Consider the following 111771-nt stretch of genomic DNA (forward strand, 5'->3'; position numbering starts at 1 on the left):
CACGACGTTCGGCTCGTCCGGCCGGGTCTGGAGCAGTGTCACCGTCTCCACCTCCTCGGGTCACGGCCCGGAACGGCCCGCGACGAATACCCATCACTATCCATCCCCCGAACGGCCGCTTCAGCTCGATCCCGGCCGGTCGCGCCGAGGGGTCCCGACGCTGCTGCCAGTGGCGGACGTCTCCCTCCGGACGAGAGACGAGCGGACGGTTCCCGCAGGTCACCGGGTCAGCGGTCCGCCCGCGGGCGCGGAACGGGACGAGCGGTCGGTTGTGCACCACCCGCGGACGGGCGGTCCGCCGACCGCCCGCCACTCGTCCCCGGCCCTCCCGGGCGGCATGCGGCCGGACGGGTGGGGCGGGGGCCACGGACGGCGGGGACGCCATAGTGGAGGGGTGAGCCCCCGCCCCGCCGACACCCGCCGCCTGGTCGGGCGCTACCGCCTGGACTCCGAGCTCGGGCGCGGCGCGATGGGCACGGTCTGGTCGGCCTACGACGAGGTCCTGCACCGCCCCGTGGCGGTCAAGGAGGTCCGTCTCTCCCTGGTCCCGGTCTCCGAGCGCGCCATCGTCCGGGAGCGGACGCTGCGCGAGGCGCGGGCCACGGCCATGCTCAGCCACCCCAACGTCGTCACGCTCTACGACGTCGTCGAGGTCAACGCCGAGCCCTACGTCGTGATGGAGCTGCTGCCCTCCCGCAGCCTCGCCTCCTACATCGGCGAGCGGGGCACGCTCACCCCGGCCGAGACCGCCGAGATCGGTTCGGCCGTCGCCTCCGCGCTGATGACCGCCCACCGCGCGGGCATCACCCACCGCGACGTCAAGCCCGGCAACGTGCTCATCGGTACCGACGGGCAGATCAAGCTCACCGACTTCGGTATCGCCCGCAACGCCGCCGAATCCTCGATGACCCAGACCGGCACGGTGCTCGGGTCGCCGCCCTACATCGCGCCGGAGGTCGCGATGGGCCGTGCGGTCGGTCCGCCCGCCGACCTCTGGGGCCTCGGCGCCACGCTCTACGCCTGCCTCGAGGGGCGGCCGCCCTACGACGCGGGCGACCCGGTCTCCACCGTCTCCGCCGTCGTGCACGGCGACGTCCCCCGGCCCGGCGGCCACGGCCCCGTGCAGGACGTCATCCGCGGCCTCATGGTCAAGGACCCGGCCCTGCGGATGCCCCTGCCGGCCGTCCGTCGTCGCCTGCGCCCGCTCATGGCCGACCCCGAGGGGCCGATCCTCTCCGCGCCGCCCTCCCCCGCCACCACCGAGTTCCGCCTCCCGCCCCCGCGCCCCGACGCCGCGGACCACTCCGGCCTGATCCCCGTGGCCCGCGGTCGCAGCGGCACGCTCGTCGACGGGCAGGTGCCCCCCGAGCAGCCCGGGCCGGCCCCGCGGACGGCGCCCCTCCGCGCACCCGGGCGCCCCCTTCCCGACGACGGGTCCGACGCGTCGGCGGCGAAGGCCGCGGCCTCCGCGGCCGCGGGTCCTGCGACCACGACGGCCCCGGAACAGCCGGCGGGCAGCGCGGAGGACGCCCCGGACACCGGCGCGGAGACCCCCGATGCGGCCGACCCCACGGCGGTGGACGGGACCGCGACCGACGACGGACCTGCCTCCGGCACCGGGGACGGACCGGGCGAGGGGGCCCCGACCGGCGACGCGTCGGAGGGCGACACGTCGCCGGGCGACGACGCGGACGGGTCGGCCGCCGGCTCGGACGACGAAGCGGAGCCCTCCGGCACGACCGCGTCCGACGGCCCCGTGTCGGCCGCCGCCGCCGCCGCGGCGGGGGCGGACGACGCCGCGGGCCCGACGAGCACGACCGACGACGCGTCGGCAGCGAGCACCGACGGGGCGGAGGACGACGAGCCCGAGAGCCCTGCCGCTGCGGACGCCGGGACCGGGGACACCGACGCGAAGGCCCCGGGGACGGCCGCGGCGGCCGGGCCGACGGACGTCCAGGAGCCCGGCCGGACGACCGACGGCACCGCCGACGAGGCCGACGGCACGAGCGCGACCGGAGCGGGCGACGACGCGGCGGAGCCCGCCGAGGCCGACGGGGACGAGCAGCCGCCGGCCGACGCCGCAGCGCCGGACACCGACGGATCCGTGGCGGACACCGACGGACCCGTGGCGGACGCGGCTCCCGGAGACGCCGCCGACGCCACACCCGGTGCCACGCCCGCCGCTCCGGACACCACCGACGACGCCACCCCGGACGTCGCACCCACCGGTCGCGACGGCGGCCGCACGACGGTCGTGGCCGGGACCGCGGCGGCCGCCGCGGCCGCGGCGGCCGCCTCCGCCTCGACCACCACCGACGACGAGGCGACCGCGGACGACGCCGAGGACGACGAGGACGCGAGCGGCCAGAAGCCGAGCGACCCGTCGTCGGGAAGGACCGGCACGCCCCCCGGCGGCACCCGCACGGGCACGCCGCCCGGAGGCACGCGGACGACGACCCCCGCCGGCGGCTCGCCCCGCTCGACGCCGTCGAGCGGCCTGTCCGTCCCGGCGCCGTCCGCCGCCGAGACGACGATGGTGACGCCCCGGGTACCGCCCCGCCGCGGCCCGACGACCCCCGGCCCCTGGCCCGCGCCCGCCCCACCACACCGTCGCCCGCCGTACCCGAACGCCGGGGGCGCTCCAGGCGGCCCGCGCCGCCCGGCCGGGCCGCAGGCGCTCGCGTCGGACCCGGGGCCGTTGCCCTTCGCCCCGTCGCGCACGCCCGGGCCCTCGGCGGAGCAGCAGCGGCGCCGGCGGGTGGCGGTGGTCGCGCTCGTCGTCGTGCTGGCGCTGGCGGGCCTGGTCGGGGGGTACGTGGTGACGCGCCTGCTCGGCGGGCAGCCGCCGTTCTCGATCTCGCTCGCCCCCGACGGCCCGGTGGTCGACGGGGCGCAGCTGGTCGTCCACTCCGACGACAACGCCCGGTACAGCGGCACCGGGATGGGGTTCACCGCCCTCGTGCCGGCCTCGTGGCAGCAGTTCCGCCTGCAGCAGCCGGGCGGCGACATCGTGGTCCGCTACGTCTCCGACGACGCCGACCGCGAGCTGCGCGTCGACAAGCTGGTCGGCTTCTACCCGGCGCAGACCGTCGCGGACTACGCGCGGCTGCTCGCCGATCCCGCCCGGGTCGGGGCCGACGGCGTCCGGGTGGAGCCCCTCACGCAGGTGGCCCCGGCCCGGACCGGCGCGAGCGAGCCGGTGCAGCAGACGGTGTACCGGACGCAGAGCGGACAGGGGGCCGCGGTGGACGACCGCGTCACCTGGACCCGGCTGATCCCGTCGGGCACCGACCTCTGGGTGGTCCGCCTGACCGCCCCCAGCACCGCGCCCGGCGGAGCCGCCGACCAGTTCGCGGCCGTCGCGGACAGCTTCGACCCACCGGTCTAGTGTCCTGCTCCCGATGAGCACCCCCGAGCACAGCACCCCCGAAGACGCCGCCGCCGAGCTCGCCCGCCGGACCGGGATCGACCGGCACGACGTCGCCGTCGTCCTCGGCTCGGGGTGGAGCCCCGCCGCGGACGGCATCGGCGCGCCCGACGTCGAGATCCCGGTCGCCGAGCTGCCCGGCTTCACGCCGCTCGGCGCCCCGGACCACCGCGGCACCGCCCGGTCGGTCCCGATCGCCGGCGGCCACGCGCTCGTCCTCCTCGGCCGGACCCACCTCTACGAGGGCCACGGCGAGGCCCAGGCCGTCCACGCCGTCCGGACCGCGTGCGCGGCCGGGGCGTCGACGGTGATCCTCACGAACGCGGCGGGCGGGATCGACCCGTCGTACACGGTCGGCCAGCCGGTGCTGATCTCCGACCACCTCAACCTCACCGCGCGGTCCCCGCTCGTCGGGCCGCACTTCGTCGACCTCACCGACGCCTACGACCCGGAGCTGCGCGCCGCCGCCCGGGCCCTCGACCCCACCCTCGTCGAGGGCGTCTACGCCGGTCTGCCCGGGCCGCACTTCGAGACGCCCGCCGAGATCCGCATGCTGCGCACCCTCGGCGCGGACCTGGTCGGCATGTCCACCGTGCTGGAGACGATCGCCGCCCGGGCGGCGGGCGCGCGGGTCGCCGGCATCGCGCTCGTCTCCAACCCCGCCGCGGGCACGACCGCCGAGAAGATCGACCACCTCACGGTGCTCGACGCGGTGCACGCCGCGGCCGCCCGGACCGGGGCGCTCCTGCAGGGCCTCGTGACGGCGGCGATGCCGTGACGAGGCTGCTCGTCGTCCACCACACCCCGTCGCCCGCGTGCCAGACACTCCTGGAGGCGGTCCTCGCGGGGGCGGGGACCGACGAGCTGCCGGGCCCGGTCGAGGTGGTGACCCGGCCGGCCCTCGCCGCCGGCGCGGCCGACCTGCTCGCCGCGGACGCCGTCGTGCTCGGGACGCCCGCGAACATCGGGACGATGTCGGGCGCGCTCAAGCACTTCTTCGACCAGGTGTACTACCCGGTGCTGCAGGACGCGGCGGGCCTGCCGTTCGGGCTCTACGTGCACGGCGGGGACGACACGGCGGGCGCGGTCCGCGACGTCCTGCGCATCACCGGCGGCCTCGGCTGGGTGCAGGCGGCGGAGGCGGTCACGACGACGGGTGCGCCCACGGCCGCCGACCGCGAGGCCGCGTGGGAGCTGGGCGCGACGCTCGCGGTGCGGGCCCTCGACGGGGAATGAGAGCGCCGGGCGACCGGGTTGGGGCGGACATGACGTCACGCGCCGCGCAGTACGCCCGCTACGGCGGGCCGGAGGTCCTCGAGATCGTGGAGCGCGAGGACCCGCAGCCGGGCCCGGGCCAGGTCCGCCTCGCCGTGCGTGCGGCCGGGGTCAACCCGGCGGACTGGAAGCTGCGGACCGGCGCGTTCAACCCGGGGGACGACGCCCCGGAGCGGCCCGTCGTCCCCGGCTTCGACGTCGCCGGCACGGTGGAGGCGCTCGGCGAGGGCGTCACGACCCTCGCCGAGGGCGACGAGGTGCTCGGCGGGACGAGGGGCGGTGCCCAGGCGGAACGGGCCCTCGCGGACGCCGACGCCCTGGTCGCGAAGCCGGCCGCGCTGTCGTGGGAGGTCGCCGGGTCCCTGGCCACCGTCGTCTCCACCGCGTACCGCGTCCTCGAGCGGCTCGGCGTGTCCCCGGGGCAGGTGCTGCTCGTCCACGGCGCGTCGGGCGGCGTCGGCATCGTCGCCACGCAGGTCGCGCTCGCCCGCGGGATCACGGTGATCGGCAGCGCGGGCGAGCGGCACCAGGACGACGTGCGGGCCCTCGGGGCCACGCCGGTGGTGCACGGGGACGGTCTCGTCGACGGGGTCCGCGCGGTCACCGACCGGGTGGACGCCGTGTTCGACGCCGCGGGCAGGGGCTCGCTCGCGGATCTCGTCGCGCTCGCGGGCGGCCCCGACCGCGTCGTCACCATCGCCCACCCCGACGCCGCCGAGCACGGCGTCGAGTTCTCCTCCGGCGGCGGCGTCGACGGCGCCCTCGCGGAGTTCGTCGGGCAGCTCGCGGCGGGGACGTTCCGCGCGCCGGAGGTGGTCGTCTACCCGCTCGAGGAGGTCGGGAAGGCGCAGGAGGACAACCGCACCGGCGCCGTGAGCGGCAAGCTCGTCGTCATCCCCTGAGCTTGAGCGCGCTCTCGTAGAGGGCCTTGGTCGCCACTCCGTGCGCGGTGCCGACCTCCCGGGCGGCGTCCTTGAGGCGCTGCCCGCCGTCGACGAGCGCGAGCACCTCGGCCGCCAGGTCGTCCGGCTCCGGGGTCTTCCGGACGGCGGGGGCGAGGACCACGGTGATCTCCCCCAGCACGTCGGGCCCGGCCCAGTCGGCGAGCTCGCCGAGCGTGCCGCGCAGCGTCTCCTCGTGGGTCTTCGTCAGCTCGCGGCAGACGGCGGCGCGGCGGTCGGGGCCGAGCACCCGGGCGGCGACCTGCAGGGTCTTCGCGAGCCGACGCGGGGACTCGAAGAACACCACCGTGCGCGGCTCGTCGGCGAGCTCGGTGAACCACCGGTCCCGCTTGTGGTCGGTCCGCGGCGCGAACCCCTCGAAGCAGAACCGGTCGGTGGGCAGGCCCGACACCGCGAGTGCAGCGAGCACCGCCGACGGCCCGGGCAGGCACCGCACGGGGATCCCCGCGGCCACGGCGGCCGCGACGAGCCGGTACCCGGGGTCGGACACGGCCGGCATCCCCGCGTCGGTGACGACGAGGACGGTCGCGCCGTTCTCCAGCTCCTCGACCAGCCGCGGGATGCGGGCGCGCTCGACGTCCTCGTAGAAGCTCACCTTCCGACCGGCGACCGTCACCCCGAGCGCCGCCGTCAGCCGCCCCAGCCGCCGGGTGTCCTCCACGGCGACCACGTCCGCCGTCGCGAGGGCGTCCCGCAGGCGCGCCGAGGCGTCGTCGGGGTTGCCGAGGGGAGTGGCGGCGAGCAGGAGGACACCGGACACGGGGGTCGAGCCTAGGCGCCCCCTGCCCTGGGGGTGGTCGACTCCCGGGCCGGCGAGGTCTGCGGGTGATCAACGGACCCTCAGCGGGCTCGGAGCGGGACCCGGAGCCCGCTGAGGGTCCGTTGATCGTGGACGGGACCTGCCGCCCGACCGGGGACGCCGCGTCGGCGCCTCCGGAGCGTGGGCGCCGTACGATCTGCTCCCGTGACGGCCGGGAGCACGCTCGAGAAGCCGACCACCCCCGCCGTCGGGAACGCCGATCCGCGGGGGGTGCTGGCGCCCGGGCCCCGCGGCGTGGAGAGCCTGGTCGGGCGGCCGATGCCGACCGACCGGCTGCGGGGCTGGACGGTCACGCTCCTGCTCACGCTGATCGGCGGCGTGGTCCGGTTCTGGAACCTGGGGTGGCCGTCGGACAACGGCACGCCGGTGTTCGACGAGAAGCACTACGTACCGCAGACGTGGCAGGTGCTGCGCAACGGCGGCTACGAGGACAACCCGGGCTACGAGCTCGTGGTGCACCCGCCGCTGTCGAAGCAGCTCATGGCGGTCGGCCAGTGGATCTTCGGGTACGACCCGGTGGGCTGGCGGGTGGTCAGCGCCCTCGCCGGCACGGTGTGCGTCCTGCTGATCATCCGCATCGCGCGGCGGCTCACCCGCTCCACCCTGCTCGGGGCGGTCGCCGGGATCCTGCTGATCTGCGACGGCCTGAGCCAGGTGTCGAGCCGGGTCGGGATGATCGACGTCTATCCCGCCGTGTTCGTGCTCGGGGCGTTCGCCGCGATCCTCGCCGACCGCGACGACGTCCGGGGCCGGTTCGCCATCGTGGTCGCCGAGGGGCGCGTGCTGGACACGCCGTTCGGGCCGCGGCTCGGCATCCGGTGGTGGCGGTTCGTCGCGGGCCTGTGCATCGGTCTCGCCCTGGCCAGCAAGTGGTCCGGCCTCTACTACGTGCTCTTCCTCGGCGCGCTGGTGATCGGCCTCGACGTGGCCGCCCGCCGGGCGGCCGGGGTGGCGCGACCGTGGGTCGGCACGCTCGTGCGCGACCTCCTGCCCCTGGTCTGGGCGTTCCTCGCGATCCCGATCCTCGTCTACCTCGCGAGCTGGCTGCCCTGGATCGCCTCCGAGTCCGGCACCGACCGGCACGTCGGGGACGCCAAGGGCGACTCGGTCGGGCTGTACGCACTGCTGCCGACCTGGCTGCCCGACTGGTTCCGCGGCATGGCGTACTTCTCCTCGAAGGTCCTCGAGTTCCACGCGACGCTCTCGACGCCGCGCGGCAACCCGCACCCGTGGGAGTCCAAGCCCTGGACGTGGCCGATGGGGCTGCGCCCGATGCTCTACTACTACGAGTCCGGGGCGAACGCGGCCGGCTGCGGCTCCGACGACTGTGTCGGCTCGGTCATGGCGATCGGCACGCCGGCCATCTGGTGGCTCGCGTTCCCCGTGCTCGGGTGGAGCCTGTGGCGCTGGATCACGGCGCGCGACTGGCGCTACGCGGCGGTCCTCGTCGGCTACGGCGCCGGCATCCTGCCATGGTTCACCGACATCGACCGGCAGATGTACTTCTTCTACATGACGCCGGTGATCCCGTTCCTGATCCTGGCGCTCACCCTCGTGCTCGGCGAGATCCTGGGCCGCCGGACGGCCGGGCCGGAACGACGGTCCACGGGGCGCATGGTCGTGGCGCTCTACGTCGGCATCGTCGTCGCGAACTTCGCCTGGCTGTGGCCGATCCTGGTCGGCGCCTCGATCACGGCCGCCCGGTGGAACGCCGAGCTCTGGCTCCCGTCCTGGCGCTGAGCGGTCGTCGGACACAGTTGTTCCGGAACGGAAATATTGTCTATCGTCCGGACGCATGACGACACCCGGGCGGAACGGTCGGATCGACTGGGAACTGGTCCGCGAGCGCTACGCCGGTCACCCCTCCCTCGCCTCGCTCGGCGGGTCGTCCCGGGTGCGGGTGGAGGACGTCGACGACGAGCGCATCTGCCTGAGCCAGCGGCTCTGGCGCGACTGCATCTCGCGCGACGATCTCGACGCGGCCCTGGTGCTGCTGCGCGACGGACGGCTCCCCTCCAGCCCGATGGCCTTCGCCGAGGGCCTGCGGAGCTACTACGCCTCGGGGCCGCGGGTGGAGACCGGGTGCACGCGCGGGCCGAACCTGGCGGCGGTCGTGCTCACCGACCTCGGGTACCTCACGACTCCCTGATCCCGCTCGAGAGCCGGGCGATGACCTCGAAGTGCACGCCCTGCGCGCGGGCGATGTAGACGTCCTGGACCACGTGCGAGCGGCGCAGCGTCACCTCGCCGCGGGCGCCGCCGAAGCGCACCTGCTCGCTGACGGCGAGGACCTCCTCGCGCCCGGTCGTCCCGGCGTCGCGGACGAGCTGGGCGTAGAGGTTCATCCCCTCGTAGCAGGACTCGCCCAGGCTCGAGGGCACCGGCGCCGTCGCCCCGAAGCGCTCCGCGAACCGCCCGCCGAACTCCAGGGCGTCGGTCGTCGTGAGGTCCTCGAAGTAGCCGGCGGCGGAGTACAGGGACCGGGTGGCCCGCTCCCCCGACGCGAGCAGCATCGTCTCGTCCATGAGGGTGGAGAGCCGCGTCTGCCACCGGTCGAGCCCGGCCGCGGCGAACGCGCGGTTGAAGTGCACCGCGTCCTCGCCGACCAGCAGCACGAGCACCCCGTCGGCGCCGCCGCGCGCGAGCGTGCGCAGGGCCGGTCCGAAGTCACGGGTGCCGAGCGGGACGTAGACCTCGTCGACGATCGGCACGTCGTGCGCGCGGGCCCACCGCGCCGCCTCCGCGGCCGAGGCCCGCGGCCAGACGTAGTCGTCCCCCACGACCGCCCAGCGGCGCACGCCCAGCTCGGTGCGCATCCACTCGAGCGCCGGGCCGAGCTGGTTGGCGGGCGTCTCCCCCGTCAGCAGGACGCCCGGCGTGCGTTCCCCGCCCTCGTAGAGCGCCGTGTAGACGTACGGCACCTGCGCGGCGATGCGTGGCGCGAGCCGCCGCCGCACGGCCGAGATGTGCCAGCCCACGACGGCGTCGACCTGGTTCGTCCGCACCAGGCGCTGGACCTCGAGGGCCACGGCCCCCGGGTCCGCGCCGCCGTCCACATGGTGGAGCTCGACCGGACGCCCGAGGAGCCCGCCGTCGAGGTTGATCTCCGCGACCGCCAGCTCGGCGCACATCCGGCACGACAGCCCGAACATCCCCGCCGGGCCCTGCCAGGGCGTGACCAGCCCGACCTGCACGGCGTCCCGCGTCCCCGGGCTCCCCCCGGAGGGCGTGCGACGTGCCCCGTCGTACGGCACCGCCATCACCTCCGGGCCTCGAGGCCCCGGGGAGTCCCCCCGCGAGGAGTGTGACCATGCCGATCGGTCCCGTAAAGGCTGTAGTGTTTCGGCCGGATCAAGTCGTGGAGGCGGTCATGGACGCGCGAGGCCGCCGGTCGGGCGTCCGGGTGATCGATCTCCTCGACCTCGCGGACCGGGTCGTGGGTTCCTGCCTCGCCCGGGCCCACGCCGCCGCGGGGATCAGCCGCGAGCAGTGGCGGACCCTGATGCTGCTCGACGAGGGCGTCGGGGACGACCCGCGGGAGACCCCCGGGCACACGATGGGCGAGATCGCGACGCGGGCCGCGGTGCCGGCGCCGACCGCGACCCGTCTGGTCGACAAGCTCGTCGCCGACGGATTCGCCTACCGCCGCAGCGACGACTGGGACCGGCGGCGCGTCCTCGTGCACATCGCCCCGGCGGGACACGCCCTGGTCGCGCGCAGCGCGGGCGAGCTCGACGAGGCCCTGGGCGCGGTGCTGGCCGACCTCGATGCGGACGGCCCGGTCGACCTGATCGGGGCGCTCACCCGGCTCGAGCGCGCAGCCCTCGGGCGCGAGCCCTCCTCCCCCTGACGCTCGCCGTGTGACATCGGACGCACCCACGTTTCGCTCGCATTACTTCTGATCCGGAAATATTGCACTCGTCTCGCGTGGCCGTACGGTCGGTCCACGACTTCGGCGAGCACGACGAGGAACGGGCGGACCAGATGCGGCACGGGGACATCAGCAGCAGCGACGACGGCGTCGGCGTGGCGGTCGTCAACTACAAGATGCCGCGCCTGCACGACCAGGAGAGCATCCGGAAGAACTGCGAACAGATCGCGGACATGGTCGTCGGGATCAAGCAGGGCTTCCCCGGGATGGACCTCATCATCTTCCCGGAGTACTCGACGCACGGGATCATGTACGACCGCCAGGAGATGTTCGACAACGCCGCGAGCGTCCCCGGATTCGAGACCGAGATCTTCGCCGAGGCCTGCCGCACCGCCGGCGTCTGGGGCGTGTTCTCCATGACCGGCGAGCGGCACGAGGACCACCCGGACAAGAACCCGTACAACTCGCTGGTCCTCATCAACTCCGACGGCGAGATCGTCAACAAGTACCGCAAGATCCTGCCCTGGGTCCCGATCGAGGGGTGGTACCCCGGCGAGCACACCAGCGTCGTCGACGGCCCCAAGGGACTCCGTATGGCTCTGATCATCTGCGACGACGGGAACTACCCCGAGATCTGGCGGGACGTGTCCATGAAGGGCGCGGAACTGGTCGTGCGCCCGCAGGGCTACATGTACCCGGCCAAGGAACAGCAGATCATGATGGCGAAGTCGATGGCCTGGGCGAACAACGTGTACGTCGCGGTCGCGAACGCCACCGGATTCGACGGCGTCTACTCCTACTTCGGCCACTCCTCCGTGGTCGGCTTCGACGGCCGCACCCTCGGCGAGTGCGGCACCGAGGAGATGGGCGTCCAGTACGCGGAACTCTCGCTCTCGCTCATCCGGGACGCGCGGAAGAACTGGCAGTCGCAGAACCACCTCTTCAAGCTGCTGCACCGCGGCTACACCGGCGTCATCCAGTCCGGCGACGGCGACAAGGGCGTCGCGGAATGCCCGTTCGACTTCTACAAGACCTGGGTCACCGATCCCGCGCTCGCCCAGAAGCAGGTCGAGGAGATGACGCGCGAGTACATCGGCACCGCGGAGGCCCCCATGGAGGGCATCCCGAACGGGAGCTGATCCACGCCCGCAGGACCCCGACGGGCCAGGCGTCGCCGACGACGCCGGTCCGTGGGTGGCGCGCGCCCGGAGTCCGACCGCGGCCAGCCACCGAGCACGCCCATGCACGAGCGACCAGCACCCCAGGAGGAATCCGGCCATGGCTGCCGATCACGACCACGACCACGGGCACGACCACGCGCACGATCACGGGGACACCGCGATGGCCCGCATCGAGGCGCTGGCGACCGAGGGGGTCCACCGCGCCGGCGACCACGAGGGGCCGTTCTCGCTCCACGTCCTCGGACTCGGCGCCACCGGCGCGGACCTGATCACCTCGATCATGAAGAACCAGCCCGAGGGTTTCCTCTCCCAGCCGGGCACGCGGTTCTCGGCGCTCGCGGTCGACATCGGCGACGAGGACCTCGCCCAGGTCCGTGACGCCGCGGGCGCGCTGCCGGCCGACCAGTCGTACGTGCGGACGGTCTCGATGCCGGTCCCCACACACGCGGATCTCTCCTACGCGCTCAACCGCTACCGCGAGTTCCTCAAGATGGAGTACCCCCGGTACTACTGGAACCCGAACTACGAGCCCTGGCTGCCCGCGGACGTCGAGATCGCGCCGTCGGACGGCCACTACTCCCGCGCGGTCGCCAAGGCGATCTACGGCGCGGAGTACTACCAGGGCAAGGAGATCGCCGGGGCGCTCGACGAGTTCGCGGACAGCGTGATGTCCAGCGAGGCCACGCCCCTCGTCGTCGTCGCCTTCTCGCTGGCCGGCGGCGTCGGCAGCGGCATCGTCGTCGAGATCGCGCGGCACCTGTCGTCGATCAAGCTCGGCCGCCGGCCGTGGGTGGTCGGCGTCGGCATCCTGCCCAACGGGGCCGACCCCGCCGAGTACGCCGACGGCTCGCTCTTCCCGGTGATCAACGAGCTCGACTGCATGATCGACACCGAGAAGAACAAGGGGGTCATGGCCGTCTGGGGCGACCTCTACAAGAACCCCTTCACCGGCGGGTTCTTCCTGGTCGACCAGAACGACGTCCAGGAGATGACCGGCGACCTCGCCGCGACCCACGCCTACGTCGACGAGGGCGTCGGCACCTTCCTCGCCCAGAACGCCAGCGGCGACCTCTACGAGACGCTCAAGGCCCTCAACTGGCTCGCGGTCCCGGCCGACGCCTGGCACCCCGCGATCCGGGGCGAGCAGGGCGACCGCTGGATCAACGTGCTCGCCCCGTGGAAGCTCTCCGACCTCGCGAGCCTCGGGACGTCCGGCCTGGTCAAGGGCTTCTCCACCGAGTACGTCGAGGCCCGGGTGACCGGCGGCGCCGACTCCTCGACGCTGGCCTCGGTGGCGTCCGCCGTCGGTGCGGTGGTGGGCAGCCGGGTCGACCCCGTCGCCCTCGCGGTCGAGGGCTCCGACGAGCGGGTCAGCGTGGTGATCCCGCGCGCGAGCAAGCTCGACCTCGCGGCCTTCGTCCCGGCCCGCGACTACTACGACACCCTGGAGTGGGACGACAAGCTGCTCATCCACTCCTGGCTGCTCGACCTCGGCGTCATGCTCTGCGAGCCGTCCATCCGGTTCGACGGCATGGGCGGGGAGTGCATCTGGGGCTGCGCGTGCTGGGTCGTCGTCCCGCACGCCGCGATCCGCGGCGAGGACGCCGCGGAGACCCCGGTGCAGATCGCCGACGCGCTCGGCGGCCCGGAGCCCATCGCCCCCTTCGTGACCGGCTGAGCGCCGCCGTGGCCGTCGCCTGGTCGGAGATCGTGGACCGTTACAAGGACGGGGCGCAGCTCCCGTCGATGCCGGGGGCCCGCACGCTGCAGGTCACCGGCGCGGACGACGAGTACATCTACGTCACCCACCGCCTGTGGTCGGACAAGCTGACCCGGGCGTACCTGGAGAAGGCCATGGCCCTGCTCGACGAGGGCCGCATGACCCGGGACTACGCCTCGGTCATCGACCACTACCGCACCTTCATCGCCGACGAGCGGCCGACGACGGCCGCGACCGTCCTCAAGGACCTCGGCTACGTCGACTGACCAGTCGCTCCACGGAGATACGCGCGTCAGCGCTCCTTCGTCGCGCTACTGCGCGACCTCCGTCGCGGTCCGGTGGTCACCACCGACCCACTCGACGATCCCGCACGTCCTCCTCCAGAAAGGTTCCGACATGGGAATGTCGCTCTACCACTCCGCCACGGGGAGCCAGTCCCCTCACTGCATCCACGCCGTCGGTCTCGGCAAGACCGGTGCCTACATGGTCGAGGCCCTGCTCCGCACGGGCGAGATCGAGGACATGCTCGACGACAAGCGCGCCCGCTTCACCGGCCTCTCGATCGACATCGGGGAGCAGGACCAGCACGAGCTCAAGGAGTACGCGGGCGGCTTCACCCAGCGCCTCGAGGAGCGGGACATCCCCACCGACCGCCACCAGGTGCGGACGGTCTCCCTCGATGTCCCGAGCTCGGAGGACCTGCGCACCAGCCTCAACCGCTGGCGCGAGTACCTGAAGATGGAGTACCCCCGCTACTACTGGAACCCCAACTACGAGCCGTGGCTGCCTGCGGACACGGAGATGCCGAAGCCGGGCGAGTCGTGTCCCCGGGCCATCGCCAAGGCGATCTACGGGCACTACTACTACGGCGGCGACAAGACGCTGGAGAAGGAGCTCGACCTCTTCGTCGACTCCATCAACAAGACCAAGCTGCCCTCGATGGTGCTGGTCTTCTTCTCCCTCGCGGGCGGAACCGGCTCCGGCATGGTCGTCGACATGGTCCGCCACCTCTCGAACGTCAAACTCGGACGCCGCATCCCGGTGATCGGCGTCGGCGTCCTGCCGTTCTCGGGCGACGAGGAGCACGCGGGCGGCGAGGCCGCATTGTTCCCCGTCATCAACGAGATCGACTGCATGCTCGACGACGCGAAGAACCAGGGCGTCACGGCGGTCTGGGGCGACCTCTACAAGAACCCGTTCACCGGCGGCTTCCTCGCCCTGCCCCAGGAGCACTCCTGGCAGCGGCTGGGCTCGTACACCAAGACGGGCACCCCGGCGATCCGCGACGGCCTGCGCAAGGGCGTGACCCGCAAGTTCGTCACGGACTCCTTCACCCGCTTCGTGGTGCAGGACTACGGCCGGCTGCTGTTCAAGATGCTGCGTCCCGCGGGCTTCACCGGTGCTCCGCACGAGCGGAACATCTCCGGCGACCGCACCTGGACCCTCTTCGACGTCGCCAAGTACACCCACCCCGGCGTCGAGGTCCTGCCCGGCGAGGCCCGCGGCAAGTGGCGCGAGGTGGTGAGCAAGTGGATGGAGTACATCCCGAGGTGGTCGGGCCTCAAGGAGGGCTTCAAGACCGACTACATCGAGGTCAACACGGTCGGGCCGCGCGAGATGTGGAACGACACCCTGCAGAAGAAGCTCGAGAGCGTCCTCGGTGAGTACGTGCTCGACGGGGACGACGGCACGCTGATCAGCACCAACGGTGAGTTCTTCGACGAACTCACCTGCTACTCGAACATCATCATCCCGGGTGTCGCGAAGACGGACCTGACGGCCTTCTACGCGGCCCGCGACGCCTACGACGCGATCGAGTCGTGGGACGAGAAGCTGCTCATGCACTCGTGGCTCCTCGACCTCGGGGTGATCCTCTCCGAGCAGTCGATCCGCTTCGACGGCATGGCCGGCGAATGCATCTGGGGCTGCGCCTGCTGGGTCGTCGTGCCGCACGAGGCGATCCGTGGGGACGCCCTGCCGTCCGCCGACATCACCGAGGTCCAGAGCGCGCACATCGCGGCGATGGTGCAGACGGTGGTCGCGACTCCCTGACGTCCGTCCGTCGCCGTACCGCTCGACGGGTGGCGGTGTCCCCTCCCCCGCGGAGGGGACACCGCCGCCCGACCGCCACCCCACCCCCGGAGGGACACCCCGTGACCACGATCGCCGCGACACCCGGCACGCGCTGGAGTCGGAGCCAGCGGATGCAGCTCTCCGGCATCGTGGCCGTGATCGGCGTCCTGCACGTCGTCGGCTGGACGCTCTACCTGTCCCTGACGGCGGGCCCCCTCGGTGCGGGGGCGTTCGCCGGGGCCGGGGTGCTGGCCTACGTACTGGGCATCCGGCACGCCTTCGACGCCGACCACATCGCCGCGATCGACGACACCACCCGGCTGATGGTCCAGCGGGGCCGCCGGCCGGTCGGGGTCGGCTTCTTCTTCGCGATGGGCCACTCCTCGGTCGTCGTGGTGCTCTCCCTGGTGGTCGCCGTCGCGGCGGGCGCGGCGGCCGCGGGGCAGGTCGACGCGTTCCGCGAGATCGGCGGCACGGTCTCCACCGTCGTGGCGATGGTGTTCCTGGGTCTCGTCGCGGTGCTCAACGCGCTCGTCCTGAAGGGCATCATCGGGTCGTGGCGCGACCTGCGCCGTGGCCGGCTCGACGAGGCGGATCTGGAGCGCCGGCTCCTCAACCGCGGCCTCGTCAACCGCATCCTCGGGGGCCGCGCCCGCACGCTGATCAAGCACTCCTGGCACATGTACCCGCTCGGGATCCTGTTCGGGCTCGGCCTCGAGACCGCCTCCGAGGTCACCCTGCTGACCCTCTCGGCGACCACCGCGTCCACCGCGGGCGGTGCCGGAGTGGGCGGCGCCCCGCTCGTCGCCGCCCTGACCCTGCCGCTGCTGTTCGCCGCCGGGATGAGCGCCTTCGACACCTTCGACGGGGTGCTCATGTCCGTCGCGTACTCCTGGTCCAACCGCAGCCCCGCCCGCCGGCTCTTCTACAACATCGCCACCACCGCGGCCACCGTCACCGTCGCCGGCTTCATCGCCTGCGTCTATCTCGCCGGCGTACTGAGCGACGACTTCGGCGTCACCGCCCTGGCCGGGTTCGCCGGGATCGCCGACGAGTTCGAGCTGCTCGGCTACCTCATCGTCGGCTTCTTCGTCGTCGTCTGGGGCGGGGCCGCCCTGCTCTGGCGCTTCGGCGGCTTCGAGGACCGCCACCGGGCGGGGTCCGCGACGCCCTCGGCGGCCACCGTCGACCCGATCTGACCCACTCCCCCGACGGCTCGACGTCGAGCGATCATCCATCCCCGAAGGAGACTCCAGACCATGATCGCAGTGGGCGACCGCATCCCGGACGTCGAGCTCAAGGCGGTGACGACCGACGGCACGGAGGACGTGAACACCGGCGCGCTGCTCGGTACGGGCCGGGTGGTGCTCTTCGGCGTCCCGGGCGCCTTCACCCCGGTCTGCAGCGACTTCCACCTGCCGGGCTTCGTCCTCAAGACCGACGACCTCAAGGCGAAGGGGGTCGAGCAGATCTTCTGCGTGTCGGTCAACGACGCCTTCGTGATGGGCGCCTGGGGCCGGAGCGAGGACGCCGTGGGCATCACGATGCTCGCCGACGCGGACGCCGCCTTCACGACGGCGATGGGCCTGGCGGTCGACGCCTCGAGCTTCGGACTGGGCACCCGCTCCGAGCGCTACGCGGCGGTCCTCGAGGACGGCGTCGTCGTCTCCCTGGAGGTCGAGAAGACGTTCGTCGACCACGAGGTGTCCACCGCCGAGCACGTGCTGGCCTCGCTCTGACGCCGGGACCCGGGGAGGTGACCACCGTGGACGTCGGGGAGGGACCGGACCTCCTGCCGGACTACGCCGCGTGGCTCGACCGGGTCACGGCGACGTTCGAGGCGGTCTCCTACACGTTGCGCATCCGCCTCGGTGACGCCGGCGCCGCCGAGGCGATCGCGCTGCGGGTGGCCCGCGGGCTGGTCTCCCGGCCCCTCGTGTTCCGGCACTGGGGCCTGCCCTACTCCGGTCGCATCGCGAAGCTCGCCGAGGACGGCATCGTCGACGTCCGGGAGGGCCGGCTGGTCCGGCACGGGTCGTGGCCCGGGTTCCGGTCCGCGCTCGTCGGGGTGCCGGTCGACCACCAGGCGACCCTCGTCCTCACCTGCGTCGAGGGACGGACCGACGCCGAGCTCGCCGAGCGGTGGGGATGCGATGCGGAGGCCGCCGGGGTCCGGCGGGCCCGCACGCTCGAGTTCCTGCAGGACCTGGTCGAGGACCACGGAGACTGACGAAGGACGGTGGGACGGGTGCCGCTGGACTGGGCGCGGTTGCAGCGCGAGTTCGGCGACGGCGGGGACATCCCCACCGTCGCCGGGGGCAAGAGGTTGACGATCACCGCCGTGGACGACGAGTTCGTCCACATCAAGCACCCGCTGTGGCGTGACCGACTCGCCCGGGAGCACCTCGCCAAGGCCGTCGACCTCGTCGAGGCCGACCGGATGACCCGGCACTCCGGGCTGTTCGCCGAGGAGTACCGCTCGCTGGTCGCCGACGTCCGCGCGACCTCGGTCGCCCACGTGCTGAAGCACCTCGGCGTCCTGGAGTGAGCACCACCTACGAACTGCACGGCATCGTCGGCGCCCCCGACGTCCTCGAACCCCTGCGCGAGCAGTTCCCGCACGCCCGCCCCAGCCTGCTCGACGGTGCCGAGCTGGCCCTGGTCCCGCTGTGCGAGCAGCTCTTCCACGACATCGACCTGCCCGACTTCACGAACGGTCCCGACTGGGCGTTCGACCGGCTGTCGTCCGGTGTGGCCGCCATGCTCACCGCGGCCTCCCGCGTCGGCCCGGTCGCCTACCTGGAGGCGGACTACGCGGGCGGCCTGGGGCGGCAGTCGGCGGTCGCGTGGTTGGACTGCCACGTCGTCTACGGCCCCGACGTCCTGCTCCCGGACGAGCCGTTCCCGGTCTCCACCGCCGACCCGCACAGCGGGAGCCCGATCGTGAAGGCCCTCCGCTACCTCGGCGTGCAGGCCGTCGGGTCCGCGGACGAGTTCGTGCTGCTCGGCCTCGGGCGGTACCGCAGCACCCGGGACTGGTGTGACGCGTGGACCCCGTTCTGACCACCCCCGGCGGGGTCCGTGCCGTGCTCGCCGACACCGCCCTCCTCGGGCCGGCGTTCACGTTCGCCGTCGACGCGGAGGAGGCGGGGCGGGCGCACCTCGTCCCCCTGGCCCGCCTGCTCGACGGACCGGGCGTCCTGAGGACGCAGCTGGACGCGGCCGCCGAGACCCTGCGCACGCACGAGGACCGGGTCGCGGCGTCCTGGCTCTACGGCGGCATGGCGGCCCGGCTCGTGGCCCCGGTCCTGGCGGCGGCGACCGTCCACGGCGCCCTCCCGGTGCTCACCGGCGTCGACCTGCGCTGGCGTGGCCACGACGCCCCCCGTGGCGCGTCCTGGTGGCTCGCCTCCCCCCGGCTCGTGTCGTGGCGGGACCCCGACGAACTCCACGGCGAGATCGTCGGGCCGCTCGCGGGCCTCGCCGCGGCGCTGCTCGACACCGTCGCCGTCTCGGAGCGCCTGCTCTGGGGCGAGGTCGCGACCGCGGTGGCGAAGGCCACCCGAGTGGTGGCGACCGCCCGACCTGCCGCAGCAACACCCGTCCGCGCCCTCGCCGCTGCCCTCCTCGACCGGCCGCCGCTGGCCGGCACGCGCACGCCGGGCGGAGGGCGCTCGACGTGCTGTCTGGCCTACCGCGTGCCCGGGGGTCACACCTGCGCCGACTGCCCCCTCGGGGCCGGGCGTGCCGGCGCCGACGTCCTCGCGCGCCGGCCCCGCACCGGACGCGCTCCCGCAGGACCGGACTAACGTCGGTCCGTGCTCCTGCGCGCCGTCCTCTTCTCCCTGATCCCGGTCGCGGCGGCGGCCGTGTCCGGTCTGGTGGCGGCGGTCCGCCCGCCGGGGCGCCGGGCGACGAGCGGCATCCAGCACTTCGCCGCCGGCGTGGTCTTCGCCGCCGCGGCGATCGAGCTGCTGCCCGGTGTCCTGCGCGAGGAGCCGTGGGTGGCGATCGCGGGCTTCGGCGCCGGCATTGCCGTGATGTTCAGCTTCCGCGCCGCCGGGAAGGTGCTCGAGGCCCGGCCGAGCGCGGCCACCCTGCCGGTCGGGCTCGCCGTCGCGACCGGGGTCGACTTCGCCGTCGACGGCATCGTCCTCGGCGCCGGGTTCGCCGCGGGAGCGACGACGGGGGTGCTGCTCTCGATCGCCCTCGCGATCGAGTACCTCTTCGTCGGGCTCTCGCTCTCCGCCGCCATGGCGGGCGGCGCGTCGCGCACCCTCGTCGCGACGGCGCCGACGGCGTTGTCGCTGCTCACGGTGGTCGGGACTGCGGTCGGGGTGCTGTGGCTCGGCACCGCCTCCCCGACGCTGCTCGCGGGCGTGCTGGCCTTCGGCGCGGTCGCGTTCATGTACCTCGCCACCGAAGAACTGCTGGTGGAGGCGCACGAGCAGGGCGAGACCGCGCTCGGGTCGGTCGGCTTCTTCGTCGGCTTCCTGATCTACCTGCTGCTCGACGAACTCATCAGCTGACCACGGGCCGGAGGGGCTCCTTCCCGACGACGGGCCCTCCCGCGGCCGGGGCGACCGCCGCCCGGAAACGACGAAGGCCCGGCTCCCCACGGGGAACCGGGCCTCGTCCTGATCTGGTGGAGCTGAGGGGAATCGAACCCCTGACCTACTCGATGCGAACGAGTCGCGCTACCAACTGCGCCACAGCCCCAACGAGCGAGAACTCTACGCCACGGGCACCGGCCCGCGATCAGCGGGTGGCCTCCGACGCCGACGGCCCCGCCGTCGGGTGGGCGTCCACCGGCCGCCGTCGGGGGATGGCGACGTCCGGTGGGCGTCCACCCGGCGACGGGGCCGTCGGGTGGGTCGGGGAGGCGGTCAGGCACCCCGGCGGTAGGCCGGGATCCGGTGGTCGTCGAGGTCGCAGAAGGCCGGGTCGTCGTCGGTGTCACCGACGAGTTCCGTGCCCTCGGGCATGTCCGGCGCCGGCGTGCGCGGGGCGATCCAGCGCGGCTCCGGAATCTCCTCGTCGAGGAGCTCGTCGTCGCCGCGACGGGCCTCGGGGAGGTCCGGGACCTCGTGCTCCGCGGACTCGTAGCGACCCCAGCGCTCGGCGTCCGCGAGGCGCTCCTCGTGCTCGACCTGACGCTCGCGGCGAGCCTCCAGCGCGCGGCGCTCGCCGGAGAGGCGGGCCGCCCGACGACGCCGGAGCTCGTCCTCGATCCGCGTCTGGCGGCGCAGGAAGACCAGGTAGCCGCCGAGCCCGACGACGGTGACCGCGAACAGCCACCACAGGGCCGAGGACACCACGAGAGCTGCGAAGACCGAGAGCACGGCCACCACGATCAGCCCGATCGCCACACGCTGCCGGAACGCGTAGCGGGCGTGCGCCGCCGCCTCCGCCGCCTCGGCGTCGAAGCCGCCCCGACCGGGACGGTAGGAGCGCGGCCGCTGCGGCTCGTCGTCGACCGGCGCGTAGGCGTCGTCGTCGGCGTACCCGTCGTCGTACTCGTACCCGTCGTCGTACTCGTCGAAGTCGCCGTGGTCGTCGACGTCGTCCGGGAGGTCGTGCCCGCGCCGGGCGCGGTCGAGGACCCGCCCCGCGGGTCCGGCCTCCGGCGCCGCCTCGCGGACGTCCTCGTCGCGGACCTCGTCCGTCGTACTGGTCATCGTGACCTCCTCCTGCCCCGTCGCGACGCTCGTCGGAGCGACGCCCATCGAGCGCTCCGGCCGGGCGAGCACCCGCGCACTCAGATCGGCGTCGGCGGGCCGCGGCACCATCTGGCGACGTCGGGCGACGACGGGGACGAGCACCGCGAGCCACGCGACCACCAACGCGGCGAAGACCAAGGAACTCGGCACCGTCCACCTCCCCCGACCCGTGACCGACGTTCGCCACGCTAGTCACAGGAGTCCCATCAGCCCCGGACCTCCGACGGCGTGTCGTGTGCGAACCGTGACCATCACCCTCGTGTGAGGGAGGGTCCGGGCGGCCGTTATTGCCCCGTGACCACTCGATGGGCTGGTCAAACCCTGAAGTCGCTGGGCCGTGTGGGTGGTCCAGCGCCGGTCGAGCGTCGTGACGCACCGTCGACGTCGGCTGACGCCTCGTCAGGCCCGCAGGTCAGGCGCGTTCGGCGCGGCCGGCGCGCAGCAACCGGGACACGAGACCGTCCGGCAGCACGTCCTCCGCGGTGACGGCGAGCACCACGTGGTCCCGCCAGTCGCCGTCGACCTCGAGGTAGCGCTTGAGCAGCCCCTCCTCGCGGAAGCCCAGCTTGCCCAGCACCCGCAGGCTCGCGGCGTTCTCCGGCCGCACCGTCGCCTCCACCCGGTGCAGCCCCACCCGGGAGAAGCAGTGGTCGACGGCGAGCGCCACCGCGGCGGTCGTCGCGCCCTTGCCGGCGTGCTCGGCCGAGACCCAGTAGCCGATGTAGGCCGAGAGCAGCGGTTCCCGCACGATGTTGCCGACCACGACCTGCCCGGCGAACCGGCCGTCGACGGTCAGCGCGTACGGCAGCGCGGTCCCGGCCCGGCCCATGGCGCGCAACGTGCCCCAGCGCCCGGGCCACTCGACGAGCGCGTTGTGGTCCGACCACCGGCCGGGCGGCATCGGCTCCCAGGGCGTCAGGTAGTCCTCGTCACGCAGCCGGAGCCGCGACCACTCCCGGCCGTCGGTGAACCGCACGGGCCGCAGCGTGACCACCCCGGCGGGAACCCGCAGCGCCCGCAGCCGGTCCGGCCACCCGGGGTGCCGACCGGTGGGTCGCGTCCCTCCCCAGATCGGCGCACCGCCCATGGGGAGCAGTGTGCGCTAGCGGGGTGACAGGAACGCCACCCGGACCGGGGTGTCGAGCCCGGCCTCGGTCGTCTCCTCGTCGAGCACGATGAGCGCGTTCGCCTCGGCGAGCGACGAGAGCAGGTGCGACCCCGCCGTCCCGAGGGGCTGGGCGAGGTACTCGCCGGTGGTCCGGTCGCGCAGCAGACGGCCGCGCACGTAGCTGCGGCGCCCGGGCCGGGAGGACACCGGGGAGAGCAGTCGGGCCGTGACCTCGCGGCGGTGCAGCTCCGGGCGCCCGAGCGCGAGCCGGATGAGCGGCCGGACGAGGATCTCGAAGACGACCAGCGCCGACGTCGGGTTGGCGGGGAGCAGGAAGGTGGGGATCTCGTCGTCGCCGAGGCGGGCGAACCCCTGCACGCTGCCCGGGTGCATCGCGACCCGGCTGGTGTCGACCGGGCCCAGCTCGCCGAGCTCGGCCGCGACCGCCTCGCCGTGGGCCCCGCCGACGGCACCCGCCACGAGGACCACCTCGGCGAGCCCCAGGCGGGCCTCGACCGCCTCGCGCACGGTCGTCGCGTCGGCGCCCACGATGCCCACGCGGGTGACCTCCGCGCCGGCGTCGCGGGCCGCCGCGGCCAGGGCGTAGGAGTTGACGTCGACGACCTGGCCCGCCGACGGCGTGCGGTCGACGTCGACCAGCTCGTCGCCGACCGCGATCACCGACACGCGGGGGCGGGGGTGCACGAGGACCTTCGTCCGCCCGACCGCGGCCAGCAGCCCGACCTGGGCCGGACCGACCACCACGCCCCGGCGGACGGCGACGTCACCGGGGGCGACGTCCTCCCCGGTGCGGCGGACGAACCCGGCGCTCGCGACCGGGTGCTTGACCGTGACCCGGGCGCGGCTGGACGGTCCGGCGTCGTCGGTGTGGTCGTGCGGGGCGACGGCGTCGGCCAACGTGGGCAGCGGGGCGCCGGTGGCCACGCGCACGGCCTGCTTCGGGCTCAGCCGGTGGGCCTGGCGCGATCCGGCCGCCACCTCCCCCACCACGGGCAGCTCGACGGGCTCGACGTCGGCCGAGCGGACGTCGACCGCACGCACGGCGAAGCCGTCGACGGCCGCCTGGTCGAATCCCGGCAGCGCGCGATCGGCCACGACCTCCTCCGCGCAGAGCAGGCCCTGCGCCTCGGAGATCGCGACGCGGATCGGGGCCGGGCGCACCGCGGCGTCGAGCACCCGTCGCAGTTGGGCATCCACGGTCCTCACGGCTCCATGGTGCCCCGCCGGGGCGGCGGAGCAGGGTAACGACGCGCCCTCGGGGAGGGTGTCGGACCCCTTCGATAACCTCGGCGGCACCTCTCGGACCACCACCGCGAACACCGACCCCCGAGTACCGGAGAGCGCATGACCAGCGACCACCCCGCCGTCGAGAAGCTGGAGAAGGCCGGGGCCCACCCGATGGAGGTCGCGGCGTTCCGGCGCCGGCTGGCGCAGCTCTCGGACCCCGACGCGGGGAAGGTGCCGGGCGACGAGCTCTCCCCCGTTGCGCCGTTGCCGCGTCTGGTCGACCTCCCCGAGCCCGACGCCGAGGCCACCCGTGCGGTGCTCGACCGGCTCGCCGTCGTGAAGCTGAACGGGGGGCTGGGCACCTCGATGGGGCTCGACGGGCCGAAGTCGACGCTGGAGATCAAGCCCGGGCAGAGCTTCCTCGACGTCATCGCGCGCCAGACGCTCGCGCTGCGGGCGTCGACGGGGGCACGCCTGCCGCTGCTGCTCATGGACTCGCCGACCACGCGCCCGCCGTCGCTGGAGCGCCTGGCCGCGCACGAGGGCCTGGCCGACCAGGGGCTCCCGCTGGACTTCCTGCAGGGCATCGAGCCCAAGCTCGACGCCGGGTCGTGGGAGCCGGTCGAGTGGCCCGACAACCCGGAGCTGGAGTGGTGCCCGCCGGGCCACGGGGACATCTACACGGCGCTGGCCGCCAGCGGCATCGCGGCCGCGCTCCTCGAGGCGGGCGTGCGCTGGTGCTTCGTGTCCAACGCCGACAACCTCGGCGCGCGCCCCGACCCGCGGATCGCGGCGTGGCTGGCCGAGCAGGAGATCCCGTTCCTGCTCGAGGTGGTCCGCGGCACGGAGTCCGACCGCAAGGGCGGGCACCTCGCGATGCGCGACGGGAAGCTGGTGCTGCGGGAGTCGGCCCAGGTACCCGACGGCGACCCCTCCTTCGGCGACCTCACCCGCTGGCACTACTTCAACACCAACAACATCTGGTTCGACCTGCAGGCGATCACCGCCCTGCAGGAGGCCGACCCGGCAGCCCCGGAGCTGCCGCTGATCGTCAACCGCAAGACCGTCGACCCGACCGACAAGGGGTCGACCACGGTGGTGCAGCTGGAGACCGCGATGGGCGCGGCGGTGTCGTCGATCGACGGGGCGGGTGCCCTCGAGGTGCCGCGCACCCGGTTCGCGCCGGTGAAGACGACCGACGACCTGCTCGTCGCCCGCTCCGACCTCTGGGAGCTGCGCGAGGACGGCTCGATGGTGCCGCACTTCGACGAGCAGCCGCCCGTGGTGTCGTTGGACAAGGCCCACTTCGGGATGCTGCGCGACTTCGAGGCCCGCTTCCCCGCCGGGGCGCCCTCGCTGATCGACGCCGAGCGCCTCGAGGTCCGCGGGGACGTCACGTTCACCGGGCCGACCACGGTGCGCGGATCGGTCGTCGTCGAGGGCCCGGCGGAGGTGTCCGGGACGCTGGAGTGAACGCGAGCAAGGCGGAGCTGCGGGCGCAGCTGCTGGCCCGTCGTCGGGAGCGGTCGGAGGCCGCGCGGTGGCAGGACGCCGCCAACCTCGCCGCCTCGCTGCCCGGCGTCCTCGACTCACTGGGCGCCGATCCCGCGCGGCCGCTCTGCCTGTACGTGCCCGTGCGCTCCGAGCCCGGCGCCACCCCGGACGGCTCGCTGCCCCTGCTGGACGCGGCCGTGGCGATCGGTCGGCGGGTGCTCCTGCCCGTGGTCACGGGCAGCGCTCCGCTGGACTGGGCGGGGTTCCGGGATCGGGGCGACCTGGTGCCCGGGCCGCACGGGTTGCTCGAGCCGTCCCGACGCCGGGAGGGGCCTGCGGCGATCGCCTCCGCGGGGGTCGTGGTGGTGCCGGCGCTCGCCGCGACGCCCGACGGGGTCCGGCTCGGGCGCGGGGGCGGCCACTACGACCGGTCGTTGCCGCTGGTCTCGGGGTCCACCCTCGTCGTGGCGGTGGTCGCCGACGACGAGCTGCTGCCGGAGCTCCCGGTGGAGCCGCACGACGTCCGGGTCCACGCCGTGTGGCGGCCGACGGCGGGGCTGATCGGAACAGCCTGAGGTGTGGCGTTGTTGGCACTCCCGTCGGGTGAGTGCCAGTTACACTCCCCGCGACCCTCCGGGATGACAGGAGTGCACGTGCCCACCTACCCCTACGCCTGCACGGAGTGCGACCACCGCTTCGAGCAGGTCCAGGCGTTCACCGACCCCTCGCTGACCGAGTGCCCCGTGTGCGGCGGACGGCTGCGCAAGGTGTTCTCGTCGGTCGGCATCGTGTTCAAGGGCAGCGGTTTCTACCGCAACGACAGCCGGTCGGGCGCGTCCTCGAGCACCTCGGGATCGTCCTCCGAGTCCTCCTCCGGCTCGTCGGAGTCCTCGAGCAGCTCGTCGTCGTCCGACGCGGGGTCCTCCTCGAGCTCGTCGGGGTCCTCGACGTCGGGTGGGTCGCCCTCGTCGGGCTCCACCTCGGGCGGCTCGACGTCCGGGAGCTCGAGCTCCTCGGGCGGATCGTCCTCGGGCGCGTCCTCGTCCACGGCGACGAAGAGCGCCTGACGAGAAGCAGGTCCGGGTCGACGACCCCGAGTCGCCGACCCGGACCCCACGCGGCTCGACCCGCTCCCCAGCGGTCGGCGGCCCCGTGCTCCGTACAACGAGAGACGTCCACGCCCGACGCGCGTTGCCCCGGGACATGTTTGGAGCAACGGTCTCACTCGGTCGAGCGAACGGGTCAGCGGACCCGGCGACTGCTCGTGTTACCGGTGGCCCGGGAGGCGGAGGGTGTTCCTTCCTGCGCCGCCAGCACCGGAGAGCGCGCCAGCAGGAACACACCCACCGTGAGCAGCAGCGCACCGGCCACCCCACCGAGGACCCACCACCCCCCGGCGATCTCCTCGCCGAGCAGCCCGGTGCCCCACAGGAACGCCAGGATGGGATTGCCGAGGGTCAGCCCGGGCTGGCTCGCGAGCAGTCGTCCGGCGCGCAATCCGCTCTGCAGGGTCCAGAACGCGATCGGCCCGACGGGGATGAGCAGGTAGCTCTGCCAGGTCGTCAGGACCTCGCCGAGCCCGCCCACCGCGAGCGCGTCCGCCATCGCCTTGACGATCACGGCGACGAATCCCGACCCGATGCCGGCCGCGATGCCGAAGAAGGCCGCCTTGCCCACCGCGCGGGACGTCTTCGCGATCCACACGCACAGTCCGAGCGCCGCCAGCGTGACGAGCGTGCCCAGGATCCAGCGGAGGTTCCCCGCAGCGAGCGCGTCCCCGCCGTGCGGCCGCAGGCACGCCAGCAGCACGACGAGCCCGAGGCTCATCAGGCCCACGGCCGACCACTCGTAGCGCCGCAGCGCCCCACCGAGGATCCACCAGCCGACGAGCAGCGTGAACGGCAGCTCCATCACGAGCACCGGCTGCACGAGGGAGATCGAGCCGAGGCGCAGCGCGAGCACCTGGCAGATCACGGCCCCACCGAAGACGGCGGTGCCGATCAGCCACGGCGTGCGCCGCACCATGTCCCGGAAGGAGCCCGCCGACAGGCCGCGCTGCCGGGCGCTGTCCTGCGCCGCCTTGCGCTGCAGGGTCAGCGCGAGCGCGTTCCCGAGGCACGCCAGGAGGACGAGCACCACGGCCATTCGGGTGCAGCCCCTCACGTGTCCGGCGGATCGGTCTGAGCCCGGCCATCCACAACCGGCACCCTCCGACCCCATTGTCCACAGGCCGGGATCTCCACGCCCGGTGGGTGCGGTACGGGCCCTACCGTCGCATTCGTGACGGTTTCCGGACGACGGGTCGGGGCCGGCGGGCGCCGCCCGCCGGTCGGGTGGCGCCGGGCGGTGCTCCTGCGGCGGCTGGCCGCGGGCGCGCTCGTGCTCCTGGCCGCGGTGCTCGGCGTCCTCGGCGCGGTCTCGCCGGAGGTGGCGGGATCCCCCGTCGTCGTGGCGGCCCGGGACCTCGCGCCGGGCGGGGCGCTCGCGCCCGACGACGTCGTGCTGGTCGACCGGCCGCCCGACACCGTGCCGCGGGGCGCGCTGGTGGCGACGGACGCGGCGGTCGGCGGGCACCTGGTCGGCGGGGTGCGGGCCGGGGAGGTGCTCACCGACGTCCGGCTGGTCGGGCCCGGCGCCGCCCGCGCCTCGGCGGGGACCGCGGACGCGGCGGGAGTGCCGCTCCGGCTGGCCGACCCGGCACTGGCCGTCCTGGTACGGCCGGGCGCGCTCGTGGACGTGGTCGGCGGGGCCCGTGGCGGGGGTCAGGACGGGGCGATCCTGGCGCCGGGGGCGCGCGTGCTCACCGTGCTGTCGGGCGAGGACCGGACGAGCAGCCCCGTCGTCGTGGTGGCGTTGCCGGGTCCGCTCGCCGCCCGGGTGGCGGCGGCGACGACGGGGCAGGAGGTGACCCTGACGCTGCGGTGAGCCCGTGACCTCGAGCGTCACACCGCGCAGGCCGCCGGACCTGCTCCACGTCACCCTCGCGGGCGGGCTCAGCGCTCGCGGTCGTGGTGCGGCGGACGCTCACGCTCGTAGAAGGAGCGCCCGTCGTCGTCGCGACCCCGGTCGGCGTCGTCGCGCTCGTCGGCGCTCGCCGGGGAGGAGTCGCCGAACAGCGCCTCGCGGGCCCGGCGGCGGGCCTGCTCGGCACGGTCGGGGTCGATCAGTTCTCCTCCAGCCCGGAGAGCTCGGCGATCACGTGCGCGATGAGCGGGGTCAGCGTCGCCATGCCGTCGCGCACCGCGGCGCGCGAGGACGCCAGGTTCACCACCAGCGTCGACCCGGATACCCCGACGAGGCCGCGCGAGAGCCCGGCGTCCACCGCACCCGCGGCGAGCCCCGAGGCGCGGATGGCCTCGGCGATGCCCGGGATGGGCCGGTCGAGCACACCCGCGGTGGCGTCGGCGGTCACGGCCCGCGGGGACACCCCGGTGCCGCCGACGGTGATGACGACGTCCACGCCGCCGATCACCGCGGTGTTGAGCGCGTTGCGGATCGCGACCGACTCGCCGGGCACCACGATCGTCCCGTCGACCACCAGGCCGGCCTCGCCGAGCAGCTCGGTGACCAGCGGACCGGTGGTGTCGGTGAGCTCCCCCGTCGAGACGCGGTCGTCGACGACCACGACGAGCGCCCGCCCGAGCAGGTCGTCGGTACCGCCCAGGTTCTCGATCGACGTCGCGGATCGCGAGAGTTCCATACCCCAGACCCTAGTCGGCGGGCGCGGCTGGCCTACCGTGACCGCCGTGCGCGTCCTCCTGACCGGCGGTGCCGGTTTCATCGGCTCCGCGATCGCCGACCAGCTCGCCGAGCGTGGCCACACGCCCGTGCTCCTCGACGCCCTGCTGCCGCAGGCCCACGCCGACGGCAAGGCACCGGAGTGGCTCGACCGCTACGAGCTGGTCCACGGCGACGTCCGCGACGCCGACCTGCTCGACCGGCTCCTGCCCGACGTCGACGCGGTCTGTCACCAGGCCGCCATGGTGGGCCACGGCGTCGACCCCAACGACGCGCCGGCGTTCGCCGAGAACAACGACGTCGCCACCGCCGTCCTGCTCGCGGCGATGTACCGCTCCGGGCACCGGAAGCTCGTCATGGCCAGCTCGATGGTCGTCTACGGCGAGGGCCGCTACTCCTGCCCGGAGCACGGCGTCCAGCCGCCGCCCGCGCGCACCCAGGCCGACGTCGACGCCGGCCGCTACGACCTGCCGTGCCCGGTGTGCGGCCGCGACCTGCAGGGCGAGCTCATCCCCGAGGACGCCGCCCTCGAGCCGCGCTCCACCTATGCGGCGACCAAGCTCGCCCAGGAGCACCTCGCCGTCGCGTGGGCCCGTGCGACCGGCGGCCGCGTCTACGCGATGCGCTACCACAACGTCTACGGCCCGCGGATGCCGCAGAACACCCCCTACGCGGGCGTCGCGTCGATCTTCCGGTCGTCCCTGGAGCGCGGCGAGGCCCCGCGCGTCATGGAGGACGGCCGCCAGCGCCGCGACTTCGTGCACGTCAGCGACGTCGCCGGCGTCAACGTCGCCGCCCTCGAGGCCGCCGAGGACACCACCCCGGCCGGCACCTGCGTCCCGCTCAACGTCTGCTCCGGCGAGGTCCGCACCATCGCCGACCTCGCGGGCCAGCTCGCCGAGGCGATGGACGGCCGCGCCCCCGAGATCGTCGGCGGTGCCCGCCCCGGCGACGTCCGGCACGTCACCGCCGACCCCGCACGCGCCGCGGAGCTGCTCGGGTTCCGCGCGCAGGTCGGGTTCGCCGAGGGCATCACCCGCTTCGCCACCGACCCGCTGCGCGCCGCCATCCGTTCCTGACGACGGGTCGGGCGCGGCCCGGCAGGTCGTCCGTCCGGAACGAACGGGCCGTTCGTGGCTTCCAGGTGCACGAACGGGTCGTTCGTCCGGTTCCGGGCCGGTTCAGAACCCCGGTCCGCGACCGTGGCGCCCCGCTGACGGTGGACGTCAGCGGGGGGCCACGGCTGACGGGAGCCGGTCTACCAGGTGGTGAACAGCAGGCTGTTCACCAACAGCGCGAGCACCGCCTGGGCCGCGAGCCACCATCGGACCGACCTCGCCGGCAACAGCGCGCAGGCCAGCACCATCCACGTGCCGAACGGCAACCAGATGCGCTCGACCTCGGATTTGGAGAGCCCGGAGAGGTCGGCCGCCGCGACCGCGAGCACGGCGGCACCCACGAGCGCGATCAGCGCCACGGGCACCTGCTTCGGCCACCAGGCGAGACGCCGCAGCCCCACCACGACGGCGGGTCCGATCGCCAGGGCGAACGCGGCCAGGTTGGCCCACACCCAGTAGCGGTACGGGCGCATCAGGCCGTACTCGCCGGGCTGGTAGTACCGGACCTTCACCTGGGTGTAGCCGTCGAACCAGAAGAACCCGCCGAGGTGGAACAGGCCCACCACGACCAGCACCCCGACGGTCGCGACGACCAGCGGCCACCAGCGGCGCACGAGGACCGCGATCACGATCGGCGCGAGCCCGAACGCGGCCAGCCCGTAGGACAGGAACAGGCTCGCGCCGAACGCGAGCCCACCGAGCAGGCACAGCGCCGAGCCGAGCACCCCGCGCCGCACGGCGCCCAGGGCGAAGAACGCGACCGCCCACGCGAAGACCGCGGCGAACATCCCGTCCGCGGACACCCCGACCCACACCGCGCCCGGGAACAGCACGCCGAACGGGATGTAGCGGCGGGCGAGGGACCGGCCCGCCTCGATCGCGTCGGGCGCGAGCGGCAGCTCGACCGAGCCGGGGCGCAGCGGCCCCCACCGCACCCCGCCCAGGGCGCCGATCGTGACGGCCACCGCCACCGCGGCGGACGCGCCGACGAACAGCGTGACGAGCGAGGCGGCCTCGCCGCCCGGCTCCCAGAACCGCGCGATCCAGACGTACACCAGCGTCGCGAGCGGCGGGTGGCCCGAGGAGTGGGTGACCAGGGTGTCGGGGGTCATCCCGACGATCCGGTCGGCGAAGGTCGTGAGGAACGGGCGGAGCCCGGGATAGCGCCCGACCTCGACGAGGTACTCGGTCGGCGTCGTCAGCCGGTCGACGATGCCGGCCTGGTAGCCGTCGATGAGCGCGAGACAGAACGTCCAGGCGGCCGCCGCGAGGTAGGTGACCAGCAGCAGCGGGCCCCAGCGGAGGCGCGCGGCGACGGTGGGTCCCGCGACGACGACCAGGACCGCGACGACGACCGCCGCGACGCCACCGGGTCGGAAGTGCGGCATCCACTCGGCGAGGACCGGCGGCCACCCGACGAGGATCTTCACCCCGCGGTCGATCTCGGCCCACCCGTAGAGGGCGGCCACCGCGACCAGCGCGCACGCCAGGACCGCCGCGATCAGATCTCCCCGGAGGCGGGGCCCCCGTCGCTCGCGCGTCCCGGGGGCCTCGTCGTCCTGCGGGCGCGTCGGCCCCAGCACCGTGCTCATCGCCACGGAGGGTACGAAGCCGACGTCAGGGCGCCGTGAGCAGGGCCCGAGCGGCGGTGAAAGGTGCTCCGATCGGTGGAAGCTCACGTCCGCTTCACGGTCGACGCGAGATGGCAACCCGGTTGCGCGCGTCGGAACCCGACCTCATAGCGTGACCACGGTGAGCGGTCGTGTCGATGTGGTGCTCCCCTGCCTGAACGAGGTCGAGGCGCTCCCCGGCGTGCTCGACGCCCTGCCCGAGGGGTTCGACGCGGTGGTGGCCGACAACGGCTCCACCGACGGCACCCCGGAGCTCGCCGCGCGCCGCGGCGCCCTGGTGGTGCACGAGGAACGCAAGGGCTACGGCGCGGCCGTGCACGCCGGCCTCGAGGCGACGCGCACCGAGGTCGTCGCCACGATCGACGCCGACGGCTCCCTCGACCCCGCCGAGCTGCCGGCCATGGTCCGGCTGCTGCTCGACACCGACGCGGACATCGTCGTCGGCCGGCGCGTGCCGGCCGCCCGCGGCGTCTGGCCCTGGCACGCGCGGGTGAGCAACCACGTGCTGTCCGGCCTCATGCGGGTGCAGGGCGTGGGCGTGCGGGACATCGCCCCGGTCCGGGTGGCCCGCCGACAGGCCCTGCTCGACCTCGGCATCACCGACCGCGCCTTCGGCTACCCCCTCGAACTGCTCATCCGGGCGGGCGCGGCGGGCTGGACGATCCGCGAGGTGGACGTCGCCTACCGGCCGCGGGCCGGCGGGCGGTCGAAGGTCTCGGGCTCGGTCCGCGGCACGGCCCGGGCCGTGCGGGACATGACGAAGGCCCTCGCCCGCACCCGCGCCCACAGCGCGTCGATCCGGGTGAACCGATGACGGAGGCGGCTGCGAACGCGTCGATCATGCAGTCCGACAATCCGGTTCGACGGGTGGTGCTGGTGCTCGCCAAGGCCCCCGTCGCCGGACGCGCGAAGACCCGCCTCACCCCGCCGGCGACCCCGCAGGGCGCGGCGCGGATCGCGGCCGCGGCCCTCCTCGACACCCTCGACGCCGCCGTCGGCGTGCCGGACGCGCGGGTCCTGGTGGCCCTCGAGGGCGACCTGGACGACGCCGAGCGCGGCGACGAGATCCGGGCGGCCCTCGCACCCCACACCGTGGTCCGCCAGCGCGGCGACGCACTCGGCGAGCGCATCGAGGCCGTGCACGCCGACGCCGCCGACCGGTTCCCCGGCGCGGCCACCGTGCAGGTCGGCATGGACACCCCGCAGCTGGACGCCGCACGGCTCGACGACGCGCTGCGCACCGTCGAGTCCGGCCGACCGGCCGGAATAGGGATCGCCCACGACGGTGGATGGTGGGCCCTGGCGCTGCGCGACCCGCGCCGAGCGGCGATCATCTCGCCCATCCCGACCTCTCGTGACGACACCGGACCCCGCACCCTCGCCGCCCTGCGCGACGCCCTCGGCGACGACGCCGTGGCCGAGCTGGCGACGCTGTCCGACGTCGACACCGCCGACGACGCCGTCACCGTGGCCGGGCTCGCACCCGACGGCCGGTTCGCCCGCGCGGTCGCGGAGAACCTGGGTGGCAGGGTCGACGAGGTCGACGACACGGACGACGCCGTCCCCGCCATCGCAACGCTGTCCGGAGGTGGACGTCCGTGACGTCGGTGAGCAGCCCCATGACCGAGCCCTTCGCCGTCGTGGACGCCGCGCGCGAACGCTCGGGGGCCGGGACGGACACGTTCGACGGCACGGTCTTCGACGCCGCCCTCGCCGGCTTCGAGCACACGCTCGTCCGCACCGACGGCGTGGTGCTCCCGCTCGCGGTCCAGCGCTGGCAGGACGACGCGGACGAGCTCGACGACTGGCTCCTGGAGCGCTGCTCGGGCGCCACCCTGGACCTCGGCTGCGGGCCGGGCCGCCTCGTGGTCGCCCTCGCCGACCGCGGGGTCCCGGCGCTCGGCGTCGACGTCTCGGTCCAGGCCGTGCAGCGCTGCCTGCAGCGCGGGGCGGCCGTGCTGCACCGCGACGCGTTCGAGCGGCTCCCCGGCGAGGGGCGCTGGCAGCACGTGGTGCTCGCCGACGGCAACATCGGCATCGGGGGCGACCCGGTGGCGCTGCTGCGCCGCTGCGACCAGCTGCTGACCGAGTCCGGCACCGTCCTGCTCGAGGTCGAACCCGGGACGGGGCTGTGGCAGGGCGCTGCGCACCTGGTCCGCGAGGGCCGCGACGAGACTCCGGAGAGTCCGCGCACCTGGTTCCCGTGGGCGGTGCTCGGGTCCGAGGCCGTCGACGAGGTCGCCGAGGCCGCGGGCCTGCGGGTCGTGGAGCGGTCCTGGTCGGAGTCGGCGCTGCCCGACCCCACCGGCACCGCCCGCCCCGACGGCCGGGCGTTCGCCGTCCTGGCGCGCTGACGGCGCGATCGGCGGGCGGCCGCCCGCGGACCGTCCCCACGACGGGCCCTCAGCGCCCGCCGATCACCTGGCTGCCCAGCGTCACCGGCACCTGCCGGGGCGCGCCGCCGCCGGAGACGACCGTCAAGGTCACCACCTGACCGGGCGGGGTCGACTGCACCGCGGCCACCAGGGCGTCGGCGTCCTCGATGACGCGGTCGTCGACCCGGGTGACCAGGTCGTTCGGCTGCAGGCCCGCCCCCGCGGCCGGCGAGCCCGGCGTCACGCCGGCGACCGTCGCCCCGCGGGCCCCGCGGTCGGCCACCTGCACGCCGATGATCGCCTGGGTGGCCCGGCCGGTCTCCACCAGCTCGGTCGCGATCCGCCGCGCGTGGTTCATGGGGATGGCGAAGCCCAGCCCGATCGACCCGCCCTCCTGGCCGGCGCCGCCGCCGGTGACGCTCGCGATCGCCGTGTTGATCCCGACGATGCGGCCCGCGGAGTCGGCCAGCGGACCCCCGGAGTTGCCGGGGTTGATCGCGGCGTCGGTCTGGATCGCGTCGATGACGCTGCTCTGGTCGGCGGTCGACCCGCCCGCGGCGACCGGTCGGCGGAGCGCGGAGACGATGCCGGAGGTGACGGTCCCGGAGAGCCCCAGCGGGGAGCCGACGGCCACCACGGCCTGACCCTGGCGGAGCTCGGTCGAGTCGCCGAGGGTCGCCGGGCGCAGGTTGCCGACCCCGCTCGCCCGCACGACGGCGATGTCGGCCGACGGTGCCGTGCCGACGAGCGTCACGGGAGCGCTCGAGCCGTCCGCGAACAGCGCCTGCAGGCCGCCGGCGCGGCCGGCCGCGAGGACGTGGTTGTTCGTCATGATCAGACCGTCGGCGGAGATGATCACCCCGGACCCGGCGCCGGAGGCACCGACGATCTGCACGGTGCTCGGCAGCACCGTCGCCGCGATGGCCTCCACCGTGCCGGCCGGGGCCGGGGGCAGCGGATCGCCGTCGGCGGTGGAGCCGAGCGAGGTCTGCGCGACCGACCGCGAGGAGAACAGCGACCCCGCGACCGCCCCGCCGACGAGCCCGGCCACGAGCGCCACCAGCGCGACGAGGACGAGGCTCCGGCGCCCGACGCCACCACGCCCGGCGTCGGGACCGCCCTCCGTGCGACCGGGGCCGGGGGTGCTCCACCCGACGCCCGCGTCGGCGGGGAAGCCGCCGGGCGGCGTCGCGGTCATCCCCGACGTCGGGGCGGGTCGGCCCCAGCCGTAGTCGGTCCGCTCCCCGCCCGCACCGGCCGGGTCGCTGCCCCCGAAGGGCGCGCCGGACCAGGACCGCGGCGCCTCCGCGGGGGCCCCGCTCGGGGTGTCCGACCAGCGGACGCCACCCGCGCCGTACCCGGTGCCGAGCCCGGGCCGTTCGACGGTCGCCGGGTCCGGCTCCGCCCCCGTGGTCCCCGCGCGCTCCGGCTCGCCGTCGTGACGGGGCGTCTCGCTCATGACTCCCCAGCCTTCCTCATCGCCGGGGCGCGGGCCCGGTGGGGAGGTCACGGTCGCGGTACGGCGTCATCGGGGAGGATCGGGGGTGATGAACCCCCGATCGGACGCCGCCGCTGCCCAGAGTGCGGTCGACGGCGGGGCCGAGCGCCCCGACCCGCCGTCGGGATGGCACGTCCTGCTGGAGATCCCGCTGCGCCGCCGCGTGGCGATCCTCGTGTCGATCGGCGCGGGCCTGCTGGTCGCGCTGATCGCGGTGGCCGTGTTCCTCACCGCCTACCGGGCGCTCTACGACCAGCTCGACGAGAGCCTCGTCGAGCGGGCCACGGCGGCCGCGTCGAGCGACCTCGCCGATCCCACGATGCTCTCGCGGGTCGTCTCGCCGGACGCCCTCGCGGCCGGCGACTACCGGGTCGCGATCGTCCTGGCCGACGGGCGGGCGGTGTCGATCGCGAACAGCGTGCCGCCGATCGGCGCGTCCGAGTTCGCGGTGGCCGCCGGGACCCCGGAGCCGCCGCGCACCGGGTTCGTCGGCGGCGCGCCGTACCGGGTGGTCGCCGTGCAGGCCGACCGGGGCATCGCCGTGGTCCTGGCCCAGGAGCTCGAGCCGACGCGGCGGACGCTCTCCCGGCTGGCGATCGTGCTCGTCGTCGTCGGCGGGCTCGGGGTGGTGCTCGCGGCGCTGACCGGCGTCGCGATCGCGCGGGCCGGCCTGCGCCCGGTCGAGCGGCTCATCTCGGCGACCGAGCGCGTGGCCCGCACCGGCGACCTCGAGCCGATCACGGTGACCGGCGGGGACGAGATCGCCCGCCTGACCCGCAGCTTCAACGCGATGCTCGCGGCCCTGGCGTCGTCGATCGACCGGCAACGACGTCTGGTCGCGGACGCGGGCCACGAGTTGCGCACCCCGCTCACCTCGCTGCGCACCAACCTGGAGCTGCTGGTCGCCGCCGAGGAGGGCGCCGCGTCCGGGCGTCCCGACGCGCCGCGCCTCTCCCCCACCGACCGTGCCGAGCTCACCGAGGACCTGCGGGCCCAGATCGACGAGCTCGCCACCCTGGTCGGCGACGTCGTCGAGCTCGCGCGCGACGACCCGCCCGAGGTGGCGGCCGAGCACCTGGACCTCTCCGAGGTGGTCGAGCGGGCGCTCGACCGGGCCCGGCCCCGTGCTCCCGGCGTCACGTTCGCCGCTGAACTGGTGCCCCTCGAGGTCGTCGGCGACGCGAGCGCGCTGGAGCGCGCCGTGCTCAACCTGCTCGACAACGCGGCGAAGTGGAGTCCACCGGGGGCGACCGTCACCGTGCTGCTGCGCGAGGGTGTGGCCCCCGAGCGGCCCGGGACGGCGGTGCTCGAGATCGCCGACGAGGGCCCCGGTATCGCCCCCGAGGAGCGGGAGCTCGTGTTCGACCGGTTCTTCCGGTCCGCCGACGCCCGCACCATGCCGGGGTCGGGGCTGGGGCTCTCGATCGTCGCCCAGACCGCGACCCGCCACCACGGAGGGGTCTCCGCCCACGAGGCGTCCTCAGGCGGCGCGCTGCTCCAGCTGTGGCTGCCGCGCGCCTGACGACCGACGGGTCAGCCAGAGCGCGGCCAGCCCCTGCCCGGCGAGGTCCAGCGAGTCGACGGTGACGACCGCCAGCCACGACACGGCGCGCCGCACGTCGTCCAGACCCGTCACTGCCGCCCACCGTGCCACCGCTCGTTCCGCCACGGCTCCAGGGTGGCCCTCGCCGGCTGCCGTCTCCATGAGACGAACGCATGAGTCCGCTGTGCGTCGACTCCCCCGTCCGGCGCCGGTGACCGCGCTCCGGTCCCGGCACGCGCCCGGTGCCGCCCCGTCCGGCGGAACGTTCACCGCCCCGGCCGCACCCGGGATCGGCGCAGCGTCGTTGACCCGACGTGGACTCCACACCGGACGGACGCGGGCGGGGTCGATGACGACCACCCTGTCCCGGCCGTCCCACCCGTCCCGGCCGCCGCACCCGGGGCGCCTGCGACTGGTCCTCGCCGCCGTGCTGGCGGGCGCCGCGATGGCCGTGCCGATCGCCCTGTCCGGCGGCCACCCGTCGGCGACGCCGGCGGTGCCCCCGCCCATGGCCCTCGACGACGGCCCCGCCACGACGACGAGCCGCGTCGACCCGCTCGCCGCCGGACGGGCCCTGGCGGCGCGGCCCGCGACCGGCGACGGCGTGTTCGACACCGCGGTCGGTGACTTCGCCTCCCACTTCGACGACTCCGGCGGCTCCGGGCTCGTCGACGGGTCCCCCCTGCCGACCGTGGTCGACGGACCGGGGATGCGGTTCGCGATCCCCGGCGGAGCGAAGCGGGCCGAGGTGCTCCCCGAGCTGCCGGAGTACCACGAGGGCGACGACCTGTGGGTCCACGACGTCAGCCGGCTGCGGGACCTCCCGACCGACACCGGGACCTGGCAACTGGTGCTGCAGTGGCACCAGCGGGCCAACACCGGCTCGCCGCCGATCGCGCTGGAGGCCGGTCACGGGCGGCTGCGGCTCGCCAACGTCGGCGCCGACCAGCAGGACCTGGGGCCGTTGCGCCCGGACGACACGCTCGACGTCGTGCTCCACGTGCACTTCTCGCGGTCCCCGGACGAGGCCGTCGTCGACGTGTGGCGCGACGGGCGGGCGCGCCTGCTCGGCCACCACCCGCCGCAGGGGACCCTGCTCGACGGCGGGGACTACCTCAAGCTCGGCCTCTACCGCGACCCCGCGATCACGCAGGACTCCTCGATGACCACGACCCGCCTCGTCGCGGGCCCCACCGCGGCGTCGATCAACGCGCAGGGCATCACCCCGCGGCCGTGACCGCTCAGGCGTCGGCGCGCAGCACGTACCCCACGCCGCGCACGGTGTGGATCAGCCGCGGCTCGCCGTCGGCCTCCGTCTTGCGCCGGAGATAGCCGATGTAGACCTCGAGCGCGTTGCCCGTCGTCGGGAAGTCGTAGCCCCAGACCTCCTCGAGGATGCGGCTGCGGGTGAGCACACGGCGCGGGTTCGCGATGAGCAGTTCGAGCAGGCTGAACTCGGTGCGCGTGAGCGTGATCGGCCGGTCGCCGCGCTTCACGTCGCGGGTGACCGGGTCGAGGGAGAGGTCGGCGAAGGTCAGCGGGTCGGGCGTGTCGTCGCGGTCCTCCGGCGAGGTGCGCCGCAGCAACGCCCGCAACCGCGCGAGGAGCTCCTCGAGCGCGAAGGGCTTGGCGAGGTAGTCGTCCGCGCCGGCGTCGAGCCCGGCGACGCGGTCGGACACCGCCTCGCGGGCGGTGAGGACGAGCACGGGGAGGTCGTCACCCGCGCTGCGCAGCCGCCGACACACCTCGAGCCCGTCCAGGCGCGGCATCATGACGTCGAGGACCAGGGCGTCCGGGCGCTCCTTCTGGATGGTGTCCAGCGCCTGCTGCCCGTCGGTGGCCAGCTCGACCTGGTAGCCGTTGAACGCCAGGGACCGGCGCAGTGAGTCGCGCACGGCCCGGTCGTCGTCGACGACGAGGATCCGCATGGCACCACTATGGACAGGAGTCCTGAGAGGTGGCTGAGGTGGCTTCGCCAGGTGAGCACTTGGTGGGGTCATAGCCCCACCGAGTGCTCACCTGCGCAGCACCTAGAACTCGACCCGCGCCATCCCGACGACCTCGGCGCGCCAGTCCGCGTACGCCTTGCCGATGGCGGCGTCGTCGGCCGTCTGCTCCCCCGCACCCTTCGGTCCGGTGCCGGTGATCTTCGCGGCGATCTGCTCGGCGGTCCAGCTCGAGTCGGCCACGCGCACCGTCAGGCGGTCGGGCGCCCGCTCGGCGCGCAGCGCGTGGGCGAGCACGCGCAGCATGGCGGCGCGGGCATCGGCGTCGTCCGGGGCGTCGACGTCCACGTTGGTCTGCCCGCCGACGAGCATCACGCTCGCGTCCGGCTGGAGGGCCGGCAGCACCGTCGCCGCGGCACGGAAGCGCGACAGCATGCCCTGGGTGAGGAACTGCTCGACCTTCGCGACGACGCTGCCCTCGCCCGGGGTCATCGCCACGGGGAGCTGCACGTACCCGTCGAACTTCTGTCCCGCCACGGCCTCGCCGAGCCGGCCCGGGTCGTCCACCACGACCGTGTCGGCACCTGCCGCCTTCACCGCGGCCGCCACCTGCTCGAGCCGCTCACCACCACCGGTCACCAGCACCGTCGTCATGGTCGGGAACCCTAACCAGCGAGGGCGTCTCCCGGCACGGGCGAGATCGGTTCAGCGGGACGCACCATAGAGCGCCACCACCCCCGCGGCCCGGGACGCCATCTCCGCGCGCACCTCCGGCGGGCCGAGCACCTCGACGGCCGCGCCGAACCCGAGCAGGGCGCCGACCGCCGCGCCGGGCGCCCGGAAAGCGAGGTCGAGGCGGTCGCCGTCGCCCCGGGGCTCCTCGACGAGCTGCCCGACGACGACCCGCAGCAGCCGGTCGCGCCACGCCGGGTCCACGCGGACCTGCACGACGACGGGGTCGGGCGCGGCCTCGAGCCGGTCCCGCAGCTCGGTCCACACCTGCTCGAGGGGACGGTCGTCGGGGCGACGGGCCGGGGCGCCGGTGGCCTCGGCGTCCACCACGCGGTCGACCCGGAACATCCGCGGCACCCCGCGCCGCGCCGCGACCAGGTACCAGACGCCGGCCTTGCTCACGAGGCCGTACGGGTCGACGGTGGACGTCGCGGTGGTCCCCGACGACGCCGAGCGGTAGCGCAGCCGGACCCGCTCGTCCGCCGCCACCGCCCGTTCGAGGACCGCGAGCGCGGGGCCCTCGTGGACCGGCCGACGCCAGCCGTGCTGCTCGACGATCACCGTGCGGCGGGCCCGCGCGATACCCGGTCGCCGGGCCTCGGGCACCGCCGCGAGCAGCTTGCGCACGGCGGAGGCGAGCTCGCGGCCCAGGTCGCCCTCCTGGTCGGTGAGCGCCAGCAGGGCCCGCATCTCGGTGTCGGTGAGCCCGGAGACGTCGGTGCGGAAGCCGGGCATGAGGACCACCCCGCCGCGGCGCCCGCGCTCGGCGTAGACCGGCACGCCGGCGGCGGACAGCGCCTCCACGTCCCGCGCGACCGTGCGCGTCGACACCTCGAGGCGCCGCGCGATCTCGGGGGCGGGCAGCCGACCGTGCGCCTGCAGGAGCAGCAGGGTGGCGAGCAGCCGGTCGGAGCGCATGACGTCGAGAGTCTCGCAGAATCACGACAGTACGTGTCGTGATTCGAGGCGCATGGTCCTCCCATGAGTGCCACCGCATCGCTGCCGTCCCAGGACGCCGGGACCACCACCTCGTCGATCCGGCCCGAGGGCCCGTTCTCGCTGGGCGCCACCCGCTCGTCGGTGATGCGGTGGGCGCCGGTCGCGCGGTACGGGCACGACGACGGCCCCCTCGTCCTCGGTGCGATCGCGGACGACGACCTCGCCCCGCTCGCGATCACGGCCGCCCAGGAGCGCCCGGACGGCCCCGTCACCGTCACGACGACGGGGACCGGCTCGCCGGAGCGGGCCCTCGCCCAGGCCGCCCGGATCCTGTCGCTCGACCACTCCGGGGCGGGGCTCGCCGGCGTGGCCGAGCGTGACCCCGCCGTCGGGAGGGTCCTCGCCGCCCACCCGGGTCGGCGTCCGATCCTCTTCCCCTCGGTCTACGAGGCGGCCGCGTGGGCGGTGATCTCGCCGCGGATCGGGAAGGCGCGGGCGGCGACGGTCACCCGGCGGCTGGCCGCCGAGCACGGCACCCGGCTCGGCGGCGTCGGCTGCTTCCCCACCCCGGAGGCCCTGCTCCGACTGGACGTCGTCCCGGGACTGCCCGAGGAGAAGGTCCGCCGCCTGCACGGGGTCGCCCGCGCCACCCTCGACGGCGAGCTCGACGTCGACCGGCTGCGCGACCTCGGCCCGCAGGGCGCCCGGGCCTCCCTGCGGCGGGTGCGCGGCATCGGCGAGTTCTGGGGCTCCGGGATCTGGCTGCGCGCCTGCGGGGTGGTCGACGAGTGGCCCGACGAGCCCCTCGCCACCGCCGCGCTCGCCCGACTCCACGGCCGCGACCCGGCCGACTACACCGACCCGACCGTCCTCGCCGCCGCCACCGCACCGCTGGCCCCGTACCGGATGTGGATCGCGTTCCTGCTCCGCATGGCGAACGCCTGAGGTCGGGCCGTCCCGACGGCGGGTGCGGCGCACCCGCCGTCGGGACCGGGAATCAGAGCCGCACGGCCTCGAGCAGCTCCACCTGCCCCATCACGTCGGAGACCTCGGCGTCGAGCGGACGCCCGTAGGCGACCGCGAGGTCGCGCGCGTTCGCGGCGAGGGTCTTCCACCCGAGCTCGGCGAGCCGGGTGTCGGGGGTGCGGTCGCGCGGCTCGTCGTAGACGAGGTCGGTGATGTCGACGCCGAACGCGCGGCCCATCGACGACAGGTGCGGGTGGTCGGCGAAGCGGGCGGCCACGTCCCCGAAGTGCTCGACGGCGACGCGGCTGCCCGGCGCCGACAGGGACTGGATCCGCTCGAACAGGAGCGTCTCCGCCTCGGCGGGCAGGTAGGGCAGGAGTCCCTCGGCGAGCCAGGCCGTGGGCACGGCGGGGTCGAGACCCGCGCCGGTAAGCGCCGCCGGCCAGTCGTCCCGCAGGTCGGCCGTGACCGCGACGCGTCGCGCCGACGGGCTCGCGCCCTCGCTGTCGAGGACCTCGTCCTTGAACTGCAGGACGGCCTCCTGGTCGACCTCGTACACGGTGACGCCGTCGGGCCAGGGCAGGCGGAACGCCCGTGCATCGAGACCGGCCGCCAGCAGCACGACCTGCCGGATGCCCCCTTCGGTCGCGGCCTGGAAGAACTCGTCGAAGAACCGCGAGCGGACGCCCATGTAGGTCGACATGGTGCCCCACATGCGCTCGGACTCCGGGTCGGCCGAGTCGGTGCCGGGCAGGTGGACGTCGAGCCCGGCGCGGTCGACGAAGGCCTGGGCGTACGGGTCCTCCACGAGCGGCTCGGACCGTTCGGTCTCCACCGCCCGCGCTGCGGCCACCCCGAGTGCGGTGGCCCCGACGCTCGTCGTGATGTCCCACTGATCGCCGTTGGTTCGCATGCCTAACGACTACCCGTGGCGCGCGACCGGGATGCACGCCGCTCAGATCCCGGTGAGCGCCTGGATGCCGAGACTGCTCGCGGCCACGAGCACCCAGAGGCACGCCCCGAGCAGCAGCGGGCGCACCCCCGCGCGACGCAGGTCCGCGACGCGCATCGAGAGCCCGATGCCGGCGAGCGCCGTGGTGATGAGGAAGGTGCCGATCGCGGTCAGGGCCGGATGCCACGACATCGGCACCACCCCGATCGTCGTCAGGGCCGACGCCACGACGAACCCGACGAGGAAGAGCGGGACGAGCCGGGCCCACGGCAGGGCCCGACGCTCCTCGCCCGGGGCGACTCTGCCCCGGCGGGCGACCAGCAGGGTCACCGCCGCGACGACCGGGATGATCATGAGGCTGCGGGTCAGCTTGACCACCACCGAGTAGGGCCCGGCGTCCCCGCCGTAGGCGTAGCCCGCGGCCACCACCGACGAGGTGTCGTTGATCGCGGTCCCCGCCCAGAGGCCGAAGGCGTGCGCGTCCAGCCCGAGCAGGTGCCCGAGCGGCGGGAAGGCCAGCACGGCGACGATGTTGAAGACGAAGATCGTGCCGACCGCGTAGGCGACGGTCGACTCCCGCGCCCTGAGCACCGACTGCGTGGCCGCGATCGCCGACGCCCCGCAGATCGCGGTGCCGACCCCGATCAGCAGCGTCGTGTCCTGCTCGAGCCCGAGCAGGCGGCCGACCAGCCACGCCCCGCCGAGCGCGATCGCCAGGGTGCCGAGCATGACCGGCAGCGAGGACGCCCCGACCGAGGCGACCTGGGTCAGCGACAGGGTGGCGCCGAGCACCACGATCGACGCCTGCAGCACCGGCCGCGACGCGACGGCGAAGCCGGGGCGCCACCGCTCCCCCGGCGTCAGGACGGTGGCCACGAGCAGGCCGATGACGATGCCGAACACGGGCCCGCCGACGACGGGGACCTCGGCCCCGGCGGCCGTCGCGACGCCCGCCACGAGCACGGCGGCGAGCAGCCCCGGCACGACGTGCCGCAGCCGCACCCCGACCCTCCGGACGACCGTCGTGGCCGCGCCCGACGCCGTCCGCTCCGCGATCGCCACGAGGGACCTCCGCATCAAATGTCCGTACCTTGTTGTCCGGACATTACGTCGATCACGCTGTACGGTCAAGGCAGGAGGTGGGCGATGGGACCGCGGGCGTTGCGACGGGCGGACGGTCGGCCGTTGTGGGGGCAGTTGCAGGACGACCTCGTCCGCCGCATCCACGCGCGCGAGTTCGACGCGGCGTTCCCCGGCGAGCTCGCGCTCACCGAGGAGTACGCGGTCAGCCGGTACACCGTGCGACAGGCGCTCGCCCAGCTCCGCGCGGACGGCGTGGTCGTCGCCGAGCGCGGGCGCGTGCCCCGCGTCGCCCGCCCCGGTCCCCCGCCGGCGATCGACCAGCCCGTCGGCGAGGCGTACAGCCTGTTCGCGGCCGTGGAGGAGGCGGGCCGGGCGCAGACCAGCGAGGTCCGACGGCTGGAGCGGGTGGCCGACGGGGTCGTGGCGCGGCGCCTGGGGCTCGAGGAGTCGACCCCGCTGCTCACCCTCGAACGCCTCCGGCTCTCCGACGGCGAGCCGCTCGCCTGGGACCGGGCGTGGCTGCCGTGGGCCGACGCCGAGGCCCTCGTCGGGGCGGACCTCACCCGCACCGCGCTCTACGCCGAGCTCGCCTCCCGGGCCGGGCTGCGCGTCGACGGCGGCCGCGAGCGCATCCACGCCGAGGTGGCCGAACCCGCCGTCGGGAAGCTGCTCGACATCCCGCCGGGGGCGCCGGTGTTCCGCATCGAGCGCCTCGGGACGGCCGGGGAGCGGCCGGTCGAGTGGCGGCACACGGTGATCCGCGCCGACCGGTTCCACCTCACGGCGAGCTTCGGCGCGAGTGCCGCGCCCTGGTCCATCCAACGCGACGACGTGTACCTGGGAGGAGCGCGATGAGCGAGGTCGATCCCGACGAGGCCCGGCGCCGGCTGGCGGCCGGCGAGGCCGTGCTCGTCGACGTCCGCGAGCCGGACGAGTGGGAGACGGGCCACGCGCCCGACTCGCTGCACCGGCCGCTGGGCGACCTGGACCCGGCGGAGTTCGCGGGCCGCACCGTGATCACCACCTGTCGCGGTGGCGGCCGGGGCGGCCGCGCCGCCGAGCAGCTCGCCGCCGCCGGGGTCGACGCGACGAACCTGGCCGGCGGACTGCGGGCCTGGTCGGAGCAGGGCGGGCCACTGGTGCGCGACGACGGGTCGCCCGGCAGGCTCGACGCATGACCCTCGACGACACCCTGGACCGGTGGCACGACATGGTCGCCCGGCGCGACATGTCGGACCTGCCGCAGATCATCCACGCCGACGCGGTGTTCCGGTCGCCCGTGGCGCACACGCCGTACCCGTCGCGCGACGCGGTGGTGCTCGCCCTGTCCACGGTGCTGACCGTCTTCGAGGACTTCCGCTACCACCGGCAGTTCCGCGAGGGGTCGGACGCGGTGCTGGAGTTCTCGGCGACCGTCGACGGCAGGTCGCTGCGCGGGGTGGACCTCATCCACGTCGACGACGACGGGCTGATCACCGAGTTCGAGGTGATGGTGCGGCCGTTGTCCGGGCTGCAGGCGCTCGGCGCGGCGATGGGGCAGCGCATCGGCGCGCAGCTCACCGGGTTCAAGGACGCCTGAACGCGGGCAGTCACCGCGCCGTGACGACGATCGCGATCATCGGGGCCGGCCGGGGACTGGGCGCGGCGACCGCCCGACGCTTCGGGGCGGAGGGCCTCGACGTCGCCCTGGTCTCCCGCAACCTCGACCGGGCCCGCGGGCTGGCCGCCGACCTCGCGGCCGAGGGCGTGTCGGCCCACGGGTTCGCCACCGACGCCCGTGACCCGGCCGCTCTCGCCCGCACGCTCGAGGAGATCACCGAGACCGTCGGTCCGATCGAGGTCCTGCAGTACAGCCCGCTGCCGCAGAAGGACTTCCTGCGCCCGGTGCTGGAGACCACGGCGGCCGACCTCGTGGGGCCGGTGGAGACGTCGATCTACGGTCCGGTCGCCGCGGTGCACCAGGTCCTGCCGGGGATGCGTCACCTCGGGCGCGGGACGGTGCTGTTCGTCAACGGCGGGTCCGGCGCGCGCCCCTCGTCCCGCGTGGCGGGCACCTCGATCGCCTTCGCCGGGCTCGGGGCGTTCGCGACGATGCTGCACGACGAGGTGGCCGCCGACGGCGTCCACGTCGCGCAGCTGATCATCCCGGGCGCCATCGAGCCGGGGCACCCGCGCAAGGACCCGGCCGTGCTCGCGGAGACGCTGTGGTCGATGCACACGGGGCGCGACGGGTTCCGGGTGTTCGCCGAGCCCTTGGACTGATGATCATCGAGCACCCTCGGTGGTCGGCGGGGCCGGTGGGCCACCGTCGGTGCTCGGTGATCATGGTCGACGGCCGGCTCCACGCCGGGCGACCCGGACCTCGGGCCGCCTTCACGCCGCGAGGTACACGCCAGGCAGGTCAGTGGGCTTCAGAACCTGCCCCACGTGAACCTCGCGGGGCCGCACCCGTCGGAGCGGTTACGCTGCACCCGGGCCCCCGTAGCTCAGGGGATAGAGCACCGCTCTCCTAAAGCGGGTGTCGCAGGTTCGAATCCTGCCGGGGGCGCCCAGTGGGGCCGCTCGTGCTCGACGCGTCACGACGCCCCGTCGCGGAGCGGGGCCGGTATCGTCCCGATCCGGTTCCGTCGCCCCGCGGCGGCCGAGCCGGTCCTGGTGACACAGGGCCGGGACTGTTCCCGACCCCGCCCAGCCTCCCGAGGGGCCTGCCGTGACCGGCGAGCGTTTCATCCCGTTCCGCAAGACGGACGTCGTCGCGATGTGTGTGGACCGCGAGCCGGAGGCCGACCGGGAGTCCTTCCGCGCCTTCGCCGAGCTCCTGTCCAGCCTCCTCCACCACGAGTTCCGTGGGCGACTCGAGGCGCTCAAGGACGCGTACCACCCCTTCAATCCGGACTCGGACACGCGCACGGTGGTCGAGCCGAGCGAGGGCGAGCGGGCCGAGGCGCAGGAGCGGGTGGCGCGCGAGCTCGCCGACCTCGCCGAGGACGCCAACTTCGTGCGGATCTCCGCCGAGGATCTCGGCCAGGCGTTCGAGCAGGAATCGCTGATGAAGGTCCGGCTGGACGTCGACTTCGACGACTTCGAGCAGGTCGTCTTCTATCGACGCGGCGAGACCGTCCGGACGGAGGAGGTCAGGCAGTTCTTCGGCCTCCGTCGCCGGACCATGACCTTCACCAACTACGGCAAGGTCCTCGTCTACGTCCGGTTCAAGGACGCGTCCTACTTCGAGGAGAACGGTCGGGACGTCGACGACCTGCCGTTCACACCGGGCTCGACGATCATCAAGCTGTTCCAGGACGTGCCCCGCGCCGACCTCGAGATGCTGTTCCCCAATGCGCAGGTGCGGATGCGGCGCCTCGACAAGCTCCTGATCGGCGTCCCCGCCGTCATCTCGGGCGTCATCGTGGTCGCCACCAAGCTCATCGCGGCCCTGCTGCCGCTGTTCCTGCTGCTCGCCTTCTGGATCGGGGCCCGCCGCCAGCCCGTGGAGCTCAACAGCGGCCAGCTCCTCACGCTCGGGGCCGGCCTCGTGGCGTTCGGCGGTTACGTGGTGCGGCAGGTCAGCGCGTTCAAGAACAGGCGCATCCAGTTCATGAAGACGCTGTCCGAGAGCCTCTACTTCCGCAACCTCGACAACGACGCGGGCGTCTTCCACCACCTCCTCGACGCCGCGGAGGACGAGGAGGTCAAGGAGGCGGTGCTCGCGTACCACTTCCTGCGCGCGGCGGGGACACCGCTGACTCCTCGGGAGCTGGACGAGCGCATCGAGGACTGGTTCGCCCGCACCTGGGACGCCGAGTTCGACTTCGAGGTCGACGACGGCGTGGCGAAGCTGCGTCGGCTGCGCCTGCTCGACGAGGACACCGAGGACCGTCTGAGCGTGGTCCCGCTCGACGAGGGCAAGCGTCGTCTGGACGAGACCTGGGACGACCTCTTCGAGTACAGCACCATGGGCGCTCCCTCGGGCCGCTGAGCCGCGCTCAGGCCAGCGCCGACAACGTCACCGCCGACAGTCCGCGCCGTGCCGTCCGGGTGAGCAGCCCGTCCACGGTCTCGGCCACACCGGCGCGCTGCGGGCCCTCGTGCAACACGACGACCGAACCGCGCCGCACCACGGGGTCCAGCCACGCCGCGGTCGTCGCCGTCCCGGCCCCGGACCCCGCGATCGCCACCGCCGACCCCAGCACGCATCGCAGCCCCTCCTCCTCGGCGACCGCGACGTGCGCGGAGGTCGGCCACCCGGAGCCGGGACGGAACCACCGGACGAGGCCGTAGCCGGTGAGCAGGGCCTGCGTCGCGCGCAGGTCGTCGCGGAACTCCTCGAGCGGCAGCTGCCACGTCGGGCGATCCCGCCACGTGTGGTTGCCGATCTCGTGCCCCCCGGCCGCGATCCGCGCCGCGAGGTCCGGGTGCGCCTCGGCCCGCTCGCCGATGAGGAAGAACGTCGCGTGCGCCCCGTGCCGGGCCAGGACGTCGAGCAACGCCGGGGTCGTCGCCGGGTCCGGCCCGTCGTCGAACGTCAACGCGAACCGGGGCGCCGTCGTGGGCACGGCGAAGAGCACCCGGCCGGCCAGGACCGGACCGATCGTGGTCAGCAGCGACAACATCGGGGTCCATGATGTCCGCTCGTGAGCGCTCGCGTGTCCGTCGCCCCGCAGCCGGTCTCGGGCCTGGCGATCGCGCTGCTCTCCGGGTTCACGTTCGGGCTGGCCGGACCGTTCGCGGCGTCGCTGCTCGCCACCGGCTGGTCGGCGCCGGCGGTGGCGCTGGGCCGCCTCGCCGGGACGGCGCTCCTGCTCGTCGTCCCGCTGCTCGTCGTCCTCGGCCGCGGATGGCGGCCGCGGGCCGGGCACCTCTGGGCGATCGCCGTCTACGGCATGATCCCGTTGGCCGGTGCGCAGGTCTGCTACTTCGGCGCGGTCGAGCGCCTCTCCGTCGGCGTCGCGCTGCTGATCGAGTACACCGCGCCCGTGCTGCTCCTCGGGTGGACGTGGGCGCGGTCGGGCGCGCGGCCCCGTCCCCTGACGATCCTCGGTGCGGCCCTCGCGATCGCAGGGCTCGTGCTCGTTCTCGACGTCGGGCGCGGTGCGGTCGTCGACCTCGTCGGCGTGGCCTGGGGGCTCGCCGCCGCGGTCTGCCTCGCCGCCTACTTCCAGCTCTCGGCCGCGTCCGGGCGCGGGACCGACGGCCCGCCGGCCCTCGTCCTGATCGCGGGCGGCACGCTCGTCGGCAGCGCCGTCGTGGCCGCCGTCGGACTGCTCGGCCTGCTGCCCCTGCGCGCCGCCACCGCGCCGATCGACCTCGGGGGATGGACGGCGCCGTGGTGGGTCGGGGTCGCGCTCGTCGCCGCGGTGTCGACCGCGTTCGCCTACCTCTCCGGCATTGCGGCCGTGGGCCGGCTCGGCTCCCGGCTGGCCTCGTTCGTCGGGCTCAGCGAGGTGCTCTTCGCCGTCCTCGCCGCCTGGTGGCTGGTCGCGCAGCGGCCGACCGGCACGCAGGTGGCGGGCGGCGCACTCGTCGTCGTCGCGATCGCACTGATCCGGTGGGCCGAGCCCGAACCGGTCAGCCTGTCGGCATGATCTCCTCGGGGCCCCGGTCGGGGTCCGGCCGGCGCCGGAACCCACCGAGGAAACGGCGGACCGCCGTGCGGGCCGTGACCGACGTCCCGGGGGCAGCGGTCGGAGCCGGTGCCCCCTCGATGACCTTGACGCCGCCGTCCGGGCCGCCCTCGAGCATCGGCGGTTCGTCGCCCGCCTCGAGGATGTGGTCGTCGGGCCACTCGATCCAGTACGGCTCGAGCAGCCGGATCGAGATCCACTGCGCGTCGGAGAAGGGGACGATCTCGATCGCGGGCACGCGGAGGGCGGCGGCGAGACGGTCGGCCCGCCGGATCACGTCGATCGGGAGCTGTCCGGGCCGCAGCTTCACGGAGAAGCGGGGCGGCGAGCAGTCGAGGGTGATCCGGCCGATCGTCGGGACCTGGAGGATCGCGCCAGGCGGCGGCATCACCTGCGCGAGGTGCGTGACGAGGCAGGCATTCGTCCAGACGTCCTTCAACTCGCGCTCCCGCGCGGCAACCTCCCGCCGGTGCCACTCGCGGTCGGCCCGGCACGCACCCGGCGTGAGCGGAGCGATGATCCACATGACAGTTCCCCCTGTCGTTCCCCCTTCAGGGACGATAGGCGGTCATAGCACAGCTTCCTGTAGTCGATTCGGCACCGATCCGGTCACGAACGGAGTAAGTTCTCGGCCAACCGACCCCGGATCTCACTTCCCGTGCACGGGTTGACCCCACTGCGTGCCGTCCCGGAGCGCGCGCTTGAGGAGCTTGCCGCCGGGATTGCGTGGCAGCGGCTCGGACGTCACCACGACGTACTGGGGCAGCTTGAAGTCGGCGAGCTGCGTCGCGAGGTGCGCGAGGACGGCGTCGACGTCGATCCCCGCGCCGACGAGCACCGCCCCCACCTTCTCCCCCATCACGTCGTCGGGCACCCCGACGACGGCGGCGTCGGCGACCCCGGGCGCGCCGGCGAGCGCGTTCTCGACCTCCACCGAGTAGACGTTCTCGCCGCCCCGGTTGATCACGTCCTTCGCGCGGTCGACCACCCGGACCAGACCGTCGTCGATCCGGGCCAGGTCCCCGGTCCGCAGCCACCCGTCCACGAAGGTCGACGCCGTCGCGTCCGGCGCGGCCCAGTAGCCGTCGACGACGTTCGGCCCCCGGATCAGCAGCTCGCCCACGCCGGCGTCGTCGACGTCGTCGAGGGCCAGGTCGACCACCGGTGCGGCGAAGCCCACCGAGTCGGCGTGCTCCGCGGCCCACTCGTGCGGCAGGAAGGTGGAGATCGAGGACGTCTCGGTCAGGCCGAAGCCGTTGCCGAGCCGCGCCTGCGGGAGCCGTTCGGCCAGCCGCCGGACGAGGGCCGGGGCGATCGGGGCGCCGCCGTAGGTCACCCGCCGCACGTGAGAGAGGTCCACGCCGAGATCGCGCGCGAGGGTCAGACCGTAGATCGCCGGGACGCTGACCAGCGTGTCGATCCGCTCGTCGACGATCGTCGAGACGAAGGCGGCCCCGTCGAAGGCGGGCAGGACGACCGTCGTGCCGCCGAGCCCGAGCTGCACGAGCAGCTGGGAGTTGCACCCGGTGACGTGGAAGAGCGGCACCGACACCAGGTTCCGCAGCGTCGGTCCCTCGGCCCGGTCGATGCCGATGACCCGGATCGCGGTCTCGACGTTGGCCAGGAAGTTCCCATGGGTGGTACGGGCGCCCTTGGGTCGGCCGGTGGTCCCGCTCGTGTAGAAGATGGCCGCCAGGTCGCCGGGGACGAGGTCCTCGAGCGCCTGCGGGTGGCCCGACGGGAGCGGTGCCCCCGGGCGGAGCACCACCGACGCGCCGCTGTCGGCGAGCACGTGCTCCACCTCCGGCGGGGCGAAGCGGGTGTTCACCGGCACCGCGACGGCACCGGCGAGCAGGGTCCCGAGGAACCCGACCACCCAGTCGACCCCGGCGGGCAGGAGCGACGCCACCCGGTCGCCCCGGTCGACGCCGTCGGCCACGAGCCCGCCCGCGACCGTCGCGGCCCGCTCCCAGAGCTCCGCGTACGTCAGCCGCTCCCCGCCCACCTCGACGAGTGCCTCGACGTCGGGATGGCGCTCGACCGAGGCCCGGACCATCGCGACGACGGAGGGCGCCAGCCCGTCGTACCGCGCGATCCCGTCGGCGCCCCGGGTGAGGCCCGAGGTGTCGAAGGGCGCGGGTCCGCGCGGCAGCGGGTCGGGCGACATCCGCCTCAGCGCTTCCGGCAGGCGTCGTAGATCGCCTTGTACTGCTCGTCGGTGATCCGCCCGTCGTCGTGGGCGGCGTCCATCGTCTTCACCCAACCGCCTTCGGGGAACGGGTCCGTGTCGCCCAGGCTCGAACTGGCCGGCGTCGCGTCCGGCCACTCGTGGGCCGACAACGCGGCCACCGTGTCGTCCAGCGAGACCCGGCCCGCCTCCAGGTCCAGCAACCACCGGTCCGCCACCGAGTCACCCGGCTGCCACGAGCCCGCCATACCCACCTCCACGTGTGTCAGGTCACAGGGACTCCACCACAGGGATCCGTTCCGCGCGACCCCCGACGCAACCCTCGCGACGACGTGAACAGGACATAAGCTCCACGTCATGGCAGCCGGACTCTTCGCCCTCCTCGACGACGTCGCGGCGCTGGTCAAGCTGACCACCGCCTCGCTCGACGACGTGGCCGGTGCGGCCGGCCGGGCGAGCGCCAAGGCGGCCGGCGTGGTCGTCGACGACGCCGCGGTGACCCCGCGCTACGTCCAGGGCCTGGAGCCGAGGCGGGAACTCTCGATCATCGGCCGCATCGCGCGGGGCTCGCTGATCAACAAGATCCTGATCATCCTCCCGGTCGCGCTGCTGCTCAGCCAGTTCGCGCCGTGGGCGCTCACCCCGATCCTCATGCTCGGCGGGCTCTACCTCTCCTACGAGGGCGCCGAGAAGGTGTGGGAGAAGATCACCGGGCACGAGGAGCAGGCCGAGGCCCGCAACGAGGCCGTGGCTGCCGCGCCCGAGGAGAACGAGAAGAAGATCGTCTCCTCGGCGGTGCGCACGGACTTCATCCTGAGCGCCGAGATCATGGTCATCGCGCTGAACGAGGTCGCCTCCGAGGGGCTGGTCTCGCGCGCGGTGATCCTGGCCTTCGTCGCCGTCGTGATCACCGTGCTCGTCTACGGCGTCGTGGCGCTCATCGTGAAGATGGACGACGCCGGGCTGGCGCTGTCGAAGCGGGAGTCCCCGGGCGTCGCCGGGTTCGGCCGCGGGCTGGTGAAGGCGATGCCGATCGTGCTGGCGACCCTGTCGAACGTCGGGATCGTCGCGATGCTCTGGGTCGGCGGGCACATCCTGCTCGTGGGGGTCGACGAGCTCGGGTTCCACCCGCCGTACGCGTTCGTGCACCACCTCGAGGAGCTGCTCGGCGGCGGCTTCCCCGGCTGGCTGGTCAACACGGCGTGCTCGGCCGTGATCGGTCTCGTGGTCGGCGGGATCCTCGTCGCGATCGCCCACCTGCTCCCGCGGCGGAAGCAGGAGCAGCACGTCTGAGGGTCCGTTTCACGGCGAGGTGGTCGCGGCAATCCGCCGCCCCCCGCCGTCGAGAACGAGGACTCCCATGACGAACCCGCCCGCCCAGGGCCAGGACCACCCCGGCCACGAAGCCCTGCTCGACCCGCCCGCCGACCACGGTGAGCAGAGCTACCGCGGCAGCGGTCGGCTGCAGGACAAGGCCACGGTGATCACCGGGGCGGACAGCGGCATCGGCCGCGCCGTCGCGATCGCCTTCGCCCGCGAGGGCGCCGACGTCGTGATCGGCTACCTGCCCGCCGAGGAGGAGGACGCCCGCGCCACCGCGCGCTGGGTCGAGGACGCCGGGCGGAAGGCCGTGCTCGTGCCCGGGGACCTCGCCGAGCCGCAGGCCTGCCGGGACCTCGTGGCCCGGGCGGTCGACGAGTTCGGACGGATCGACGTGCTCGTGAACAATGCCGCGTTCCAGATGGCGCGGGAGACCCTCGAGGACGTCCCCGACGACGAGTGGGACCACACGATGGCGGTCAACCTGGGCAGCCTCTTCCACGTGACGAAGGCGGCGCTGCCGCACATGCGCCCCGGCGCGTCGATCATCAACACGACCTCGGTGAACTCCGACCAGCCGCCGCCCCAGCTGATCGTCTACGACACCACGAAGGCCGGCATCGCGAACTTCACCGGAGCGCTGGCCCAGCAGTACGGGCCGAAGGGCATCCGCGCGAACAGCGTCGCGCCGGGGCCCATCTGGACCCCGCTCATCCCGGCGACCATCGCGCCGGAGGACGTCGAGGGCTTCGGCACGTCGACCCCGCTCGGGCGCCCCGGCCAGCCCGCCGAGCTCGCCCCGGTCTACGTCATGCTGGCCTCCGACGAGTCCAGCTACGTCTCCGGCGCCCGGATCGCGGTCACCGGCGGGACGCCCATCCTCTGACCGGCTACACCGACCGGAGCCCCGCCCGTCGGGGCGAGGGCTGCGCCACCTCGTCGGCCGAGTGCACCAGGGCGATCGACGGCGCGGGCTCGACGTCCGCCCCGTCGTCGATCGCGGCCAGCGCCTCGACGAAGTAGTGCAGCAGCGACGACGGCGGGATCGCGCGGGACAGCCACACCTCGCGCGTCCCCGGGTCGGCCACCCAGGCCGTCCGTCCGTCGAGCTGCTCCCAGTACACGCTCACCCCGGCCTCCCGCAGCACCGGCAGGGCCGCGAGCGGGTCGGGGACGAAGTCGGGAGAAGCGTTCACACCGGGACGTCCGCGCCCCGGCGCCGGGCGGATCGGCACTGGTTGAAAGTTGGGCCGAACCTCCGTCGGAGTCGTGGCAGGCGGACCAACGTGATCGACGATGTGGCGTCACTGCCACGGGATGACAGCAACGACGCGCTCCTGCCACGAGGAGGGAGGTCAGCCCAGCCGGTTCACGAGGTCGGTGACGAGGAGGGTCAGGAACAGCGCCGACGAGGCCCCGAGCAGGATGTTGGACAGCCACCCCGAGCGGCCGTCCCGGGCGATGCGCGACGAGTTGAGCAGCAGCATCAGCGTGATCGCGAGGAACGGCATGAACACCGACCCGAGCACGCCGTAGACCAGGGTCAGCCCGAACGGCCGGTCGATGAACAGCAGCGCCATCGGCGGCAGGGTCAGCCAGAGCAGGTACCCGCGGAACGGCCACGAGCGCTCGACGTCGGCGGCGGAGTACTCGGCGCCGGCGGCGTCCTCGTCGCCCACCGCCGCGTCGGCCGCCTCCGTCGCCCGAGACCCGTGCGGCAGGCGCAGCGTCCGGAGGGTGTCGGCGAACAGGAGGCTGACGCCGTTCCACACCCCGAGCAGCGAGCTGGTGGTCACGGCGAGGAAGCCGACGAGGAACAGGATGCGTGCCCACTGCCCGTAGTCCGCGGCGAGCACCTCGCCGAGGACGAGCAGCCCGCGGTCGGACTCGGTGAGGTCCTGCCCGAGCAGCAGCGTCGAGCCGACGACGAGCATCGCGACGACGAAGATCCCGGTCATGACGTAGCCGACGGCGTTGTCGAGCCGCATCATCGAGAGCCAGCCGGTGCCCTTCCAGCCCTTGGCGAACATCCAGTAGCCGTAGGCGGCCATCGTGATCGTGCCGCCGACGCCCCCGATCAGCCCCAGGACGTACACGGTGGAGCCGGCGGGCAGCCGCGGCACCAGCCCCGACGCCAGGTCGCCGAGGTCCGGCGCGACGAGCACGGCGACCGACACGACCGTGACGAACTTGAGCGCCACGAGCACGGTGATGAACCGTTCGAACACCTGGTAGCGCTGCGCCCACACGAGAGCGAGCCCGAGCACCCCGGCGATCATCGCCCAGTAGCGCACCGACAGGCCGCCGAACAGGGCGTTGAGCGGCAGCCCGACCGCGGACATCGCGGTCGCGCCGTAGACGAAGCCCCAGATCACGATGTAGACCGCGAAGAACCCGGTGGCCCAGCGGCCGAGCCGGCGCCAGCCGTCGAGCAGGGTCGATCCCGACGCCAGGTGCCAGCGCCCGACCCCCTCGCCGAGGGCCAGCTTGAGCACCGTGCCGAGCAGCGCGGCCCAGAGCAGCGCGGTGCCGTACTCGGCCCCCGCGACCATCGTCGCGACCAGATCGCCCGCGCCGACCCCGGCCGCCGCGGCGAGGATGCCGGGCCCGAGGCTGCGGAACCGGGCGGCACCGGTCGGCGGCTCGAGCGGCTCGGCCGGGTGCTGCGCGACGGGCACGTCCTGGCTCATGGCGGCTCCTTCGTGCCGGGTTCGGGTGATTCTGCCCGGTTCGGGTCCGCCAGGACATCTCCGTGGAGACCGCCACCCGGTTTCCGCTCCGCGGTAGGACCCGTGTGCGGGGTCACAACTCTCCTGCACGATGCCCGCGTGACAGCCGTCCGTGACATCCCGGTCAGCGACGTCGACCTCTTCGCCGACGACGCGCGGGTCGACCCCTATCCGATCTACCGCGAGCTGCGCGACGCCGGACCCGTCGTCGAGATGGCCCGCCACGGCCACTACGCGCTCCCCCGCTACGCCGACGTCCGCGCGGCGCTCATGGACTGGCGCACGTTCTCCTCGGCGAGGTCGGTGTTCGTCGACGAGGAGACGAACCGGACCCTCGAGGGCATCACGCTGTGCTCCGACCCGCCGGACCACACGATGATGCGCTCGGTGCTCGGCCGCCCGCTGCGACCCGACCGGATGCGGGAGATCGCACCGACGATCGCCGCGGAGGCCGACCGCGTGGTCGACCGCGTGGTCGGGGCCGGGCGCTTCGACGCCGTCGCCGACCTCGCCGAGCACCTGCCCATGGCGGTCGTCTCGACACTCGTCGGCCTCGGGGAGGAGTACCGCGGCAAGCTCCTGGAGTGGGCCGCGGCGATCTGGGACGTCCAGGGGCCCCGTAATCAGCGGTTCCTCGACGCCGGGCCCCAGGTCGGCGAGTTCCTGTCCTTCGCGGCGAACGACGCCGTGCCCGGACGGATCGACCCGGACGGCTGGGCGGCCCACCTCTACGAGGCGGCCGACCGCGGCGAGATGCCGCGCGAGAAGTGCCCGGTGATGATGCTCGACTACGTCACGCCGAGCCTCGACACCACGATCCTGGGGATCGCGTCGATGATCGCGCTGTTCGCCGACCACCCCGACCAGTGGGACGCCCTGCGCGCGGACCGGTCGCTCATCCCGCACGCCATCAACGAGGCGCTGCGGATCGAGACCCCGGTCCCGCAGTTCACGCGCGTCCTCACCGAGGACCACGAGATCGACGGCGTCGCCCTGCCCGCCGGCAGCCGGGTGGCCCTGCTCTACGGGTCGGCCAACCGCGACGAGCGCAAGTACCCCGACCCGGACCGCTTCGACATCACCCGCAAGCCGTCCGACCACCTCGCCTTCGGCCGCGGCGAGCACGTCTGCGTCGGCATGCACCTGGCCCGCCTGGAGATGTCGACGCTGCTCGAACGCCTCGCCGACCGGGTGTCCCGCTTCGAGGTCCGGGGCCGCACGCCGATGATCAACAACGGCCTGCGGGGCTGGGAGCACCTCGACGTGACGGTGTCGCCGGTCTAGGGCCGCCGGCGCATCCGGTCGATCGCGCGCAGGTCCCGCGCCGCCAGCCGCACGCCCGCCACGCCGAGGTTCTCGGCGAGGCGCTCGGGCGAGGTCGTCTTCGGGAACGCGATCAACCCCCGGTCCAGGTGCCAGCGCAGCAGCACCTGGGCCGGGGTCGCGTCGACCCGGTCGGCCACGCGCCGGGCCGTCGGGTGCGCGATCAACCGGCCCTCGCGCAGCGGGCCCCACGCCTCGGTCGCGATGCCGTGGCGCCGGTGGAACGCCTGCATCGCCCGGTGCGGGGTCCGCGGGTTGGCCCGGATCTGGTGCACCGCGGGCACCACGCCGGTCGCGTCGATCAGGGCGCGCACCCCTCGCCGCGAGAAGTTCGACAGCCCGATCGACCGCGCCGCCCCGTCGTCGCGGGCCTCGATCAGCGCCCGCCAGACGTCGACGTCCCGGTCGCCGGGCCGGTGGATCAGGAACAGGTCGACGTGGTCGGTGCCGAGCCGCTCCAGGCTCTCTGCCAGGGCCGCGCGCGGGTCGCCGTGGCGCCCGTCGTCGAGCTTCGTCGTGATCCAGACGTCCTCGCGGGGCACGCCGGCGGCCCGGATGCCCTCCCCGACCTCGCGTTCGTTGCCGTAGCCCTGCGCCGTGTCGACGTGGCGGTAGCCCAGCTCCAGCGCGGTCGCGACCACGCGGGCCGTGTCGGCGGGCGGGACGTGGTAGACGCCGAGCCCGAACTGCGGGACCGATCTGCCGTCGTTCAGTGTCTTCCGGGGGATGCCGTCCATCAGAATCCGATGATGGACCTCGACGTGGCCGTCGTCGGCGCCGGCTTCTCCGGGCTGCTCGCCCTGCACCTGCTGCGGGAGGCGGGCCTGCGCGCGCACGCCTTCGACGCGGCGGGCAACGTCGGCGGCACCTGGTGGTGGCACGCCTATCCCGGCTCGCACCTGGACACCTCCTGCGAGCACTACCAGTACCGCGTCTCCGAGCAGCTCTACCGCGACTGGGGCTGGAGCGAGCGGTACCCGGCGGGCTACGAGGTGCAGCGCTGGTTCCGCTTCGTCGCCGACCGGCTCGACCTGCGCCGCTCGCTCTCGCTGCGCACGCGGGTCGTCTCCGCCGTTCCCGACGACGGGGTCTGGGCCCTGGAGACCGCCCCCGGCGGTCCCGTCCGGGCGCGCGAGCTGGTCGTCTGTCCCGGTCGTCGCCCCGTCGAACCGGCGGTCGACACGGCGGCCTTCGCCGGCCTCGTCGTCCGGACCGCCGCGTGGCCCGAGGACGGCCACGACCTGACCGGCCGCCGGGTCGGGATCGTGGGGACCACCCCCGCCACCGTGCAGCTGGTGCCGTGGATCGTCGACCGGGTGGCGTCGCTGGTCGTCCTGGCCGACGGTGCGGTCGACGTCGTGCGCCGGCACAACCCCGTCTACGGCTGGCAGGAGCGCGCCGACTACCGGGCGCACTTCCCCCCGCCCGGGGAGCCGGGCCCGACGCCGGCCGACCGCGCCGCCATGCGCGCCCGCACCGAGGACCGGCGCCTTCTTCCCGACGCCGGGTCGGGTCCGGTCGTGCTCGACGACGGCTACCTCGAGGCGTTCGCCCGGGACCACGTCACGCTCGCGTCGCTCGCCGACCTGGTGCGGGTGGACCCGTCCGGGTTCGCGACGACCGACGGGACGCACGAGCTCGACGTGCTCGTCGTCGCCGACGCCTTCGACGCCGGCCCGCCCGCGCTCGACGGGATCGCCGACGGGCCGGGGCGGCACGTCGTCGTCGCCCGGCCTGACCGGACGCCCTGCGTGGACCTGCAGGACCAGGTCGAGGCCGTCGTCGGGACGATCCTGGCGAGCACGGTCCGGTGACGTTCGAGGCCCGACCGATCGGTCACGTCGAGTCCGCCCTGGTCGACCGCGCCGACGCGCCGAAACAGGCCGACGAGGGCGCCCCGGACGCGTGGCTCGTGCTCGACCCCGCGCTCGCCCCCGCCGCGGCCGACATCGCCGTCGGCGACGAGCTCGTCGTCGTGACGTGGCTGCACGACGCCGACCGCTCGGTGCTCGTGGTGCACCCGCGCGGCGACCCGTCCTGGCCGCCGACCGGGGTGTTCAGCACCCGCTCCCCCGCGCGCCCCAACCCGGTGGGCCTGCACACCGTGCGGGTACTCGGCCGGGACGGCACGCGGATCCACGTCGACGCCCTCGAGGCGATCGACGGCACCCCCGTGATCGACCTCAAGCGTGCGCTCGCCCCCCGACCCGAGGAGAGATGACCCGTGCAGGTGTCCACCCTGGTCCGCTACCCGGTGAAGTCCATGCTGGGACAGCCGCTCGAGTCCGCCGTCGTCGGGGACACCGGGCTGGACCGTGACCGCTGGCGGGCGCTGCTCGACCCGACGACGGGCTACGTCGCCACCGCGAAGCAGCCGCGGCACTGGCGGCGCCTGCTGCAGTACACCGCCGCGGTGCAGGACGACCGCGTCGTCGTGACCACCCCCGACGGCGAGACGATCGACGCCGACGACCCGCGCCTCGTCGAGGTCCTCACCGCCGATCTCGGGCGGCCCGTCGAGGTGTCGACCGCCCGCCCCTCGGGGTCGTCGGTGGAGCGCCCGGATCCCGAGGAGGTGCTCGCGCAGGGTCTGGACGCCGAACTCGAGGCCCCCACGCTCGAGATCTCCCAGGGCACCGGCGGCGACACGTTCGTCGACCACTCGCCGGTGCACCTGATCACCACCGCGACGCTCGACCACCTCGGGATCGAGGCGCTGCGCTACCGCCCGAACCTCGTCATCACCTCCGACGGCGAGCCCTTCGCCGAGAACGGCTGGCTCGGCCGCGAGCTGCACGTCGGGGAGGTCGTGCTCCGCCCGACGTTGCCGACCCCGCGGTGCTCGGTGCCGACCCTCGAGCACGGCGACCTGCCGCGGGAGCCGAAGGCCCTGACGCCGCTGATGCGCGAGAACCGCGTCGAGGTCCCCGGCTTCGGGGTGCTGCCCTGCGCCGGCGCCTACGCCGAGGTCGTCCGTGGTGGCACGGTCCGGCGCGGGGACACCGTCACGCTGCACTGAGCCCCGGAACGACGACGGCCCGGGCCGGTTCTGGTGGGCAACCGACCCGGGCCGTGTGCTTCCGCAGGTGAGCACTAACGGTCGCGATGACGACCGTTAGTGCTCACCTGAGCGGAGCTCACACGTCGTAGCGGTCCAGGTTCATGACCTTCACCCAGGCCTTGACGAAGTCGCGGACGAACTTCTCCTCGGACCCGGCCTCGGCGTAGATCTCCGAGACGGCGCGCAGCTCCGAGTTCGAGCTGAACACGAGGTCGTTGCGGGTCCCGGTGTAGCGGACCCCGCCGTCGGTGCCGCGGGCCTCGTAGACGCCCTCCTCGCTGCCGGAGGCCGACCAGGTGAGGTCCGGCCCGAGCAGCGTGGTGAAGAAGTCGTTCGTCAGCTGCCCGACCCGCTCGGTGAACACGCCGTGCGACGAGTCGCCGGAGTTCGCGCCGAGCACCCGCAGACCGCCGACCAGCACGGTCATCTCGGGCGCGGTGAGGTTGAGCAGGTTCGCCCGGTCGACCAGCAGGTACTCGGCCGGGAGCTGGTGGCCCTTGCCGAGGTAGTTGCGGAAGCCGTCGGCCTTCGGCTCGAGGTAGGTGAACGAATCGACGTCGGTCCACTCCTGGCTCGCGTCCGTGCGGCCCGGGGTGAACGGCACCTCGATCTGCACGCCGGCGTCCGCGGCGGCCTTCTCGATCGCCGCGCCGCCCGCGAGGACGATCAGGTCGGCCAGCGAGACCTTGCTGGACGACTGCGCGATGCCCTCGAGGGTCGAGAGGGTGCGACGCAGCTCCTGGGGGTCGTTGACTTCCCAGTCGATCTGCGGGTCGAGCCGCACGCGAGCGCCGTTGGCACCACCGCGCTTGTCACCGATGCGGAACGTGGACGCCGAGGCCCAGGCCGCCTTGACCAACTGCGCGACCGTGAGGCCCGAGTCGAGGACCTGCTTCTCGAGCTCCTCGGCCTCCTCGTGCGACAGGAGCGGGCCCTCGTGCTTGGGCACCGGGTCCTGCCAGATCTGCGTCTCCTGCGGGACCCAGGCGCCGACGTAACGCTCGATCGGGCCCATGTCGCGGTGGGTCAGCTTGTACCAGGCACGGGCGAAGGCGTCGTTGAACTCGGCCGGGTTCTGGTGGAACCGCTGCGAGATCTCCTTGTAGACCGGGTCGACCTTCAGGGAGATGTCGGTGACCAGCATCGTGGGCTGGCGGGTGAGCTCACCGGTCTCCGGGTCCGGCACCGTGTTGGCGCCGCCGTCGTTCACCGGGCGGTACTGCCACGCCCCGGCCGGCGACTTGTGGAGCTCCCACTCGTAGCTGAACAGGTTCTCGAAGTAGCCGTGGCTCCACTTCGCCGGCGTGGAGGTCCAGGTGACCTCGAGGCCGGAGGTGATGGTGTCGCGACCCTTGCCCTTGCCGAACTCCTGCTTCCAGCCGAGCCCGCCCTGCTCGATGGGCGCACCCTCGGGCTCGGGGCCGACGTACTGGTCGGGGTCGGCCGCACCGTGGGTCTTGCCCAGGGTGTGCCCACCGGCGATGAGGGCGACGGTCTCCTCGTCGTTCATCGCCATCCGGCCGAAGGTCTCGCGGATGTCGCGCGCGGCGGCCAGCGGGTCGGGGTTGCCGTCCGGGCCCTCCGGGTTGACGTAGATCAGGCCCATCTGGGAGGCGCCGAGCGGCTGCTCGAGCTGCCGGTCACCGGTGTAGCGCTGGTCGCCGCCGAGCCAGTAGTTCTCCGGGCCCCAGTAGGTCTCGTTGTCCGGCTCGAAGACGTCGGGGCGACCGCCGGCGAAGCCGAAGGTGGTGAAGCCCGAGATCTCCAGGGCGCGGTTGCCCGCGAAGATCATGAGGTCGGCCCACGAGAGCTTCCGGCCGTACTTCTGCTTGACCGGCCAGAGCAGGCGGCGGGCCTTGTCCAGGTTGCCGTTGTCCGGCCAGCTGTTCAGCGGGGCGAAGCGCTGCATGCCCATGCCGGCGCCGCCGCGGCCGTCGGCCAGGCGGTAGGTACCGGCCGAGTGCCACGCCATGCGGATCATGAAGCCCGAGTAGGTGCCGAAGTCGGCGGGCCACCAGTCCTGCGAGGTCTTCAGCGTCTCGTCGACGTCGGCCGCGAGCTGGTCGAGGTCGACGGTCGCGAACTCCTTCGCGTAGTCGAAGTCCTCGTCCATCGGGTTCGACGCCTGCGTGTGGCTGCGCAGGATCCGCAGGTTGAGCTGGTTGGGCCACCAGTCGACGTTGCCGCCACCCTCGGTCGGGTGCGCGAGCCGCCCGGCGTGGACGGGGCAGCCGCCCGCGTCCTCCGTGTTCATGTCCGTCTCTCGGGTGACGTGATCGGTCACGACGTGTTCCCTCCGAAGGGTTGAGAGCTGGTGGTGGCGTGTGCAGTGCCCCGGCACGCGGGACAGAGTCCCCAGAACACGACCTCGGCCTCGTCGATGGCGAAGCCGTGGTCGTCGGACGGGGTGAGGCACGGGGCGGGGCCGACGGCGCAGTCGACGTCGGCGATCACCCCGCAGCCCCGGCACACGACGTGGTGGTGATTGTCCCCGACCCGCGTCTCGTACCGCGCCGGTGAACCCTCGGGCTCGATCCGACGCAGCAGTCCCGCCGTGGTCAGCGCCCGCAGGACGTCGTACACGGCCTGGTGGGACACCGCCCCGAGGTCGGCACGGGCGAGACCGAGGATCTCCTCCGTGTCGAGGTGCGGGTGCTCGTGCACCGCGGCGAGGACCGCGACGCGCGGACGGGTCACGCGCAGACCGGCCTCGCGCACCTGGCGCTCGAAACCGGCCGTCGTGGACATGCCCCGAGTGTGCCCGCCAAACTGGAACAGATCAAGTTTCGGGGCAGATCGGCAGATTTCGCACCGGTGACGGCTCCGGTGACCGCGGCGGCCGCCTCAGCGCTCCGGACGCTGCTCGGCGAGCAGGGGCGCGCCGGTCCGCCGGCTGCTCGCACCCGCGGCCAACGGCGAGAAGTCGTAGCCGCTCTCGGCGTGCTCGGCCTCGTCGACGCCCTCCACCTCGACCTCCCGGTCCACCCGCAGCCCGATGGTCCGGGCGATCACCCAGGCGATGAGCGCGGTGACGACGAACGAGTACGCCAGCACCGCGACGACGGCGACGGCCTGCTTCCCGAGCTGGGCGAACCCGCCCCCGTAGAGCAGTCCGTCGGCGCCCGCCGGGTTGGTCGCGGTGGACGCGAGCACCCCGAGCAGGAGCATCCCGACGAGGCCGCCGACACCGTGCACCGCGACGACGTCGAGCGAGTCGTCGAAGCCGTAGCGGAACTTCAGCCGGACCGCGCTCGCGCAGATCGCGCCGGCCGCGAGCCCGATCGCCACCGCGCCGAGCGGCTCGACGTAGGCGCACGCGGGGGTGATGCCGACCAGGCCCGCCACCGCACCCGAGGCGGCGCCCAGCGACGTCGGCCGGCCGTCCCGGAGCTGCTCCACCACGAGCCACGCGACGACGGCGGCCGAGCCCGCGAGCATCGTCGAGACGAGGGCGGTCCCGGCGACGGCGGTGGCGCCGAGCGCCGACCCGGCGTTGAAGCCGAACCAGCCGAACCACAGCAGGCCCGCGCCCAGGAGCACGAACGGGAGGTTGTGCGGACGGACCGGATCGCGGGGCCACCCGCGCCGCGTCCCGACGACGAGCGCGAGCGCCAGCGCCGAGGCCCCCGAGTTGATCTCGACGGCGGTGCCGCCCGCGAAGTCGAGGGCGTGCAGCCGGTTCGCGATCCACCCGCCGACCGCGTCGGGCGCGACGGCACCGTCGATCGCGAACACCCAGTGCGCCTCGGGGATGTAGACGAGCGTGACCCACACGGCCACGAACAGCGTCCACGGCCAGAACCGCACGCGCTCGGCGATCGCACCGGCCAGCAGGGCGACCGTGATGATCGCGAACATCAGCTGGAACATCGCGAACACGCCGGTCGGCACGGCGCTGGGACCGGTGCCGACCACCTGGGTGTCGAGGTGGCGCATCCCGGCGTCGGAGAACCCGCCCACGAGCCCGCCGAAGGAGTCGGACCCGAACGCGAGCGACCAGCCGTAGGCCACCCAGACGATGCCGACCACCCCGAGGCAGACGAACGTCGTCATCATCATGTTGAGGACGGCCTTGGTCCGCACCATGCCGCCGTAGAAGAGCGCCAGACCCGGCGTCATGAGCATGACGAGACCGGTGGCCGTCAGCATCCAGGCCGCGCTGCCCGAGTCGATCACGGGCGGAGTGTGCCACGGGTCCGGTCGCGCGCGACCGAACATGTGACACGGATGTGACGCCGGTGCAGCGGTCTGTGGGGACTGGCGACCGGCGCCGATCCATGTGAGCATCGCCACCGCTGCATGTGTGACGTGTCCATCGTCGAGGAGGACGTTTTCCTATGAAGACCAAGGCTGCTGTCGTCTACGAGACCGGCAAGCCGATCGAGATCGTCGAGCTCGACCTCGCGGGTCCGGAGGAGGGCGAGGTCCTCATCCGGTACACCCACGCCGGGCTCTGCCACTCCGACGTGCACATCGCCCACGGCGACCTCGAGGCGCGGCTCCCGATGGTCCTGGGCCACGAGGGCGCGGGCATCATCGAGGAGGTCGGTGCGGGCGTCACGCGCGTGAAGCCGGGCGACCACGTCGTCTGCTCCTTCATCCCCAACTGCGGCGTCTGCCGCTGGTGCGCCACCGGCCAGCAGGCCATCTGCGACATGGGCGCGAACATCCTCTCCGGCGAGCTCCCCAGCGGCCGCTTCCCGTTCACCGGTCCCGGCCCGGAGAAGAACTACGGCGCGATGTGCATGATCGGCACGTTCAGCCAGTACGGCACGATCAGCCAGACCTCCGTGGTGAAGGTCGAGGACGAGCTGCCGCTGGAGAAGGCCGTGCTCGTCGGCTGCGGCGTCCCCACCGGCTGGGGCTCGGCGGTCTATGCGGCCGACGTGCAGCCCGGTGAGACGGTCATCGTCTCCGGCGTCGGCGGCATCGGCATCAACGCCGTGCAGGGCGCCCGCTTCGCCGGCGCGAAGAACCTCATCGCGGTCGACCCGCTGGAGAACAAGCGCGAGAAGGCCATGGAGCTCGGCGCCACGCACGCCGTCGGCTCCATCGAGGAGGCCGCCGACCTCGCGCGCCAGATGACCAACGGCAACGGTGCGGACAAGGCCGTCGTGACGGCTGGCCTGGTCACGCAGGAGATCGTCACCGGCGCGTTCGACGCCATCGGCAAGGGCGGCACCGTCGTCCTCACCGGCCTGAACAAGCTGACCGAGACGAACGTCCAGCTGCCGGGCTCGATCATGACGCTGTTCAAGAAGACGGTGAAGGGCACGCTCTTCGGCGACTGCAACCCGACCACGGACATCCCGAAGATCCTCGGCATGTACCAGAGCGGGGACATCAAGCTCGACGAGCTGATCACGAAGACGTACACCCTGGAGCAGGTCAACGAGGGCTACGACGCCCTGCTCAACGGCGACAACGTCCGCGGCGTCCTGATCCACGAGCACTGAGGGCCCCGAGCTCCCAGGAACGGAGTACGAGCACGTTGGCGGACACCGTCGCCACCGTCGGGCGCGACCGGGAGACCGAACTCCTCCAGGCCGCGCTCGACGGCGGTACCCATGTCGTCCTCGAGGGCCCGCCCGGCACCGGGAAGTCGACGCTGCTCCGCGGCGTCGCGCACTCCCGCAGCATCGGGTTCCACTTCGTCGAGGGGAACGCCGAGCTCACGCCGGCGCGGCTGGTCGGGCACTTCGACCCGGCCCGCGTGCTGGCCGACGGCTACGTCGAGGAGATCTTCGTCGACGGGCCGTTGGTGTCGGCGCTGCGCGAGGGCGGACTGCTCTACATCGAGGAGCTCAACCGCGTCCCCGAGGAGACCCTGAACGTCCTCATCACGGTGATGAGCGAGGGTGAGCTGCACGTACCCCGGCTGGGTCGCATCGCCGCGGAGCCCGGCTTCCGCATGGTCGCGGCGATGAACCCGTACGACGCGGTCGGCACCGCCCGGATCTCCGCGGCGCTGCACGACCGCACCTGCCGGATCGCCATGGGCTACCAGTCCGCGGCGGACGAGACGCAGATCGTGGCCGGGCGGGCCCCGGTGACCCCCGACGGCTGGCGCGAGAAGGCCGTCGACCTGGTCCGCCGGACCCGGGAGCACAAGGACCTGCGCACCGGCTCGTCGGTGCGCGGCGCCATCGACCTCGCGCGGGTCACGGTGTCGCTGGCCGCCGCCCGCGACCGGGCGGTCGACGACTGGCGGGTCGGGCTCGACGCCGCCACCGTCGCGCTGTCGGGTCGCATCAAGGTGATCGAGTCGGCCCGGCGCACGCCCGAGGAGGTCATCCGCGAGCTCTACGAGGCGGTGTTCGGGCGGGAGCCGTCGGAGTCCGACCCGAGCGAGAACTCCGGGGACGATGATGCGTCGGGGGGAGCCAGAGCCCGCCCGGCGCGGGCAGCGGGGTAGACAGGCCGTCCCGGCAGAAGGCGGCGCCCAAGACGTCGCGGTCGGACCTCGCGCGGCGGCACGAGGACTTCGAGTCGGTCTCCCCGCAGGTCGGGGAGATCGACCAGGAGGCCTTCGACGCGTTGATGCGCGAGGACCCGGGGGCGGCGATGGAGCTCGTCGTCGACATGACGAAGGCGACCGACGAGACGCTGCGGGAGAAGGCACGCCGGCTGGCGGGCACGATCCTGCTGGAACGCTCGAAGGTCGGGCCGTCGCGGGCCCGGGGCTCCTCCAAGCTCCGGCTCCGCCCGGCCGACCGGGGCGGCGACCTCGACGTCGACGCGTCGATGGAGGCCCTCACCGAGGCCCGGGCGAGCGGTCTGCCCGCCCACCTCGAGGACCTCTACGCCGTCGACTGGGCGCAGCCGGGCATCGCGCTGTGCCTGCTCGTCGACACCTCGGGGTCGATGACCGGTGGCCGGCTCGCGGCGGCCGCCCTCACGGCGGCCGCGTGCGCGTGGCGGGCGCCCGAGGAGTTCGCGGTGGTGTCCTTCGAGCGGGAGGCGACGGTGCAGCGCGGGCTGCACCAGCCGACCCCGCCGGAGACGCTGGTCGACCAGCTCCTGGCCCTGCGGGGCCACGGGGTGACGGGACTGTCGGCCGCGATGCGGTCGGCGGCCGACCAGCTCGTGGCGGCGCGGTCGTCGCGTCGGGTGACCGTGCTGCTCTCCGACTGCCGGTCCACCGACGACAAGGACCCGATCCCGCTCGCCGCGTCCCTGGACGAGCTGCTGATCCTCGCACCCGCCGACGACGCGTCGGACGCCGTCGCGCTGGCCGAGGCGGTCGGCGCGCGGGTGGAGACGATGACCGACCCGTCGGACGCCCCGGCCGCCCTGGCGAGGCTGCTCGACGCGTAGGTGGCTTCGCCCTGTGGGTACTTCTCCGTGTCCCGGCACGGAAAAGTACTCACAGGCGCGGAGCGCACCTAGGCCGGCTCGGCGCCCATCTCGGCCAGGAAGTCGGCCATCGCCGCGACGGAGCGGAAGCGCTCGATGTCGAAGTCGTCGAGCGGGAGCTGCACGCCGAAGGTCTCCTCCAGCGCCACGATCAGCGTGACGAGCGCCAGCGAGTCGATGAGGCCGGCCTCGAGGAGGTCCTCCTCGACCGACGGCACGTCGATGCCGGCCCGGTCGCTCACCACGTCCGCCACCTGGGACCGGAGTGCGGCCGTGGTCTCGGTCAACATCACTCGCTCTCCTTCGGGGCCGGCCGGAAGCGCTCCCGCAGTACCGGCCGATCGATCTTGCCGTTCACGTTCTTGGGCAGCTCGTCGAGCACGTCCCACTTCGCCGGCACCATGTAGCGCGGCAGCAGGGCCGTGACCGCACGCCGCATGTCGTTCACCGGCAGGGATGCCCCGGCCGCGACGGAGTACGCGCAACAGATCGTCGTGCCCTCGAAGCCGCCGAGGTCGACGCCGACCACCGCGCACTCCCTGACCCCGGCCACCGTGTTGACCGCGGTCTCGACCTCGCCCAGCTCGATCCGGTACCCGCGCGACTTGATCTGCGAGTCGGTCCGGCCGAGGAAGTGCACGACGCCCTCGCCGTCCACCCGGGCCAGGTCGCCCGTCTTGTAGATCCGCTCGCCGTCCGGTCCGGTGACGAACGCGGCGTCGGTCTTCTCCCGGTCGCGCCAGTACCCGGGCGAGAGCCCGACGCCGCCGATGTACAGCTCGCCGATCTCACCCACGGGAGCCGGCTTCCCCTCGTCGAGCACCACGAGCGACTCGCCCGCGCACGGCACCCCGATCGGGACCGGCACCGACTCGTCGGCGGGCACGACGGGGACGTCGTAGTACGACGACGCGATGGTCGCCTCGGTCGGCCCGTAGAGGTTGGTGAACCGCACGTGCGGCAGCTTGCGCATCCAGTGCGCGAGGATCGGCGTCGGCAGCACCTCGCCGCACCACAGCAGGCGCTCGAGGGCCGGGAAGTCGTGCTCCGCGACCGCCTCGAACCGCGCCAGGTAGGTCAGCACCGACGGCACCGAGAACCACTGCGTCAGCTCGCGGTCCCGGATGAAGGCGGCGGTCTTCCGCGCGTCCAGCCCGAGCGACGCGGGCACGAGGTGCAGCTCCGCGCCGGCCGCGAGCGTGGCGTAGATGTCGAACGTCGACAGGTCGAAGTGCAGGGGCGGGTGCGCGGAGATCCGGTCGCCCGGCTTCGTGCCGAAGTGCCCGAGGGCCCAGTCGACGAACGCCGACACCATGTCGTGCGTGATCATCACGCCCTTCGGGATCCCGGTGGAGCCCGAGGTGAAGAGCAGGTGCGCGAGGGGATCCTTCCCGACGTCGGGTCGGGTCGCCTGCAGCGATTCGACGTCCGACCGGGAGAACGCCGACGTGAAGCGCTCCCCCGCGAGGGGCGCCTCCAACGACCCGACCGTGAGGTCCGAGAGCCCCTCGGCGACGAGGCCGTCGACGAGCTTCGTGGCCGTGGCGTCGGCCAGCAGCACCGACGGCTCGGCGGAGCGGATGATGCGGGCCACCCGGGTCGCGGGCGACGCCGAGTCGACCGGGACGTACACCGCGCCGGCCTTCAGCGTGCCGATCAGCGAGGCGATGGTCCACGGCGTCTTGGCCGCGAGCACCCCGACGCGGTCGCCCGGCGCCACGCCCCGGTCGACGAGCATCGTGGCGATGCGGTCGGTGACGGCGTCGAGCTCGGCGTAGGTCAGCCGCTCCACGCCGTCCGGGCCGATCAGCGCGGTCGAGCCCGGCGACCGCTCGGCCGAGGCGACGAGGAGGTCCTCGAGACGGGTCATCGCGGGACGACCCCCGCCCGGCGGAACACCTCGCCGATGTGGTCGAGCTCCTCGGCCGACGGCGGGATGTCCAGCACGAAGACCCGCGTGCCCTGTGCCGCGTAGTGCGCGATCGCGGCGGCGACCCGGTCGTAGGAACCGACCAGGTACGGGCAGAAGGTCTGGTAGTTCTGGAACGGCCCGAGCCAGAACGGGTCGGGCTCGCCGGAGCCGTCGTCCACCACGTCCTGGGCCTTCGCGGCCTCCGAGAGCTGCGCGTGCCACGACGAGTCGCTCGCCCGCATCGCCATCGAGTGCGCGATCTGGCCCCGGCGGTCGGTGGGGAACCGCTCCTCGGCGACCTTCCACGCGTCGGCCGTGTCCTCGCGCGCGACGATCCCGACCCGGACGCCCCCGCCGTCGGGGGCCTCCCCGGTCTCGCGTCCGAGCGGCTCGGGATAGCGGATCGGCACCGCGCCGAGCGCCTCGGCCGCGGCGCGCCCGGCCGGGGACGAGCCCGAGATCAGCACCTCCGGCATGAGCTCGGCCGGCAGTGCGGGCGCGAGGCGCAGGTTGTGCACCTGGTGCCAGCGGCCCTCGTGGGTCACCGTCTCCCCGCGGAGCAGTGCCATCAGGACCTGCGTGTACTCGGTGGTGCGGGCGTAGCGGTCGTCGTGCTCGGTGGGGTCGCCGAGCGCGAGGAGGTCGTTCCGGAAGCCGCCGGCCAGCATGTTGAGGTGCACCGCCCGGCCGTGCAGGTAGCCGAGCGAGCTCACCATCGACGCCGCGGTGAACGGGTGCATGTACACCGGCTGCACCGCGACCAGCGGCGCGAGGCGCTCGGTGGCGGCGATGGCGTGCTGCGCGACGAGCCACGGGTCGGCGATGCCGTTGTCGGTGTAGACGAGCATCCCCGTGCAGCCCGCGGCCTCGCTCCAGCGCGCCACCTCGGCGACCGCCTGCGCGTACTCCCCCGCCGGCACGTCCTTCGACTGCGGGCAGGTGGAGTAGATCTGGACCCCACCGGTCACGACGGGGTCCCCTCCACCACGAACCCCTCGATGTAGAGGCGGTCGAGCGCGATCCGCGCGAAGGTGTCGACGGCCGTCGCCGGGTCCATGATCAGGGGCTGGCCCTTGACGTTGAACGACGTGTTCACGACGCAGCCGGTGCCCGTGCGGTCCCGGACCTTCTCCAGCAGCGACGCGAACGTCGGGTTGAGGCCCGGCGTCACGGTCTGGATCCGCGCCGAGTCGTCCTCGTGGACGATGCCCGACAGCGCCGCCTTGGCCTCCGGCCGGACGTGCGCGGTGCAGAGCATGTAGTGGTCGGGGTCGAAGCCGCGGGTGACGAAGAGCCGGTCGCGGTCGTCGACGTGCACGGCCGGCGCGAACGGGCGGAACGCCTCGCGGAACTTGACCGCGGAGTTGATCCGGTCCTTGATCCGGTCGCCGTCGGGGCGGGCGACGATCGAGCGGTTGCCCAGCGCCCGCGGGCCGAACTCCATGCGGTCGTGGAACACCGCGATGATCCGGTCGGCGGCGATGTCGTCGGCGGCCGCGGCGAGGTACTCGTCGGTCATGCCGACCTCGCGCCACTGCAGGTCGGGCCGGGCCTCGAGGACCGCGCGCACCTCGTCGGCCGAGTACCGGGCGCCCAGGTAGGGGTCGAACGGCACCTGCACCGGCTGCAGGTCCTCCGCCACGGCGTAGGCCGCCCCGAGCGCGGTGCCGTCGTCGCCGGAGGCGGGCTGCACGAACAGGGCCTGCAGCGCCGGGAGGTCGGCGATCGACTGGTTGGACTTGCAGTTGAGGAACGTGCCGCCCGCGAGGGCCAGGTTGGTCTCGCCGGTCTTCTCCAGCCAGTGACCGACCAGGTCGACGAGCAGGTCGGTCAGGCACTCCTGCATCGACGCCGCGAAGTCGGCCTCGTCGCGCTGGATCGAGCCGTCGGGCTGCGCCGGGGTGAAGGTCTGCTCCTCGAGCAGTGCCCGCGCCTGCGGGTATCCGTGCTCGGCGTCGGAGAGCGCGCCGCTCGGCCAGTCGATCACGACCGAACCCTTGTCATGATCGAATCGCGTGAGCTTCTGGAACACCTCGCGATAGCGCGACGGGTCGCCGTACGGCGCGAGGCCCATGACCTTGTACTCGTCGTTGTTGAACTGGAACCCGAGAAAGCGGGTGCCGATCGAGTACAGAATCCCGAGCGACGACGCGATCGGCTGCGTGTGCAGCTTCTCCAGTTCGGTGCCGACGAATCGGAAGATCGACAGCGAGTCGACCTCGCCCATGCCGTCGGACACCACCGCGAGGCCGCGGTCGAAGCCACTGGGGACGATGGCGGACAGCGCGTGGGCGCGGTGGTGCTCGACGGGCGTGAGTTTCTCCGCGAGCTGCGCGAACCCGGCGGCGGTGAGGGCGTCGCGCACGGTCTGCGAGCTCAGCACCTCGTCGAAGTAGGCGCGGTTGAGCACGAAGGCCCGGCGGTGACGGTCGTAGTCGAAGCCGTGGGCGACGACGTCGACGTCGTCGGCGCTCACCCCGGCCTCCGCCAGGCACCACGCGATGGCCTGCACGGGCAGGGCGCCGGTGCCCTTGTCACCGTCGAAGCGCTCCTCCGAGGCCGCGGCGACGAGCACGCCGTCGACGACGATCGCGGCCGCGCTGTCGAGCCCCTGCGTGATCCGGGCGTCGAGCGGGTCGATGTCGGGATTCGTCTCGCGGAGCCTCCGCTGCGAATTCGGGAGACCGCTGAGTCCGAGAACGATCATCGACAGGCCCTCCACGGCGACGTGCGGTTGTTCTCCCACTATGACGTGCGAGCACGATCCCGGTTCATCGGGGGGTCGCTGATGTCCGATTCACGACGTCGGGCTAGACGCCCCTTTCACACCGTCGTCGCCGCTTGCTCCGTCCCGGGGAACCCGTGCCCCAGGACCGTCACGAAAGCGTGCTGGTAGGCGTCCACCATCGCGTCGTCGGTGTAGAGCGCGAGAGCGCGTTCCCGGCCCGCGCGGCCCAGGCGCGCGAGCTCCGCCCGGTCGTCGAGGACCCGCGCCAGCGCCCGGGTCCACGCCGGCACCGTCACCGGGTCGACCACGACGCCGGCCGCGCCGAAGTCGAGCATCTCGGGTACCGACCCGCTGGTGGACGCCATCACCGGCATGCCCCGCGTCATGGCCTCGACCATCACGAGCGGGAACGCCTCGAACCCGCTCGGTACGCAGAGCACGTCGGTCTCGGCGAACGCGTGGTCCGGCCCCGGGGACACGCCGCGCCAGCGCACCTGCCCGCGGAGGTACTCCGGGGTCTCGGCCTCCATCGCGACCTCGTCCGGACCCTCGCCGAAGATGTCGAGGGTCCACTCGTCGGGCCGGGCGAGGGCGTCGAGCGCGCGGATGAGCAGCGTCGTGTTCTTGTAGGTCTTGAGGCGGGTCAGCATGCAGAACCGCACCGGACCCGTCGTCGGGACCTCGCCGAGCACCGTGCCGGGGGTGAGCCCGTTCGGCGCGACCATGACCCGCTCGGTCAGGCGCTGGTGGCGGGTGAGGTCGGTGTGGTGCTGCCGGGAGAGCACCAGGAGACCGTCGGCCGTGCGCAGTGCGCGGGCCTGGGCCTCGGAGTAGGTCGGGCGGTCGAGCTGGGCCGGGTCGTGGGCCGCGGGGATCCAGTACCGCTTCTGCCCGGCGAGGCGACCGAGCGCGCGCCACGCGGTCGCGAACCCGATCTCCGTCTTCGTGCAGCCGCCGACGACGATCGCCTCGTCGGTCCCGGCGACGTCCACCACCGGCTGCCACCAGGGCTGCATGAGCATCCGCACCCGCGGGTCGAGCTCGCTGATGTACTGCCCGAGGTGCTGGAGGCACACCAGCGTGACGGGGTGCCCGCGCTCGACGAGCTCGTTGGCGAGCACCACGCGCTGCCGCTCGGCGCCTCCGGGCCGCAGGCCGTTGGTGATCACCACGACGGCGGGTCGTCCCCCGGCCTGCGTGGCCAGGGCGTCCAGCCGCGCCCGGCGCGGGCCCCGCTTGGAGCGCTGGACGCGGTCGAGCAGGGTCGACCCGGCGGCGTAGAGCGAGCCCCGCCCGGCGTTGTGGTCCATCCCGAGCACCATCACCTGGGCCGACCGCAGCAGGTCGCCGCCCCGCATGGAGGCGAGCGGGTCGTCGGCGACGGTGCCACCCGAGGAGTGCCGCACCTGCGGGCCGTTCTCCGGGTCGTCGACCAGCCGCAGCTCCCAGCCGTGACGGCGGGCGTTCGGCTGCCACGTCGCGTCCTCGCCGTAGACGAAGAACTGCTCGTCGAACTCGCCGAGGGCGTTCCAGGCGTCGCGGGAGATGAACAGCGCGCAGCCGGTCAGGTAGCCGTCGACCCGTTCCGGCGCCGCCGGGTACAGGTCGCTCACGGTGCGCCCGCGCAGCCGCTTGGCGTAGCCCGCGGAGTTCAGCAGGTTGCGCACCACGCCCTGCTCGCGGTGGGCGACGTCCCACGGCAGGTCGCGGCCCTCGGGGTCGAGGACGGTCGGGGACACCACCGCGACGCCGGGCTCCGCCAGGGCCGCGCGGGCGCGGGTGCAGGGGCCGAGGAGCTCGGCGTCGGGGTTGAGCTGCAGGACGTCGCAGTCCGGCACCTGCGCCATGAGCTTGTTCATCGCGGCGATGTAGCCGAGGTTGAACTCGGAGAAGGTCCACGTGACGTCGGGCCGGGTCGCCGCGAGCGCCTGCACCGCGGGCGAGCCCGAGGAGCCGTTGTCCCACACGTGCACCCGCGCCTCGGGCAGCCACTTGTCGACGCTTGCGAGGGCACGGTCCAGCAGATCGGCCCGCCGGTAGGAGACGATCAGGACCGCGAGTTCACGTGGGACCACGGTCGACGATCGTGTCACGACGGCCCGGGCGGGCTACTGGCGGGCGGCGTGGGAGACGAGCCACTCCCCGTCGAGGTGGCTGCACAGCGCGGTGGTGGAGCTGAGCAGGCCGAGCACGTTCGCCTCGGCGTGCACCAGGGCGCGCGCGTTCTTGCGCACCACCACGCCGGGGCGGCCGATCAGCCCGGCGGTGACCGGCTCGAGCCGGCCCTGCACCGCCGACGCGCCCTGCGCGGCCGCGTGGGCGACGAGGTGGTCGAGCACCGGGTCGGGGTCGGTGCCGGTGACCCCGACCTGCAGCACCTCGGCGACGCCACCGGGCGTGAGCAGGTAGAGGAACCAGCCCAGCACCCGACCCTGCGGGCCGCGCACCAGCCGCGCCGCGAGGGCGCCGCGGTCGAGCCGGCGGACCTCGCCGAGGACCCACTCCAGGTACTCGGCGTCGTAGTCCGGCCGCAGCCGCAGCCGGCGGCCCGCTGTCGCGACCTGCTCGGCGAGCACCTCGGCGGTCAGGTCCTCGGTCGACCCCGCGGGCCGGGGCGGGGGCGGGACCAGACGGCCGCCGAGGGCGTCCACGGGGCGGGAGAGCAGGCGGGCGGCCCGGCCGAGCCGCGCGGAGCGACGACCGACGAGCTCCCCCGCGGTCGCGGCCGGCGCGAGCACCCGGAACCAGGCGATGGACCGGCCGGTGAGCTCCTGGCCGCCGAGGCCGAGCCAGAGCCCGCGCGAGTCGTCGTTGGCGCGGTCGGCCAGCGTGAACTCCTGCGGCCCGCCGAGCAGCTTGCGGTTGAGCAGGGCGCCGACGCCCTTGGAGCGCCAGTCCGGGTGCGCGACGAGGTTGCTGCTCACCGCCATCCGGACCTTGCGGCCGTCCAGCACCATCCGGCGCGTGCTCGCGGCGATGAAGCCGACGATGCCGCCGTCGGGCCCCTCGTGCACCAGCGAGGGGATGTCCGGGTCCGCCCACGGGTCCTCGAAGAGGATCCGGTGGAAGTACGGCGCCACGTGCTCCGCGGACGCGCCCCCCATCACCTGGGCGAACAGGGTGCTGACCTGGGGGAGGTCACTGCGCTGCAGAGCGCGGATGCCGGCCACCGCCGCACTCTACGAAAGCCGGACGCGCGACGGCGGGTGGGGCGATGCCCCACCCGCCGTCGGGAACGTCACGCCCGGGGCGTCACGCCTTCGCGCTGTCCGGCGTGTCCTCGGTGATCGCCTTGCCGGCGTACTCCGGGCCCGCCTGCCGGCGGTTCGCCGGGTCGGAGGCCGACGCGCCGTGGATGGCGCGCCACACGGTCTCCGGGGTGAGCGGCATGTCGATGTGCCGGACCCCGAGGTGCGACACGGCGTCGATCACCGCGTTGTGCACCGCCGGGGTCGAGCCGATCGTGCCGGACTCGCCGATGCCCTTGGCCCCGATGGGGTTGAGGGGCGTCGTCGTCTCGGTGTTGGAGACCTCGAAGGAGCAGAGGTCCGCCGCCGTCGGGATCGTGTACGAGGCGAGGTTGCCCGAGGTCGGGTTGCCGTCCTCGTCGTAGGTCACCCGCTCGAACAGGGCCTGCGAGATGCCCTGGGCGATCCCGCCGTGCTGCTGGCCCGCGACGAGCATCGGGTTGAGGATGATGCCGCAGTCGTCGACCGCGACGTGGCGACGCTGGCGCACCATGCCGGTGTCGAGGTCGACCTCCACGACGGCGATGTGGGTGCCGAACGGGAACGTCGAGTCGCCGGCCTTGAAGTCCAGCTCCTGCCGCATCTCGTGGCCCTTGCCGTCCTCGTACCCCGAGCCGTCCTCGGCCGCCTGCGCGATCTGCGACCAGGTGATGACCTTGTCGCCGATGCCGCGGACGCCGAACCCGTCGTCGGAGTGGTCGATGTCCTCGACCGCCGCCTCGAGCAGGTGCGCCGCGATCTCGCGCGCCTCGGCCACCAGCTCCTGCGAGGCGTTGTGGATCGCCGTGCCGCCGGTCTGCAGGGACCGGGAACCGAGCGTGCCGGCGCCGCTGCGGACGAGCTCGGTGTCCGACTGGACGAGCTTGATCTTCTCCATCGGCACGCCGAGCACCGAGGACGCGAGCTGGCAGAACGCCGTCTCGTGGCCCTGGCCGTGGGCGGAGGTGCCGGCCATGACGGTGAAGGTGCCGTCGGGGTGTGCCTGCGCCGAGCCGTACTCGCCGTCGAGGCCGAGCGGGGCGGTCACCTCGACGTAGGAGCCGACGCCGATCCCGAGCGCGACGCGGTCGCCGGACTCGCGGCGACGCTTCTGCTCGGCGAGCAGCGCGTCGTAGCCCGCCGCCTCCTTCGCCGCGTCCGCCGCCTTCTCGTGCTCGGCGGTGTCGTAGTTCGCGCCGGTCAGCGTGGTCAGCGGGTACTGCTCGGGCTGCAGGTAGTTCTTGCGCCGGATCTCGAGCGGGTCCATCCCGATCTCGTCGGCGGCCATGTCGATGATGCGCTCGAGCAGCTGCGTGGCCTCGGGGCGCCCGGCCCCGCGGTAGGCGCCGACCGTGGTGGTGTTGGTGGCGACGGCCTTCCAGGTGAAGTCGATCGCCGGCAGGTCGTACACGCCCTGCGCGAGGAGCTGCGTGAGGCTCGGGAGGACCGCGCCGATCGCCGGGTAGGCCCCCGCGTCGCCGACCGCGGTGGCACGCAGGCCGACGAACGAGCCGTCGTTCTTGACGCCGAGCTCGACCCACTGCACCTGGGCGCGCCCGTGGACCATCGAGAGCATGTTCTCGGAACGGGTCTCGTTCCACCGGACGGGGCGGCCGAGCTGCTGTGCGGCGCGCGCGATGATCGAGTACTCGGAGTAGGCGAAGGCCTTCGGGCCGAACCCGCCGCCGACGCGCGGGGCGATGACGCGGACGTCCTCGCCGTCGACGCCGAGGTCGCCCGCCATCTGGTCGCGCAGGCCGTGCGGGGTCTGGGTGGAGGCCCAGAAGGTCAGCTTGCCGTTCTCGCCGGGCTCGACGACGACGGCGTTCGGCTCCATCGGGACGCCCGCGAGCTTCTGGTTGTGGAACTTCGCCTTCACGACGACGTCGGCGTCGTCGAAGATGCCCTCGACCTCGCCGGTGCCGGCGCCCGCCACCATGTTCGACTCGGTGCCCTCGAAGAGCAGCGGGGCGTCGTCCGCCATGGCCGCCTCGATGTCGGTGACGGCGGGCAGCGGCTCGATGTCGGGGAACACGGTCTCGGCCGCGTCGATCGCCTCGCTCGCGGTCTCCGCGACCACGATGGCGACGATGTCGCCGACGTGGCGGACCTTGCCCTTGGCCAGCAGCGGGCGGTTCATCGTCTCGGGGACGACGCCCGGCAGACCCGGGCGGTCGTTCAGCCCGAGGTCCTCCGCGGTGTACACCGCGACGACGCCCGGCATGCCCTTCGCCTCGTCGGTGTCGATGCTGCCCAGCGTCCCGTGCGCGATGGGCGAGCGGACGAAGAAGGCGTGCAGCGCCCCCTCGACGGGCATGTTCCCGGTGTAGATCCCGGCCCCGGTGATCAGCTCCCGGTCCTCGGTGCGCTTGACCGGGTGGCCCAGGATCGAGCCGCCGGTGTGGGTCGTGACGGTCACACATACTCCTCTGCGGTGGTGATCACAGGGTCTCCGCCTTGGACACTAGACGAATACTGTGACTGCGTGCACAGCCCGTTTCCGCATGCCGGGAGCGCCCTCGTGTGCGGGGTTGCGCGCAATCATCACGCCGCGTCTGCGGCGTGGACGAGGAGCGGCACGAGCCGTTCGGCGCTCGTCGTCGACCCGTGCTGGCCCGGCAGCCGCGCGAGGACGGGCTCGTCCACGCTGCGCACCACGGCGGCGGTGCCGCGCAGCGCGACGAGCAGGTCGGGCAGCCGGTCCCGGTGCTCCGTGGTGACCGGACCGAACCAGCGGGTGTCCTCGAGCTCCTCGGTCCCGACGACGAGCGCGTCCTCGCCGAGGGTGGTGGTCCAGGCCGCACGGACGTCGTCGACGGTGCCGGGGCGGCAGTAGAGCAGCCGGGCCCGGGGGTCGCCGCCGACGAGCGGCCCGTGCTCGAGCAGGGCGGCGTCGGTGTCGGCGTCGTGGCGGCGGTCGACGTGGACCATCCCGTGGTCGCCGGTGACCGCGAGCAGCGTGCCAGGGGTCAGGTCCCCGGCGAGCATCGCGACGAAGTGGTCGATCATGCGGAGCTGCTGCCGCCACGCGAGCGATCCGGGCCCGTGCAGGTGGCCCAGCTGGTCCAGGTCGGCGTGATAGGCGTACACGAGGCCGGGCGGCGCCTGCAGGATCTCGGCGGCGAGGTCGCCGAAGGAGCCCACCCCGCGGTAGGTCGCCCCGCGGAGGCCGGAGCGGGTGAGGCCGGACTCCCGGAAGGCCCGGTCGGACACGACGGTGCAGGCGACATCGGTCCGTTCGAAGACCGTGGGGCGGGGCTGGACGCGTTCCGGGACGAGCCGCTCGCGCAGGTCCTCCTTCCCCCGCGTCCACGTGAGGGCGTCGAGGAGGACGTCGTCGACGCGGAAGCGCACGCCGAGGGTGCCGTGCGCGCCCGGGGGCAGGCCGGTGCCGAGGCTCGTCACGCTGATCGGGGTGCTGCTGGGGAACCCGACCTGCAGCGGCCCGACGTCGGGCATCCCGGCGAGGAACGGGGCGTCGCCGGCGTGGGCGTCGAGCAGCTCACGGCCCAGTCCGTCGACGAGCAGGAGCACGGTGTTCCGGGCCGGGGGCAGCTCGAGCCGCCGTGACCGGTCGTCGGGAAGAGGGTGTCCGAGCGCGCGCAGCATCGCCGGGAGCACCGCGTCGAGTCCGACCACGCGGCCGATCCTGGCGGGTGGGCGAGCGCGGCGCGAGGCGTCACCCATCGGGCCGGCGGCCTGGCTCCGAGCCCGACGGGTGACGTCTCGTCGGCCCCCTCCAGGGCGTCAGGCGGCTGCGACCGCCTCCGGGGCGTGCCGCGGCCCGTGCGAGAGCCGGTGCGCGGTGACGAGCAGCAGGGCGAACGCCACGATCGCCAGCACGACGTAGACGATCAGGCCGCCGACCGAGTCCCAGATGGTGTGCAGGACGACGGCGACGAGGTAGGTGCCGACGAACCACCAGAAGCCGTGCCCGAGCCGGACCCAGCGCCAGAGCGCGGCGGCGGTGAGGCCGGTCCACGCCATGTGGGCCGCGGGGCTGAGCAGACCGCGCAGCAGCAGCTCGGAGTCGACGGCGGCGATGTTGCCGCGGCTCGCGACGAGCGTGGTGAGCGCATAGCCCATCGTCTCCAGGGCCGCGAAGCCCGCGCCGGAGGCGACGCCCAGCACGAGCCCGTTCGCGGGGCCGTGGCGGAAGCGCGGGAGGGCGAGCATCGCCGCGGGGATGACGAGCTTGGCCGCCTCCTCGATGACGGCGACCACGAGCATCGGGAGCCCGCCGAGCCGCTGCAGCGCGTCGTACTCGAGCGTCCCGGCGACGACGGTGCCGATGACCCCGCCGAGCAGCGCGGCGATCGCGAGCGGGCCGGTGCCGACGTCGGTGGGCAGCCGGCGGGAGGCGACGAAGGTCAGGAAGGACGCGGGCACCACGGCCGCGCCGATCAGGATCAGCGACGGGAGGAAGTTGGGGTTCAGCGTGTCGACCACGGTGCGCCGCACCAGTTCGAACAGGACGATCCCGACGACGAGCACGACGATCCACATCCACCGCGCGACGCGGGCGGGGGGCTGCACGGTGGTCACGGGAGCATCATGGCGTCGCCGGGCCCGTCGGCCCAGTCCTCGCGCCCGGCCCCACCTGCAGGAATGACGCATTCCCGACGTCGGGGGCGCGAACGGGGCCATACCCGCCCGCCCCGACGCAGGGGACCGCCCGGGACGAGGCGACGACGTCCCGGGCGGTCGGGGAGGGTGGTCCTGGTCCTGCGGCGCTACAGGGAGAGCAGCCGGTCGAAGAACTCGCGGTAGCGGCGCAGGGCCTGCCGCAGCTCCTCGGTGCCCGGCTCGGCGTTGCCGCTCCACTCCGCCTCGAGCTCGGAGCGCTGGTCGCGGAAGACGCGGCTCACCTCGTCGAGCACCTCGCCCACGAGCTGGTCGGCCTCGGTGACCGACTGCCGCGGCTCGTCGACGAAGCCGGCCTGCACCTCCTGCCACCGGTTGCGCAGGCGCTCCGAGGCGCTCGGGTCGAGTACGGAGACGCCCTGGTCGTCCTGCGCGTCGTGGTCGTGCTGCCCGGCGTGGTCGCCGTGCTGGCGCGTGTAGCGGCCGGGTCCGTCGTCGTCGCGGCGGGCGTCGGTCGCGGGCCCGTCGTGGCGGGCGTCGGCGTGTCCGGCGTCGGGCCGGTCGTCGCGGCGGTCGGCCAGGTCGTCCCGGCGGTCGGCCAGGTCGTCCCGGCGGCCCCCGAGGTCCTCGCTGCTGGTGTCGGCGTGGGTGCTCACCGTCGGCTCCTGTCGTCGTCGCGGGCCTGGTCGTGGTCGGGGTGCGTGCGGTCGTCGCGGCCGCGGTCGTCGGTGCGACCCCGGTCGCGGTCGTCGATGCGGTCGCGGTCGTCGATGCGGTCGCGGTCGTCGTGCCGGTCCCGGTCCCGGTCGTCGGAGCGCCTTTCGCGGTCGTCGGCGCGGTGACCGTTCTCGCGGTGGCGACCCGAGCGGTCGTCGTCGTGGGCCCGGTCGTCGGCCCGGCGGTCGTCCCGGCCGTGCCCGTCCCGCCCGTGGTCGTCCCGGTCGTCGAGCAGGGCCTCGACGAGGCTCCGGTAGGACGTCACGGCGCCGCGCAGGTCCTCGGTGTCGGCGCTGCCGTCGCGCTGGGCGTCCCGGACGCGGCGGGCCTCGCGGTAGTTCTCGACGACGCGGGGGTGCTCGACGGAGATGTCGTTGGCCCGCTGGTCGAAGTCGTCGACCGGGTAGCCGCGCTCGCGCATGATCGTGGTGACCAGGGAGTCGGCCTTCTCGACCGCCCCACCCGGGTCGTCCACGAACTCGCCCTGGATGCGCTTCCAGTCGCCCTGGAACCGCTCGCGGGTCTGGGGGTCGATCGGGCGCAGGTCGAGCTGCTGGTGGCGCTTGCGGCGCTCGGCCAGCTCCTTCTCGGCCTCGCCCCGGCTGCCCGACCCCTCGACCACGCGGTCGTACTCGGGGCCGAACTCCTCCTGGAGCTGCTGGGAGCGACGCTTGCGGGCGATCGCGAGACCTCCGCCGACCAGCGCGGCCAGGACGACGACCACCACGATGACGACGATGACCGTGCTCATGAGATGCCCTCCGGCGGGCGGATGTTCATGACCCAGAGCGTCGTCCCGCACACGGGCGGTATCAATCGACCGTCAAGCGGCAAGTGTGTTGCGTCACACAGCCGTCAGCCGAATGCCACAAACCTCGACACGCCGTTCGGTTCCTGACGGTCACCCGATCGTGGCGGACGGGTGGCCGGTCGCGGCGACGTCACCCACCGTGCCGCACCGACCCGACGTCGGGAAGGGCCAGCAGGGCCTCGACCTCCGCGAGCCACTCCTCGCGGTGGGCGGACTCGTCGTGGATGACGTGGCCCGCGCCGTCGATGCGGCGGACGGACACGTCGGGGTGGCTCCGCGCCAGGGCGGCGACGGCCGCGGCCGGGAGCACGGACCCGGTGCCCTCCCCCGCCGCCAGGACGCGGACCGGCACGGAGACCGGGGCGTCGAGGTCGAGGGCGGCGAGCGACGAGCCGTCGGCGACGGCGCCGAGCGCAGCGGGGTCGACGTCGAGCAGACCCCGCGCGCGGGCGTCGAGCACCTCGGGACCCTGCACCTCCGACGCCGGGCGACCACCGAGGACCGGCATCGCCCCGAGCGCCGCCGCCACCGTCGCCGCGTCGACGTCCGCGTCCTGCCAGCGCGTGACCTGCCGCTGCAGGACCTGGAAGATCGGCGCCACCGTGCCGACGTCCGCCGGCCGCAGCGGCGGGTCCTCGAGCAGCGCGGCGCGGACCAGGTCGGGGCGGCGCTGCGCGAGCGTCCACCCCACCGCTCCCCCGAGTGAGTTCCCGACGACGAGCGCGGGTCCGGTCCCGTCGAGCAGGGCCTCGACGTCGGCGACGTAGCCCGCGAGGTCGTAGCCGCCGGGCACGCGCGGCGATCCGCCGTGCCCGCGGAGGTCGACGAGGACGACGCGTGCCCGGTCGGCGAGTGCGTCGGCGGCGAACGTGAACGTCCGCAGGCTGTTGCCGACCCCGTGCAGGAACACGATCCTCGGCGCGTCCTCCGCGCCGGCGGTGACGACGTTCAGCGCGACCATGATCGCCAGTCTCCCCCCTCGTGGCAGGAAAGCGTCGTTGCTGCCACTGGCTGACAGCAACGACGCTTTCCTGCCACGGGAGGCGATCAGGCCCGCAGGATTCGCGCGGCCCCGGCCATGGCGGCCATCTTCCCGTCGGCGACGTCGCGGGGCAGGTACTTCATCCCGCAGTCGGTGGCGATGACGATCTGCTCGGGCGGCAGGTAGTCGAACGCCCGCCGCACGCGGCCGGCCACGGTCTCGGCGGTCTCGACCTCCGGGTCGGACAGGTCGATCACCCCCAGGATGATCGTCTTGTCGGTGAGGTCGCGGAGCACCCCGAGGTCGAGCCCGGACTGCGCGGTCTCGATCGAGATCTGGTCGACCGGACAGTTCGCGAGCTCGGGCAGGAACGAGTAGCCCTCCGGCCGCTCGTGGATGATCGCCGCGTACCCGAAGCACAGGTGCACCGCCGTCGTGCCGGTGACGCCCTCGAGCGCGGCGTTCAACGCGGCCAGCCCGTACTGCCGCGCCGGCTCCGGGCGGGCCTGCATGTAGGGCTCGTCGATCTGGACGACGTCGGCGCCCGCGTCGAACAGGTCCTTCACCTCGGCGTTCACCGCCGCCGCGTAGGCCATCGCGGCGGCCTCGGCGTCGGGATAGAAGTCGTTCTGCGCCTGCTGGGACATCGTGAACGGACCCGGCACCGTGATCTTGATGGTGCGGTCGGTGTTCGCCCGCAGGAACTCCACGTCCCGGCGCTCGATCGGGTGCGTCCGGCGGATCTCCCCGGCGATCCGCGGCACCGGGTTCGGGTGCCCGGAGCGGTCCAGTGCGCTGCCCGGGTTGTCGATGTCGACCCCGTCCAGCGCGGTCGCCATGTGGTTGGAGTAGCTCTCGCGACGCATCTCGCCGTCGGTGATGACATCGAGCCCGGCGCGCTCCTGCGCCCGGATCGCGAGCAGCGTCGCGTCGTCCTGGGCCTGCTCGAGGTACTGCTCCTCGACCCGCCACAGCTCCTTCGCCCGCACCCGCGGCGGGAACCGGCCCGCCAGCTTCGCGCGGTCGATCAGCCAGTCCGGCTGGGCGTACGAGCCGACCAGCGAGGTGGGCAGCAGGGTCACGAGGACACCGCCTGCAGCACGAAGTCGTACTCCGCCTCGAGCCACGGGACGTCGCTGGACCCGCCGTCGGGCGTGGGGCCCGGGTCCCGCTCGACGAAGCGCACGATGAGCTCCTCCTTGACGCCGTAGACGACGTCGGTGCCGAGGTACTCGGCGCCCTCCTGGAACAGGTGCGTGATCAGCGGCTCGTAGCCCGGCACCGCCATCCAGAAGTGCACGTGCGCGGGGCGCATCCAGCTGATGTCCGTCGCGTGGATCAGCTCGCCGACCGGCCCGTCCATGGGGATGGCATAGCCCTTGGGCGCGATCGTGCGCAGGCAGTACGACCCGTCGTCGCGCGAGCGGTACTTCGCCCGCAGCCGGGCCTCGTCGACGTCGAGCTGCGACTCGTAGGCGCCCTCGGCGTCGGCCTGCCAGACGTCCATCTCCGCGTCGGCGACCGGTGTGCCGTCGAGCGAGCGGACGACGCCGTGGACGTAGAGCGGGGTGCCCTCGACCCCGTCGGACATGTCGCCGCCGAAGCCGAGCGACGGCGACTCGTCGATGAAGAACGGCCCGAGCACCGTCGCCGGGGTCGCGCCCTCCTGCAGCCGGTTGTTCTGCTGGACGACGAGCATCGACAGTCCGAGCACGTCGGAGGCGAGGATGAACTCCTCGCGCTTGTCGTCGCTGATCTGCCCGGTGCGGGTGAGCCAGCGGATCGCGGCCATCCACTCGGCCTCGGTCAGCTGGGTCTCGCGGGCGAAGGCGTGCAGGTGCCGGACGAGCGACGTCAGCAGCTCGGCGGTCCGGGGGTCGTGGGCCGTGGCCCACCGCTCGACGGCGACGTCGGTGATCGTCTCCTCGGTGACGGTCCGCGGCGTGGTGGAGGACGTCATCGTTGCTCCTCGGGAAGGGACGGCGGCTGGTAGGGATCAGGGTCCACCGGTCGGTTGTGCAGGTCGACCGACAGGAAGATGTCTCCTGCGACGGGGTGGCGCAGTTCCTCGGCGAGCTGACCGATCAGACCCGCCGTCCGGGCCAGCAGGGCGAAGCCGCGCAGCAGCTCCAGCGGGAGCCCGAGATCGGCGAGGACCGCCCCGCACACCCCGGCGCCGTTGAGCGGCAGCGTCTTCCCGAGCACCTGCGGGTGGACCCGGCCGATCGCGGCGAACAGCGCCAGGTGCGGCCCGGTCACGCCCTCCTCGGCGGCGAGCGCCATCAGCTTCGGCGTGCGCGGGTCACCCTGCTTGTGCACGTGGTGCCCGAGCCCGGGGACGAACCGCTTCGCCGCGCGCTGGCGCTGGAGCACGTCGAGCGCCAGCGCGTCCCACCCGGCGTCGTCGGTGGGCAGCGGCGTGGTCAGCTGCTCGTGCAGGAACCGACCGCAGTCCTCGGTGACGCCGAGGAACCGGGAACCACCGGCCAGGAGGCCCGCCGCGATCGCGCCCTGCACCGAGTCCGGAGCGGAGAGGTGCGTCAGGCGCGTGACGATCGCGGTGGGGGTGTAGCCGTGGTCGGCCAGCGCCGCGAGGACGGCCTCGAACACGCGGGTCTCCCCCGGCGAGGGGCGACGCTGCGTGGCCAGCCAGAACGCCAGCTCCCCGAACCCGACCTGCCCCATGACATCGTCCACCAGGTCGTGGCCGAGCAGGGTGATCCTGTCGGGCGACGACGCCCCGAGGGCGGTCTCGTACTCGTGCTCACTCACCGCTGCTCAGCCACTTCCTCAGTTCGACACCGTGCTCGTCGAGCTCGGGCGGGGGCAGCTCGTAGACCGCCGGGGTCGCGGAGAACCGGATGGGGTGCCTCGTCGTCGGGACCGCGCGGTCACCCTCGCCGACCTCGACGACCGGGTCCAGCCCGAAGCGCTCCGCCATCGCGAACCCGCCGTCGATCGACTGGATCGGCCCGCACGGCACGCCGGCGGCGACGAGCAGGTCGAACCACTCGACGGCGGAGCGCTCCTTCAGCTTCTCCACCAGCACCGGCCGCAGGTCGTCCCGGTTCTCCGTCCGGTCGGCGTTGCGGGCGTAGCGCTCGTCGTCGGCGACCTCGGGGATGCCGAGCGCCTCGCAGAGCTTGCGGAACTGCCCGTCGTTCGCCGCGGCGATGATGATGTCGTCGTCGGCCGTGGCGAGCGGCTCGTACGGGAAGACGCTGGGGTGGGCGTTGCCCATACGGTGCGGGACCACCCCGCCCGCGACCCACGCGCTGGAGTGGTTCACCAGCCCGGTCAGCGCCGAGGACAGCAGGTTCAGCTCGACGTGCTGGCCCTCGCCGCTGCGATCGCGGTGGCGCAGGGCGGCGAGGATGCCGATGACGGCGTGGTTGCCGGCCATCACGTCGAAGACGGAGATGCCGGCGCGGAAGGGCTCGCCGTCGGGATCGCCGGTGAGGTCCATCAGTCCGGAGATGGCCTGGACCATGAGGTCGTAGCCCGGGACGTGCGCGCCCTTCCCCGAGCCGAAGCCGGAGATGCTCGCGTAGACGACGCCGGGGTTCTCGCGGGCGACGGACTCGAAGTCCAGCCCGTACTTCGTCATGCCACCGGGGCGCAGGTTCTCGATCACCACGTCCGCGCGGCGGGCGAGTTCCTGCGCGAGGGCGACGTCGTCCGGGTCGCGCAGGTCCAACGCGATCGAGCGCTTCCCACGGTTGATCCCCAGGTAGTACGTCGAGGTCTCCCCGCGCGTCGGCGGCATCCACGTGCGCGTGTCGTCGCCGTTCGGGCCCTCGACCTTCACCACCTCGGCACCCATGTCCGCGAGCAGCATCGTCGCGTAGGGACCGGCGAGGATCCGGGAGAAGTCGGCCACGAGCACCCCGTCGAGCGGGCCAGCCATGCGCGATCCCTTCTGTCCGTCTGACGGACGGTCGTCCGTCGATGATCCTGAGCCTTCCCGACGACGGGCGTCAAGGCTGGGCGGAGTCGGGCTCGGCGTCGGGCGTCAGGCGTCGACGCCCGCGTAGGCGTGGGCGAACCAGCGGGCGAGCAGCGGATCGTCCCGCAGCCGCCGCACCCAGCCCTGGCGCATCGCGTCGACGAAGGCCGCCGACCCGCTGCCACCGACGGCGTCGGTGGAGAACGCCGACAGCACGCGCAGGAACCAGTCGGAGAAGCCCTGGGTCTCCGCGATGACCGGCAGCCGGGTGTCGGTGTACGCCTCCAGCCGCCCGGGGTCCCCGCGGTGGGCGGCGATCAGGCCGTGCGCGAGCTCGACCGCGTCGGCCACCGCCAGGTTCATCCCCTTCCCGCCGGCGGGCGTGATGAGGTGCGCGGCGTCGCCGACGAGGAAGGCCCCGCCGACCTGCATCGGGGTGGTGATGCGGGTGCGCAGGTCGAGGTCGTCGACGCCGATCTCCACCCCGTCGAGCGCGCCCGGCTCACCGAGGCGCTCGGCGAGGTCGCGGCGCAGGTCGTCGGGGTCGAGGTCCGCCCCGCTCACCTCCGCCGGCACCTCCAGGTAGAACCGCGTCTCCTCCGGGCCCCGCCGCAGGTGGGCGGCGTAGCCCCTCGGGTGGATGGCATAGATCGTGTGGCCGACGAGCGGGGCGGTGCGCGCCGAGACGACCAGCCAGCGGGAGGCGAGCGGACGGTCGAGCACCTCGACCCGGCCCGCCAGGGAGCGGGCGACGACACTGCCCGCTCCGTCGGCGCCGACGATCGCGCGCGGGGTGAAGGTCCGGTCGCCCGCGGTGATGCTCGGCCGGTCGGGGTCGACGTCGGTGACCGCGTGGTCGAACAGCAGCGGCGCGCCCTCCGCGAGCAGGGCCGTGGCGAGCTCCGCGACGAGGCGGTGCTGCGGGAAGACGTAGTGCGGCCGGTCGCCGGTGAGATCCGCGTAGTCGAAGACGTGCCGCAGCTCCGGGGTGCGGAACTCCACGCGCCGGTTCTCGACGTCGAACGTCAGCGGGAAGCCCTCGCGCCGCAGCAGCTCGACCGTCCGGTACTCGACGATCCCGGCCTTGGGCAGGGTGCCGATCCGGTCCCGGGACTGCCGGTCGACCAGCACGTAGGGCACCTCGGCGCGCTGCAGCATCCACGCCAGGACCAGCCCGGCCGGTCCGGCGCCGACGATCACCACCTCGGGGTCCGTCATGATCCGATCCTGCGCCCGCCGCTGCCCGGGCGCGCCCCGACTTCCGGCCCGCGGGAACCGGCACCCGGGATGTCAGCGGTGGCACACGGCTGACATCCGACGTCAGCAGCGCGCCACGACGATGGCCCGCTCCCGACGAAGCGGCGTTCCTGCCACTGGATGACAGCAACGACGCTCTGCTGCCACCAGGGAGAGGACGACCTACGACGCCGGCACCGACACGTGCGGCAACGCCTCCCGGCGCGCGAAGTCGGCGCTGATCTCCCCGGCCGCGGCGAGCAGCAGGGGCAGGTGGTGGTCCACCAGGCGCTCCACCGACGTCTCGGCGGCGTGGCAGTTCACGTTCACGCCCGCGATCACCCGTCCCGACCCGTCCCGCAGCGGCGCCGCGACCGACCGGATCCCGAGGGTCAGCTGCTCGTCGGTCAGCGCCCACCCCCGCGCCCGGACCTCGCGCAGCGCGGTGTCCCGTTCCTCGCGGGTGGGCTGCCAGCGCGGGGTGAGCCCGGACCGGGTCGGCTCGGCGAGCACGGCCTCCAGCTCCTCGGGCGGCAGCGCCGCGAGCTGGACCTTCCCCAGCGAGGTGGGCAGCGCCGGGAAGCGGGTCCCGATCGTCACCGCCAGCGACACGATCTTCGGCACCGACGCGCGGGCGACGTAGACGATGTCCGAGCCGTCGAGCTGCGCGATCGAGCACGACTCGTGGGTGCGCGTGGACAGCGCCTCGAGGTGCGGGCGCGCGACGTCCCACAGCCCCATCGACCCGACGTAGGCCACCCCGAGGTCGAGCACGCGCGGCGTCAGCACGTACCCGCGCTCCCCCGCGCGGACGTAGCCGAGCTCGGTGAGCGTGATGAGGATGCGCCGCGCGGTCGGCCGCGCCAGGCCCGTGGCGCCCGCGACCTCGGCCAACGTCATCTCCGGCCGGATCGGCGAGAAGGCGGCGATCACGTCCAGCCCGCGCGCCAGCGCCTCGATGAAGTCGGGTCCGGTTCCCTCGCGCGGCACGCTGCGCACCCTACGTCCGCCAGGCGGACACGGTCTCCCTCTCCCGACGACGGGTCGCTGCCGGTTGACACCGCAACCGTCGCTCAGCACAGTGACCGGCAGCACCTGTCCGACCTGCGGACAGATGTCCGAGCGTGAGGGAGCAAGTGCGATGAGTGAGGCCCGCCGCCCCGTCGTCCTGCGTGGGGGCACCGTGCTGACCCTCGACGCCGCCCACACGGTGCTGACCGACGCCGACGTCCTCGTCGTCGACGACCGGATCGCGGCGGTCGGGGCGCAGCTCGACGTCCCGGAGGGCACCGAGGAGATCGACGCCCGCGGCGGCATCGTGATGCCCGGGATGATCGACACCCACCGGCACATGTGGCAGACCGCGATGCGCGGCTACGGCGCCGACTGGACGCTGACCCAGTACTTCGTCTGGTACTACCTCGAGCACGGCCGCGCGTTCCGCCCGGAGGACGTGTACGCGGGCAACCTGCTCGGGGCGATCGAGGCCGTCGACGCGGGCGTCACCACGACCGTCGACTGGTCGCACGGGCTGCAGACCGCCCAGCACGCCGACGCCGCCGTCGACGCCCTGCAGGCCGTGCCCGGCCGCTTCGTCCTCGCCTACGGCAACATCCAGGACGCGCCCGCGAACTGGACGACCTCCGCGGAGTTCCGCGACTTCGTGACGCGCCGGATGAGCGGCGACCGCGACCTGCTCGGCTTCCAGCTCGCCTTCGACGTCACCGGCGACCCGTCGTTCCCGGAGAAGCCGGCGTTCGAGGCCGCCCGCGAGCTCGGCGTCCCGGTGACCACCCACGCGGGCGTCTGGGGCGCGACGAACGACGACGGCATCCGCCTGATGCACGACCACGGGTTCATGACGCCGGAGACCGTCTACGTGCACGCCGCGACGCTGTCCGCCGACTCCTACCACCGGATCGCCGCGACCGGCGGCTCCGTCTCGGTGTCCACCGAGAGCGAGCAGTCGGCCGGCCAGGGCTACCCGCCCACCTGGGCGCTGCGCAGCCACGGCATCCCGGTGTCGCTGTCGATGGACACCACGGTGTGGTGGAGCGGCGACCTGTTCTCGGCCATGCGGACGACGCTCGGCGCCGACCGTTCCCGCGAGCACCTCGAGGCGCACGCGAAGGGCGAGACGGTCACCCACGCCTCGTTGCGCGCCGAGCAGGTCGTCGACTGGGCGACGCGGGGTGGCGCGGCCGCCCTCGGCCGCGACGACCTCGGCAGCCTGGAGCCCGGGAAGAAGGCCGACGTCGTGCTGCTCCGCAACGAGCACTCGCCGGTGATGTTCCCGGTGCTCCACCCCTACGGGCACGTGGCGTTCCAGGCGCAGCGCGGCGACGTCGAGGCCGTGATCGTGGACGGCCGCGTGGTCAAGCGGGACCACCGCCTCGTCGGGATCGACCTCGCCGCCGCGCGCCGCACCGTGGAGTCGACCGTCGAGCACCTCCGCTCGACGCTCGGCGAGGAGGCGTGGACCGCGGGCATGAACCCGGAGGTCCCGGAGACCAAGGTGCTCGACAACCCGTACACCTACACCGACTACCGGTCGGCCTCGACGCACGAGGTGCGCTGAGGCGCCGGTGAGCGGAAAGGGTCGCTGTGGCGGCCCTTTCCGCTCACCAGGCGAAGCCACCTACAACGCCGCGTACAGCGCCTGCTCGAAGTCGACGTAGAGCTTCATCGCCTCGTCCTTGACGATGAACGGGAGCGAGTTCGTGTAGATCGACGCGCAGATGCCGGTGGTCCGGTCGATGAAGAAGTGCGTGTTGAACAGACCGGCCCAGGCGCCCGTGCCGGCCCGACGCCCGCCGGGCTGGTCCTGGGTGTTGATCAGCAGCCCGTAGCCCCACGTCCAGCCCGGTCCGAGGGTGAAGGTGTCGGTGGTCGCCGGGTCCGCCGTCACGATCTCGGTGGGCATCGGGGCCCCGTCGAGCTGGTCGGTGAACGCCGCGTCGACCGTCTCCTGGCGCAGGATCCGCGCCCCGTCGAGCTCCCCGCCGCGCAGCAGGGCGCGCTCGAAGCGGATGTAGTCCCGCGGGGTGGAGTGCAGGCCGTGCCCGCCGGCCCACCATTGCGGGTCGTCGGGCAGGACGTTGCCGATCGAGGCCCACGTCCCGTCCTCGCCCTTGGCGTGCACGGGCGTCTTGTTGGCCTGCCGGGCGTCGTCGAGGGCGAACATCGTGTCGTCCATGCCCAGCGGGCCGGTGATGTTCTCCTTCACCACGACGTCGAGCGTGGTCCCGGCGACGGCCTCGACCACGCGGCCGAGCCAGTCGGTGTTGATGCCGTACTCGAAGCGCGTGCCCGGGTCGGCCACCATCGGCGCCCGGAACGCCGCCATGTCGCCGGGCACCACGTTCGGGATGCCGGTCGTCGCCTCGTAGCGCTTGAGGTCGGAGTTCCAGAACCAGTAGGTGAGCCCCGAGGTGTGGGTGATGAGCTGCTTGACCGTCGCCTTCGAGGCCGGCTCCCGCAGCTTCGGGGTGTCGCCGTCCCAGCCGTCGAGGACCTGGACGCCGGAGAAGTCGGAGACGTAGGACTCCACCGGGGCGTTCAGGTCGAGCAGACCCGACTCCATCTGCTGGAGCGCCGCGGTCGTCGCGATCATCTTCGTCATCGACATGATGCGGAAGTGCGTGCTCGTCGAGACGGCCTCGCCGCTCCCGACGACCCGCTCCCCCGCCGCGCCCTCGTAGAACACGCCGTCGCGGTCGCCCGCGATCGCGGCCACGTGCGGGACGGCGCCGTTCTCCACGGCGGCGGACAGGACCCGGTCGATGCCGGAGCCGTCGATCGAGAGGGACACGGTGGACCTCCACGGTGAGTACCAGAGCTGACGATCACATCCAACCGAGTGGTTCGCGTCACGTCGAGGGCTGGGTTCGGCCTCCGGGGACCTCCGGGTCGTGCCTCGTCCCGACGACGGGTCCGCGGGGGACGACGAGGTCCGGCGCCTCCGGGTCGATCGAGCGGCGGACGAGCCGGCGCAGGACCAGCAGCGGCCGGTCGGCCGGCTCCGCCCGGAACCATGCCGGGCCGAGGGCGGTGACCACCACGTCGAGGTCGACCGCGAGGTCGTAGACCGCCTCCGCCACCTCGGCGACGTCGGCCTGCACGAGGGCGTCGGCGGTCGCGTACAGGGCGGCGGCCGTGGCCGCCCGGCCGTCGCTCCCGTGGGCGGGGACGACCTCCGGCGGCGCGCCGCCGCCCGTCGACACCGCGGACGGCTCGTCGGGGCAGGACAGGGCGCGGAGGACGGCGCGCACGATCGCGTCGATCTCCCGCGTGATCTCACCATCCGGCCCGGAGAGCCCGGGGAGCCCGCCGTCGTGAGCCGTCCTGTCGATCGGTCTCGTCCTCTCCGCACCGCTCTCAGCACCGCGGCCACGCCGCCGGGAGGAGGTGGGCCGACGTTCCGGCGGGGGGCACCGGAACGGCGGCCTGCCGACCCCCTGTGTGCTCAAGAGGTCCGCAGCTCAGAGGATGGACGGGCGCCGGGCGTCCCCGGCTGGGAATCTGGGTCAATGCTGGAGGGGGCGCGACTGTGACCGGTCACAACGAGTCGTCGCTCGTCGCGGACCGACGCCCGGTCGCCGCCTGGCTGCGGGCCGAGCAGGACGCCATGTGCGACGCCCTCGTGCACGGCCACCGCACCGCGAACCCGACGTACCGCGTGCTCCCCGTCGAGCAGCTCGAGGGTGACGTCCGCTCCATCACCCGCCTCAACCTCGACGTCGTCATCGCCTGGCTCGAGGGCGACGAGGAGGTGCGGCGGGCGGCGGAGCCCCGGCTGCGCGAGTCCGCCGCCCGCCGGGCCGAGGAGGGCGTGGCCCTGGGCGCGGCGCTCGAGGCCTACCAGCTGAGCGCCCGCTGGGTGCTCGACGCCGCGGTGGGAGCCGGGGTGGTCGAGGCCGGGACGGGGCCCTGGCGGGCCGTCCTCGATGCGATGCTCGACCACCTCACCTGGGTCACCCCGATCGTCACGGCCGGCTATCTCGAGGCCGCCGACGGCGAGCGCGCGCAGGGCGGGCGGGGCCGGCAGGCGGCGCTGTCGGCTCTGCTCGCCGGCGCCTCCGCGGCGACGGCGTCGCGGCTCGGGGGCGTCCGGCTCCCGGAGCGGGTGGCCGTCCTCGCGCTCGACCTGGCCCCGCACCCGGACGCCGCGGGTTCCGACGGCGCGACCGCCACCGTCGTCGAGCGGCGCAAGCTCCGGCGGCTGCGCGGGGAGCTGGACCGCCAGTTCCCCGGCGACGTCCTCGTCTCCCTGTCGGCCGACGCCGGCGTCGTGGTGCTCCCGCTCGCCGGCGAGGAGCTGCCGGACGGCCCGGACGCGCCCGACCCGCTGCTGCGGCGGCTCCGGAACCTCGCGCGCGACCTCGTCGTCGTCGCCGGGGCGGACCTGCGGACCGCGGTGGTGTCCGCGCGGACCGACGACGTCCGGGCCGCGGCCGAGCTGGCCCGGGAGGTCCTGCGCGTCGCCGGTCTCGGCGGCGGCCACGAGGCGGTGGTGCAGCTGCGCGACGTGGCCGTCGAGTACCAGCTGACCCGCCCGGGCCCGGCGCTGGACGCCCTCGCCGCGCGGCTGGACCGCCTCGACGGGCACCCCGAGCTCGAGCGGACGCTGCACAGCTGGCTGCGCCACGACTGCGCCCGCCGTGCGACGGCGGCCGACCTGCACGTGCACCCGAACACCGTGGACCACCGCGTCCGGCGGATCGCCGAGATGATCGGGCTCGACCTCGGCCGTCCCGGCGACCTGGTCGTCGCCCGCGCCGCGCTCCTGGCGCGCGCCGCCCGGGCCCCCGGGAACCGCTGATCGACCGTCGGTGTGACCGGCACCACCTCGTGGGTACCTCGCAGGACCTCCCGGACCGGGGGGACCGCACGGACGAGGTGGTCGACATGACGGAACCGACGGACCAGGCACCCGACCCGACGAGCGAACGATTCGAGACGCAGCAGAACACCGCCGAGCGCGTGAGCCCCGGCACCACGGCCGATGAACCGGCCGTGAACCCCGACCTGATCTCGACCGAGCCGGGCGGAGGCCCCGGCATCGACACCGACCAGGTGCAGGCGAAGCGGGAGGACTGACCGACCGGTCGCGGCCCCGGGGTCGGGGCCGCGGCCGCCGTCACCGCAGCAGCGGGGCGACGATCTCCGGGTGTTCGAGGGCCAGCAGCGAGCGCGCCCGCGGGACGAGGTGGAAGCTCGCCGTCGGGAGCGCGTCGGCGATCACCCGCCCGTGCTCCGGCTTGGCGCCGTGGTCGTCCTCCCCCACGACGACCTCGGCGGGCATCGTCAGCCGCGACAGACCGGCGAGGACGTCGGTCTCGGCGAGCCGGGCGAGCCCGTCCGCCCAGGCGCCGACCGGGGTGGCCTGCACCCGGGTGCGGGCGTACTGCACCGCCGACCCGTTGCGGGCCAGCTGGGGCGGGGTGAACCAGCGGTTGATCGTGATGTCGGCGACCGCCTCGTCGCGCCGGAGGGCCTCGGCGAGGTTCGCGAACAGGGTGGAGGGCGACGCCCGGGGCGCCAGCAGGGACAGCCGGCGGACCCGCTCGGGGTACCGCAGCGCGTAGCACTGGACGACGGTGGCCCCGAGGGAGTGCCCGACGAGGTGCACCGACCCGAGATCGAGCCGGTCGAGCAGCTCGGCGAGGTCGGCGACGAGGCGGCCCGTGTCCGGCACCGGGGCGTCGGTCGCGGCGCCGTGGCCCCGCAGGTCGTAGCGGACCACGCGCCGCTCACCACGCAGGAGGAACGCGAGCCCCGACCAGTAGTCCAGGTCGAAGGGGGTGGCGTGCACCAGCACCACCACCGGGCCGACGCCCTCGTCGACCACGCGTGTGCGTGCTCCACCGAGCACGACCGCCGTATCGCTCATCCTGGAGATCCCCCGGACGGAACACTACCCACACGGGCGCGGACCGTCCCCGTCGGCACGTCCGACCTCGTGGCAGGAATCTGTCGAACCGCGTCGTTCCTGCCACTCGTGCGCGGTGCTCCAGCGGGCGAGGGTGCCCTCATGCACATCGAGATCGTGGTGTTCGACGGCTTCGACGACCTGGACGCGTTCGGTCCGCACGAGGTCTTCTCCCACGCCGCCCGTCGGCTCGACCGCTGGTCGTCGACGCTGGTCGGGGTCGACGGGCCCGGCACCGTGACCAGTGCCCACGGCGTGGTGGTGACCGTGGCGCAGGCCCTCGGCGAGCCCGACCTCGTCGTCGTCCCGGGCGGGGGCTGGCACGGACGCGGCGCGGGTGCCCGGGCCCAGGCCGACCAAGGAGTGCTCCCCCGCCGGCTCGCGGCGCGTGCCGCTCGCGGCGGGCTCGTCGCGTCGGTGTGCACCGGCGGCATGATCCTGGCCGCCGCCGGGCTCACCACCGGCCGTCCCGCCGTCACCCATCACTCGGCCCTCGAGGATCTGGCGGCCTCCGGCGCCCTCGTGCGCCCTGAGGCGCGGGTGGTCGACGACGGCGACCTGGTGACCTCCGGCGGGGTGACCAGCGGGCTGGACCTCGCCCTGCACCTGCTCGCCCGCGAGGCCGGGCCCGACGTCGCACGGATGATCGCGGAGCACGTCGAGTACACCCCGCGCGTCGCGCTCGACGGCCTCGCCCGCCGCTGAGGACCCTCAGGTCGCGGCCGCGCGGAACCGGCGCTCGAGTTCCTCGAGCGACCGACCCCGGGTCTCCGGGACGTAGCGGTGGGCAAAGACCAGGGCCGCCAGCCCCAGCACCACGAAGACGAAGAAGGTCGGGGCGATGCCGATGGCCTCGATCAGCGGGGGGAAGACGAGCGCGACGATCGCGTTGGCGATCCACAGTACGAACACGCTGATGCCGATCGCCACGCTGCGGATCGACAGCGGGAAGATCTCGGACAGGATCAGCCAGGTCAGCGGGCCGAGGGTGCCCTGCATGCAGAAGACGAAGGCGACGACGAAGACCAGCACGGCCCAGGCCTGGCCGGGACCGGGCGGCAGCAGGGCGGCGGAGAGCCCGATCAGCAGGTGGAAGGTCGTGGTGAGGGTGAAACCGGCGAGCAGCATCACGCGACGGTCGATCCGGTTGATCAGCAGGATCCCGACGGTGATGCCGAGGACCGAGAACAGACCGTTGAGGGTGTTCGCGACGATGGAGGCGTTCGCCGAGAAGCCGACGTCGCCCAGCAGCTGCGTGCCGTAGTACATGACCGAGTTGATGCCGGTGAACTGCTGGAAGACGCCGAGCCCGGCCCCGACGGCGATGAGCCGCCGGACCCATCGTGCCGAGAGGTCGACCGGTGCGGCGGATCGCGTCGCGTCCTCGGCAGCGAAGCGGCGAACCTCCTCGAGCTCGGTCGCCGCCCGATCGGGCGGGCGGATCGTCCGGAGGACCCCCAGTGCCTCGTCGTCGCGACCCTGCGCCAGGAGCCAGCGTGGACTCTCCGGCATGCGGAGCATCCCCAACAGCAGCGCGATCGCGGGCAGGACCGCGACCAGCAGCATCGCCCGCCAGATCCCCTCGACGTCGCCCCAGACGGTGAAGATCGCGGCGTTCACGACGAAGGCCGCGAACTGCCCGGACACGATCATGACCTCGTTGCGCGTCACCAGACCGCCCCGGCGCTCCGCGGGCGCGACCTCGGCGAGGTAGACCGGCACGGTCGCCGAGGCACCGCCCACCGCGAGTCCGAGGACGAAGCGGGAGGCGGCGAGGACCTCCCAGGTCGGGGAGACGACGCACCCCAGCGTGCCGACGATGAACACCACCGCGAGCACCAGCAGCGCCCGCCGTCGGCCGTGTCGGTCCGACACCCGGCCCCCGAGCAGGGCGCCGAAGGCCGCCCCCACCACGAGGAGGCTGACGACGACGCCCTCGGTGCCGGGGGTGAGCCCCAGGTCCCGGCCGAGCGGGTCGAGGGCGCCGTTGATCACGCCGGTGTCGTAGCCGAAGAGGAGGCCGCCGAAGGAGGCGACGACCGCGACGACGCCGAGCCGCGAGACCCGTGGCCCGCGCCCGGTCGTCACGTCGGGTGCGACGGTGTCGTCACTCATGGGTCTGTCTCCCGGCTGCTCGAGGATCGGCAGCCGGTGGTCTACCCGTTCTGCGGGAAACCGAGGTCCACCCCGGCGTGCGACGGGTCGAGCCACCGGGTGGTGACGACCTTGCCGCGGGTGAAGAAGTGCACGCCCTCGGTGCCGTGCGCATGGGTGTCGCCGAACAACGAGTTCTTCCAGCCGCCGAAGGAGTAGTACGCCATCGGCACGGGAACCGGCACGTTCACCCCGATCATCCCGACCTCGACCTCGTTCTGGAACCGTCGCGCGGCCCCGCCGTCGTTGGTGAAGATGGCGGTGCCGTTGCCGTACGGGTTGGCGTTGATCAGCTCGACGGCCCGCTCGTAGGAGTCGACGCGGACGACGGAGAGGACCGGGCCGAAGATCTCGTCGGTGTAGACCGACATGTCGGTGCCGACGCGGTCGAGCAACGTCGGACCCACGAAGAAGCCGTGGCCGTCGGCGTCGAAGTCCCCGGTCCGGCCGTCGACCACGACCGTGGCGCCCTCGCGCTCGCCGGCGTCGATGTACCCGGACACCCGGTCCTGCGCGACCCGGGTGACCAGCGGCCCCATGTCGCACGACCGTCGCCCGTCGCCCGTGCGCAGTCCCCGCGCGCGTTCGGCGACCTTCTCCACCAGGACGTCGGCGATGTCGCCGACGGCCACCAGGGCGGAGATCGACATGCACCGCTCCCCCGCCGAGCCGAATCCGGCGTTCACGGCCTGGTCGGCGGCGAGGTCGAGGTCGGCGTCGGGCAGCACCACCATGTGGTTCTTCGCCCCGCCGAGGGCCTGCACGCGCTTGCCGTGGGCGGTGCCGGTCTCGTAGATGTAGCGCGCGATCGGCGTCGACCCGACGAAGGAGATGGACCTGACGTCGGGGTGGGTGAGCAGCCCGTCGACGGCCACCTTGTCCCCGTGGACGACGTTGAACACCCCGTCGGGCAGCCCCGCCTCGCGCCAGAGTTCGGCCATCCACAGCGCTGCGCTCGGAACCTTCTCCGACGGCTTGAGCACCACGGTGTTGCCCGCTGCGATCGCGATCGGGAAGAACCACATCGGCACCATCGCCGGGAAGTTGAACGGCGAGATGATCCCGACGACGCCGAGCGGCTGACGTACCGAGTGCACGTCGACACCGGTGGAGGCGTTCTCGGTCGAGCCGCCCTTGAGCAGGTGCGGCATGCCGCAGGCGAACTCCACGACCTCCTGGCCGCGCGCGACCTCCCCGGCCGCGTCGGAGAGCACCTTGCCGTGCTCGGCGGTGATCAGGGCCGCGAGCTCCGGAGCACGGGCGTTGAGGAGTTCGCGGAAGCGGAACAGGATCGAGGTCCGCGTCGACAGCGACGTGTCCCGCCACCCCGGGAAGGCCGTCCTCGCCGCCGCGACCGCTTCCTGAACCTCCGTCGCCGAGGCGAAGGGCACCCGGGCACCGACCGCGCCCGTCGCGGGGTCCGTGACGTCGGCGAAGGTGCCGCTGCCGCCGGGCACGGCGCGCCCGCCGATCCAATGCGTGAGCTCGGGTACACCGCCGTCGGTGGGGGTGGTCGCGGTGTCGTCCAGCGTGCTCGTCATCGGATCTCCGTAGGTGCGTCCCGCGCGTACTCGTCCCGGCTCCCGGTGGGAGTACCCAGGGACGGAGCACACGTCGCGCGGGCCGGACGGAATCCGGTCGGTGTCAGCCCAGGGACAACCGCTCGCCGGGCCGGACGAGGTCGGCGTCGACGATGTCGTTGTCCGCCACGAGGCTCGCAACGCTCGTCGAGCGACGCGCGGCGATCGAGGACAGCGTGTCCCCCGGGCGGACGGTGTACGACCGGTCGCCGGTCCCGTCCGCGGTGATCGCGGCGCGGTTCGACCTCCCCCACGAACTCGTCACCGACGACACGAACTCGCCCAGGCTGCTCCCGGCCGACCCGAGGGCCCGTCCCCCGGCCCGCGCCGTGGCTGCCGACGTGACCGGCTCCGAGATGACGGCGACGAGAAGAACGACGAGAACCACCAGGCCGACGATCCGCGCCAGATTCATACGGAGATCCTCGCCCGCGGCAGCGGACGAGGTCGACCACGATCGCAATTCTGCGCTGAATGTTCGTACCGGACTGCGCCGTCAGGCTGTGGCGGGAGGACCGGAAAGACGCACCTTCTTGCCACCTCAACGGCGAGTCCGCACGATCCATCGACGATGGATCTCCTGCCGTTGGCCTTCGTCGTCCTGGTCCTGCTGTTCGTCCTCGTGCCATTCCGACGGCGGATCGGAGGAGCAGGTGGCGGCGCGGAAAAGGGGGTCGTCGGCGCCCTCTGGGTGATCGCTGCGGTCGTCCTCGCGCTCGTGATCGCCAATCGCTGATCCGGCTGTGAGTACTTCTCCGTGCCCCGACACGGAGAAGTGCTCACGGGCTTCAGCACCTCTCGATGATCGTCGCGTTGGACTGGCCGCCGCCCTCGCACATCGTCTGCAGCCCGCGGGTGCCCCCGGTGCGGCGCAGTTCGTGCACGAGCTTCGTGGCGAGCACCGCACCGGTCGCGCCCAGCGGGTGGCCCATGGCGATGGCGCCACCGTTGACGTTGGTGCGCTCCAGCGACGCGCCCGTCTCCTCGGCCCACGCGAGCACGACGGGCGCGAACGCCTCGTTGCACTCGAAGAGGTCGATGTCGTCGATCGTCAGCCCGGCCTTCTTCAGCACCGAGCGGGTCGCCGGGATCGGCCCGGTGAGCATGAGGACCGGGTCCTCCCCCACCACGGCCATCGTCGACACCTTCGCGATCGGTTCGAGGTCGTGCGCCTTCATGGCCTCCTCGGACGCGATCAGCATGGCCGCCGACCCGACCGACACCTGGGAGGACACCGCGGCGGTGAGCGCATAGCCCTCGCGCAGCGGCGGCAGGGACGCCATCTTCTCGAGGTCGACGTTCGGGCGGATGCCCTCGTCGTGGGAGAGGTGGTTGAGCGGGGCGATCTGCCCGGTGAAGCGGCCCTCGTCGGTGGCGACGGCGGCCCGGCGGTGCGACTCGACCGCGAACTCCTCCATGCGCTCCCGCGTGATGCCCCACTTCTCCGCGATGAGCTGCGCGCCGCGGAACTGACTGATCTCCTGCTCGCCGTAGCGCTCGATCCACTTCGCGCCCTCACGACGGGTGCCCATGCGCTCGAGCACGGCGGCGTTCGCGTCGATCGGGACGATCGCCATGTTCTCCACGCCCGCGGCGACCACGAGGTCCTGCGTCCCGGACATGATCGCCTGGGCCGCGAAGTGCAGCGCCTGCTGCGAGGACCCGCACGCGCGGTTGATCGTCGTGCCGGGCACGTGCTCGGGCAGGCCGGCCGAGAGCCACGCCGTCCGGCCGATGACCCCGGCCTGCGGCCCGAGCTGGGTCACGCAGCCCATGAGCACGTCCTCGACGGCGCCCGGGTCGACCCCGGTGCGCTCCATCAGCGCAGTGAGCGCGTGGGCGCCGAGGTCGGCGGGGTGGACGTCGGCGAGCTTGCCCTTGCGGGTCCCGACCGGCGATCGGACGGCGTCGACGATGTAGGCCTCGGCCACGGTGCCTCCTGCGAACGTGTGCGGGTGCTGACCTCCAGTGTCAGCCGTGTGCCACCGCTGACGCCAGCGAGCGGGTGATCACCCCTGGCGGGCGGCCCACGCCTGGTAGTTCGAGATCAGGTCCTTCTTGAGCTGGCCGCGGGCCTTGACCTCGATGCCCTCGTCGATCGCCCACGCCCGGATGCGCTCGCGCTCGGCGACCGTCAGGCCGTCCCGGCCGCGGGTCTCCTCGCCGTCCCCGGCGGCAGGAGCCGCCTCCGGCACGACGTCGGGTGCAGGCGTCGGCTCGGGCGCCGAGACCGGCTCGGGCGCCGGCTCGGGCGCCGACTCGTCGGCCCGGGTCAGCAGCGACGGGTCACCCGCCTCGAAGGCCGCCACCACGGAGCCGGGGATGCGGCCGCGGGACGACAGGCCGGCGCCGTTCTCGTTCGCCCAGGCCCGGATCTCCTGGCTGCGTTCCCGCGACGACGAGGACGACGACGGGCTCGCCGGCGCGGAGGACGCGGCCGGGGCGGTGTCGGCCCCGGCCGACCGGCGGCCTCCCGTCCGGCGCGCCGCCGCGACGTAGCGCTCCAGCGCCGCCCGGAGCTCGCCCGCGTTCGCGGCGGAGAGGTCGATCTCGTAGGCCGCGCCGTCGAGACCGAAGCCGACGGTCTCCTCGGCGGTCCCGCCGTCGATGTCGTCGACCAGCGTGACCGTCGTCCTGGTGGCCATGGGTGGTGCTCCTCGGGTGGCCGGGGTGGGTGGGCTGGAGGACGCCGGTTCCCCCGATCCCGCTCCCCGCGGAGGTCCTACCAGCTGGGACGCCGGTGCGCTGCGGGAACGGACCGGACACGGGCACCGGCTTGATCACACGATCCCGCCGAGCGCGAGGAGGCGGTCCCGGGCCGAGGGCGTCGCCGGGGTCCGCGCGGGGAGCAGGATGCCGACGGTGCGCCAGAGCTCTGCGCGCGGTTCCAGGGCGACGAGGACCGCGGCGGCGAGGTCGTCGTCGACCGGCGAACACCGCCCGACGGTCCGCGCCAGGGCCTCGGCCGCGAACGTCCGCGCGACGACGAGCTGCCAGAGGTACTCCTCGACGGGGCAGTCCCCGAAGGAGCAGTGCACGGTCGCGCCGGGATCGGTGACGCCGTCCGCGGCCGCGCGGGCCCGCCGCGCCAGGTCGGGGAACGGCCCGACGTCGGGCTCGCCGGCCTCGGCCATCGTCTCCCCTGCGAGCTGGGACGGGATCCACGCCTCGTCCCGGGCGAGGTGGGCGACGGCCTCCCGGACCGTGCGGCCACCGAGGGGGTCCGAGGCGAAGACGGACTGCGGGACCCGCCCCCACCCGTCGTCGGGAACAGCGATGACCACGCTCTCGATCGCGCGATCGGCCTGCTGGAACGTCCGCACCACGTGCATGACGGCGATCGTGGACCCGGTGGCGGCCAGGAACGGTCCGCTACTCCGCGGCGGCGTCGAGAACCGCCTCGCCGTGGGTCCTCGCCCACGTCGTGAGCACGTGGATCGGCTCCACGAGGGTGACCCCGAGCGGGGTGAGGGCGTACTCGACGCGCGGCGGCGCCTCGGCGTGGGCCCGTCGGGTCACCAGGCCGTGCGACTGGAGCCGACGCAGCGTCTGCGTGAGCACCTTGCGGGAGATCCCGCCGCCGATCAGGTCGATCAGGTCGCCGTGGCGGACCGGTCCACGGCTCAGCCCGGCGAGGACGACCACCGACCACTTGTCGGCCAGCAGCTCCACCGTGAGCCGCCCGGGGCAGTCGGCGAGGAACCCCTCCATGAGCTCGAAAGGTACCCGGCGGTTCCTCTCGGCTGCCTAGCGTCGTGCCATGCGCGTGATCACCCAGCACTCCCTCGGCGGCCCCGAGGTCCTCACCGTCGAGGACGCCCCGGAGCCGCGACCGCTCCCGACCGAGGTCCTCGTCCGCGTCGCCGCGATCGGCCTGAATCCGCTGGAGGCCCGGCTGCGCGCCGGGGAGATGCCGTTGCTCGGGCAGCCGCCGTTCGTGCTCGGCTGGGACATCAGCGGGGTGGTCGAGGCGGCACCCGGCACGTGGCGCCTGCGGCCCGGTGACGAGGTGTTCGGGATGCCGCTGTTCCCGCGCGCGGCGGGGGCGTACGCGGAGCTCGTGGCGGCACCGGCGCTGCATCTGGCCCACAAGCCCGCCGTGCTCTCGCACGTCGAGGCGGCCGCGCTGCCCGTCGTCGGACTCACGGCCTGGCAGGGCCTCGTCGACCTCGCCGGGGTGTCGGCCGGGGACCGCGTGCTCGTCCACGGCGGCGGCGGCGGGGTCGGGCACGTCGCGATCCAGATCGCGAAGGCGTTCAGCGCCCACGTCATCACGACGGCGGGTCGGGACAAGCGGGAGTTCGTGGAGGCACTGGGCGCCGACGAGGTGATCGACCACCGGGAGGTCGACTTCGCCGGGGCGGTGACCGACGTCGACGTCGTCCTCGACACGCTCGGCGGCGACACGGTCCGGCGCTCGCTCGCGGTGCTGCGCCCGGGCGGCCACCTGGTGACGGCGACGTCCGAGGACGATCCGGAACTCGTGGCCGCGGCCGGGGCGGCCGGCCTGCGCTTCAGCGGCATCGCGGTCGACCCCGATCCGGTCGGCCTGCGTGGGCTGGTCGACCTGGTGGAACGGGGTGCGCTGCGCGTGCACGTGGACCGGGTGTTCCCGTTCGAGCAGGTCGCCGACGCCCATCGGGCCCTCGAGGCCGGTCACCTGCGGGGCAAGCTGGTCCTGACGGTGTAGGTCGTCAGCCCGTGCGGGCGGCGACGGCCCGCTCGACCAGTCCCGCGAGCCAGTCGACCAGCAGCGCCAGGGCGGCGACGAGCGAACCGGCGACCACGAGCACCGTGAGCCGGTTCAGCAGCAGGGCCTGCTGGATCAGGGCGCCCAGGCCACCGGCGCCGATGTAGGACGCGAGGGTCGCCGTGCCGACGTTGAGCACGAGCGCCACGCGGACCCCCGCGACGATGACCGGGATCGCGAGCGGGATCTCCACGCGGACGAGGCACTGCCGCGCCGACATCCCCATCCCCCGGGCCGTCTCGACGAGGTCCCGGTCGACCTCCTGCAGACCGACGATCGTGTTCCGCAGGACGGGCAGGAAGGCGGCGAGGCCCAGTCCGAGCACCGCGCTGACGAGCCCGAACCGCCAGAAGCCGAGCAGGATCAGCACCCCGAACGCCGGGAGTGCCTGCGCGAACCCGCCCACCAGGGCGACGATCCGGGCGACGACGACGAACCGCGGGCGGCTGAGCACCAGCCCCAGCGGCAGCGCGACGACCAGGACGAGCAGCGTCGACCACGCCGTCAGCACCAGGTGCTGGGCGAGCTGCCCCAGGACGTTCGCGGGGTCGAGCGCACGTGCCTCGAGCGAGTCCAGCGAGCCGCCGTAGACGGTGCCGGACGCGACCGCGAGACCGACCACGATGAGCAGCGGCGTGACCCACAGGTCGGGGTTCTCGACGAGGGCCCGCCAGGGCCGGCCGGGACGTTCGACCGGGACCTCGACCGTGCCCGTGCGAGCCACGATCATCATCGTGACGGTCCGGTGGTCCCGGAGCAGCGCGACGCGATCGCGTACGACCTGTCGTCAGGACGTGCTCGAGAACCAGGCGGCCACCTGCCGCGAGTAGTCCGTGAAGTCGACGATCACGCCCGGGATGCTCCCGGCGACGATGTCGTGGTCGACCTCGAGGTACGCGTGCACGAGGACGTTCCGCATCCCGGCGGACGGTCGCAGGCGCGCCGCGAGGTCGCCGTCGATCACGCCGACCTCGGCCGCGAGCGCGAAGGACTCCGCGTAGGAGTCCGGTGAACGACCCAGCCGGGCGGCCGCCACGTGACCGTTGACCGCGAAGGCGAGCTCGACGAGCAGGGTGAGCGCCCGCTCGATCGCGAGAGCCGTGCGGATGTCCGCGTCGAGCTCCTCGGCGGTGATCGGACCGTAGGACTCCAGGACGGCGACGAAGCGTTCGATCTGTCGGAGCTTCGGCCGTACCGCCTGCCAGTCGAGACGTCGTGGCGTCATTCCGCCAGGAGCTCCAGGTCCCGACGGCGGCTCCGGTCGGTGTCGATGCGCTCGCCGAGCGCAGCCGTTCCGGCGGTCGCGAGCGCACCACGCTCGCTCTCGTAGAGCCCCACAGCACCGAGCAGGGCACGCTCCCGGAGCACGGGCCCGGCCCGGTTGAGGTGAGCCAGATCGACGTCGACCCCGGCGAGGTCAGCGAGGTCCGCCATCAGTCCGAGCACCTCGGGCCGGACACCGTGCTCGAAGAGGACCGCGACGTCGAGATCCCGGGGTTCGGGTTCCCCTCGGGCGGTGCTGCCGAAGACCGTGAGGAGACGCACCCCGCGGCGCTCGCAGAGCGCGTCGATGACGCCCGCCTCCGCTGCCCGCTCGAGCCGGGCGAGACCTTCGACCGGTCCGGCCACGTCGACATGGTGGCACAGGCACGATGAGGCGATGGACCTCTTAGGATTCCACGCCCTCGCCGCCGAGGAGCACGGCCTCGTCGTCGTCGCCACCGCGCGGGCGGACGGGTCGATCCAGTCGTCGGTGGTGAACGCCGGGGTGCTGCCGCACCCGGTGACGGGGCAGGACGTGCTCGCGTTCGTCACCTACGGCCGGGCGAAGCTGGGCAACCTGCGTCGGCGGCCGTGGACGGCGGTGACGGCGCGGTCGGGGTGGCGGTGGGGCACCGTCGAGGGGTCGGTCGAGATCGCCGGCCCGGACGACCCGCTGCCCGGGGTCGACGACGTGCCCGCCCTCCTGCGCGCGGTGTTCACCGCGGCGGGCGGTAGCCACGACGACTGGGACGAGTTCGACGCGACCATGGCCCGGGACCGCCGCGCGGCCGTGTTCGTCACACCGGCGCGGGTCTACTCGAACTGATCCGTCAGAGGCTCCGACCTGCGCGGACCGAGACTGTCGGGGGTTCGTACCAGTGTTCGAATCATGACGACGGCGGTGGCGGGTCTCCCGCCTGGCACCTCGCCACCCGCACCGACCGCACCGCCTACGCCGGCGACGACCCGCCGTTCTGAGCGTGACAGGCCGGACGCTGCCGGCGGTCCATCACCGCGACCACCGCCATGTGCGGCACCGTCAGCGCCAGCACGACCGCGAGCCCGATCGGCACCAGACCTGCGACGGCGTGCCCGGCCAGCCCCGGCACGGCCAGCAGGACACCCAGGACGACGAGCACCGCCGTCGTCGGGAGGGCCGACTGGAGCAGGACCCGGCCGACCGGTCGCGCGAGGCGGCGGGCCGCGAGGTCGTCGGCGTTCGCGGGATCGAGCGCGACCAGTCGTGCGAGGTGCCGCAGGCCGTGCCAGACCCCGAAGTAGAGCCCGAACGCCGCGAGCGGCGGGACGACGACGAAGAGCGCGGTGAGCAGCGCGAGTTCGGCGGCAGCGGGCCGGCGGCCCCCGACCAGGTCGGCGACGAGGGTCGCGACGATCACCACCGCGGAGCCGATCCCGACGACGAGCATCGCCCGCGGGTCGAGGATCACCGCGGCGGAGCCGGGCGCGAGGACGTCCAGGACGGGCCGCACGGTCGCGGGCCAGGCGAGGAAGGGCACGGCGACCGTGGCCAGCCCGGACGCGATAAACCGTGGACCGCGCCCCTCGGGTCGACCGGTGCGCAGCGCCGCCACCGTGGTCTCGCCGACCCCGAAGTGCACGGCCGAGCCGACGAGCAGGACCAGGAGGGCGGGCACCGGCCACAGCCGGGCGGCCACGAAGGTGAGGACGGCGAGCGCGACGTAGGCGAGCAGCACGACGACGAGCCGGCGGGACCGACGGGCCGTGCCACCCGTCCACCACGGCACGAGGTGGTCGAGGGCTCCGTGCGGGATCCCGACGAGCAGGCCCACCGCGAACGGCAGCCACGACCAGCGCTCCCAGACCCCGGGAGCGACGAGCCCGACGACGAGGACGACGGCGGCGGCGGACACCGAGACCGCCGTCGCCGCGCGCAGGGGCACGGCGACGGCGGTGGGCACGGCGGCCGCGCCGGACGCGCCCGGGCGGGCCCGGACGCCTCCGAGCGCGATCACCGGGTGCTCAGCGCTCCCCGGCCGGGCCGTGGCCGTTCGCACCCGCGAGAGCGGTCGCGACGGCGGGCCGCGGCGCGGCCTGCAGCTCGTGGGCGACGTACACCGGCTCGTCGTGCGTCTGGACGCCGGCGTTCATGTCCTCGGCGGTCCGCAGCTTCGCGACCTTGTGGATCATGGCACCGAAGCCGACCTTGGCGATGATGTCGGAGAACGAGAAGCCGAGCTGGACCACGACCGCCCAGAGCACGAGGTTCGAGTTCGGGGTGACGAGCACCTGGACCAGGTAGAGCAGCGGGTAGGCACCGAAGATCGAGAACAGCACGATCGTCGACCGCAGCAGGCTGGTGAAGGTCGACCCGGAGAGCCCGGCCCGGCTGTCGAGGACGGCCTTGCCGAGCACCGCGTACATGACGAGGAAGAACACCGTCGAGACCGCGGCCCAGATGTTGAGCCACGTCGCGCTGGTGCCGTTGTCGAACACCTCGGCCCCGAGGAAACCGGTGATGATCATCAGGAACGCCGACACGATCGTCACCACCCGCGCCCGGCTCAGTGCCTTGCCGGCCAGCGTCGTCACCGCGAGCAGCTCGACCCCGAGCAGCGGCACCGTGACCGACCAGTCCGCGTAGCGCAGTCCGCCGTTGAAGCGTGAGTCGGCGGCCGGCACGTAGAAGCCGTTCACGAGGTCGAACCCGGTGTGCCACGACACGAACAGCCCGAGGTAGGCGAGTGCCGCGACGGCCTGCAGCAGGGCCGAGCCGTGCACCGCCGTCCGGTACTTGGTCCCGACCTCGTGGCGTCCGAGCACGCTGTACGCCGCGCCCGCGAGCAGGGCGAACCCGGCGACGGCGAAGCCGTACTCGATCAGATGCCAGACGCCGGAGCTGTAGACGACCTCGCTCGCGAACTCGCCGTCGACGGGTGGGGCGGTCGGCAGGGCGCCGAGCACGCTGGTGGGGATCATCGTGTCTCCCGGGGGGATCGGCGTACCCGCTGTACGCACGGCCCGGGGTGCACTTGTGCACGTCGTGCGAAACGCACTAGTTGCTTTACGCACAGAGGCGTGTCGCGGAGGGCGTCCCCGCCGATCCGGGGTCCCATGCCAGGGTGGGGTGTGATCCCGGGACCGCGCGGAGTCGACGACGATCACGCCGACGCCGCCGAGCTCGAGGTCGTCCTGCGACCGCTCCTCGACACGGCGCTGGGTGCCGCGGAGGAGCTGGAGGACCGCGTCGCCCCGGCCCATCTGCGGGCGCTGCAGGTCCTGGGCACCACCGGCCCCGCGCAGGTGTCGACGCTCGCCGAGGCGACCGGGATGCTGCCCTCCACCGCGAGCCGGCTCTCGGACCGCCTCGCCGCGGCCGGACTCGTCGAGCGCGCCCCCTCACCCACCAACCGCCGCGCGACCCTGCTGACCCTCACCCGCGCCGGGCACGACGTCCTCGCCGAGCTCGCCGACCTCCGGGTGCGCCGGCTGCAGCGGGTCCTCTCGACGATGGACCCGGCCGACCGGGACGCCCTCCTGCGGGGCATGCGCGCCTACGCCGCGGCCGCCGAGCACGAACGGCAGGACGAGCGGGACGCGCGTCGCTGAAGGGGCCGGTTCAGGCCCGGCGCTCCACCACCACGGCCGTCGCGTCCCGCGCGAGGTCGCCGCCGCCGTGCTCGCGCCACGCCTCGATGAGGGCGTGCGGCAACCCGGCGAGGCCCTCCGTCGCCCCGAAGGACGCGCCGGTCGCCCCGCCGCCGAAGGCCCGTCCGGCCGCGTCCTGCACGCCCGGCCCGCCCGCGGAGACGACCAGCAGCGCGTCGCCGACCAGGACCTCGACGGACTCCACGCGGTAGTGCGACCGCTCGTAACACCCGAGCGCCTCGTGGGCCGGGAGGCTCGGCTCCCACACCCGGCCGCCCGCCCCGCCCCGCCGCAGGAGGACCGCGGGCGGGTCGTCGCCCGCGCGCACCATCTCCGCCCGGTCGGCGTCCAGGTCGACCGACAGCACGGTCGCGGCGATCTCGGCCCGACCCCGCCAGTGGTCGTACACCACCTGGTCGGCCAGCGACACCTGCTCCGCGAGGGACAGCCCGGCGCGGCGGGCGTGCCGCAGCGCGGTGAGGGTCAGGGCCGCCGGGAGCGCCGCGGAGAGGTTGCGCCCCCGGGCGTCGATCACCGCCAGCCACACCCGGTCGCCGTCGATCGACCAGTCGAACAGGTCGCTGGAGACCCGCGGGGCGGGCTCGATCGCGGCGGAGAGCCCGACCCGGTCGGTGACGACGGACGTGGGCGGGAGCAGCTGCCACCCGAACTCGGCACTGACGCTGTAGGAGGTCGACCGGCGGCGCAGCTCGACGAGGTCGGTGATGCGGGCCGCCTGGACCAGCAGCAGGGAGGTCTGCTCCGCGAGGTCGACGAGCAGGTCGTCGGCGACCCCGACCGCCCCGTGCACCGTCAGCACCCCGTGCACCACGCCCCGCGCCGCGAGCGCGACGTCGGCCCGCCCGCCGTCGCGGTGCACGACGCCGGGCCGCAGGTCGCCGTCGCGTCGGGGGCGCGGCTCGGGTTCGGAACTCCCGGAGGAGGAGCCCACCGAGCGGAGGGAGCGGCCGGCGCGGTCGATCAGCCGCAGCTCGACGAGGTCCGCCCCGAGTCGCTGCGCGATCTCACCCGCGCAGACGGGGCCGACCCGGTCGGCGGGGGCGGCGAGCGCCGCCCGTCGGAGCGCGTCGCACGGGGAGACGGTCGCGGGATCGTCCACGACCCCGCTTTCCCGGTCCGACGCCGTGTCACCCCTTCACGCGCACCCTCGCCCCGGAGGAGGGTGGGACCATGGCCGACGAACCCCGCACCGACGCCGAACTCGCCCGCGCGATCGACGAGAACGCCGAGGCCGAGCACGCCCTGCGCAGCGCCTCCCACGGCGGTCTCGACGACGCCGACGCCGACCGCCTGCGCGAGCTGCAGGTCGAGCGCGACCGGCTCTTCGACCTCAAGCGCCAGCGCCAGGCCCAGCGCGACGCCGGAGAGGATCCGGGCGAGGCCCACGAGCGCGACGCCCGGACGGTCGAGGGCTACCGGCAGTAGCCCGGGGACGACCCGGGGATCACCCCGGGTAGTCACCTACAGTCGGTGACATGCGGACAGGAGGGCACGGACCGGACATCCCGGTCCACCGTGTCCCTGTCGCGGCGGCACTCGGCACCGCACTCGCGCTCGGCGCCCACCTCGGGGGCGGCGGCGCCCGCCCGACGGGGATCGTCCTCACGGTCGTCGTCGCGGTGTCGGGCGTGGTCAGCCTGCTCGCCCTGCGCACCGGCCGGGTGTCCCGTGGCCCGTGGACCGCGCTCGCCGTCCTCCTGCTCGGCCAGGTGGCGCTCGAGGCGGTCCTCGCCGCGGCCGACCACCACGTCGTCACCGCCGTCGCCGCGCTCGGCGTGCACGGCGCGGCCGCGCTCGCGACGGCGCTGCTCCTGCTCGGCGGCGCGCGCCTCGCCGACGACCTGCGCGACACCGCCGACCGCGTCCTGACCCGGCGCTGGTGGCGGCGCCCGACCGGGACGCGACGCGTCCGGGCCGGCGCCGCGACCCGTCGTCGGGAAGGACCGTGGGTGGGGCGGGCCGTGGCCGCCAGCGGGGCCCGGGGGCCCCCGGTGCCCGCCTGATCCCGGGCCCGCACACCCCCGCTCCCCGAGGAGGTGTCGTCCTGCGCGCCTCGCGTCGGCTCCGACCTCTCGCCCTGACCGCCATCGCCCTCGCCGTCCTGCTCGGCGTCAACCTGCCGCCCGCCGTCGCCTACGTGCAGGACTGGCAGTACCAGCGCCTGATCAACTCGCTCGACTACCAGCGCCAGTTCGGCAAGTGGGACGTCCTCGAACTGCCCGTCGACCAGCGCGTCAACGCGATCCACTCCGCGCTCCTGCCCAGCGGCAAGATCATGCTGATCGCCGGGTCGGGCAACAAGGAGGACATGTTCGCGACCAAGGCGCTGAAGAGCCTGCTCTACGACCCCGCGACCGGCGCCTCGAAGGTCATCCCCGTCCCCGACGACATGTTCTGCGCCGGTCAGACGCTCCTTCCCGACGGCAGGCTGCTGGTCGCGGGAGGCACCGCGCGTTACGAGAAGCTCGACGGCGCCGTCACCTTCGCCGGCGGCGCGATGCGGGTGAAGAACGAGAACCCCGACGTCGGGCGCGACATCCCCGCGGGCACCGAGTTCGTCTCCCCCGAGGGCAAGGCCTACCGCACGATCCGGCCGAACGTGGTCCCGCCGGCGACGAAGGTCGCGACCCGCACCGGGGCCACCGTCACCGCCGCCGAGGAGCGGGTGTTCGTCGAGGCCGTGGCGCCCGGGCCGCAGGGCATCACGGCGCAGCCCGGCCTGCAGTACGCGATCACCGGGCTGGACGCGGCCGCCGGGAAGGACGTCTACGGGCTCGGCGAGGCGCTGACCCTGGACAAGCAGAACTACCAGGGCACCGAGGCCGCCTACACGTTCGACCCGGTCGCGGAGACCTGGTCGCGCGTGGACGACATGGACTTCGCGCGCTGGTACCCGACGCTGACCCCGCTGCCCAACGGCGAGGTGCTGGCCCTGTCCGGGCTGGACAACATCGGCAACGTGCTGAACGGCGAGACCGAGCACTTCGACCCGCGCACCAACCGGTTCGTCGAGGACAAGCAGCTCACCCAGTACTTCCCGACCTACCCCGCGGTCTTCGCCACCGAGCAGCCGAACCGGCTCTTCTACTCCGGCACCAACTCGGGGTACGGGCCGGCCGAGGCCGGGCGCCTGCCCGGCTTCTGGGACCTCGGCACGAACGTCCTCACCCCGGTCGGGGGCCTGCGCGACCCGAACCTGCTCGAGACGGCGGGCTCCGCCTGGCTGGGCCCGGTGCAGGACCAGCGGATGGTGGTCGTCGGCGGCGGCGGGATCGGCGAGAGCCCGTTGACCACCGCACGGATCGACGAGATCGACCTGGACTCCCCCGACCCGGCGTTCCGGCCCGGGCCGGTGCTGCCCGACCCGGTGCGCTACCCCAACCTCACGACGCTGCCCGACGACTCGATGCTCATCAGCCACGGCTCGCGCGACTACCGCGGCAAGGGCAGCTCCGACGTCCTCGACGCGCATCTGCTGCGTCCCGAGGGCGGCCCGGGCGGGACGCTCGTGGAGGCGGCCGACCCGGTGGTCGGGCGGAACTACCACGGTCAGGCGGTCCTGCTCCCCGACGGACGGGTCCTGACGGCGGGTTCGGACCCGCTCTTCGACGACGAGCGCAACACGATCCCGGGGACCTTCGAGCAGCGTCTCGAGATCTACACCCCGCCCTACCTGTTCCAGGGCGGGAAGCGACCGGAGATCACCGCGGCGCCCGACGTCATGCGCCGGGGCACCACCGTGGAGGTGCAGACCCCCGACGCCGAGCGCATCCAGAAGGTGCGCCTGATGCGGCTGATGTCGTCCACGCACGTGACCGCGGTGGACCAGTTCTCCATCGCGGTCGACGCGCGGGCGACCGGACCGGACACCCTGGAGCTGGCCCTCCCGGCCGAGATCGAGACGATGCAGGTGGGCAACTACATGCTCGTGCTGGTCGACGACCGGGGCGTGCCGTCGGTGGGGTCGATGGTCCGGGTGCCGTAGGTCCTCCCTCCTGGTGACAGGAAAGCGTCGTTGCTGTCATCCAGTGACAGCAACGACGCTTTCCTGCCGAGTGGCGAGGGGGGTTACTCGCCGATCCGTGTGCCGACCCGGCCGAACACCCCGTCCGGGTCGAGCCGGGTCCGGGTGGCGAGCAGCCGCACGAGGGTCTCGTCGTCCCAGGCCCGGCCGACCACGCCGCCGTGCGCCGCGCCCAGGAAGTTCGGGAGCACCCCCGCCGACCAGGGCTTGAGCGCGTCCACCACGCCCTGCACGACGATCGGCACGACGCCGACCAGCTC

At 73.7% G+C, this 111771-nt stretch carries 116 protein-coding genes, 2 tRNA genes and 1 pseudogene (2 of these 119 only partly in view); 56 read left to right on the forward strand and 63 right to left on the reverse strand.

All coding sequences use genetic code 11. The features are described 5' to 3' along the window. Positions 1-42, reverse strand: the 5' end (the start) of a protein-coding gene (locus tag BJ983_RS15660) for an amidohydrolase (protein WP_179794625.1). It extends 1182 nt beyond the left edge of the window; 42 of the gene's 1224 nt are visible here — the first part of the coding sequence; it begins with the start codon at positions 40-42; its stop codon lies beyond the left edge, outside the window. Positions 43-394: 352 nt separating this feature from the next. Here BJ983_RS15660 and BJ983_RS32305 point away from each other — a divergent pair, with 352 nt between their 5' ends. From BJ983_RS32305 to BJ983_RS15680, 4 genes are read left to right on the forward strand one after another with little or no spacing between them, the layout of a single operon-like run. Beyond that, entirely contained in the window at positions 395-3388 is a 2994-nt protein-coding gene (locus tag BJ983_RS32305) for a protein kinase domain-containing protein (RefSeq protein WP_343054209.1), read from the forward strand. Positions 3389-3401: 13 nt separating this feature from the next. Next, complete coding sequence (locus BJ983_RS15670; protein WP_179794626.1) at positions 3402-4205, forward strand: purine-nucleoside phosphorylase; 804 nt, start codon at positions 3402-3404, stop codon at positions 4203-4205. Next, the gene (locus tag BJ983_RS15675; RefSeq protein WP_179794627.1) at positions 4202-4663 is read left to right on the forward strand and encodes an NAD(P)H-dependent oxidoreductase; all 462 of its coding nucleotides are present in this window, start codon (positions 4202-4204) and stop codon (positions 4661-4663) included. Before BJ983_RS15670 ends, BJ983_RS15675 begins: the two co-directional genes overlap by 4 nt. A gap of 29 nt (positions 4664-4692) precedes the next feature. Continuing rightward, positions 4693-5604: an NADP-dependent oxidoreductase gene (locus tag BJ983_RS15680; RefSeq protein ID WP_179794628.1), complete on the forward strand. Its 912-nt coding sequence runs from the start codon at positions 4693-4695 to the stop codon at positions 5602-5604. On the opposite strand, the gene rsmI is transcribed toward BJ983_RS15680, so the two are convergent. Then, positions 5594-6424: a 16S rRNA (cytidine(1402)-2'-O)-methyltransferase gene (rsmI, locus tag BJ983_RS15685; protein ID WP_343054210.1), complete on the reverse strand. Its 831-nt coding sequence runs from the start codon at positions 6422-6424 to the stop codon at positions 5594-5596. The two genes, BJ983_RS15680 and rsmI, sit on opposite strands and share 11 nt — an antisense overlap. 318 nt (positions 6425-6742) lie before the next feature. Here rsmI and BJ983_RS15690 point away from each other — a divergent pair, with 318 nt between their 5' ends. Beyond that, complete coding sequence (locus BJ983_RS15690) at positions 6743-8224, forward strand: dolichyl-phosphate-mannose--protein mannosyltransferase (RefSeq protein WP_218891207.1); 1482 nt, start codon at positions 6743-6745, stop codon at positions 8222-8224. Between the two features lie 55 nt (positions 8225-8279). Next, positions 8280-8633, forward strand: a complete 354-nt coding sequence (locus BJ983_RS15695; RefSeq protein ID WP_179794630.1) for a hypothetical protein — start codon at positions 8280-8282, stop codon at positions 8631-8633. Here the strand turns inward: BJ983_RS15695 and BJ983_RS15700 are convergent. Next, on the reverse strand, positions 8620-9738 hold the full coding sequence (locus BJ983_RS15700; RefSeq protein ID WP_343054212.1) for a substrate-binding domain-containing protein: 1119 nt from the start codon (positions 9736-9738) through the stop codon (positions 8620-8622). The two genes, BJ983_RS15695 and BJ983_RS15700, sit on opposite strands and share 14 nt — an antisense overlap. Positions 9739-9854: 116 nt before the next feature. Between BJ983_RS15700 and BJ983_RS15705 the strand changes: the two genes are divergently transcribed. From BJ983_RS15705 to BJ983_RS15760, 12 genes are all read left to right on the forward strand, one after another. Then, the gene (locus tag BJ983_RS15705) at positions 9855-10334 is read left to right on the forward strand and encodes a MarR family winged helix-turn-helix transcriptional regulator (RefSeq protein ID WP_179794632.1); all 480 of its coding nucleotides are present in this window, start codon (positions 9855-9857) and stop codon (positions 10332-10334) included. A gap of 77 nt (positions 10335-10411) precedes the next feature. Further along, on the forward strand, positions 10412-11494 hold the full coding sequence (locus BJ983_RS15710; protein ID WP_425484764.1) for an aliphatic amidase: 1083 nt from the start codon (positions 10412-10414) through the stop codon (positions 11492-11494). 139 nt (positions 11495-11633) lie between these two features. Then, a complete protein-coding gene (locus BJ983_RS15715; RefSeq protein WP_179794633.1) occupies positions 11634-13214 on the forward strand; it encodes an FtsZ/tubulin family protein in 1581 nt (526 codons plus the stop codon). Between the two features lie 8 nt (positions 13215-13222). Continuing rightward, a complete protein-coding gene (locus BJ983_RS15720) occupies positions 13223-13522 on the forward strand; it encodes a hypothetical protein (protein WP_179794634.1) in 300 nt (99 codons plus the stop codon). 130 nt (positions 13523-13652) lie between these two features. Continuing rightward, a complete protein-coding gene (locus BJ983_RS15725; RefSeq protein WP_179794635.1) occupies positions 13653-15308 on the forward strand; it encodes an FtsZ/tubulin family protein in 1656 nt (551 codons plus the stop codon). Between the two features lie 101 nt (positions 15309-15409). Then, entirely contained in the window at positions 15410-16528 is a 1119-nt protein-coding gene (locus tag BJ983_RS15730) for a HoxN/HupN/NixA family nickel/cobalt transporter (protein WP_179794636.1), read from the forward strand. 60 nt (positions 16529-16588) lie between these two features. Then, a complete protein-coding gene (locus tag BJ983_RS15735) occupies positions 16589-17068 on the forward strand; it encodes a peroxiredoxin family protein (RefSeq protein WP_179794637.1) in 480 nt (159 codons plus the stop codon). A gap of 26 nt (positions 17069-17094) precedes the next feature. Then, positions 17095-17559, forward strand: coding sequence for an RNA polymerase sigma factor (locus tag BJ983_RS15740; protein WP_218890297.1), 465 nt, complete (start codon positions 17095-17097; stop codon positions 17557-17559). A gap of 18 nt (positions 17560-17577) precedes the next feature. Then, entirely contained in the window at positions 17578-17877 is a 300-nt protein-coding gene (locus BJ983_RS15745; protein ID WP_343054213.1) for a hypothetical protein, read from the forward strand. Then, positions 17874-18392: a hypothetical protein gene (locus BJ983_RS15750; protein ID WP_179794640.1), complete on the forward strand. Its 519-nt coding sequence runs from the start codon at positions 17874-17876 to the stop codon at positions 18390-18392. The genes BJ983_RS15745 and BJ983_RS15750 overlap by 4 nt, the downstream gene beginning before the upstream one ends. Next, on the forward strand, positions 18377-19138 hold the full coding sequence (locus BJ983_RS15755) for a (2Fe-2S)-binding protein (protein ID WP_179794641.1): 762 nt from the start codon (positions 18377-18379) through the stop codon (positions 19136-19138). Before BJ983_RS15750 ends, BJ983_RS15755 begins: the two co-directional genes overlap by 16 nt. Positions 19139-19147: 9 nt before the next feature. After that, the gene (locus tag BJ983_RS15760; protein ID WP_179794642.1) at positions 19148-19858 is read left to right on the forward strand and encodes a ZIP family metal transporter; all 711 of its coding nucleotides are present in this window, start codon (positions 19148-19150) and stop codon (positions 19856-19858) included. 114 nt (positions 19859-19972) lie between these two features. Here BJ983_RS15760 and BJ983_RS15765 read toward each other — a convergent pair. The 4 genes from BJ983_RS15765 to glp form a co-directional block, all read right to left on the reverse strand. Continuing rightward, positions 19973-20048, reverse strand: a tRNA-Ala gene (locus BJ983_RS15765). Positions 20049-20215: 167 nt separating this feature from the next. Further along, the gene (sepX, locus tag BJ983_RS15770) at positions 20216-21199 is read right to left on the reverse strand and encodes a divisome protein SepX/GlpR (protein WP_179794643.1); all 984 of its coding nucleotides are present in this window, start codon (positions 21197-21199) and stop codon (positions 20216-20218) included. A gap of 262 nt (positions 21200-21461) precedes the next feature. Further along, complete coding sequence (locus tag BJ983_RS15775; RefSeq protein ID WP_179794644.1) at positions 21462-22136, reverse strand: GNAT family N-acetyltransferase; 675 nt, start codon at positions 22134-22136, stop codon at positions 21462-21464. A gap of 15 nt (positions 22137-22151) precedes the next feature. Beyond that, positions 22152-23384, reverse strand: coding sequence for a molybdotransferase-like divisome protein Glp (gene glp, locus BJ983_RS15780; RefSeq protein ID WP_179794645.1), 1233 nt, complete (start codon positions 23382-23384; stop codon positions 22152-22154). A gap of 138 nt (positions 23385-23522) precedes the next feature. Here glp and BJ983_RS15785 point away from each other — a divergent pair, with 138 nt between their 5' ends. The 3 genes and pseudogenes from BJ983_RS15785 to BJ983_RS32310 all read left to right on the forward strand — a co-directional run. Then, positions 23523-24878, forward strand: a complete 1356-nt coding sequence (locus BJ983_RS15785; RefSeq protein WP_179794646.1) for a UTP--glucose-1-phosphate uridylyltransferase — start codon at positions 23523-23525, stop codon at positions 24876-24878. After that, positions 24875-25474, forward strand: coding sequence for a 5-formyltetrahydrofolate cyclo-ligase (locus tag BJ983_RS15790; RefSeq protein ID WP_179794647.1), 600 nt, complete (start codon positions 24875-24877; stop codon positions 25472-25474). The genes BJ983_RS15785 and BJ983_RS15790 overlap by 4 nt, the downstream gene beginning before the upstream one ends. A gap of 63 nt (positions 25475-25537) precedes the next feature. Continuing rightward, positions 25538-25693 (forward strand): annotated as a pseudogene (locus BJ983_RS32310) (FmdB family zinc ribbon protein); the annotation flags it as partial. A 14-nt stretch (positions 25694-25707) separates the two neighbouring features. Here the strand turns inward: BJ983_RS32310 and BJ983_RS32315 are convergent. Next, a complete protein-coding gene (locus BJ983_RS32315) occupies positions 25708-25947 on the reverse strand; it encodes a hypothetical protein (RefSeq protein ID WP_343054214.1) in 240 nt (79 codons plus the stop codon). A gap of 194 nt (positions 25948-26141) precedes the next feature. Next, positions 26142-27038: a DMT family transporter gene (locus tag BJ983_RS15800; protein WP_179794649.1), complete on the reverse strand. Its 897-nt coding sequence runs from the start codon at positions 27036-27038 to the stop codon at positions 26142-26144. A gap of 141 nt (positions 27039-27179) precedes the next feature. Here BJ983_RS15800 and BJ983_RS15805 point away from each other — a divergent pair, with 141 nt between their 5' ends. Beyond that, positions 27180-27824: an SAF domain-containing protein gene (locus BJ983_RS15805; protein WP_179794650.1), complete on the forward strand. Its 645-nt coding sequence runs from the start codon at positions 27180-27182 to the stop codon at positions 27822-27824. A 238-nt stretch (positions 27825-28062) separates the two neighbouring features. On the opposite strand, the gene BJ983_RS15810 is transcribed toward BJ983_RS15805, so the two are convergent. Further along, positions 28063-28599: a MogA/MoaB family molybdenum cofactor biosynthesis protein gene (locus BJ983_RS15810; protein ID WP_179794651.1), complete on the reverse strand. Its 537-nt coding sequence runs from the start codon at positions 28597-28599 to the stop codon at positions 28063-28065. A gap of 46 nt (positions 28600-28645) precedes the next feature. On the opposite strand from BJ983_RS15810, the gene BJ983_RS15815 reads away from it, so the two are divergent. Then, positions 28646-29716 carry an NAD-dependent epimerase/dehydratase family protein gene (locus BJ983_RS15815; RefSeq protein WP_179794652.1) on the forward strand — a complete coding sequence of 357 codons (1071 nt, stop codon included), beginning with the start codon at positions 28646-28648 and terminating at the stop codon, positions 29714-29716. Between the two features lie 179 nt (positions 29717-29895). Here BJ983_RS15815 and BJ983_RS15820 read toward each other — a convergent pair whose 3' ends face one another. Further along, positions 29896-31347, reverse strand: coding sequence for a hypothetical protein (locus tag BJ983_RS15820; protein WP_246325601.1), 1452 nt, complete (start codon positions 31345-31347; stop codon positions 29896-29898). A 160-nt stretch (positions 31348-31507) separates the two neighbouring features. Between BJ983_RS15820 and BJ983_RS15825 the strand changes: the two genes are divergently transcribed. The 3 genes from BJ983_RS15825 to BJ983_RS15835 are packed head-to-tail and all read left to right on the forward strand — an operon-like array spanning position 31508 to position 33740. After that, positions 31508-32200, forward strand: coding sequence for a glycosyltransferase (locus BJ983_RS15825; protein ID WP_179794653.1), 693 nt, complete (start codon positions 31508-31510; stop codon positions 32198-32200). Beyond that, positions 32197-32988: a TIGR04282 family arsenosugar biosynthesis glycosyltransferase gene (locus BJ983_RS15830; protein ID WP_246325602.1), complete on the forward strand. Its 792-nt coding sequence runs from the start codon at positions 32197-32199 to the stop codon at positions 32986-32988. The genes BJ983_RS15825 and BJ983_RS15830 overlap by 4 nt, the downstream gene beginning before the upstream one ends. A 17-nt stretch (positions 32989-33005) precedes the next feature. After that, on the forward strand, positions 33006-33740 hold the full coding sequence (locus BJ983_RS15835; RefSeq protein ID WP_179794654.1) for a class I SAM-dependent methyltransferase: 735 nt from the start codon (positions 33006-33008) through the stop codon (positions 33738-33740). A gap of 49 nt (positions 33741-33789) precedes the next feature. Here the strand turns inward: BJ983_RS15835 and BJ983_RS15840 are convergent, their stop codons facing one another. Then, positions 33790-35220 (reverse strand): S1C family serine protease, encoded by a 1431-nt coding sequence (locus tag BJ983_RS15840; RefSeq protein WP_179794655.1) that lies wholly within the window; start codon positions 35218-35220, stop codon positions 33790-33792. Between the two features lie 88 nt (positions 35221-35308). Here BJ983_RS15840 and BJ983_RS15845 point away from each other — a divergent pair, with 88 nt between their 5' ends. Then, entirely contained in the window at positions 35309-36781 is a 1473-nt protein-coding gene (locus BJ983_RS15845; protein WP_179794656.1) for a HAMP domain-containing sensor histidine kinase, read from the forward strand. Here the strand turns inward: BJ983_RS15845 and BJ983_RS15850 are convergent. After that, positions 36740-36928 carry a hypothetical protein gene (locus tag BJ983_RS15850; RefSeq protein WP_179794657.1) on the reverse strand — a complete coding sequence of 63 codons (189 nt, stop codon included), beginning with the start codon at positions 36926-36928 and terminating at the stop codon, positions 36740-36742. The two genes, BJ983_RS15845 and BJ983_RS15850, sit on opposite strands and share 42 nt — an antisense overlap. Before the next feature lie 223 nt (positions 36929-37151). Here BJ983_RS15850 and BJ983_RS15855 point away from each other — a divergent pair, with 223 nt between their 5' ends. Further along, positions 37152-38039 carry a heparin lyase I family protein gene (locus BJ983_RS15855; protein WP_179794658.1) on the forward strand — a complete coding sequence of 296 codons (888 nt, stop codon included), beginning with the start codon at positions 37152-37154 and terminating at the stop codon, positions 38037-38039. Between the two features lie 4 nt (positions 38040-38043). Here the strand turns inward: BJ983_RS15855 and BJ983_RS15860 are convergent, their stop codons facing one another. From BJ983_RS15860 to BJ983_RS15870, 3 genes are all read right to left on the reverse strand, one after another. Continuing rightward, entirely contained in the window at positions 38044-38730 is a 687-nt protein-coding gene (locus BJ983_RS15860; protein WP_179794659.1) for a response regulator transcription factor, read from the reverse strand. 102 nt (positions 38731-38832) lie between these two features. Continuing rightward, complete coding sequence (locus BJ983_RS15865; RefSeq protein ID WP_179794660.1) at positions 38833-39402, reverse strand: hypothetical protein; 570 nt, start codon at positions 39400-39402, stop codon at positions 38833-38835. A 51-nt stretch (positions 39403-39453) separates the two neighbouring features. Next, positions 39454-40398 (reverse strand): helix-turn-helix transcriptional regulator, encoded by a 945-nt coding sequence (locus BJ983_RS15870; protein ID WP_179794661.1) that lies wholly within the window; start codon positions 40396-40398, stop codon positions 39454-39456. Positions 40399-40461: 63 nt separating this feature from the next. Between BJ983_RS15870 and BJ983_RS15875 the strand changes: the two genes are divergently transcribed. Further along, positions 40462-41364, forward strand: a complete 903-nt coding sequence (locus BJ983_RS15875) for a DNA-3-methyladenine glycosylase family protein (RefSeq protein WP_179794662.1) — start codon at positions 40462-40464, stop codon at positions 41362-41364. Between the two features lie 52 nt (positions 41365-41416). On the opposite strand, the gene BJ983_RS15880 is transcribed toward BJ983_RS15875, so the two are convergent. After that, the gene (locus tag BJ983_RS15880; RefSeq protein ID WP_179794663.1) at positions 41417-42298 is read right to left on the reverse strand and encodes a class I SAM-dependent methyltransferase; all 882 of its coding nucleotides are present in this window, start codon (positions 42296-42298) and stop codon (positions 41417-41419) included. A gap of 42 nt (positions 42299-42340) precedes the next feature. Continuing rightward, positions 42341-43414, reverse strand: a complete 1074-nt coding sequence (locus BJ983_RS15885) for a YeiH family protein (protein ID WP_179794664.1) — start codon at positions 43412-43414, stop codon at positions 42341-42343. 69 nt (positions 43415-43483) lie between these two features. Between BJ983_RS15885 and BJ983_RS15890 the strand changes: the two genes are divergently transcribed. The 6 genes from BJ983_RS15890 (at position 43484) to BJ983_RS32320 (ending at position 47396) form a co-directional block, all read left to right on the forward strand. Beyond that, complete coding sequence (locus BJ983_RS15890) at positions 43484-44275, forward strand: GntR family transcriptional regulator (RefSeq protein WP_179794665.1); 792 nt, start codon at positions 43484-43486, stop codon at positions 44273-44275. Continuing rightward, a complete protein-coding gene (locus tag BJ983_RS15895; protein WP_179794666.1) occupies positions 44272-44598 on the forward strand; it encodes a rhodanese-like domain-containing protein in 327 nt (108 codons plus the stop codon). Before BJ983_RS15890 ends, BJ983_RS15895 begins: the two co-directional genes overlap by 4 nt. Beyond that, the gene (locus BJ983_RS15900; protein ID WP_179794667.1) at positions 44595-44999 is read left to right on the forward strand and encodes a nuclear transport factor 2 family protein; all 405 of its coding nucleotides are present in this window, start codon (positions 44595-44597) and stop codon (positions 44997-44999) included. Before BJ983_RS15895 ends, BJ983_RS15900 begins: the two co-directional genes overlap by 4 nt. Positions 45000-45019: 20 nt before the next feature. After that, complete coding sequence (locus tag BJ983_RS15905) at positions 45020-45682, forward strand: SDR family NAD(P)-dependent oxidoreductase (protein WP_179794668.1); 663 nt, start codon at positions 45020-45022, stop codon at positions 45680-45682. A 213-nt stretch (positions 45683-45895) separates the two neighbouring features. Next, positions 45896-45968: transfer RNA gene (locus BJ983_RS15910), tRNA-Arg, on the forward strand. 162 nt (positions 45969-46130) lie between these two features. Further along, positions 46131-47396 carry a TMEM143 family protein gene (locus BJ983_RS32320; RefSeq protein ID WP_179794669.1) on the forward strand — a complete coding sequence of 422 codons (1266 nt, stop codon included), beginning with the start codon at positions 46131-46133 and terminating at the stop codon, positions 47394-47396. A 7-nt stretch (positions 47397-47403) separates the two neighbouring features. Here BJ983_RS32320 and BJ983_RS15920 read toward each other — a convergent pair whose 3' ends face one another. Continuing rightward, complete coding sequence (locus BJ983_RS15920) at positions 47404-48030, reverse strand: polysaccharide deacetylase family protein (RefSeq protein WP_179794670.1); 627 nt, start codon at positions 48028-48030, stop codon at positions 47404-47406. A gap of 21 nt (positions 48031-48051) precedes the next feature. On the opposite strand from BJ983_RS15920, the gene BJ983_RS15925 reads away from it, so the two are divergent. Continuing rightward, entirely contained in the window at positions 48052-49002 is a 951-nt protein-coding gene (locus tag BJ983_RS15925) for an EamA family transporter (RefSeq protein WP_179794671.1), read from the forward strand. Here BJ983_RS15925 and BJ983_RS15930 read toward each other — a convergent pair. The 3 genes from BJ983_RS15930 to BJ983_RS15940 all read right to left on the reverse strand — a co-directional run bounded on the left by BJ983_RS15930 (position 48986) and on the right by BJ983_RS15940 (position 51477). Beyond that, positions 48986-49567: a hypothetical protein gene (locus BJ983_RS15930; protein WP_179794672.1), complete on the reverse strand. Its 582-nt coding sequence runs from the start codon at positions 49565-49567 to the stop codon at positions 48986-48988. The genes BJ983_RS15925 and BJ983_RS15930 overlap by 17 nt on opposite strands. 123 nt (positions 49568-49690) lie before the next feature. Beyond that, positions 49691-51208, reverse strand: a complete 1518-nt coding sequence (locus BJ983_RS15935) for a class I adenylate-forming enzyme family protein (RefSeq protein WP_179794673.1) — start codon at positions 51206-51208, stop codon at positions 49691-49693. A 5-nt stretch (positions 51209-51213) separates the two neighbouring features. Next, positions 51214-51477, reverse strand: a complete 264-nt coding sequence (locus tag BJ983_RS15940) for a hypothetical protein (RefSeq protein ID WP_179794674.1) — start codon at positions 51475-51477, stop codon at positions 51214-51216. Between the two features lie 109 nt (positions 51478-51586). Between BJ983_RS15940 and BJ983_RS15945 the strand changes: the two genes are divergently transcribed. Further along, positions 51587-52522, forward strand: coding sequence for a DUF808 domain-containing protein (locus BJ983_RS15945; protein ID WP_179794675.1), 936 nt, complete (start codon positions 51587-51589; stop codon positions 52520-52522). 67 nt (positions 52523-52589) lie between these two features. Next, entirely contained in the window at positions 52590-53435 is an 846-nt protein-coding gene (locus tag BJ983_RS15950) for an SDR family oxidoreductase (protein WP_179794676.1), read from the forward strand. 4 nt (positions 53436-53439) lie between these two features. Here BJ983_RS15950 and BJ983_RS15955 read toward each other — a convergent pair whose 3' ends face one another. Both BJ983_RS15955 and BJ983_RS15960 read right to left on the reverse strand, forming a co-directional pair. Further along, complete coding sequence (locus tag BJ983_RS15955; RefSeq protein ID WP_179794677.1) at positions 53440-53745, reverse strand: hypothetical protein; 306 nt, start codon at positions 53743-53745, stop codon at positions 53440-53442. A 159-nt stretch (positions 53746-53904) separates the two neighbouring features. Further along, on the reverse strand, positions 53905-55239 hold the full coding sequence (locus tag BJ983_RS15960) for an Nramp family divalent metal transporter (RefSeq protein WP_179794678.1): 1335 nt from the start codon (positions 55237-55239) through the stop codon (positions 53905-53907). Positions 55240-55377: 138 nt separating this feature from the next. On the opposite strand from BJ983_RS15960, the gene BJ983_RS32325 reads away from it, so the two are divergent. Then, positions 55378-56562, forward strand: coding sequence for a cytochrome P450 (locus BJ983_RS32325; RefSeq protein WP_179794679.1), 1185 nt, complete (start codon positions 55378-55380; stop codon positions 56560-56562). Here the strand turns inward: BJ983_RS32325 and BJ983_RS15970 are convergent. Continuing rightward, positions 56559-57338: an aldo/keto reductase gene (locus BJ983_RS15970; RefSeq protein ID WP_179794680.1), complete on the reverse strand. Its 780-nt coding sequence runs from the start codon at positions 57336-57338 to the stop codon at positions 56559-56561. The genes BJ983_RS32325 and BJ983_RS15970 overlap by 4 nt on opposite strands. Before the next feature lie 12 nt (positions 57339-57350). Here BJ983_RS15970 and BJ983_RS15975 point away from each other — a divergent pair, with 12 nt between their 5' ends. Genes BJ983_RS15975 through BJ983_RS15985 form a run of 3 tightly spaced genes read left to right on the forward strand, consistent with a single transcriptional unit; the run spans position 57351 to position 59620 of the window. Next, positions 57351-58415, forward strand: a complete 1065-nt coding sequence (locus BJ983_RS15975; RefSeq protein WP_179794681.1) for a flavin-containing monooxygenase — start codon at positions 57351-57353, stop codon at positions 58413-58415. After that, positions 58412-58822, forward strand: coding sequence for a TrmO family methyltransferase domain-containing protein (locus tag BJ983_RS15980; protein ID WP_179794682.1), 411 nt, complete (start codon positions 58412-58414; stop codon positions 58820-58822). Before BJ983_RS15975 ends, BJ983_RS15980 begins: the two co-directional genes overlap by 4 nt. A gap of 3 nt (positions 58823-58825) precedes the next feature. Then, positions 58826-59620: an MOSC domain-containing protein gene (locus BJ983_RS15985; protein ID WP_179794683.1), complete on the forward strand. Its 795-nt coding sequence runs from the start codon at positions 58826-58828 to the stop codon at positions 59618-59620. A gap of 118 nt (positions 59621-59738) precedes the next feature. Here BJ983_RS15985 and katG read toward each other — a convergent pair whose 3' ends face one another. The 3 genes from katG to BJ983_RS16000 all read right to left on the reverse strand — a co-directional run bounded on the left by katG (position 59739) and on the right by BJ983_RS16000 (position 63838). Next, positions 59739-61916 carry a catalase/peroxidase HPI gene (gene katG / locus BJ983_RS15990; RefSeq protein WP_179794684.1) on the reverse strand — a complete coding sequence of 726 codons (2178 nt, stop codon included), beginning with the start codon at positions 61914-61916 and terminating at the stop codon, positions 59739-59741. Positions 61917-61942: 26 nt separating this feature from the next. Beyond that, positions 61943-62410, reverse strand: coding sequence for a Fur family transcriptional regulator (locus BJ983_RS15995; protein WP_179794685.1), 468 nt, complete (start codon positions 62408-62410; stop codon positions 61943-61945). A 96-nt stretch (positions 62411-62506) separates the two neighbouring features. Next, the gene (locus tag BJ983_RS16000) at positions 62507-63838 is read right to left on the reverse strand and encodes an ammonium transporter (RefSeq protein ID WP_179794686.1); all 1332 of its coding nucleotides are present in this window, start codon (positions 63836-63838) and stop codon (positions 62507-62509) included. Positions 63839-63999: 161 nt separating this feature from the next. On the opposite strand from BJ983_RS16000, the gene BJ983_RS16005 reads away from it, so the two are divergent. The 3 genes from BJ983_RS16005 (at position 64000) to BJ983_RS16015 (ending at position 66979) form a co-directional block, all read left to right on the forward strand. Next, positions 64000-65118, forward strand: a complete 1119-nt coding sequence (locus BJ983_RS16005; RefSeq protein ID WP_179794687.1) for an NDMA-dependent alcohol dehydrogenase — start codon at positions 64000-64002, stop codon at positions 65116-65118. A 35-nt stretch (positions 65119-65153) separates the two neighbouring features. Continuing rightward, on the forward strand, positions 65154-66077 hold the full coding sequence (locus tag BJ983_RS16010; protein WP_179794688.1) for an AAA family ATPase: 924 nt from the start codon (positions 65154-65156) through the stop codon (positions 66075-66077). Between the two features lie 125 nt (positions 66078-66202). Further along, on the forward strand, positions 66203-66979 hold the full coding sequence (locus tag BJ983_RS16015; protein ID WP_246325603.1) for a VWA domain-containing protein: 777 nt from the start codon (positions 66203-66205) through the stop codon (positions 66977-66979). A 68-nt stretch (positions 66980-67047) separates the two neighbouring features. On the opposite strand, the gene BJ983_RS16020 is transcribed toward BJ983_RS16015, so the two are convergent. The 18 genes from BJ983_RS16020 to BJ983_RS16105 form a co-directional block, all read right to left on the reverse strand. Continuing rightward, positions 67048-67308 carry an acyl carrier protein gene (locus tag BJ983_RS16020; RefSeq protein ID WP_179794689.1) on the reverse strand — a complete coding sequence of 87 codons (261 nt, stop codon included), beginning with the start codon at positions 67306-67308 and terminating at the stop codon, positions 67048-67050. Further along, positions 67308-68888, reverse strand: coding sequence for an amino acid adenylation domain-containing protein (locus BJ983_RS16025; protein ID WP_179794690.1), 1581 nt, complete (start codon positions 68886-68888; stop codon positions 67308-67310). Before BJ983_RS16025 ends, BJ983_RS16020 begins: the two co-directional genes overlap by 1 nt. Beyond that, complete coding sequence (locus tag BJ983_RS16030; RefSeq protein ID WP_179794691.1) at positions 68885-69898, reverse strand: LLM class flavin-dependent oxidoreductase; 1014 nt, start codon at positions 69896-69898, stop codon at positions 68885-68887. Before BJ983_RS16030 ends, BJ983_RS16025 begins: the two co-directional genes overlap by 4 nt. Further along, complete coding sequence (locus tag BJ983_RS16035; RefSeq protein WP_179794692.1) at positions 69895-71637, reverse strand: carbamoyltransferase family protein; 1743 nt, start codon at positions 71635-71637, stop codon at positions 69895-69897. Before BJ983_RS16035 ends, BJ983_RS16030 begins: the two co-directional genes overlap by 4 nt. A 116-nt stretch (positions 71638-71753) precedes the next feature. Next, positions 71754-73733 (reverse strand): glycosyltransferase, encoded by a 1980-nt coding sequence (locus tag BJ983_RS16040; protein WP_179794693.1) that lies wholly within the window; start codon positions 73731-73733, stop codon positions 71754-71756. Between the two features lie 33 nt (positions 73734-73766). Further along, entirely contained in the window at positions 73767-74828 is a 1062-nt protein-coding gene (locus tag BJ983_RS16045; RefSeq protein ID WP_179794694.1) for a GNAT family N-acetyltransferase, read from the reverse strand. Positions 74829-74910: 82 nt separating this feature from the next. Then, the gene (locus BJ983_RS16050) at positions 74911-77304 is read right to left on the reverse strand and encodes a molybdopterin cofactor-binding domain-containing protein (protein ID WP_179794695.1); all 2394 of its coding nucleotides are present in this window, start codon (positions 77302-77304) and stop codon (positions 74911-74913) included. 125 nt (positions 77305-77429) lie between these two features. Continuing rightward, entirely contained in the window at positions 77430-78524 is a 1095-nt protein-coding gene (locus BJ983_RS16055; protein ID WP_179794696.1) for an alkaline phosphatase family protein, read from the reverse strand. A gap of 108 nt (positions 78525-78632) precedes the next feature. Further along, a complete protein-coding gene (locus BJ983_RS16060; protein ID WP_343054217.1) occupies positions 78633-79430 on the reverse strand; it encodes a PrsW family intramembrane metalloprotease in 798 nt (265 codons plus the stop codon). Positions 79431-79618: 188 nt separating this feature from the next. After that, entirely contained in the window at positions 79619-80125 is a 507-nt protein-coding gene (locus BJ983_RS16065) for a hypothetical protein (RefSeq protein ID WP_179794698.1), read from the reverse strand. Next, positions 80122-80937: a hypothetical protein gene (locus BJ983_RS16070; RefSeq protein WP_179794699.1), complete on the reverse strand. Its 816-nt coding sequence runs from the start codon at positions 80935-80937 to the stop codon at positions 80122-80124. Before BJ983_RS16070 ends, BJ983_RS16065 begins: the two co-directional genes overlap by 4 nt. A gap of 190 nt (positions 80938-81127) precedes the next feature. Next, positions 81128-81958: an alpha/beta fold hydrolase gene (locus BJ983_RS16075; RefSeq protein WP_179794700.1), complete on the reverse strand. Its 831-nt coding sequence runs from the start codon at positions 81956-81958 to the stop codon at positions 81128-81130. A gap of 86 nt (positions 81959-82044) precedes the next feature. Next, positions 82045-83061 (reverse strand): uroporphyrinogen decarboxylase family protein, encoded by a 1017-nt coding sequence (locus BJ983_RS16080; RefSeq protein ID WP_179794701.1) that lies wholly within the window; start codon positions 83059-83061, stop codon positions 82045-82047. After that, complete coding sequence (locus tag BJ983_RS16085; protein ID WP_179794702.1) at positions 83058-83939, reverse strand: dioxygenase family protein; 882 nt, start codon at positions 83937-83939, stop codon at positions 83058-83060. The genes BJ983_RS16080 and BJ983_RS16085 overlap by 4 nt, the downstream gene beginning before the upstream one ends. Beyond that, positions 83936-84751, reverse strand: a complete 816-nt coding sequence (locus BJ983_RS16090) for a citryl-CoA lyase (protein WP_179794703.1) — start codon at positions 84749-84751, stop codon at positions 83936-83938. The genes BJ983_RS16085 and BJ983_RS16090 overlap by 4 nt, the downstream gene beginning before the upstream one ends. After that, on the reverse strand, positions 84744-85886 hold the full coding sequence (locus tag BJ983_RS16095; protein ID WP_179794704.1) for a CaiB/BaiF CoA transferase family protein: 1143 nt from the start codon (positions 85884-85886) through the stop codon (positions 84744-84746). The genes BJ983_RS16090 and BJ983_RS16095 overlap by 8 nt, the downstream gene beginning before the upstream one ends. A gap of 105 nt (positions 85887-85991) precedes the next feature. After that, positions 85992-87143: an FAD-dependent monooxygenase gene (locus BJ983_RS16100; protein WP_179794705.1), complete on the reverse strand. Its 1152-nt coding sequence runs from the start codon at positions 87141-87143 to the stop codon at positions 85992-85994. Positions 87144-87344: 201 nt separating this feature from the next. After that, positions 87345-88151, reverse strand: coding sequence for an IclR family transcriptional regulator domain-containing protein (locus BJ983_RS16105; RefSeq protein ID WP_179794706.1), 807 nt, complete (start codon positions 88149-88151; stop codon positions 87345-87347). A gap of 151 nt (positions 88152-88302) precedes the next feature. Here BJ983_RS16105 and BJ983_RS16110 point away from each other — a divergent pair, with 151 nt between their 5' ends. Then, a complete protein-coding gene (locus BJ983_RS16110; RefSeq protein ID WP_179794707.1) occupies positions 88303-89739 on the forward strand; it encodes an amidohydrolase family protein in 1437 nt (478 codons plus the stop codon). 60 nt (positions 89740-89799) lie between these two features. Here the strand turns inward: BJ983_RS16110 and BJ983_RS16115 are convergent, their stop codons facing one another. Then, positions 89800-90972 carry a serine hydrolase gene (locus tag BJ983_RS16115; protein WP_179794708.1) on the reverse strand — a complete coding sequence of 391 codons (1173 nt, stop codon included), beginning with the start codon at positions 90970-90972 and terminating at the stop codon, positions 89800-89802. A gap of 58 nt (positions 90973-91030) precedes the next feature. Beyond that, positions 91031-91432, reverse strand: coding sequence for a hypothetical protein (locus BJ983_RS16120; RefSeq protein ID WP_179794709.1), 402 nt, complete (start codon positions 91430-91432; stop codon positions 91031-91033). Positions 91433-91710: 278 nt separating this feature from the next. Between BJ983_RS16120 and BJ983_RS16125 the strand changes: the two genes are divergently transcribed. Both BJ983_RS16125 and BJ983_RS16130 read left to right on the forward strand, forming a co-directional pair. Next, a complete protein-coding gene (locus BJ983_RS16125; RefSeq protein ID WP_179794710.1) occupies positions 91711-92982 on the forward strand; it encodes a helix-turn-helix domain-containing protein in 1272 nt (423 codons plus the stop codon). A gap of 86 nt (positions 92983-93068) precedes the next feature. Further along, positions 93069-93260 carry a hypothetical protein gene (locus BJ983_RS16130; RefSeq protein ID WP_179794711.1) on the forward strand — a complete coding sequence of 64 codons (192 nt, stop codon included), beginning with the start codon at positions 93069-93071 and terminating at the stop codon, positions 93258-93260. A gap of 40 nt (positions 93261-93300) precedes the next feature. Here BJ983_RS16130 and BJ983_RS16135 read toward each other — a convergent pair whose 3' ends face one another. Beyond that, on the reverse strand, positions 93301-94053 hold the full coding sequence (locus BJ983_RS16135; RefSeq protein WP_179794712.1) for an alpha/beta fold hydrolase: 753 nt from the start codon (positions 94051-94053) through the stop codon (positions 93301-93303). A gap of 141 nt (positions 94054-94194) precedes the next feature. Here BJ983_RS16135 and BJ983_RS16140 point away from each other — a divergent pair, with 141 nt between their 5' ends. Further along, positions 94195-94797, forward strand: a complete 603-nt coding sequence (locus BJ983_RS16140; protein ID WP_179794713.1) for a DJ-1/PfpI family protein — start codon at positions 94195-94197, stop codon at positions 94795-94797. Positions 94798-94803: 6 nt separating this feature from the next. On the opposite strand, the gene BJ983_RS16145 is transcribed toward BJ983_RS16140, so the two are convergent. From BJ983_RS16145 to BJ983_RS16155, 3 genes are all read right to left on the reverse strand, one after another. Then, complete coding sequence (locus BJ983_RS16145; RefSeq protein ID WP_179794714.1) at positions 94804-96207, reverse strand: sugar porter family MFS transporter; 1404 nt, start codon at positions 96205-96207, stop codon at positions 94804-94806. Between the two features lie 41 nt (positions 96208-96248). Further along, positions 96249-97787: a CoA-acylating methylmalonate-semialdehyde dehydrogenase gene (locus BJ983_RS16150; protein WP_179794715.1), complete on the reverse strand. Its 1539-nt coding sequence runs from the start codon at positions 97785-97787 to the stop codon at positions 96249-96251. 103 nt (positions 97788-97890) lie between these two features. Then, complete coding sequence (locus BJ983_RS16155) at positions 97891-98241, reverse strand: LysM peptidoglycan-binding domain-containing protein (protein ID WP_179794716.1); 351 nt, start codon at positions 98239-98241, stop codon at positions 97891-97893. A 156-nt stretch (positions 98242-98397) separates the two neighbouring features. On the opposite strand from BJ983_RS16155, the gene BJ983_RS16160 reads away from it, so the two are divergent. Continuing rightward, positions 98398-98562, forward strand: a complete 165-nt coding sequence (locus BJ983_RS16160) for a hypothetical protein (RefSeq protein ID WP_179794717.1) — start codon at positions 98398-98400, stop codon at positions 98560-98562. 52 nt (positions 98563-98614) lie between these two features. Here BJ983_RS16160 and BJ983_RS16165 read toward each other — a convergent pair whose 3' ends face one another. The 4 genes from BJ983_RS16165 to BJ983_RS16180 form a co-directional block, all read right to left on the reverse strand. Then, the gene (locus tag BJ983_RS16165; protein WP_179794718.1) at positions 98615-99757 is read right to left on the reverse strand and encodes an acetyl-CoA C-acetyltransferase; all 1143 of its coding nucleotides are present in this window, start codon (positions 99755-99757) and stop codon (positions 98615-98617) included. A 78-nt stretch (positions 99758-99835) separates the two neighbouring features. Next, positions 99836-100471: an Lsr2 dimerization domain-containing protein gene (locus tag BJ983_RS32330; protein ID WP_179794719.1), complete on the reverse strand. Its 636-nt coding sequence runs from the start codon at positions 100469-100471 to the stop codon at positions 99836-99838. Positions 100472-100606: 135 nt separating this feature from the next. Continuing rightward, positions 100607-101158, reverse strand: a complete 552-nt coding sequence (locus BJ983_RS16175; protein WP_179794720.1) for a DinB family protein — start codon at positions 101156-101158, stop codon at positions 100607-100609. A 40-nt stretch (positions 101159-101198) separates the two neighbouring features. Further along, entirely contained in the window at positions 101199-101537 is a 339-nt protein-coding gene (locus tag BJ983_RS16180) for a winged helix-turn-helix transcriptional regulator (protein ID WP_179794721.1), read from the reverse strand. Between the two features lie 49 nt (positions 101538-101586). Between BJ983_RS16180 and BJ983_RS16185 the strand changes: the two genes are divergently transcribed. Then, on the forward strand, positions 101587-102516 hold the full coding sequence (locus BJ983_RS16185) for an NADP-dependent oxidoreductase (protein ID WP_179794722.1): 930 nt from the start codon (positions 101587-101589) through the stop codon (positions 102514-102516). Positions 102517-102520: 4 nt separating this feature from the next. On the opposite strand, the gene BJ983_RS16190 is transcribed toward BJ983_RS16185, so the two are convergent. The 3 genes from BJ983_RS16190 to BJ983_RS16200 are packed head-to-tail and all read right to left on the reverse strand — an operon-like array spanning position 102521 to position 104205. Then, positions 102521-103306: an ABC transporter permease gene (locus BJ983_RS16190; RefSeq protein WP_246325604.1), complete on the reverse strand. Its 786-nt coding sequence runs from the start codon at positions 103304-103306 to the stop codon at positions 102521-102523. Between the two features lie 57 nt (positions 103307-103363). Then, positions 103364-103801: a type VII toxin-antitoxin system HepT family RNase toxin gene (hepT, locus tag BJ983_RS16195; protein ID WP_179794724.1), complete on the reverse strand. Its 438-nt coding sequence runs from the start codon at positions 103799-103801 to the stop codon at positions 103364-103366. Next, on the reverse strand, positions 103798-104205 hold the full coding sequence (locus tag BJ983_RS16200) for a nucleotidyltransferase family protein (RefSeq protein ID WP_179794725.1): 408 nt from the start codon (positions 104203-104205) through the stop codon (positions 103798-103800). Before BJ983_RS16200 ends, hepT begins: the two co-directional genes overlap by 4 nt. A gap of 31 nt (positions 104206-104236) precedes the next feature. Here BJ983_RS16200 and BJ983_RS16205 point away from each other — a divergent pair, with 31 nt between their 5' ends. Further along, a complete protein-coding gene (locus tag BJ983_RS16205) occupies positions 104237-104665 on the forward strand; it encodes a TIGR03618 family F420-dependent PPOX class oxidoreductase (RefSeq protein ID WP_179794726.1) in 429 nt (142 codons plus the stop codon). A gap of 124 nt (positions 104666-104789) precedes the next feature. Here the strand turns inward: BJ983_RS16205 and BJ983_RS16210 are convergent, their stop codons facing one another. After that, positions 104790-105833, reverse strand: coding sequence for a beta-carotene 15,15'-dioxygenase, Brp/Blh family (locus BJ983_RS16210; protein WP_179794727.1), 1044 nt, complete (start codon positions 105831-105833; stop codon positions 104790-104792). Between the two features lie 7 nt (positions 105834-105840). Then, positions 105841-106797 carry a bacteriorhodopsin gene (locus BJ983_RS16215; protein ID WP_179794728.1) on the reverse strand — a complete coding sequence of 319 codons (957 nt, stop codon included), beginning with the start codon at positions 106795-106797 and terminating at the stop codon, positions 105841-105843. A 150-nt stretch (positions 106798-106947) separates the two neighbouring features. Here BJ983_RS16215 and BJ983_RS16220 point away from each other — a divergent pair, with 150 nt between their 5' ends. Beyond that, on the forward strand, positions 106948-107427 hold the full coding sequence (locus BJ983_RS16220; protein ID WP_179794729.1) for a MarR family transcriptional regulator: 480 nt from the start codon (positions 106948-106950) through the stop codon (positions 107425-107427). A 10-nt stretch (positions 107428-107437) separates the two neighbouring features. On the opposite strand, the gene BJ983_RS32335 is transcribed toward BJ983_RS16220, so the two are convergent. Beyond that, positions 107438-108586: a SpoIIE family protein phosphatase gene (locus BJ983_RS32335; RefSeq protein ID WP_179794730.1), complete on the reverse strand. Its 1149-nt coding sequence runs from the start codon at positions 108584-108586 to the stop codon at positions 107438-107440. Positions 108587-108657: 71 nt separating this feature from the next. Here BJ983_RS32335 and BJ983_RS16230 point away from each other — a divergent pair, with 71 nt between their 5' ends. From BJ983_RS16230 to glxA, 3 genes are read left to right on the forward strand one after another with little or no spacing between them, the layout of a single operon-like run. Beyond that, a complete protein-coding gene (locus BJ983_RS16230; RefSeq protein WP_179794731.1) occupies positions 108658-108912 on the forward strand; it encodes a DUF2630 family protein in 255 nt (84 codons plus the stop codon). 50 nt (positions 108913-108962) lie between these two features. Then, positions 108963-109490, forward strand: coding sequence for a hypothetical protein (locus tag BJ983_RS16235; protein WP_179794732.1), 528 nt, complete (start codon positions 108963-108965; stop codon positions 109488-109490). Further along, complete coding sequence (gene glxA / locus BJ983_RS16240; protein WP_343054218.1) at positions 109433-111472, forward strand: radical copper oxidase GlxA; 2040 nt, start codon at positions 109433-109435, stop codon at positions 111470-111472. Before BJ983_RS16235 ends, glxA begins: the two co-directional genes overlap by 58 nt. A gap of 83 nt (positions 111473-111555) precedes the next feature. Here the strand turns inward: glxA and BJ983_RS16245 are convergent, their stop codons facing one another. Beyond that, positions 111556-111771, reverse strand: the final stretch of a protein-coding gene (locus BJ983_RS16245; protein ID WP_179794733.1) for an FAD-binding oxidoreductase. 1161 nt of this gene lie beyond the right edge of the window; 216 of the gene's 1377 nt are visible here — the last part of the coding sequence; the start codon falls outside the window, past its right edge; its stop codon occupies positions 111556-111558.

It is taken from the genome of Actinomycetospora corticicola (assembly GCF_013409505.1).
Lineage (GTDB): Bacteria > Actinomycetota > Actinomycetes > Mycobacteriales > Pseudonocardiaceae > Actinomycetospora > Actinomycetospora corticicola.

Coding starts and splice junctions, on each gene's coding strand:
- BJ983_RS15670 (WP_179794626.1), top strand. CDS start 3,402: ATGAGCACCCCCGAGCACAGCACCCCCGAAGACGCCGCCGCCGAGCTC.
- BJ983_RS15680 (WP_179794628.1), top strand. CDS start 4,693: ATGACGTCACGCGCCGCGCAGTACGCCCGCTACGGCGGGCCGGAGGTC.
- BJ983_RS15690 (WP_218891207.1), top strand. CDS start 6,743: ATGCCGACCGACCGGCTGCGGGGCTGGACGGTCACGCTCCTGCTCACG.
- BJ983_RS15695 (WP_179794630.1), top strand. CDS start 8,280: ATGACGACACCCGGGCGGAACGGTCGGATCGACTGGGAACTGGTCCGC.
- BJ983_RS15705 (WP_179794632.1), top strand. CDS start 9,855: ATGGACGCGCGAGGCCGCCGGTCGGGCGTCCGGGTGATCGATCTCCTC.
- BJ983_RS15715 (WP_179794633.1), top strand. CDS start 11,634: ATGGCTGCCGATCACGACCACGACCACGGGCACGACCACGCGCACGAT.
- BJ983_RS15725 (WP_179794635.1), top strand. CDS start 13,653: ATGGGAATGTCGCTCTACCACTCCGCCACGGGGAGCCAGTCCCCTCAC.
- BJ983_RS15735 (WP_179794637.1), top strand. CDS start 16,589: ATGATCGCAGTGGGCGACCGCATCCCGGACGTCGAGCTCAAGGCGGTG.
- BJ983_RS15775 (WP_179794644.1), bottom strand. CDS start 22,136: ATGGGCGGTGCGCCGATCTGGGGAGGGACGCGACCCACCGGTCGGCAC.
- BJ983_RS15785 (WP_179794646.1), top strand. CDS start 23,523: ATGACCAGCGACCACCCCGCCGTCGAGAAGCTGGAGAAGGCCGGGGCC.
- BJ983_RS15810 (WP_179794651.1), bottom strand. CDS start 28,599: ATGGAACTCTCGCGATCCGCGACGTCGATCGAGAACCTGGGCGGTACC.
- BJ983_RS15820 (WP_246325601.1), bottom strand. CDS start 31,347: ATGAGCACGGTGCTGGGGCCGACGCGCCCGCAGGACGACGAGGCCCCC.
- BJ983_RS15830 (WP_246325602.1), top strand. CDS start 32,197: ATGACGGAGGCGGCTGCGAACGCGTCGATCATGCAGTCCGACAATCCG.
- BJ983_RS15835 (WP_179794654.1), top strand. CDS start 33,006: ATGACCGAGCCCTTCGCCGTCGTGGACGCCGCGCGCGAACGCTCGGGG.
- BJ983_RS15840 (WP_179794655.1), bottom strand. CDS start 35,220: ATGAGCGAGACGCCCCGTCACGACGGCGAGCCGGAGCGCGCGGGGACC.
- BJ983_RS15845 (WP_179794656.1), top strand. CDS start 35,309: ATGAACCCCCGATCGGACGCCGCCGCTGCCCAGAGTGCGGTCGACGGC.
- BJ983_RS15855 (WP_179794658.1), top strand. CDS start 37,152: ATGACGACCACCCTGTCCCGGCCGTCCCACCCGTCCCGGCCGCCGCAC.
- BJ983_RS15860 (WP_179794659.1), bottom strand. CDS start 38,730: ATGCGGATCCTCGTCGTCGACGACGACCGGGCCGTGCGCGACTCACTG.
- BJ983_RS15865 (WP_179794660.1), bottom strand. CDS start 39,402: ATGACGACGGTGCTGGTGACCGGTGGTGGTGAGCGGCTCGAGCAGGTG.
- BJ983_RS15870 (WP_179794661.1), bottom strand. CDS start 40,398: ATGCGCTCCGACCGGCTGCTCGCCACCCTGCTGCTCCTGCAGGCGCAC.
- BJ983_RS15875 (WP_179794662.1), top strand. CDS start 40,462: ATGAGTGCCACCGCATCGCTGCCGTCCCAGGACGCCGGGACCACCACC.
- BJ983_RS15880 (WP_179794663.1), bottom strand. CDS start 42,298: ATGCGAACCAACGGCGATCAGTGGGACATCACGACGAGCGTCGGGGCC.
- BJ983_RS15885 (WP_179794664.1), bottom strand. CDS start 43,414: ATGCGGAGGTCCCTCGTGGCGATCGCGGAGCGGACGGCGTCGGGCGCG.
- BJ983_RS15890 (WP_179794665.1), top strand. CDS start 43,484: ATGGGACCGCGGGCGTTGCGACGGGCGGACGGTCGGCCGTTGTGGGGG.
- BJ983_RS15895 (WP_179794666.1), top strand. CDS start 44,272: ATGAGCGAGGTCGATCCCGACGAGGCCCGGCGCCGGCTGGCGGCCGGC.
- BJ983_RS15900 (WP_179794667.1), top strand. CDS start 44,595: ATGACCCTCGACGACACCCTGGACCGGTGGCACGACATGGTCGCCCGG.
- BJ983_RS15920 (WP_179794670.1), bottom strand. CDS start 48,030: ATGTTGTCGCTGCTGACCACGATCGGTCCGGTCCTGGCCGGCCGGGTG.
- BJ983_RS15930 (WP_179794672.1), bottom strand. CDS start 49,567: ATGTGGATCATCGCTCCGCTCACGCCGGGTGCGTGCCGGGCCGACCGC.
- BJ983_RS15935 (WP_179794673.1), bottom strand. CDS start 51,208: ATGTCGCCCGACCCGCTGCCGCGCGGACCCGCGCCCTTCGACACCTCG.
- BJ983_RS15940 (WP_179794674.1), bottom strand. CDS start 51,477: ATGGCGGGCTCGTGGCAGCCGGGTGACTCGGTGGCGGACCGGTGGTTG.
- BJ983_RS15945 (WP_179794675.1), top strand. CDS start 51,587: ATGGCAGCCGGACTCTTCGCCCTCCTCGACGACGTCGCGGCGCTGGTC.
- BJ983_RS15950 (WP_179794676.1), top strand. CDS start 52,590: ATGACGAACCCGCCCGCCCAGGGCCAGGACCACCCCGGCCACGAAGCC.
- BJ983_RS15960 (WP_179794678.1), bottom strand. CDS start 55,239: ATGAGCCAGGACGTGCCCGTCGCGCAGCACCCGGCCGAGCCGCTCGAG.
- BJ983_RS15970 (WP_179794680.1), bottom strand. CDS start 57,338: ATGGACGGCATCCCCCGGAAGACACTGAACGACGGCAGATCGGTCCCG.
- BJ983_RS15975 (WP_179794681.1), top strand. CDS start 57,351: ATGGACCTCGACGTGGCCGTCGTCGGCGCCGGCTTCTCCGGGCTGCTC.
- katG (WP_179794684.1), bottom strand. CDS start 61,916: ATGAACACGGAGGACGCGGGCGGCTGCCCCGTCCACGCCGGGCGGCTC.
- BJ983_RS15995 (WP_179794685.1), bottom strand. CDS start 62,410: ATGTCCACGACGGCCGGTTTCGAGCGCCAGGTGCGCGAGGCCGGTCTG.
- BJ983_RS16005 (WP_179794687.1), top strand. CDS start 64,000: ATGAAGACCAAGGCTGCTGTCGTCTACGAGACCGGCAAGCCGATCGAG.
- BJ983_RS16015 (WP_246325603.1), top strand. CDS start 66,203: ATGCGCGAGGACCCGGGGGCGGCGATGGAGCTCGTCGTCGACATGACG.
- BJ983_RS16020 (WP_179794689.1), bottom strand. CDS start 67,308: ATGTTGACCGAGACCACGGCCGCACTCCGGTCCCAGGTGGCGGACGTG.
- BJ983_RS16025 (WP_179794690.1), bottom strand. CDS start 68,888: ATGACCCGTCTCGAGGACCTCCTCGTCGCCTCGGCCGAGCGGTCGCCG.
- BJ983_RS16035 (WP_179794692.1), bottom strand. CDS start 71,637: ATGATCGTTCTCGGACTCAGCGGTCTCCCGAATTCGCAGCGGAGGCTC.
- BJ983_RS16070 (WP_179794699.1), bottom strand. CDS start 80,937: ATGAGCACGGTCATCGTCGTCATCGTGGTGGTCGTCGTCCTGGCCGCG.
- BJ983_RS16075 (WP_179794700.1), bottom strand. CDS start 81,958: ATGGTCGCGCTGAACGTCGTCACCGCCGGCGCGGAGGACGCGCCGAGG.
- BJ983_RS16085 (WP_179794702.1), bottom strand. CDS start 83,939: ATGACGTCCTCCACCACGCCGCGGACCGTCACCGAGGAGACGATCACC.
- BJ983_RS16095 (WP_179794704.1), bottom strand. CDS start 85,886: ATGGCTGGCCCGCTCGACGGGGTGCTCGTGGCCGACTTCTCCCGGATC.
- BJ983_RS16100 (WP_179794705.1), bottom strand. CDS start 87,143: ATGACGGACCCCGAGGTGGTGATCGTCGGCGCCGGACCGGCCGGGCTG.
- BJ983_RS16110 (WP_179794707.1), top strand. CDS start 88,303: ATGAGTGAGGCCCGCCGCCCCGTCGTCCTGCGTGGGGGCACCGTGCTG.
- BJ983_RS16130 (WP_179794711.1), top strand. CDS start 93,069: ATGACGGAACCGACGGACCAGGCACCCGACCCGACGAGCGAACGATTC.
- BJ983_RS16135 (WP_179794712.1), bottom strand. CDS start 94,053: ATGAGCGATACGGCGGTCGTGCTCGGTGGAGCACGCACACGCGTGGTC.
- BJ983_RS16140 (WP_179794713.1), top strand. CDS start 94,195: ATGCACATCGAGATCGTGGTGTTCGACGGCTTCGACGACCTGGACGCG.
- BJ983_RS16145 (WP_179794714.1), bottom strand. CDS start 96,207: ATGAGTGACGACACCGTCGCACCCGACGTGACGACCGGGCGCGGGCCA.
- BJ983_RS16150 (WP_179794715.1), bottom strand. CDS start 97,787: ATGACGAGCACGCTGGACGACACCGCGACCACCCCCACCGACGGCGGT.
- BJ983_RS16155 (WP_179794716.1), bottom strand. CDS start 98,241: ATGAATCTGGCGCGGATCGTCGGCCTGGTGGTTCTCGTCGTTCTTCTC.
- BJ983_RS16160 (WP_179794717.1), top strand. CDS start 98,398: ATGGATCTCCTGCCGTTGGCCTTCGTCGTCCTGGTCCTGCTGTTCGTC.
- BJ983_RS32330 (WP_179794719.1), bottom strand. CDS start 100,471: ATGGCCACCAGGACGACGGTCACGCTGGTCGACGACATCGACGGCGGG.
- BJ983_RS16175 (WP_179794720.1), bottom strand. CDS start 101,158: ATGCACGTGGTGCGGACGTTCCAGCAGGCCGATCGCGCGATCGAGAGC.
- BJ983_RS16180 (WP_179794721.1), bottom strand. CDS start 101,537: ATGGAGGGGTTCCTCGCCGACTGCCCCGGGCGGCTCACGGTGGAGCTG.
- BJ983_RS16185 (WP_179794722.1), top strand. CDS start 101,587: ATGCGCGTGATCACCCAGCACTCCCTCGGCGGCCCCGAGGTCCTCACC.
- BJ983_RS16190 (WP_246325604.1), bottom strand. CDS start 103,306: ATGATCGTGGCTCGCACGGGCACGGTCGAGGTCCCGGTCGAACGTCCC.
- hepT (WP_179794724.1), bottom strand. CDS start 103,801: ATGACGCCACGACGTCTCGACTGGCAGGCGGTACGGCCGAAGCTCCGA.
- BJ983_RS16205 (WP_179794726.1), top strand. CDS start 104,237: ATGGACCTCTTAGGATTCCACGCCCTCGCCGCCGAGGAGCACGGCCTC.
- BJ983_RS16215 (WP_179794728.1), bottom strand. CDS start 106,797: ATGATCCCCACCAGCGTGCTCGGCGCCCTGCCGACCGCCCCACCCGTC.
- BJ983_RS16230 (WP_179794731.1), top strand. CDS start 108,658: ATGGCCGACGAACCCCGCACCGACGCCGAACTCGCCCGCGCGATCGAC.
- BJ983_RS16235 (WP_179794732.1), top strand. CDS start 108,963: ATGCGGACAGGAGGGCACGGACCGGACATCCCGGTCCACCGTGTCCCT.